This is a genomic window from Parabacteroides sp. Marseille-P3160 (genome assembly GCF_900162725.1).
Taxonomy (GTDB): Bacteria; Bacteroidota; Bacteroidia; order Bacteroidales; family Tannerellaceae; genus Marseille-P3160.
Genome location: NZ_LT799418.1, coordinates 4,375,634 through 4,487,632, shown reverse-complemented (window position 1 = coordinate 4,487,632; position 111,999 = coordinate 4,375,634). Strand labels below are relative to the sequence as shown.

Sequence of the window (111,999 nt, the reverse complement as noted above, 5' to 3'; positions counted from 1 at the left end):
AGAAAAATCTTTCTTCGTGAAGGCGGCATTTGAGCAACAATCGATTGAATCGATTTTACTAATATTTGATAATCGAGGTGTTTTTCCGAAGCATTCCCTGCTTCCGAAGGCCGCTGCTCTTGGCTTTTGTTATATAGGGCTTTTAATTCCTCGCGGCTAAAATAATTGTATAGTTGGTTCTTGGCTATGGTATAAATATAGGCTTCCGCATTCTTTTCCAAATCGATATTCTGTCGATTCTCCCAGACTTTTAAAAAAGTAGATTGTACAATCTCTTCTGCCAGATACTGATTTCCATTGGAAAGGCCGATAATAAAATTATAGACTTTGCCACTCCATTCTTTGTATATTGTCTCAAAATGACTAGGATCGATCATATTGCATCAAATAATAAAGATTCATAGAATTTCAGCACAAATAAGAACTTCACTCTTTCATCATGAAGCCAATGGATGCAGAGCCTTTCCGTACTTGTAGAAATACAAACAAGCCGCAAATCACAACGCTCCAGAATATTTTTCTTTTCATAATAAAAAGGTTAACCAATATATTCGTTACTTACTCTACTTCTCATATAGAAGAGGTCTTTTGTTAACATGGTCTATAATAGTAGAACAAAACTAAGAAAGATTTCAATAAATAAGAAGTATTATGAATATATTTTTCCATAACGCGGGCTAAAAATAGTTACTATAATACACTTCAGTTAAAAAAAGAATATTTAACGAGCTATTGATNCGCCAGGTGCACCGCCGGGTAGCTAAGTCTGGCAGGGATAAGTGCTGAAAGCATCTAAGTACGAAGCCCTCCCCAAGATTAGATATCCCTTGAAGGGTGGTTATAGACGATGACCTTGATAGGCTGCAGGTGTAAGGGCAGTAATGTCCGAGCCGAGCAGTACTAATAGCCCGTGACTTTCTTTGAAAAGAAAAAAAAGGACGGCTTTAGACTCTGTATATTTACTTTATTGCGTCCGGTATGTTTATATAAAAGACAGGCTTACGTGAAGGCCTTTAAGAGGCCCGAGTGTGCAGGAGTGCATCACAAGGAATCGTAAGCGAAGCAATTCAGGTGGTTATAGCATCAGGGATCCACCTCTTCCCATTCCGAACAGAGAAGTTAAGCCTGATCGCGCCGATGGTACTGCGTCATAAGTGGGAGAGTAGGTCGCCGCCGTTTTTTGAAGACCGGGGAAGTTCACCCTCCGCAAGGAGCAAGAACTTCTCCGGTCTTTTTTGTGTTAAGGAGGGATTTGAAATTTATATCGTTTGTCATAGATAGAGGTCTTTTTTAAAGATATAATCTTCCATTAGGAAGCCTTTCCCTATGTCGATATTTTCTTCTCCGATAATCCTAAACCCGAGATGGGTATAGAAGTTCAGCGCTTTATTCATACGATTCATATTCAAAAGAATGGCTGTATCATTATTCTTTTTTGCTTCTTCGGCTACCTTATCTATTAATATTCGGCCTATACTCCGGCCATGGTACTCGGGTAATACATAGAGTTTGTGGATTTTTGTTTCGGGTCTTTCCTTATAATGAAGTTCATAGGACACGTATCCCTGAAAAACCGCAGAATCCTCTTCCTTAGCCAGAAGAAAGCGATGCTCTAATTGAAGCATCTGTTCTTTCAGGGCTGAAGCGCTATACATCCAATCGAGCATATATTCGCTTTGCTCCTCCGTTAATATGTTTAGATAAGCTTCAGGCCATGTTTTATAAGCGATCTCTCTGATAACGGGTATATGTTCTTCCTGAGCGGCTATTATTTTCATAGTATTATTGTTTGGGTTTAAAAATACGAAAAATGATTTGTTATTTGATTTGAAGGAAAACTTTTCTTTATAATATTGTTCTTGTTTAGCCGTTCTAAAAGAATATTGTATTTTTATCGACATGAATAGCATTTATGACTCCCGTCAATTACTGAAATATATCTTTATTGTCGTTGCAATGGTTATTGCGATCGGCTCTTTGGTTGTTTCCGACCGCCTGATCAAACAATTGGCGCAGGAAGAGCGCCAACGTATGGAAATATGGGCGGAAGCAACCCGTACGATTGCGAGCGAGACTTCTTCTACGGATATGACCCTTGTTCTGAAAATTATAGAAAGTAATACGACGATTCCGGTCATGCTTTGTAATGAGGAGAATGAAATCCTGACCCATAAGAATATGGAAATCCCCGAGCAAAGCAATGAAGAGGCTTTTCTTGCTGCGAAATTGAAGGAGTTGAAAATGAAAAATCCTCCGATTATTAATGATTTGCAAGACGGGACGGTGCAATATGTTTATTATGACGATTCGATTCTATTGAAACGTCTATTGATCTACCCTTATATCCAACTGTCCGTCGTGTTTGTTTTTATTCTCATCGCTTTCCTGGCATTGGCCAGTACGAAAAAAGCGGAACAGAATAAAGTATGGATCGGATTATCGAAGGAGACAGCCCATCAATTGGGTACCCCTATCTCATCGCTGATCGCCTGGATTGAATATTTAAAGACAAAAGAATTGGATGCCTCCTACTTGAGTGAGATGGAGAAAGATGTGGCAAGGCTCCAAACGATAGCCGAGCGTTTTTCGAAAATCGGTTCCAATCCGGATCCGGTGCCCTTGGATCTGAACCAATCGATCCGGCAGGCATGGGAGTATATGGAGAAACGTATTTCCCATAAGATAAAAGTAAATCTCAACTTACCATCCCAACCCGTGCTTGTCCTGATGAACGATTCTCTTTTTGCCTGGGTGATAGAGAACCTGACAAAAAATGCGGTAGACGCTATGGAGGGGCGGGGTGAGATAACCTTTCAGGTAGAAATACGGGAAAAGAAAGTCCGGATTGATGTAAGCGATACCGGCAAAGGATTACCCAAGTCCAAATTCAAGACTATTTTCCATCCGGGTTATACGACAAAAGCGCGAGGTTGGGGGTTAGGCCTTTCCCTTGTGAAAAGGATTATAGAATCTTATCCCGGAGGCCGGATTTTTGTAAAAAGTTCCGAAATAGGCAAAGGCACGACTTTCCGCATCGAGTTCCGGAAGTATAAAGAGTGATTATTTAAGACAGACTCTTTCTTAGGTTACCTATTTATAGCATTTTATTTGTCCGTATTTCGGAAGTCCCTTTCTGATTCATCCCTTTTTGTAAAAAAATTACAATCTTATGTTTTAATAGTCTTTGCCTTATCGGAAAAATCTTAGTCTTTAGAAATAGGTTGAGTGTAGAATCTACTTCTCATATAGAAGAGGTCTTTTGTTAACATGGTCTATAATAGTAGAACAAAACTAAGAAAGATTTCAATAAATAAGAAGTATTATGAATATATTTTTCCATAACGCGGGCTAAAAATAGTTACTATAATACACTTCAGTTAAAAAAAGAATATTTAACGAGCTATTGATAAAAGATAAATAACTCTTGGCTGAATATTTGTTTTTATTCCCCTTTACCTCTCTTTTTTTAATTCATGATCTCCAATAGATTTCTATAATTCATAATTACCGTTTCTACTTCTATATGAGAAGTAGAGTAAGTAACGAATATATTGGTTAACCTTTTTATTATGAAAAGAAAAATATTCTGGAGCGTTGTGATTTGCGGCTTGTTTGTATTTCTACAAGTACGGAAAGGCTCTGCATCCATTGGCTTCATGATGAAAGAGTGAAGTTCTTATTTGTGCTGAAATTCTATGAATCTTTATTATTTGATGCAATATGATCGATCCTAGTCATTTTGAGACAATATACAAAGAATGGAGTGGCAAAGTCTATAATTTTATTATCGGCCTTTCCAATGGAAATCAGTATCTGGCAGAAGAGATTGTACAATCTACTTTTTTAAAAGTCTGGGAGAATCGACAGAATATCGATTTGGAAAAGAATGCGGAAGCCTATATTTATACCATAGCCAAGAACCAACTATACAATTATTTTAGCCGCGAGGAATTAAAAGCCCTATATAACAAAAGCCAAGAGCAGCGGCCTTCGGAAGCAGGGAATGCTTCGGAAAAACACCTCGATTATCAAATATTAGTAAAATCGATTCAATCGATTGTTGCTCAAATGCCGCCTTCACGAAGAAAGATTTTTCTTTTAAGCAGAGAAAAACAATTTTCCAACAAACAAATAGCAGGAATATTGAGAATATCAGAAAATACGGTTGAATCGCAGATGAATAAAGCCTTAAAATTTCTTCGTAAAAAACTACAGACTTTAGGATATAGGGAAGGGCTAAAAGATCCATGGAGTTAATTTGTGTTAATTTGCGGGTCGGACATAACGGTTGCCTTTAGCTCACTTGTATACTAATCAAAATAAAAGGATTTCAAAACATAAAGTATCAGGGGATAAAGAGATGGAGGAAAAAACCCTTTCTAATGAAGAGCAGGTTATATTAAATGATTCAAATTCCAACCATTCATTGGATCAATGGTTGGAAGATTGTTGGCATGCTTCATCAATAGAAATGGATTGTGAAGTACAAGAAAAACTGTTCGAAACAATAAAATCAAGACAGTCGTTTAAAGAAAAACGTCCTTCTTCCCCACTGGGCGTTGGAGCCCATCAAATTTATTTGAAGATAAGCCGATATGCCGCTATTCTCGCTTTAATGTGTCTTACCGGGCTATGTGTGTATTACTATATGGAAAGAACAATGACAATAAAAGATTTGGTTGTCACTGTCAATAAAGGACAAAAAACGAATGTAACACTTCCGGACGGTTCTCTCGTCTGGATAAATTCCGATTCCAAGTTAAGTTACGGATCACGGTTTGATACAAAAGAACGGTTTGTGATCTTAGAAGGAGAGGCCTATTTTGATGTTGCGTATGACAAAAACAGGCCGTTTATAGTGGAAGCAAAAGGTATGCGAATCAAAGTTCACGGTACGGAATTTAATGTAAATACCAAACGTGAAAAAATGAGTGTTAGTTTGTTCTCAGGGTCGATTTCTCTTCAGTATGAGAATAAAGAAGGTTTGATAAAGCCGGGAGAAGTAGCTTATTGTTCCATTGCAGATAATACCATGGAAATTATGCGCAAAGATATTCGGTTGACTGCTTTATGGACACGGGATTATCTTCAGTTTGAAGGGCAATCTTTTAAAGAAATAGCGCCGTTCTTATCGGAATGGTATGGAGTAGAAATTATAGCAGACTCCAGCCTTTCACAAAAGGAAGCTTACACTTTTACGCTTAAGAATGAATCCTTGGAAGAGGTGTTAAAAATGATGTCAATGATTAATCCTATCTCTTATAAGTATGAAGGGATCGATAGAATTCGTGTTTTTCCATCAAAAAAAAATAACCATTAATTAGAATTGCCTATGATATAAAGATGCATGTATTATTGATTTTGTATTAACCTTATTATTTCCTTAAATATTTATTATATGAAAAAAACAGTCGTTAGAAAATCAATCTTTAGTCGATGCTTAATCGTTCCAGTTATAGCATTAATACTATCTTTTCAATCCTTTGCATTAAGTTATGCAAATCAAAAAGAGACCATAGTCTCTTTAGACTTGAAAAATATATCTTTACGCCAAGCGATTGAAGAAATTGAACAAATCAGTGGGTATACTTTCTTTTATGATGCGAATACAATTGATTTTTCAAAGAAAGTAAATCTCGATGCAAACAATGAAGAGCTTCATGCCGTTTTATCTGAAATGCTTTCTTCTGTAGATCTCGATTATGAAATAAGAGGCAAACAAATCGTTTTATATGCAAGAGAGAAAGCAAATTCAAGCATAAACCAACAGCAACAATCAATAAGAATTACAGGTGTTGTAAAAGACCAAAGAGGAGAAGCTATTATCGGAGCTTCGGTGACCGAAAAAGGAACGTCGAATGGGATTATTTCGGACATGGATGGAAAGTTCTCCTTGACTGTCCAACCAAACAGTACCGTTGAAATCTCTTATATAGGCTATCTAACCCAAACTTTTGTGGTGAAAGATGATACCCCTCTCAATGTAGTGATGAAAGAAAATGCACAGCAATTGAGTGAGGTGGTTGTTACGGGTTTTGGACTTGCACAGAAAAAGGAATCCTTGACCTCTGCCATATCGGTTATTGGGGCGGAAGATATCAGCCGTTCCAAAGCTTCAACCTCTTCCGGGGCTTTGGTTGGAAAAATTGCCGGTATTAACTCGCGCCAAGCAGATGGACGTCCCGGCAGTTCCACAACGATACAAATTCGTAATATGGGAACGCCTCTTTATGTAATAGATGGTATCCAATCGGATGAAGGACAATTTAATAATATTGATTTTAATGACATTGAAACTATTTCTGTCTTGAAAGATGCTTCCGCTTCTATTTACGGGGTTCGTGCTGCTAATGGAGTAGTAGTTGTAACGACGAAAAAAGGAACAAGAAATTCTAAGAATACCGTTACTTTGAATACTTATTATGGTTGGCAAAGTCTATATGCATTTCCTAAACCAGCAAATGCTGCGACTTATTTGACAAATTATATACAGTCGGAAACCGTTCAGGGTGTCACCAACTATCGGTATACAAAAGATGATTATGATAAATGGTTGCAAGGAACTGAGAAGGGGTATCAACCTTTCGACTGGTACGATTATATCTGGGAAGTTTCTCCTCAGACTTATGTCAATGCGAATGTGTCCGGTGGTTCGGATAAGATAAATTATTATTTGAGTGTCGGACATCTGGAGCAAGACGCAATCATTGTGAATTATGGAGGATTCGAGCGTACCAATGTACAAATGAATGTAAATGCGAATATTACCGATCGTTTGAAAATAGGAGGTGGCATGAACGGACGTATCGAAAAGAGGGAGAATCCAGGAGTTCCGGGAACGGACGATTATTGGCTTCCCCGTTTCGGGACTTATCGGAATCTACCGACAAAAAGACCTTTTGCCAACGATAACCCGAAGTATCCGACAATGACTTCGACGGAGGCCGGAACAAATTTTGCATGGTTGACTTATGATTTATCGGGTAAATACGAAGAAACATGGCGGGTGATGCAATTGAATTTTGATGCGGAGTATGATATTTTTGACGGATTAAAAGCGAAAGCAATGGTTAGTTATTATCTGGCCAATCAGCGCTTAGATAACCAGGAATATACCTATAAACTATATGGATATGATGAGGATACAGATACCTATCCGGTTATTTTCGAAAACACTAATCCTTGGAGAGAACGGACTCAGGGGTATGTTGAAGAGATTGCAACCAATATCCAACTTTCTTATAATAAGAAACTCGGAGATCATACCGTCGCAGCAGTTGTCGGAGCTGAATCTATTAAGCGCGATACACCAAGTACATGGGTACATTCAATACCTACCTCCAACGCCTTGCATTTAATTGACTATGAGACAATGGATACTTATAATGACACGGGCAATAATACACAAGCCAGACTCGGTTATATGGGGCGGTTTAACTATGATTATGCCGGAAAATATTTAGTTGAATTCTCCGGTCGATATGATGGCTCCTGGAAGTTTCCGCCGAATCACCGTTGGGGCTTCTTCCCGTCAGGGTCTGTTGGATGGAGAATCTCGGAAGAATCTTTTTGGCGTGAAAGTAAAATATCAAATATATTCAGTGACCTGAAACTTAGAGGTTCCTACGGACTATTAGGTGATGATAATGTCAGTGGTTATAATGCTTTCGACTACTTAAGTGGATATACGTACAAAAACGGAGGATCAGTTATCGATGGAACTTATACTATAGGGACTGTTCCCCGCGGCCTTCCTGTAACTACTCTATCCTGGATTAAAGCTAAAATATTAGACATTGGGTTCGATGCCAGTTTTTTCAACGGAAAACTAACCGGATCTTTTGATTTCTTCCGTCGTAAACGGACAGGGCTTCCTGCATCTAAATATGATATTTTATTACCATCAGAAGTTGGATTTAGCTTACCGCAAGAAAATTTGAATTCAGATGTACACAAAGGATATGATTTTGTAGTTAAATGGACTGATAACGTAGAGGATTTTAATTATTCAATTGGGGCAAATGTCACTTATTCCCGTTTCTATGATTGGGAACAATATAAACCCCGTTTCAGTAATTCATGGAATGTCTACCGTAACTCGATAGATCATCGCTATGGATACTTAAACTGGGGGTTAGAGTCGGATGGTCAATTCCAAAGTTGGGAGGAGATTGCAACATGGCCTATTGATAATGACAGACAAGGGAATAAGACTTTACGCCCGGGCGATATAAAATATGTGGATCAAAATGGTGACAAAGTAATTAACGGAATGGATGAACGCCCCATTGGATATCGTCAGGATTCCACTCCTGTTTTGAACTTCGGCTTAAACTTCTCATTCCAATGGAAAGGTTTTGATTTAGCGTTTGACTTAACAGGCGGCGCCATGTCCACCTGGTATCAGGAATATGAACAGCGTAATCCATTCCATGATGGTGGTAATAATCCCCAGTATTATATGGAGAATACATGGCATCTTGCTGACATCTGGGATGCCAACAGTGAATTAATTCCTGGGAAGTATCCGATGTTGTTAATCGGTAATAGCAGTCACAGTAATTATTGGAATAGTGATTTCTGGAAGAAGAATGTAAAATATATCAAATCGAGGAATCTTGAATTCGGATATAATGTACCTAAGCCCATTCTTGATAAACTTGCGATTTCTAATGTCCGATTGTACGTTGCAGGGCAAAACCTGTTTGGCTTAACAAACTTAAAAGGTGTAGATCCTGAGATAAACGACACCAATGGATTGACCTATCCGACCATGCGGATTATCAATGTTGGTTTAACTCTTAAATTCTAAATAAAATGAAAATAAAAAATATAGTGATAGCCACTCTGGCCATATTAGCAACCTTAAGTAGCTGTTCAGACTTTTTAGACAGGGATCCTGATACAATTTTGACCGATGATCAGGTTTTCGGGGATGCAGTTATGATCAAATCCGTTCTTTCTAATTTCTATGGGAGAATAACCTGGGGGCAACATATTGATGATACATATCTATATACAATTTTAGACGAAGCTTCTAAGTCAGATGGAGGACCGGACACCAGACAAGATTTCGAGAACGACCGTTGGCGGGTATATGATTATACTTTGCTCCGTAATTTAAACCAATTTTTAAAAGGTGTGCGTGAAACAAACGTTTTGGATGCTGATACCCAAAAGGAAATTGAAGGAGAGGCTCGTTTTATTAGAGCGTGGCTTTACTTTAATATGTGTAGAGGAATGGGAGGTATGCCAATCGTGGGTGATGAGGTGTTTGATTATGCTCCCGGAATGGATATTACTGCTTTACAATATGCCCGTTCAACAGAAGCGGAATTATATGATTACATCATCTCCGAATGTGAAGCTATTAAAAATTTTCTTCCAACAGATCCTACGATAAATGCTGCAAGAGCAACCAAATGGGCGGCATTGATGTTGAAAGCCCGCGCTGCTGTATATGCAGGTTCAATCGCAAATTATAATAATAAAATGCCTACTCCGATAAGAACTGCCGGGGGAGAAGTGGGTATCCCGGCTAATCTTGCAAATCAGTATTATGAGACCGCTTTGTCTGCTGCGGAAGAAGTTATAAATGGAGGAAAGTATCAGCTTCAACTGACAAAGCCGGATGATCGGGGGCGGAATTTTTATGAAGCTCTTTCCGTAAAAGAAAATAACAAAGAGGTTATTTGGGCACGAGATTATAAATATCCGGGACAAACGAATGGGTTTACACAATCCAATATTCCGGCATCTCACGCTGAAGATATTGACCGTTGTTATGCCGGTCCGATATTGAATCTGGTGGAAGATTTTGAATATATAAATGACCGGAATGGAGAGATTAAAACGACAGATGCGAATGGTAATTATATCTTTTATGATAAACCGGAAGATGCCTTTGCCAATAAAGATCCCCGTTTATGGGGTACTGTTATCTATCCGGGAGCAGTATTCAAGGGAACTCCTGTTGTTTTACAAGCAGGGCAGAAATATTTAGATAATGGAGTATGGAGGGTGAGGACAAGTGAACCCGGTGAAAAAGATGGAAACGGTCTTCTCATTACATCGGTTAACGGACCTACGACAACTAATAATCAGTTTGTAAATAAGTCCGGCTTTTTCTTCCGTAAATTTCTAGATGAAACGCCATCTGCTTCTACCCGTGGGCGTAGAAGCGATATGTGGTTTCCCCGTTTTCGTTTTGCTGAAGCAGTGATGATTGCTGCGGAAGCTTCTTTCGAACTTGGGCAAGCAGCTAAATCCCTGACTTATATAAATCAGATTCGTGAGCGGGCAGGTATTCAAAACTTAACATCTGTTACATTTGAAGATGTTGTCCAAGAGTATCGTGTGGAATTTGCTTTTGAAGATCATCGTTATTGGGATTTAAAACGATGGAGATTGGCTGACAAAATATGGAATGGAATCCAGAACGATCCGAATGCACAGCAATTTGCTTTATTCCCTTATTTAGTGAATATGCCGGGAAATGCAAATGACGGCAAGTGGATTTTTGATAAATTCCCAACGCATATGTCACCTTATCCAAGATATTTTCAAATGAGGAATTATTATAATTTTATTGATCAGGGGTGGATTAATAATAATCCTAAATATGTAAAAAATCCATATCAATAAATAATGAAACGAACTTATAAATAAGAACCCTGCGTCAAAAGGTGACGCTGTTTACGGTGAGTTTTATATATACCTTTTAAATCAATTATTCATATGAAACTATATAAATATTTCTTATTAATATCTGTTGCCGCATTTACGATTAGCAGTTGTGGGCTCGATAATTACGATGAACCAAAATCAAAGATATTTGGGAAGATTACTTACAATGGGGAAATGTTGAATCTACGGGGAACCGGAGAAGCGGTGCAAGTGCAACTTTATCAGGATGGATATGAACTGAGGGACAATATTACGGCCTATGTAGGGCAGGACGGAACTTTTGAGGCGCTTCTTTTTGATGGTGAATATAAAGTTGTAACTAAAGATAATAATGGACCTTGGGTTAATTCGAGAGATACGGTAGTTGTGAATTTAAAGGGAACAACCGAGGTCGAACTGAAGGTGACTCCTTATTTTACCATCTCTAATGAATCTTTTTCATTATCCGGATCTAATTTGAACACGGCATTTAGTATTAACCAAGTTGTAAATACAGCGCAGATTGATTATGTAACCTTATTGGTTAGCAGAACTTCTTTTGTCGATGATGTTAACAATATTGCTCGTAAGGATTTTAAAGATCAAAAGGCTGGGACAGTGACTTTGTCAATGGATATGTCAGATAACAAAGATTTCGCTTCAGCTGCCGCTCTATTTGCAAGAGTTGGCGTACGGACTGTAGGTGCAGATCAGGCTATTTATTCAAAAATTGTACGGATAAAATAGCAATAATTTAAAACAGAAGGGCTATCTTTAGCCTCCGTTTGTGAGGAAGAGATAGCCCTAATTAATAATATATCATGAGAAAAATAGCTGTGTTTTTATTGCTTCTGTCTTTTTTTCTGTCCTCTTGCGTACAAGTAAAAGAAACAAAAACGTATACTCCGGCTGCGAATAATGCCCTTCGAGCTCCGGCTTATCCTTTAGTAACGATCGATCCTTACGCAAGTGCCTGGTCATTTGCTGATAAGCTGAATGAGGACGCGGTGCGCCATTGGACGGGCAAAGAACATCCCCTGATTGGGGCGGTACGGGTGGATGGTAAGTCTTACCGTTTTTTGGGTAAGGTACAACCTCCGTTACAGACCATCCTGCCGACAGCTCAAAGTAACAAGTGGGAAGCTGCTTATACAGAGAAACAACCGTCCGGTGACTGGAAAGCTCCTGCTTATTCAGATGCCGACTGGAAAAAAGGTACGGGTGCTTTTGGCACAAAAGACCAACCAAATTTAGCGACTCCCTGGGAGAGCAAAGACATCTGGGTACGCCGTTCTTTTGAATTGGCGGACGATCTAAATGCGAAAAAAATCATTCTGGAGTATTCACATGATGATATATTTGAATTATATATTAATGGAATAAAGGTCGTTGCTACGGACTATACATGGAAAAACAATGTTTTAACCGACTTGTCCGACGAAGTAAAAGCCACACTGAAGAAGGGAAAGAATGTGATCGCTGCCCACTGTCATAATAAGACCGGAGGAGGGTATGTCGATTTTGGTCTGTTTACCCTGCCTGAAGAGGCAGATCCTTTTGAAACAGCGGCGACGCAAACAGCTGTTGTGGCAATGCCGACGCAGACATATTATACGTTTGAATGTGGGGGAATCCAGTTGGATGTCATTTTCACGGCTCCTTTCTTGATGGATGATCTGTATGCAATGACTTCTCCTTATAATTATATTACGTATCAAGCCCGTTCGATCGATGGAAAATCGCATGAGGTACAAGTCTATCTGGAAGCCACTCCCCAGTGGGCAGTTAATTCCGAATCACAAAAGGTTACGTTTGAAAAAATAGACAAAGGAGGAATGACTTTCCTGAAAACCGGAACGGAAGAACAGGCTATCTTGGGTAAGAAAGGAGATGATGTCCGGATTGACTGGGGCTATTTCTATCTGGGCGGCAAAGAGTCTGCACAGACAAAAATGAAGCTCGGTGATTATTATACGATCAAGAAAGAGTTTGCTTCAACCGGTAGTTTCTCCGGAGAATCCGGTGAACTTTCTTCCAATATGAGAGAACGGATGAGCGTGCTTGCTTATACGGATGATCTTGGCAAAGTCTCTTCAAAGAATAGCCAGGGATATTTCTTAATCGGATATGACGATCTTTATTCTATCCAGTACTTTGGAGAAAACCTTTTACCTTATTGGAAACGTGGTGGAAAGGTCGACATTTATACTGCTTTCGCTGATGGTTATCAATCTTACGCCGATATCATGGAACGTTGCGACTCGGTCGATGCAAAGTTGATGAAAGAAGGGGTTGAAGCGGGTGGACAGAAATATGCCGAACTTTGTGCATTAGCCTACCGTCAGTCAATAGCAGCGCATAAGTTGGTCACAGACAAAGAGGGTAATCTCCTTTTCCTGTCGAAAGAAAATTTCAGTAACGGTTCGATCGGAACCGTGGATATCACATATCCTTCGGCTCCTCTGTTCCTGATTTATAACCCCGAATTGTTGAAGGGAATGATGAACCCTATCTTCTACTTCAGTGAAAGCGGGAAATGGACCAAACCTTTCGCGGCACACGATGTCGGCACTTATCCGTTAGCGAACGGACAGACTTATGGAGGAGACATGCCGGTAGAAGAATGCGGTAATATGCTCATCTTGACGGCTGCTATTGCCGCGGTGGAGGGAAATGCGGATTATGCGGCCAAACATTGGACAGTGTTGACAACTTGGGCCGATTACTTGATGAAAGAAGGTTTGGATCCGGCCAACCAACTTTGTACGGATGATTTTGCCGGGCATTTTGCCCATAATGCAAATCTTTCCGTTAAGGCGATCGAAGGAATTGCCGGTTATGGGAAATTGGCGGAAATTCTGGGGAAGAAAGACATCGCGACCAAATACCTGGATGCCGCCAGGGAGATGGCCTCCCAATGGATCAAGATGGCGGATGATGGGGATCATTACCGGCTGACTTTCGACAAAGCCGGGACCTGGAGCCAGAAATACAATCTGATCTGGGATCAACTGTTGGGCCTGAATATTTTCCCGAAAGAGGTCGCCGAAAAGGAATTAGCCTATTATCTGACTAAGCAAAATACGTATGGCCTGCCGTTGGATAACCGTGAAGATTATTCGAAATCCGATTGGATCCTTTGGTCAGCCTGCCTGACGGGTTCTCCCGAGCACTTCGACGCCTTGATGCAACCGGTCTGGAAATATGCAGACGAAACGCCTTCACGCGTACCGATGAGCGACTGGTATTTCACTTCGACGGCCAAGCAGCGCGGCTTCCAGGCCCGTTCCGTTGTCGGAGGCTATTTTATGCGGCTGCTGCAACACAGGTTGGAGAATAAAAAATAAGAATCATCATTATACATAACTTAAATTCGAATAACAATGAACAAGACTTTCCTACTATTATTAACCTTCTGTGTAACAATAAGTGCTGGTGCGCAATGGAAACCGGCGGGTGACAAAATAAAGACGTCATGGGCCGAAAAAGTAGATCCGCAGAGCGTCTTGCCGGAATACCCCCGTCCATTGATTGAGCGTGGAGAATGGCAGAATCTGAATGGCCTGTGGAGCTATGCGGTCGCACCGAAAGGCCAAGCGGAACCGACGGCTTTCGACGGACAGATTTTGGTACCTTTTGCGATCGAATCCTCTTTATCCGGAGTGCAGAAAGAAGTAGGTGAAGCCAATGAACTTTGGTACAAACGTGAATTTACGATTCCTTCTTCCTGGAAAAATCGCTCGGTCATACTTAATTTCGGTGCGGTAGACTGGAAAACAGATGTCTTTGTGAATGATATCTTGATAGGCTCCCATGAAGGCGGTTATACTCCTTTCTCCTTTGATATTACCCCTTATTTATCCTCTCAAGGGAAACAAAAACTGGTCGTCCGTGTTTGGGATCCTACCGATAAAGGATACCAAGCAATCGGGAAACAACGGGTAAAACCGGAAGGAATCTGGTACACTTCCGTCACCGGGATCTGGCAAACCGTCTGGATCGAGCCGGTTGCAGAAAACCATATTACCACCCTCAAAACGATTCCGAACATCGACAACGGGACGTTGGCCGTAACGGTTACGACCTCCGTGCCCTGCCGGACGTCTGACATCATTTCTGTTGAGCTCCTGGATAAAGGTAAGGTCTTGGCGACAGCCAAAGGCGTTGCGGGGAAAGAACTTCGCCTGGCGGTTTCCAATCCGACCCTTTGGGATACGGAAAACCCTTATCTCTATGACCTGAAAATCTCTGTGCTTTCATCGGGTAAGAAGACGGATGAAGTGAAGTCCTACGCCGCTTTCCGTAAGATATCCGCGAAACGGGATGCCAATGGTTTGATGCGCATGCAGCTTAATAACAAAGATTTATTCCAATACGGCCCGTTGGATCAAGGTTGGTGGCCGGATGGACTTTATACGGCTCCGACCGACGAGGCTTTACTTTATGATATCAAAAAGACTAAAGAATGGGGTTTCAATATGATCCGCAAACATGTGAAGGTGGAGCCTGCCCGTTGGTATACGCATTGTGACCGGGAAGGGATCCTCGTTTGGCAGGATATGCCGAGCGGTGATTTCGGAAATAACTGGGAACCGCATGTATATGGCGGCGGAACGGATAAAAAGCGTTCGGAGCAATCGATCGCTCATTACTATCAGGAATGGAAGGAGATTATGGACCTTTGTGCCTCCAATCCTTCGGTTGTCGTTTGGGTACCGTTTAATGAGGCATGGGGGCAGTTCGATACCGAGAAGGTAGTAGCCTGGACAGCGAATTACGATCCTTCCCGCCTGGTTAATCCGGCAAGTGGAGGGAATCACCGTCCTTGCGGCGATATCCTCGACCTGCATAACTATCCCGGACCCCGGATGTTCCTCTTTGACGCGGCGCGTGTCAATGTGCTGGGTGAATACGGAGGTATTGGCTTGCCATTAACGGATCACCTTTGGATGAAAGACCGGAACTGGGGATATATCCAGTTTAAAAATAGCGATGAAGTTACGGCCGAATATGTGAAATATGCAAAGCAGTTGCAGGATTTGGTGAAACGTGGATTTTCCGCTGCCGTTTATACGCAGACAACGGATGTAGAAGGAGAAGTGAACGGCCTGATGACGTATGACCGTAAGCAGATCAAAATCAACGAGGCGGCTGTTCGTCAGGCAAATCAAGAGGTGATTAAAGAGTTGAATCCATAATTCCAGACGTATGAGTTTCTATTCGAACATAGTCTCGGTTGCTGTCGGAGGGCTGTTTTTTCTATCTTGCTCTTCCGGTAAGACCGGCTCGCTAACCGTCGAGATGGTTGACCGGCCGGATGTTACGGTAGAAAATGTAAATTACCAGGGAAACCGCACTCCTCTGAAACCGTTGAACTTTATCAAGTTGCCGGTTGGAGATGTTATACCGGCCGGATGGGTACATGAGTATTTGGTCCTGCAGAAAAACGGATTGACCGGCAAGTTGGGGGAAATCAGTGCCTGGCTGGAGAAAAACGACAACGCTTGGTTGAAGTCGGGAGGGGAACATGGATGGGAAGAGGTGCCTTATTGGCTCAAAGGCTACGGTAATCTCGCCTATATCCTGAAAGATACGGCAATGATTGCCGAAACGATGGTTTGGGTAAATGCCGCTCTGAACAGCCAGCAACCGAATGGCTATTTCGGACCGGAGAATATCCGGAACGGGAAACGTGAACTCTGGGCCAATATGATTATGCTTTGGTGCTTGCAGTCCTATTACGAATATTCGAAAGACCAGCGGGTAATCGACTTGATGACTCGTTATTTTAAATGGCAGTTGACTGTCCCGGATGAAGATTTCCTGAAAGATTACTGGGAAAATAGTCGCGGAGGAGATAATCTGCTAAGTGTCTATTGGCTTTATAATATTACGGGAGACTCTTTCTTATTGGATCTGGCCCGGAAAATCCACCGGAATACAGCTAACTGGGAAGATAAATCACGCCTTCCCAACTGGCATAATGTAAATATCGCGCAGAGTTTCCGGGAACCAGCGTCGTATTATATGCTTTCAGGTGATTCTGTGGATCTGGAAGCCAGTTATAATGTGCACCGCCTCGTACGCCGTGTATTCGGACAAGTACCGGGCGGCATGTTCGGCGCGGACGAAAATGCCCGGCTTGCCTATATCGATCCTCGGCAGGGAACGGAGACTTGCGGCTTTGTCGAACAGATGGCTTCCGACGAATGGATGCTGCGCATCACCGGCGATCCGTTCTGGGCGGATCATTGCGAGAATGTGGCATTCAACTCCTATCCGGCGGCCGTAATGCCCGACTTTAAGGCTTTGCGTTATATCACTTCCCCGAATCAGGTCGTAAGCGATTCCAAGAATCACCATCCGGGGATTGATAATAATGGTCCTTTCCTGGCTATGAATCCGTTCAGCAGCCGTTGTTGTCAGCATAACCATTCGCAGGGCTGGCCTTATTTTGCCGAACATCTTGTGTTGGCCTCTCCGGACAATGGGTTGGCGATTGCTCTCTACAGCGCTTGCGAGGCCAAAGCGAAGGTCGGAAGCAAAGGCGTCGAGGTTCGCCTCGTCGAGGAAACGAATTATCCTTTCGAGGAGGCGATCCGTTTCACACTGCATGCGCCGGAACTGGTGGAATTTCCGCTCTATCTCCGTATTCCTTCCTGGTGCGAAGGCGCCTCCGTTTCGGTGAACGGAAAGGATATCCGGATTTCACCGGAAGCCAATAAATACGTCCGCTTGCAAAACCTGTGGAAAGACGGCGACCGGATTACGTTGAATCTCCCGATGCATCTCTCCGTTGACCGCTGGGCGGTCAACCAAAACAGTGCCAGCGTCAATTACGGCCCGTTGACTTTCTCCCTTCTAATCGGAGAGGAGTATAGGAAAGTGAAAAGTGACGAGACGGCGATTTCTGACTCCAAATGGCAGAAGGGGGCGGATGCGAACGCCTGGCCGACGTATGAGATCTATCCGGAAACCGTATGGAATTACGCTTTGCTGCTGCCGGAAGACAATCTGTTAAAATACATCGAGGTCGTCCGGAAAGAATGGCCGGGCGATAACTTCCCGTTCGCGATTCAAAATGCGCCGATCCGATTGAAAGCGAAAGGCCGCAAAGTGCCTTCGTGGACGCTCGACGACACCGGCCTGTGCGATGTCCTACCGCCCGAAACCGTGCAGAAGTCGGATACCCTGGAAGACCTGACGCTCATCCCGATGGGTGCCGCCCGGCTGCGTATCTCGGCCTTCCCGGTCGTCGGAAAGTAGATCCGGGAAAAAGAGGATTCTTTATAGCCGAGGATTTAATTTTTAGAAGTATCGAAAATGACAATCTTAGAGGTTCGGTTGGCTCAAAAGGAAGAGATTGATACCCTGATGGAGATGTTCGATTATTCCAGGAACCTGATGAGGCAGGCGGGGAATATGGTGCAATGGACGAACGGCTACCCGAAGAAAGACCTGATCTTAGAAAGCATTGGAAGGCACGAACAATATGCATTTGTCCGGGAGGGAGTGTTAGTCGGAACCTTCTGTTTTATACTTGGAGAGGATCCTTTTTATAAATACATAGAGAACGGTGAATGGCTCAATGACCTGCCTTACGGAGTCATTCACCGGATCGCCTCCAACGGCAAAGCGAAAGGGATCGCCGAAGCCTGCTTCCGCTGGTGCTTCGGCTGCCATCCCAATATCAGGGTAGACACCCACGAGACGAACGGAGCTATGAGGCACGTCCTCGCAAAGTTGGGATACACCGAATGCGGCACGGTCTACGTCGCAGACGGCACCCCGCGCTTAGCCTTCCAAAAAACGTCGGGGAGATCGGGATAAGGGAACCCGTATTAAATATTCGCAAAAGTTGATTTCTCATTTGCTTAATTGTATCCAATACGCTACATTTGATCATCATCTCATTCTTTCAAAGAAGATATTACTCTTGAATGGTTTTCTAAAGAAATCCACGAAAGACTACTGCAAACAAATAAAGGTTGCAGAACGGATATTAAAAGAATTTGAGTTATGAGAAAGTTAGATGAAAATAAGTTAGCTAAGTTGCATACAGCAGGTGAACTCCTGAATAATAAATATGGAGAGCTTGGGACAGAAGGACGTACCGCTTTTCATGAGAAGTCAATTGCATGGTATTATGGTGAAATACTACGTGACCGGCGGAAGCAACTAAAGATAACCCAGCAGGAGTTGGCGGAAAAGGTTGGTACAGCAAGAAGCCACATTGCCCGTGTGGAAAAGAGAAAAATAGATATTCAGCTTTCGAGTTTCTTCCGCATTGCGCGTGCTCTCGGAATCGAGTTTACCCCTACATTCTTATGAGAGATTGCCTTTTCTTTTTATAAATTGCCCCAACCTTATGAGTCTTATCTTTAATAGATTCTGTTTTATTATACTGCCGGGAGGCTCATGCCGGTGATTTTACGATAGAGATCGAGCGCATAGACGTCAGTCATTCCGGAGATGTAATCAAGGACACATTGTATCTTGCCGTAGGTCGTAGGGGCGTGGATGTCGTATTGCTCGGGTACCCGTTTCAATAATAGTTTGCTGTAGGCATGATCGGGGGAAAGCACCGCTTCAATCAGCGTATTGATTAAACTGCTGAAGATATGATAACCGGCCAGCTCGATGTCGACGACTTCATTGGCTTTGTAGATTTTCCGGTAGGCCGTTTCGGTGCAAGTCTCATATGCCTTTCTGGCTTGATCGCAGATTTGTTGGATCAGGGAACCTTCGAAAGCGCCGGCCAGGAGTTTCTCTTCGTTCTCCATGAAAACGCGGGAACACTCATCCACCAAATGGCCGATGATGCTGGAGCGCAGGTAGGCGATCTGTTCGTTCGTGTCATCCACCATGCTCATAACCTGTTTGATATGCTTCAAGCGCTCCTCGTCGAAGAAATTGAGCAAGAGTTCAATCGTCTCTTCGCTTGTCAGGATACGTAGTTTGTGCGCATCCTCGATATCCATGATTTGATAGCAGATATCATCGGCAGCTTCTACGAGATAAACCAATGGATAGCGGGCGTATATAGGGCGCACCGGGTCAATCCGGCGAATGCCTAACTCCTCGGCGATGTGGGTATATGTCTCTTCTTCAGTTTGGAAGAATCCGAACTTGCCTTTGGGGGAAAGATCCGAACTGTAAGGATATTTGACGATCGAAGCCAGGGTGCTGTAGGTAAGAGCGAAGCCGCCTTTGCGCCGACCGATGAACTGGTGTGTCAGCAACCGCATGGCGTTGGCGTTTCCTTCGAAATGGATGAAATCCTCCCAGCGGTCTCCGTTATTGCGTACTTCCCATTCCAGGCGCTGCCCGCTTCCTTCGGAAAAGTAAGAGGAGATGGCCCGTTCGCCGGAATGGCCGAAAGGAGGGTTTCCCATGTCGTGCGCCAGGCAGGCTGCCGAAACGATCGATCCGATTTCCGGAAAATTAACGCTTCCGCCGGGGTATTTCTGCATCAGTTCCTTGGATACGTTATTTCCCAGCGAACGGCCTACGCAGGAGACCTCCAAGCTATGCGTCAGCCGGTTGTGTACGAAAATGCTTCCCGGAAGCGGGAATACCTGCGTCTTGTTCTGCAGCCGGCGAAACGGGGAGGAAAAAATCAGGCGGTCGTAATCGCGCTGGAAATCGGTTCGTTCATGCTTGCGTTCATGATATTCCTCCATTCCAAAACGTTTCCCGGAAAGTAATTGTGACCAATTCATCATGTTGTCCGTCTTATTGTTCTGTAAAGAATCCAGACAAAGATAAACATTATAAGATCAATTCTCCCTTTCCCTGACGGATGATTTCGAAATCGGAAGCAGTACAGTCTATCACCGTGGAGGCCTCCGTTCCGCCATAGCCTCCGTCGATCACCATATCGACCTGGTTCTCATATTTCTCATGAATCAATTCGGGATCCGTGGTGTATTCGATAATTTCGTCCTCGTCATGGATAGAGGTGGTAAGGATCGGATTGCCTAACTGGCGGACCAGTTCGCGGATAATATTGTTGTCCGGGACACGGATACCCACTTCTTTTCTGTTCTTGTAGATCTTCGGCAACTCGCTGCTGGTCGGCAGGATAAAAGTAAAAGGCCCGGGCAGGTTCTTTTTCATCAACTTGAAAGCGGGATTGCTCACCTTGGCGTATTCGCTCAGGTTGGACAAATCGTAACAGATGATGGAAAGGTTGCTCTTGTTGGGGTTAATCCCTTTCATTTGGCAAATTTTCTCTACCGCCCGTACATTCAATGCGTCACAACCCATGGCGTAGACAGTATCCGTCGGATAGATAATCAGTCCGCCGTCCTTTAATATGTTCAATACTTTCTCGACCTCCCTTTGATTAGGATTCTCCGGATATATCTTCAGCAACATAGGTTCGTGGTTTTATAATTATAAGTAAATAGTCATTAAATAAAGCAGTCGACAAATATACCTTTTTTGTTTGATATACTCATCAACTGCTTCGGGAATCTATAGGGTTCCGAGTGAAATTAACCGTAAATGATTTTTCCGTTTTCGTCCTTGTAATCTTCCAGCCCCTTGCTGTATTGGGTGATTGCCCGGAGGCTCATTCCCATGCTTGAGAATCCGCCGTCATGGTAAAGATTCTGCATTGTTACCTTGCGGGTCAGGTCGGAAAACAGCGTAATGCAATAGTCCGCGCATTCGTCCGCATCCGCATTTCCCAGCGGGCTCATACGGTTGGCAAAGTCCATCAGGTGCTCCATTCCTTTTACACCGCTACCTGCCGTCGTTAGCGTCGGGGATTGGGAAATCGTATTGACGCGCACGTTCTTTTCACGCCCGTAGATATAACCGAAACTGCGGGCAATGGATTCCAGCAGGCTTTTGGCGTCAGCCATGTCGTTATAACCGAAGAAGGTACGCTGTGCCGCTACATAAGACAATGCGACAACAGAGCCGTATTCGGCAATGGCGTCCTGCTTTTTGGCAACCTGCAGCATTTTATGAAAAGAGATGGCTGAAATATCCAATGTCTTGTCCAGCATGGAATAATCCAGATCATCATAAGGATGTTTCTTCCGGACATTCGGACTCATGCCGATGGAGTGGAGTACGAAATCTATTTTACCTCCGAGAATATTTACGGAATTGGAGAATACGACCTCCAGGTCTTCCACATTTGTTGCATCCGCAGGGATCACCTCCGCTTTTATCTTTTCGGCTAATGCATTGACTTCTCCCATGCGTACGGCCACCGGCGTGTTGCTTAACGTTACCGTTGCGCCTTCTTCTACCGCCCTTTCGGCCACTTTCCAGGCAATGGACATTTCATTCAACGCCCCGAAAATTATTCCTCTTTTGCCTTTCAATAAATTATAACTCATACCTGATTAATTTATGATTATGGCACAAAAATACGTTTTTTGTGCAATATTCAGGCATAAATAAGGAAGAATCGTATCATTCCCTGTAATAAACCCTCTTTACACGGGGGGAAATAGAAGTCAGGATTTCGTAAGGAATCGTCCCCAGTTTGTCGGCCAATTCGCTCACAGGCAGGTCGTCGCCGAAGATGATGACGGGGTCTCCTTCGTTTGCTTTCACGTCGGTGACGTCGGCCATACAGGTATCCATGCATATGTTTCCGATGATAGGACACCTTTTCCCCTGGATGAGTACTTCCCCTATGCCGTTGCTTAGATGGCGGTCCAGCCCGTCGGCGTATCCGACCGGGACAATTGCTATCCGCGAATCGCGATGCACATAGCTGCGGCGGCTATATCCGATGGAGTCGCCGGCCGGAACCTGTTGGATCTGCAGGATGGTCGACTTCAGGGAACTGATGTTCTGCAACTTCCCGTCGCTTACTCCGGAGGAACTGATGCCATAAAGGGAGATGCCGAGGCGAACCATATCCATTTGGTATTCGGGGAAACGCTCGATACCCGCCGAGTTGAGGATATGTTTGATGACCGGGTAGTCAAGCTCCCGCTCCAACTCTTTCGCAGTGGCCGTAAACAGATTTATCTGATGAAGGGTAAACTCGTCGTGCTCCGGAGAGTCGCTTCCCACCAGATGTGAGAAGACCGAACGGACAGCCAATCCGCTTTGTTCTTTCAGGCGTTTGCAGAGCGCCTCGACCTCTTTGAGTTGGAATCCCAGGCGGTGCATGCCGGTATCGATCTTGACATGAATCGGGTAGGAGGTCAGTCCGCGTCGTTCCGTCTCTTTGATCAACGCATTCAGCAGGCGGAAGCTGTAGACTTCCGGCTCCAATTGATGATCGAACAGTTGGTTAAAGCTGTTAAATTCCGGATTCATCACCAGGATCGGAATGGAAATCCCCTCTTTGCGGAGGTCGGCCCCTTCGTCGGCCACTGCTACCGCAAGGCAGTCGCAGCGATGTTCCTGCAGGCTCTTGGCCAGCTCGAACGAACCGGCTCCGTAGCCGAACGCTTTGACCATGCAGGTGATTTTTGTTTCCGGTTTCAGAAGGGATCGGAAATAGTTATAATTATGGATGAGCGCATCCAGGTTGACTTCCAAGATCGTTTCATGCACTTTTTTCTCCAGTAGTTCCGTTATCTTTTCGAAATGAAACCGGCGCGAGCCTTTGAGCAGGATCATCTCATTCCGGAATGACTTGAGTAGGGGGGATTGGAGGAACTCTTCGGTGGTCAGGAAGAAATCCGCTTCCATTCCGGAAAAGGCGCTGCTGCATTCCTTGATATCCCGTCCGATTCCGATGATATGATTTGCTTTTTTCCGTTGTAGCAAGTCAGCTACTTTCCGATAAAGCGATTTGGGCAAGGCGCCGGACTGCAGGATGTCGGATAGGATCACCGTGCTCTTCAATTGTTCTCCCATGCAGCGGCTTTGCAGGAAATCCAGGGCGATGGATAATGAATTGATGTCCGAATTATAGGTGTCATTGATCAGGTGGCAATTATTGATCCCCTGTTTGATTTCCAGGCGCATGGCAACTGGTTCCAGTCGCGTAAACTTTTCTACGTCGTTTACGCTCGTCGGCTTCAGGTAAAGCATGAGGGCGATACAATGGATGGCGTCCTCGATCGAGGCGTCGTCGGTGAACGGAATACGGATCACCCGTTCATATCCAAGCAAAGTACAATGGATAATCGACTCCGTTTCTTTCTTTTCGATCTTTTCGATGAATAGGGGCGCTTCGGAATCGACCCTGCTCCATCCGATGGCCTTATGCGAAAGGCAGGCGGCCTCGATGCAGTCGGACAGAAAGGAGTCGTCGCCGTTATAGATAATGGCTTCGCTGTCTTTGAAAAGCGTCAGCTTTTCGAGACATTTTTGTGTGGGAGAAACGAAGTTTTCCTGATGGGCCTCACCGATGTTTGTAATAATCCCGATGGTCGGTTGGATGATCAACTGCAGCTTCTCCATCTCGTCGGGGAAGGAAATCCCGGCTTCGAAGATGCCCAATGTATGTTTTTCGTTCATCTGCCAGATCGAAAGCGGAACGCCGATCTGGGAATTGAAACTTCTCGGCGAACGGACGATATTGAACTCGCCATGGAGCAATTGATATAGAAACTCCTTGACGACGGTTTTCCCGTTGCTGCCCGTAATACCGATGACCGGGATATGGAAATGGTTCCGGTGGGCAATCGCCAGTTTCTGTAATGCTTGGAGCGTGTCTTTAACCAGGAGGAAGTTGGCTCCCGGCATTTTCTTCGCATCTTCCGGCAGTTGCGTCACCACGAAGTTGCGGACGCGTAAAGTGTATAAATCACGGATATATTTATGCCCGTCGTTCGTTTTGGTCCGGATCGCAAAGAAAAGGCTATAATCCGGAAAAGAAAGCGTACGGCTGTCTGTCAATAAAAAACGAATTTCAGCAGGGTAGAAAGTCTTATTTTCAGCTCCTATAATCTCTGCAATCTCATGAATAGTGTAAACCATATGTTAATCCATTTTCGACCGAACGGAATCAATGTCATTCCCGCTGTAAAGGTACGGTCTTTTTTCCCTGATACGTTCCATCTTTAACAAAGTTTGCATAAGGAAACGTTTGTGGGCGGGGCTTCCCGGATTGAACGGCTTATGGCTTAAAGCTCTCTCGATTTCTTCTACCTCTTTTATCACCGTCCGGGTTTCCTCCGTAAAATAATGGTCTCCGAACCGCTCCCAGATATACTTTACAGCCAGGGAGGAAGGATGGATCATATCATCGGCGTAAAACCGGTAATCCCTCAGCTCGTCCATCATGATCTCATAAGCCGGGAAATAGTCTGTCCGCTCGGGAAACAGGTTTCGCAATTCTTCAATCGCCATCAGGAGCGTCGATTTGCTGAGTTGATTGGCGTGAGCTCCGTCTTTCCAATGGCGGATAGGACTGACGGTAAACAGTATTTTTAAGGAAGGATTCGCCTTCCATAGAGCTGGCAGCAGGTCTTTCCATTCATCCGTAACCTCCTCCGCCGTCAGCCGGGTCCGGAGGAAGGATTGTTCCGGCAGTTTATGGCAGTTAGCCACCACCTGTCCGGTCGATTTCAAGCGGTAGACATAAGCTGTTCCGAACGTAATGATCAGCCGTCCGACATGATACAAGCCTTCCCCGGACGTTCGCAGGCGCCCATTAATCATCTGCAGGCAATCCTCTCCGGAAGGAGAAGAAAAGCGGCTGTGATGGTCAAAGCTATGATAGATGCCGTCCCGTTGGAAAAGGTCGGATGCCTTGTAAGGAACCGGGTGAAGCAACCGCCGCAAAGCCGCTGCGATGGATGCCGGATTATAAAGCACGCCGAACGGATTCAAGTCGGTCCTGAACCGAAGCGCCTCCAACTCCCGTCCGATGTTTTCGACGAAGCAAGAGCCGAGCAACAAATGCTCCTCCTCATACGAAAGGAAGAAGGAGGGCCGTTGAAACGTGACAAGTGTTTGCAAATCCATATCGCAGTCTATTAATCCAATCCTATGCGAAGCTACAAAAAAAACGGACTCCTTGTTCGGAATGAGTTAATAATTAATAATTAACAATTGGGCTTTTGTAAGTGGTTTTACTCGAATCCGTTCAGCATTCATCACTTTTTCACTTACCTTATGTGAGCTCCCTACCCATCAGGTATAGTCTTTTTAGGAACAAGTAATATCCGATTAAATCAACCGGCATAGGCGGTGGCCTATTTATGTGCGGGGAAATTAATTTTCTCCCAAGGCATGGAAATATTTTCCCCATGAGTCGGAGATTTTCATCCTAAGGCATAAAGATCTTTTACCCACGGGTGGGAATTAACTTGCCAGTGCTTGCATCTAAAATCAATATGCTATAATAACAAAATCAATAGCCTTAAAAATGGATTTGAGTTAAGGCAATCCGATAAGCAAATCTTCATATACCTGCTGCTTTATAGTAATCTACCCTAAAGTCTACCCTCGAGTTTACCCTAAAACTAGCCTAATCATTATAGAATAGCAAGGGAAAGGCTATTTTATGTGGGGTGAATTGCGTAAATTTGCAGCCAAATTAGAGGGAATGGCTGAATTTCAGGAAGAACATCTTTTGGAACAGATCCGGTATCCTGCCGACTTGCGTGCATTGCCGGCGGATAAACTGGAAGAGGTCTGTGCGGAACTGCGTCAATATATTATCGACGTGTTATCGAATACTCCCGGGCATCTGGGAGCCAGCCTCGGTACGGTTGAACTGACTGTCGCCCTGCATTATGTCTTCAATACTCCGTATGACCGGATCGTCTGGGATGTAGGCCATCAGGCTTATGGACATAAGATATTGACCGGCCGGCGGGAGGCCTTCCCGACGTTACGCCAGTTTCATGGCATCAGCGGATTCCCGAACCCGAAAGAGAGCGAATATGACGCCTTTATTGCCGGGCATGCCTCCAATTCCATTTCAGCCGCCTTGGGTATGTCGGCCGCTTTCTCCCTGGATAATGAGGAAAACCGGCATGTCGTTGCGGTCATCGGTGACGGAGCAATGACCGGCGGCATGGCATTCGAAGGCTTGAATAATGCCTCTTCCAACCCGAATAATCTGCTGATCATCCTGAATGATAACGATATGGCCATCGACCAAAATGTTGGCGGTATCAGCCAGTATCTGGTGGACATAACGACCAGTCAGACTTATAACCGGATGCGCTATGACGTATACAAGCAACTGAAACGGATGAATCTGATTACGGAGAACCGGAGGCAGAACGTACTTCGTTTCAATAACAGCCTGAAGGCGCTGATTACACAACAGCATAATCTATTCGAGGGATTCAGTATCCGTTATTTCGGCCCTGTGAATGGACACGATGTGAATTATTTGGTTAAGGTATTGAATAGTATCAAGGATATGAAAGGCCCTAAGCTTTTACATATCAAAACGATAAAAGGAAAGGGCTTTAAGCCGGCGGAAAAGTCGGCAACCGTATGGCACGCTCCCGGGCGGTTTAATAAGGAAACCGGGCAACGCATCCTGCCTTCCCAATTGGATACGCCCCAGCTCTACCAGGATGTTTTCGGACATACATTAGTGGAGTTGGCGGAGAAGGATGAGCGGATTGTGGGAGTAACGCCGGCCATGCCTACGGGTTGTTCGATGACTTTTATGATGAAGGCTTTTCCCGAACGCGCTTTTGACGTCGGGATTGCGGAGGCGCATGCCGTTACTTTCTCGGCCGGGATGGCCAAAGAGGGAAAGATTCCTTTCTGTAATGTATATTCGTCGTTTTTGCAACGGGCTTACGACCAGGTGATCCATGACGTCGCCATTCAGAAACTGCATGTCATTTTCTGTCTGGACCGCGCAGGCCTGGTAGGGGAAGACGGCATCACGCACCATGGGCTGTTCGATATGGCCGCTCTACGCCCGATACCGAATCTTACGATTGCCTCCCCGCTGAATGAATGGGATCTTCGCAATCTGATGTACACCGCTTATCAAACGCCGGATGGCCCGTTTGTGATCCGTTATCCGCGAGGAAAAGGCGAATTGAAGGACTGGCACAATCCGATGAAGATTTTACCTGTCGGGAAAGGCCGGCGGTTGCGCGAAGGAACCGATCTTGCAGTTCTCTCTATCGGTCCGATAGGGTACGAGGTCGCTAAAGCTATCGACCTGCTGGCGGGCGAACGCTCGGTCGCTCACTACGATATGATTTATCTGAAGCCGCTGGACGAGGAGTTGCTGCATGAAGTCGGACAGAATTTTAGCAGGATCGTCACTGTCGAAAACGGGGTGGTCGCCGGAGGACTGGGAAGCGCCGTCCTCGAATTTATGGCGGATAATGGATACACTCCCAAGGTAAAACGTATCGGAATAAAAGATACCTTTGTAGAGCATGGAACCATTCCCCAATTATATGAGTTGTGTGGATTGGATGCCGGGAGCATAGCCGAAACGATTCGCAGCTTTTGAACCGCTTCCATGTTCCGGATGCGATAAATAAAAAAGAAGGAAATGAGAATAGTGATTGCAGGAGCCGGAGAGGTGGGAACCCATTTGGCGAAAATGTTATCTCAGGAAAAACATGACATCGTATTGCTGGATGCGAATGCAGAACGATTGGGCTTCGCCAATTCGCGGATGGATATCATGCCGATGGTCGGTAACCCTACTTCCTTGAGGGATCTGGAGGATGCGGGTGTCAGGCGGGCAGACCTCTTCGTCAGCGTAACACCTGAGGAAACAGCTAATATCACAGCTTGCATGCTTGCCTCCAGCATGGGGGCACACAAGACTTTCGCCCGTATCAATAACTACGAGTATCTTCTCCCCAGGAATAAAGCGTTTTTCGAAAAGATGGGGATTAATACGATGATCTATCCTGAAATGTTGGCAGCCAAGGAGATCGTTACGGCGATCCGCCGTCCGTGGGCGAGACAGTATTGGGAATTGTTCGGGGGAGCCCTTATCCTTATCGGTGTGAAAGTCCGGGAGAATGCGAAGATTGTCCATAAGCAGCTCATTGAATTGATGATGAACGACAAGAAAATGTACCACATCGTAGCGATCAAGCGGGATAACGAAACGATCATCCCCCGGGGTGCGGATTATGTCCTTCCGAATGACATCCTGTTTTTTACCGTTACCCGCGAGCATATCGACGACGTACAGGAATTATGCGGAAAAAGCAATCCGGAGGTGAAGAAGGTTTTTATCATGGGAGGCGGCCGGATTGCTATTCGCGCCAGCCAGTACCTGCCTGATCATATCCGCATTAAAATCATTGAAACCAACAAGGAGAAAAGTTACCAGATAGCCGAATCCGTTCCGAGTAACGTATTGATCATCAATGGGGATGCACGGGATACGGAATTGCTCCGCCAGGAGGGAATTCAGGATGCACAGGCTTTTGTCGCGCTTTCGGAGAACTCGAGCAATAATATCCTGGCCTGTGTGGCTGCCAGGCAGTTAGGCGTTTTTAAGACGATTTCCCAGGTCGAAAATATAGATTACATCCCATTAGCTGAGCAAATGGATATTGGTTCCGTGATTAATAAGAAACTGATTGCCGCAAGTCACATTTACCAATTCCTGTTGGATGCCGACGTTTCCAATGTGAAGTGCCTCACGTTTGCTAATGCCGATGTAGCGGAACTGATCGCCCGGCCGGATTCTAAAATTACACGGAAGAAGGTTAAAGACCTCCGCTTACCAAAGGATATGACTTTGGGAGGCTTGATCCGCGAAGATATACCCATGTTGGTGGAAGGGGAAACGCAGATACAAGCCGGTGACCGGGTGGTCGTCTTCTGCCTGGAGTCGGCTATGCGGAAACTGGAGGATTATTTTAATTAGCGCCCGGAAATGTCACGATTGAATATTCGTTTCATAATGAAGATGCTCGGCATGATGCTGATGTTCGAGACGCTGTTCATGTTGACGGCCGTACTGGTCGCTTTTATCTATAAAGGTTCCGATTTTTATCCTTTGTTATATTCCAGCGGGATTATGTTTGCTGCCGGACTGCTTCTTTATTTGAGTGGATTACGGGCGGATGAACGTATTGCCGGCCGAAGGGAAGGGATGTTGACGGTGACTTTGACTTGGGCGCTATTTTCCCTGTTCGGCATGTTGCCGTTCTATCTGGGAGGATATATCGACAATATTGCGGATGCTTATTTCGAAACCATGTCCGGCTTTACTACCACCGGCGCAACAATTCTTGTCGATATAGAGATCCTGCCGCATGGGGTATTGTACTGGCGCAGCCTTACGCAATGGCAGGGCGGAATGGGGATGATTGTCTTCACCGTGGCCCTGATGCCGATATTCGGCGGCGGGGCGGCCCAACTTTTCGATGCCGAAACGTCCAGCATTACGCATGAGCGTTTTCGCCCGCGGATCACGCAGGTGGCAAAACATCTGTCCGGCATCTACCTCTTCCTGACTGTTTTGGTCGGGATTCTGCTTTGGGCCGGTCCGATGGATCTTTACGATGCGGTAAACCATGCCTTGACGACCATCTCGACTGGCGGTTTTTCGACGAAGAATGCCAGCGTGGCTTATTGGAATTCATCTTACGTGGAATATGTGATGATGGTTTTTATGATCGTCGGAGCCACTAATTTCACTTTGATTTATTTTGCATTCAAGGGAAAATTCAAGAAACTTATCGACGATGAGGAAACCCGTTGGTTTTTTGCCTCTATCTTAATCATTATCTTAATCGTAACAGGCTGGCTGCTGTTGAACCAGTTTGAGGCTTCCCTCGAAGGAGCTTTCCGGAAAGCGGCATTCCAGATTATTTCATTGATCTCTACCTGCGGTTATTTTACCGCCGATTTTATACCTTGGGGGCCTTTCTTCTGGATGATTGCCCTGATCATCATGGTGGTTTGCGGTTGTGCGGGATCTACCAGCGGCGGGCTTAAGATGGGGCGCCTGGTGATTTTGGTGAAGAACCTACTCTGCGAGTTCAAGAAGCAAACCCACCCCCACGCCATTATCCCTGTAAGGATGAACGGGCGGGTAATTCCTCCGGATCTGGTGCAACGGGTGTTGGCTTTTGCCTTTGCTTATATCGTACTGGTGATTATCAGTTCCATCGTATTGATGCTCGACGGTTTTGACTTTGATGAATCGATAGGCGCCGCCGTCTCTTCGATAAGTAACGCCGGGCCCGGATTGGGAGTCTTGGGGCCGGTGGGGAATTATTCCAGCTTGTCGGATGAAGCGAAATGGTTCCTGTCTTTCCTGATGATGGTTGGACGTTTGGAGATTTTCACCGTGCTGACGATCCTTCTCCCCAGTTTCTGGAAACAATAAAAAAAACAGTAGGAAATGGATATGCAACCGGGCGCTGCCCGAAGAAGAAAACGTTTGGCCGTCTTGGCATTGGAGCTGATACAGGGGATGTGTTTTGCCGCCTGGTCCAGCCGTATCCCGGATATCCGGGAGGGATTCGGAGTCGAAAACCTGGCTCATCTCGGCTTGTTGATGGCTTTGATTCCGGTAGGAAAATTGTTGGCTATTCCGGCCGTTCACAGTCTTTTTTCCCTTGCTGGTTACCGGAAGGCCGTGCTCATCAGTATCTTGGGGTATGCTTTTTCCTTGTTGTTGGCCGGGATACTTCCGGCGAATCTATATATCCTGGGCTTTATCTTCCTTCTTTTCGGTATTTTCTGGAATATGACGGATATTTCCTTGAATACGCAGGCGATTGAGGTCGACCGGTTATATGAGACTTCCATCATGGCGACCTTTCATGCCGGGTGGAGTTTTGCCGCCTGTCTGGGGGCTTTGCTGGGATTCGCCTTGATAAACCTGAATATCGGCTATCCAACCCATTTTACCGGCATTGCCGTCTTATCTATCCTTGGAATAGGAATTGCCTATCGGTTTTTACCTTTAGATCATGAACATCCTGTTGCTGTTGCCGTGGCGGGTGAGGTTGCGCAAAAGAAAGACGAAAAAAAGGATGGGGGAAAGAAAAGGAAGTTACCTGAAATATTGCTGATCCAACTGGGGCTGATCTGGCTGGTAGCCTTGGGGGTTGAAAATACGATATTCGAGTGGAGCGATCTCTATTTTCAGTCGGTCATCAAGGCTCCTAAGTCGCTTCAGGTCGGCTTCCTGATCATTATGACCACTATCTTCATCGGTCGCCTGATAACCACCCTGCTTTATCGTTACTGGAAGAAAAGGACCATCTTGATCGTGGCCGGCTATCTTATTTTCGCCGGCTTTATGATCTCCTCCCTGTTGGTTAAGTTGACGGGTGATATGACGATCAATGTTATTATCAATGCATTGGGTTTCGGGCTCATCGGATTGGGGATTTCCTGTGTCGTCCCGACCCTTTACAGTATTGTCGGAGAGAAGGCGAAGACGCCTGTGGGGACAGCTTTGACGATCATGTCGAGTATCAGCTTTGTCGGTCCCTTTATTCCACCCTTACTTGTCGGAACCGTGTCGCATTATTTCGGCATGGATGTAGCCTATTTGATTATCGGTCTCTTCGGTCTCTGTATCGTCGGAATTACTTCGTTCAGTAAAACATTGAAAAGGGATGAAGGGATAAGTTATTATAAACGATGAATGATTGACAATCAATATAGGACCTAATGTTTAATCTTTTCCTATTAATGTTAAAATAGTCGGTTTTACCTTATAGCGATTTTATTCTCGGGAAAAGTATCTAATTTTAGCGTTTATTACTTACTATACAAAACAGATGATTAAATATTTTTTAATCCTTCTTTTTTATCTCTGCTCTATTATCGCTTTTTCGCAACAAATAAACCACTTGGGAGTAAAAGATGGTTTGAGTGGAAGGCAAACGTTCAATATTGTTCAAGATAAGAAAGATTTTCTATGGATTTCCACCCGTTTCGGTGTTGATCGGTATGATGGGGTGAGCATCAAAAGTTATCCTATGAGTATCATCTATAATGGTTCGATACCGATTAGAACAATAAGGGTTTTACTTGATAAGAAGGATAACCTTTGGGCTTACACAGATAGGGGAACGGTCTATAGATATGATAATCAAAGAGACGAATTTGTATCTTATGTCGATCTCAATATGTATATTCGATGGCTGTCATTTGATCATAATAACCGGATCTGGATTGTGACGCATACCGAATTAGGATTTATAGAGCAAGATTCAATTCTTTTTATTGAGAGTCAGCACTTGAAGGAGGAAAGCTATAGGAGCATTATTGATCTTGACAAAAATCATTTTTTACTACAAACAAATAGGAATATATATAAATATAGTATTTCAGAAAGGAAGGGGTATTCTGTTATTGACCCCGGTATCCTAAAGAAAGAAAACCTTTCGATTGAAACCTGCTTGTACGATAAAGAATCCGGCCATTTATGGATTGGTACTGTTAATAAAGGATTATACTTATATTCTTTAATAGAGAAAAAGCTTACCCCTATTAAAGATATGCGTCTGTGGTATCATCCGATATTATCGCTTGACCTGCTTGATAAAGATCATCTGATCATAGGGACAGAAGGCCTGGATGCATGCTTGCTTAATACAAAAACTTTGCAAATAGAAAAAATATACAATCAGTACGGGGAAAAGGGAAACTATATAAATGGGAATGCCATATACAATATCTTTAAGGATAAAGAAAGAAGAGTCTGGCTTTCTACTTTTTCGGATGGAGTCTATATTTTTGATTATTCGGAACATGGTTTTAGAACTATTAGAAATGAAAAGGGTAATAATAATTCACTAAGTCGAAATGTTATATGTGATATATTAGAAAATTCTGAAGGGAATATATGGTTTGCGACAAATAACGATTTATGCTTATGGAATAAAAAACAAGATCGGTGGATTAGACTCCTTGATTCAAGAAATATTCTTACGATCTATGAAGATTCCCGTCAAAATATTTGGGTCGGAACCTATTCTTCAGGAGTTTACAGGCTTGATAAAGATGGTCGTATCATCCATAATTATGTAAGAACAAATAATACAAATAATTGTATCGGCACAAACTTCGTCTATGCAATATTTGAAGATTCCCAAGGGAATATATGGTTTGGAGGGAAAAGAGGACATTTAACAAAATTCAATCCTATAACGAACTCTTTTACATCCGGAGGGATTAGTCAAATAAATCATATTATACAAAAGGATGAAAATACGCTATTAATATCTTCCGAATATGGAGTGTATCAAGTAAATATAAATTCGGCAAAACATACAGAGCTTCCTTTTAATAAAAATTTGAAAAGTAAATATATAGGTGATATGTATCTGGAGTCGGATTCTATCATTTGGTTGGCATCTTATGGGGACGGACTCAATAAATGTAACATGAATAATGGTGTAATCCGAAGTTTTACGCAAAAAGACGGACTACCTTCTGACATTATCTATGCGATGGAAACAGACAATAAAGGTAATCTATGGTTTAGTAGCGAGAACGGAATCGGTTGTTTTAACCCCAAAACATATAAAGTCACTAATTATTCCATTACAGATGGTATTTCGGATAATCAGTTCAGACAATTATCAAAAGAGAAGACGCGTAATGGGGAGATTTATTTTGGTTCCTATGATGGCGTTACGTACTTCCATCCGGAAAATATAAAAAAAAGACAGGAAAAGGCCCGACTCTTTTTAGAAAACTTTCGATTGTTTAATAAGATCGTCTTGCCTGGAGATAAAGATGCTCCCTTAACAGAGTCTTTGGATGAAACTGAATTGATAAAACTGAACTATAAACAACATTCTTTTTCGATCAATTTTACAGCGATAGATTACTCGACAAGTAAGATACGGAGGTATATGTGGAAACTTGAAAATATGGATCCGGATTGGACAGGGCCTACTACCGAACCTATCGCAAACTACACAAACATTATAGCCGGCAATTATTTATTTAAAGTCAGATATCTTGATGATAATAATAATATACTTGATGAGCGTTCTCTATCTATACAGGTCTCACCTCCTTTTTGGAACACACTTTGGGCCCGCATTCTGTTTGGGGCATTCATCTGTTTTGTCGCTTATTTAATATATAGGTATGCGGAACAACAACTTAAGAAAAAGCAAACCCAAGAAAAAATCAAGTTTTTCATTAATACGGCACATGATATACGGACTCCACTGACATTAATAAACGGACCGATTGATGAGTTGAAAGAACAAATTCCACCTTCAACGAAGAGCGACTACTTGTTGAACCTGATTACAAAGAATCTAAACAAATTGAATAGCCTGTTTTCCCAGCTTATTGATTTCCAGAAAGCTTATGAATCACAAAATCAACTCGTGGTTGAAAAACGGGATGTTCAAAAATATTTGAAAGAGAAACTGACCTATTGGAAATCATCTGCACAAAAAAAAGAGATATTGTTTGAATTGCGACTTCCGGATGAAGCTGTTGAGGAATGGTTTGATGTAGAGAAGATGGATAAGATTCTGGATAATCTCGTTTCGAATGCAATAAAATATACACAAAACAAGGGATACATTATTGTTACATTGTGTGTTGATGATAATTCATGGCGAATTGTTATAAAAGATAATGGCATCGGTATTTCAAAACAAGATCAAAAGAACCTGTTTAAAAGATTTTACAGAGCCAGTAATGCTATAAATTCTCATGTTTCGGGTTCCGGACTAGGACTTCTTTTAGTTCAACAATATGTAACTCTGCACAAAGGAGATGTCGGGGTTAATAGCTCTGAGTCTGGAGGTTCCGAATTTTATGTCCAATTTAAACGGGGGCATAAAGCTTATCTGCATAATATTCTTTTGGATGATCAAAATATACCGGTCTTTAACCAGAATATTATTCCCAATCCATCCTACGATACAGACAATTTAAGATTAAAAATATTGATAGTGGAAGATCATGAGGATTTACGTTCATATATGAAGCTGTCCTTGTCTTCCTATTATAGCATTTATACAGCAGAGAATGGACTTGTTGCATGGAATGAAATTCTCAAAGTCAATCCTGATATCGTTGTCTCGGATCTGCAAATGCCCGAGATGGACGGATTCGAACTTTGTAAGAAGATAAAAAGCACATTTGAAACTTCTCATATACCTGTGATTATGTTGACTGTCGTTAATGATAAAGAACATGTTGTAGAAGGATTTACCCTAGGGGTCGATGATTATATTGAGAAACCGTTTGATATCAAATATCTCAGGTTGAAAATTAATAATATCATTCAGAACCGGAAAATTTTACGTCAGAAATTCTTAGGGATAGACAAGAAAAAAATAGAAATATCGAGCCGGATCTCTGAAAACGAGTTGAATAATCAGTTTGTTGATAAGGCAACTTCAATTATTGAAGCGAATTTAGCGAATACTAAATTCTCAATATCCGATTTCTCTAAAGAGATGGGACTCAGCCGTACTATTCTTTATACAAAGTTTAATGCGATTACCGGCTATACTCCGAATGACTTTATTAGAATTGTAAGAATGAATAAAGCGATCTCTTATTTCAAGGAAAAAAAGTATACAATAAATGAAGTCTCACTAATGGTCGGATTTGAAGAACCTGCCTATTTCAGTACGAGCTTTAAAAAAATATATGGTAAATCTCCTAAGCAATTTATTGAAGAAAGCCTATCTTGAATTGTTTGTAATAAGCTGTAAATAATCTATCTGTATTATATTATAAATGTAATGAACTAGATTATAACTATGCCCCGTGATTAGATGGTTAGCTTTGTCCAGCTAATATTAATTAAATCTAATCGCCATGCAGAAAAAAAAGAAAAGTCTAATTCTACTCTTTTTGCTATTAATTACGACAACGGTAATTAATGCTCAGACAAACAAAAATCCAATAAACGGAACAGTAACTGATGAGAGTGGTGAACCTTTAGTGGGTGTAACAATAACGGTTGTAGGCCAAAATGCAGGTACTATAACGGATATTGACGGACATTACGCTATAGATGCACCTGCTTCTTCCTCTCTCTCTTTTACCTATATGGGTTTTAAGACTCAAACAATTCCCATTGGGACTAATCATGTTATCAATGTTGTAATGAAAGAGGATAGCCAAGTGTTGGATGAAGTGGTTGTCATCGGTTATGGAGTACAGAAGAGAAGAGATGTAACAGGCTCTGTCATGTCTGTAAAACCAGCAGATTTGGAAAATATGCCTAATGTAAACATTGTACAATCCTTACAAGGCAAACTTCCCGGCTTAAACATTGTTAATACCGGAACCAGTGCGGAAGGAAGTACTAAAATGAGAATAAGGGCGCAAAACTCAATTAATGCGGATGCTGGTCCTTTAATCGTTTTAGATGGAATACAATATGAGGGTTTTCTTTCTGAAATTAATCCAAATGATATTGAGTCGATTGAAGTTTTGAAAGATGCATCATCCGCCGCGATATACGGAGCAAGAGCCGCCGGTGGAGTTTTGCTTATAACGTCTAAAAAGGGAGCTTCGGGCAAGACTCATGTTGCATTCAATTCTACAATTGGGATAACGAATATCATACAGCGTCCGGATATGATGGATGCAACACAATTCTACAATTTTAAAAAAGAACGTACGGGTGTGAGTTCTTTCGAAACGGAACAATTCGAGAAAGGGGTGAATACAGATTGGCTTGATCATGCGATGCGAACGGGTATTAGTCAGGAATATAACCTGGCTGTATCCGGAGGAGCGGATAAAACAAGATATTATATATCCGGAAATGTATCACAAGTTAAAGGGGTTGCCAAAAACGATGAGTTCAATCGTTATATATTACGTTTAAACTTGGATACAGAAGTAACTTCCTGGTTAAAATATGGTACTAATACTATTTTGGGATATCACGATCGGCCCGGGGAAAAAGCGAACATAAGTAATGCTATGAAAATGAATCCTCTTACGTCCCCATATGATGAGAATGGTAATATTAAACTCCAGCCTAATATCGACGACATGGGTGTTACGAATCCGTTGGAAGGTTTAAATATTCAAAAAGAAGATGTTGCCCGAAGTATAAATACAATCAATTATCTACAAATTGATTTTCCTTTCCTGAAAGGTTTGTCTTTTAAAACGATAGGGGGATACAATTTCCGTTCGCGTTTAATAGAAACATACAAATCGTCAACAGCTACACTCGAAGGCAAAAGTAAAAAAGGTGTTGCCACGGTAAATAATCAATACAAACAAGACTGGTCGATCGAAAATATATTAAACTATAACCATCAGTTTGGGGTCCATGGGCTTGATTTAACCGGAGTATATACTTCTCGTGAATATGTTACCAAGTATCATGATAATACAGGAGTCGGATTTATCGGGGATTATATGACCTATTATCAGTTTAAACTGGCGACCACCCTTACGCCGAGTGATACATATAATAAAGAAACAGCGTTATCCCAATTGTTCAGGATAAATTACAATTATGATGGAACGTACTTGTTTACATTTTCTCTTCGTCGCGATGGCTTCTCATCGTTTGGCGCTAATAATAAGTACGGAACATTTCCTTCTGTTGCGTTAGGATGGAATATGGAGCGTGAGTCATTTATGAAATCAATTGATTGGCTTGATCGATCAAAACTTCGTCTGTCATACGGTGAAAACGGAAATCAAGCGATCAATGCCTATGAAACCATGCCTACTATGTCTAATGAATATTATTTGAATAATGAGGGTACTACTCTTGTCGGATTCTATCCGAATAAACTGGCAGACCCGACTTTGAGTTGGGAGACGACTCGCCAATTCAATGTCGGATGGGATTATTCTTTTTTAAAAGGGCGGCTATTCGGTTCGTTCGATGCTTTTTTCGCTAACACATTTGATTTATTATTATATAAAAAGATTCCTCAAATCAATGGGGTTAATTCAATTCGCCAAAACATCGGTAAAACGGAAAGTAGAGGTTTTGAATTTTCTTTATCTACATTAAACATTAAAACTGATGATTTTACCTGGCGTACTGATTTTAATATTTCACAGAGTAAAAACAAAATTGTCGATGTAGGCTTATTTGATGAAGATGGAAAAGCCGTTGATAATGTCGCAAGCAGATGGTTTATTGGTGAACCTATTGGTATCATCTATTCCTATGAGTTTGATGGAATCTGGCAGGAAACGGATGATATATTGAATTCGCATATGCCTGAAGCCCGTCCGGGAGATGTTAAAGTTAAAGACCATAATGGTGATGGGAAAATAACGACTGATGATATGCATATAATAGGACGTAAAGATCCGGATTATAGAATAGGATTAATGAATACTTTTACATACAAAGATATTACATTGAGTTTCTTCTTCAATGCGGTACATGGAATTACCCGTTACACGGAATATATGAATACTTATTTTGATGGGAAAGCCAATATTCGCCAACGGGAATGGTGGACGCCTGAAAATAAGCTGAATACCTATCCGGCTAATAGGGATGATTCAAATCCATATGGTTTGAATTATTTTGGAAAAACTAATGATGCTTCATATATACGTTTAAGTGATATTTCCTTAGGCTATTCTTTACCCAAGTCAATTACAGCAAAATTGGGAATATCCAAACTTGAATTATTCGGAAACGTTAAAAATATATTTACATTGACGGACTATATAGGACTTGATCCGGAGTTTGATTCGGATTATGGAGTTCCTCAAACCAGAACGTTTTTATTTGGCTTCAGATTAGGTTTATAATCTTAAAAAACACAATATCAATATGAAAAAGATAACCAACATAATATTACTGGCATTCCTTTTAATTTCATATACAAACTGTAGTGACAGTTTCCTGGAGGAAAAAGCGAAGGATGAAACCTATGCGGATAATTTATTTAACGATTACAACGGTTTTCTATCAGCAAAATACGCTTTGCTGCATTTTCCGCGGAATGAACGTCGGGAGCCTATACAATCGGCCGAGTTGGGAGTTATATGGAAAATAGGCACCGATATCGGTTGGGCTAACACGGAACTATCCTGGATTAGAGGTTTGAATCAATATACAACGGCGGATCTTAATTCAACAATGCAATTCCTGAATGGAGATGTGACCGATCCAAGTGGGCGTCCGGGTATATTTCTTATTTTGTATAGATGCATCAATTCTGCTAATTTAATTATCTCCAGGGCTGCTGAGCCGGATTTGGACTGGATGGGAGGAACTCCCGAAATGGATGAAGCGAACAAGAATGAGATAATTGCTCATGCCAAACTGATAAGAGCTTGGGCATACCGTCATCTGATAATGACGTTCGGATCTGTTCCAAAAAGCGTAGATGAAATTACAGGAGAAAACTATCGTGACGATTGGGAAAGAAATTCTGTAGAAGAGATACAAGAACTGATCGAGGAAGATTTGTTGTTTGCCGAAGAATGGTTGCCTGATAATTCCAAAGATGTTACACGTTTGTCAAGAGTTATTGCACAGCATTATTTGGCCGAACTCTATTTATGGCAAAATAAACCTGCCCAGGCCGAGATAAAGGCAAGAGCTGTTATAGATAATCCTAATTATAAGTTGATCACAGAGCGTTACGGAGTGAAAAAAAACGAACCGGGTTGTCCGTTTATGGATCAGTTCTATGATGGTAATATTTTGCCAACCGAGGGAAATACGGAAGCTCTCTGGGTATTTCCGAATTCCGAAGTAGATAATTTGCTCGGTCGATATTCGAATACGATGAGGCGCACATGGGTCTCCGCATACAATAATTTGAATGTCGCTTACTCTCCGGAATATGGAGGGCGTGGCATCGGGCGTGCAGCAATTACTGCATGGGTGTTTTCGATTTATGAAGATAAAGATGACCGGTTCAGCGAATATGCTATCCGTAAATCATACGTAACCAGAAATGGAGAAACGATCCTGTGCGATATGGATAAATCGAAAATGACAACCAATAATCACAAATGGGCAAGTACCCGTAAGTGGGATTGGACTTTTAACGATCCTGCCCGCTACGGAGAGTCTTATTCTTTTGCAGATCAAACCTATTTAAGGTTGGCTGATACGTACCTGTTGCTTGCCGAAGCGTTGCATGTGCAAGGCAAGAATAGTGAAGCGGATGGGGCTGCATTCTATATCAACGAAATAAGAAAGCGTTCGAATGCGACTCCAATCAGTGCAAATCAAGTTACGCTTGATTATATTCTTGACGAAAGAGCCCGCGAACTGGTAACTGAAGAGAATCGTCGTGAAACCCTTCTCCGTACGGGTAAACTTATCGAGCGTACCCGTAAATATAATCATATTGCTTCCGGAGAAAGAAATGGCGTAGCCGGTATACAAGACTACCATGTGTTGTTACCTTTCCCGCAGATAGTAATCGAAGCTAATACAGGTAAAAAGATGGAGCAAAATCCCGGATATAATTAATTATTCAACAAGAGATAATTTATGGATAAAATATTCATCTATATACCGTTCTTTTGGGTATTTATTTTCTCTTCTTGTGACAAAGAGGAATTTAATTCGGACAACGGTATTATTGAACCTCCAACGGCTCATATAGAGAATTTGCGTCAGGCGCCTTATCCTATCGGAGCTGCTATTAATGTAAACACATTAAAAAATAATTCGGAATACCGCAACGCCGTTATAAAAGAGATGAGCAGTGTTACGGCTGAAAATGCAATGAAAATGAATACAATAAGCGAAGGACGCAGACAATATAACTTTGAAGACGCTGATTATCTGGTGAACTTTGCCCAGGAAAATAATATGCGTGTGCATGGCCATACCTTGATTTGGTATAAACATACTCCTGGCTGGATCTCGGACTTTTCAGGTAATACTGAAGAATGGAAAACAATCATGAAAGAGTATATTCAGGATGTTGTCGGACGATATAAGGGTAAAGTTACCTCATGGGATGTCGTTAACGAGATAATAGATGACCAAGGTGAACTTCGTGATTGTATTTGGTTGCAAAAAATCGGTCCCGAATATATTGAATTGGCTTTTCGGTATGCCCATGAAGCTGATCCTGATGCACTACTTTTTTATAATGATTACGGGCATGAATATAGTGATACGCGGAGATATGCCGTGAATTATATCGCTGACAGCCTGGCTAAAAAGGGTGTGCCTATACATGGAATAGGATTACAAATGCATACGAATATAAACCGTTCGGTAGACGATCTTCGTTATGCCATAACGGCTGCTGCAATTACTAAACTGAAGGTACATGTATCTGAATTAGATGTCGCCGTCAATCCCGAAAAAAAGAATATAACATTTACAACCGACCTGGCTCTTAAACAAAAAGACAGTTATAGGGCTGTGATGAAAGCGATGATGGATATTCCTCAGGATCAACAATTCGGCGTGACCATGTGGGGAGTTCATGATCCAAGTTCTTGGTTAAGTAATAATCCGGATTGGGCTCTGCCTTTCAACAATAATTTTGAAAGAAAGCCGGCTTATGAGGGTATTTTGCAAGGAGTTTACAAATAGATAGTGAAAATGGGGTGTGTCACAAGGAAATGCTGTAAAAAATTCATAGTTATGACTGCGCGCAGTCATAACTATGAACGAATGGATTCATAACTATGACTGCGTTCATTCATAGTTATCATTTTTCAGTCAATAAGCGAATGGCTTTTGACACGCCCTTATTTTCTTTTTTTGAATCTTTTAATTAAATAACAGCATGAAATATTTAGTCAGGACCGTCTGTTTTCTGATCGTGGGAATCTTTATTTCTTGTCAAACCAAATTAGAACGTCCGGCGTTGTTCGTGGAATCCCGCAGGGATAACAAAGATACTGTTTGGCAAAAATATCCGGTTCGGACTATCGATGGATTAGCTGGATTTAAACAGGAGAAAGAGCCGCATACTTCCGGATATGGAGGATGGAAGGAGTGGCGAAAAGATGCTACGGGATTCTTCCGCACAGAGAAAGTGGATGGACGCTGGTGGATAATAGATCCTGAAGGTTATCCTTTTATACATAAAGCAGTCGTCGCGTTTAATCCGGGTAAATCAGAAAAACAAAAAAAAGCTTTCGACGATAAGTTTGGTACTATGGAGAATTGGGTGAATACGGAAAGCGGTTTGTTGGAAGGTTGTGGGTTTAATGGAACAGGAGCGTGGACCAATGTCGATATGGTACGCCGGGTGGAAAAACCGTTGGTCTATACTATAATCGTCTCACCAATGGGCGCTTATAAAAAAGAGCATTTAAAGAAATTTAAAGGTAAATATGAAGAAGCCGGTTGGCAGGGCTATCGGTTCGACTTGGTAATGGTCTTTGACAAAGAATTTGATGCGTATGTGGAACAGACCATTGAACCCGTCTCTAAATATAAAAATGATAAGTATTTGTTAGGTTACTTTACCGATAATGAATTGCCTTGGGTCTTTGATGCTTTGGATAGACACCTGGCAAAATTAGGAAAGAAAGAACAAGGGTATATAGCAGCCAGGAAATGGTTTGACGAACGTAAAGGAAGAAATGCTTCTGTTGAAGAAATAAATGATGACGACAGAGCAGCCTTTACGGCTTTCTATTTTGAAACTTATATGAAGAAAGTTACGGGTGCTCTTAGAAAGGCGGACCCTAACCATTTGTATCTGGGATGCCGGTTCAATCAAGATAAAAGAAAACAGGAGTTGACTAATCCTGCTATTTTCGAAGTAGCAGGGAAATATATGGATATTGTATCTATCAATCACTATCGTAAATGGGAACCGGACCAGGAATTACTGGACCATTGGGGGGAATGGGCTAATAAACCGTTTATTATCACAGAATGGTATACAAAAGCGGAAGACTCTGATTTACCGAATAATACCGGGGCCGGATGGCTGGTCCATACACAATACGACCGAGGTCTTTTTTATCAAAATTTCACTTTAGGACTTATTGAAAATAAGAATTGTGTTGGTTGGCATTGGTTTAAATATATGGATAACGATCCGGATGATCTGACAACCGATCCGTCAAACAGGGATTCGAATAAAGGGGTGGTCGACAGGTATTATAAGCCCTATTCAGATTTACTGGAACAGATGAAACAGATAAATAGGAATACTTATAACTTGATTAAGTATTTTGATAAATAATAGTATATGATGAAAAGATTGTCTTTAAGGATTTGCAGTCTATTCGTGTTTTGTGGGATGTTTGGTTATCTTTCTGCTCAAGACAATTTGGAGAACCGGATCGAGAAGATGCTGTCGAAGATGACTTTGCGTCAGAAAATCGGACAGATGAATCAGGTAAATGCACGTAAACCGGATGGAAAACTTTATCAGCAAATCAGGAACGGAGAGGTCGGTTCTATTTTAAATGCTGAAGATCCGGTTCTCCTGAATCAGCTGCAAAAAGCAGCTGTGGATAGTTCCCAATTGGGTATTCCCCTTCTTTTTGCAAGAGATGTCATACATGGATTCAAAACAATTTTCCCGATCCCGTTAGGACAAGCAGCTTCTTTTAATCCGGAAATAGTGGAAGAAGGGGCTCGTGTTGCTGCGGTTGAAGCATCGGAGAATGGCATCCGCTGGACTTTTGCTCCTATGATGGATATCTCCCGCGATCCCCGCTGGGGACGTATTGCCGAAAGTTTCGGGGAAGATACTTATTTGTCCGAGGTCATGGCTGTGGCTATGGTTAAAGGTTTTCAGGGTAAAGATTTGTCGGATCCGTCATCTATTGCTGCTTGTGCCAAACATTTTATAGGATACGGCGCGGTGGAAGGCGGACGCGATTATAATATCTCCAATATACCCGAAAGGCAGTTGCGTAATGTTTATTTACCTCCTTTCGAACGGTCGATTCAAGAAGCCGGGTGCGCCACGATTATGACTTCTTTCAATTCTAATAACGGGATACCGCCCAGTGCAAGCAAATTTTTATTAACGGATCTGCTGCGGAAAGAATGGAAGTTCGATGGGGTAGTCGTCTCCGACTGGGCATCAGTCAGTATTATGGTTACCCAAGGTTTCTGTGAAGATAAGAAAGAGGCGGCAAAAAAAGCGGCTAATGCAGGGTTGGAAATAGAGATGGTTTCCGGTTGTTTCATCGACCATCTGGAACAATTAGTGAAAGAAGGAGCCGTGTCTGAAGAAACGATTAACAACGCTGTAAGGAATATTTTAAGATTAAAATATAAGCTCGGACTTTTTGACAATCCCTATACGGATCTCCGGCCGGAACGGAAAATATATGCGGCTGAACATTTAAAGGCCGCGAAGAAAGCCGCTGAAGAATCTTTCGTCCTTTTGAAAAACGAGCAGGATATTCTTCCTCTTGGTAATGATATTAAGACTGTTGCCGTAATCGGCCCTTTGGCTGATGCCCCTCATGATCAGATGGGTACATGGTGCTTCGACGGAGAAAAAGAATATACCCAAACTCCGCTGGAGGCCTTGAAGAAACAATTCGGCAAAAATGTAAATTTCATATATGAACAGACACTCGCTTTTAGCAGGGATAAAGACAAAACCAAATTTCCGAAAGCCATAGAAGCTGCTCTCAAATCGGATGTCATACTTCTGTTTGTTGGAGAAGAATCTATTCTATCAGGAGAAGCCCATTCCCTTGCCGGGTTGGATCTTGTAGGTGCGCAATCGGAATTACTGTCGGAACTTAGTAAAACAGGAAAGCCGATTGTAACGGTTATCATGGCAGGACGGCCCCTGACTATCGCTAAAGAGCTTGATCTGTCGGATGCTGTGCTATACGCCTGGCATCCTGGAACAATGGGAGGGCCGGCTCTTGCCGGTATTTTATTTGGCAAGTCATATCCAAGCGGGAAACTCCCTGTAACTATTCCTCGCTATGTGGGGCAAATACCTCTTTATTATAGCCATGAAAAAATAGGGCGACCTGCAAAGAAAAATGAAGTATTATTGGATGATATTCCTTCGGAGGCTAAACAATCTTCCTTAGGCAATACTTCTTATTATCTGGACGCCGGTTTCGATGCCCTTTTTGATTTCGGTTATGGACTTTCTTATACCACCTTTGAATATTCTGACCTGACTTTATCTAAAGATATTTTATCTAAGGATGAGGTACTTCAGGTGAGTGTTGCTTTAAAGAATACGGGGAAAAGAGAAGGATGTGAAGTGGTTCAGCTATATACTTCGGATATAGCGGCATCGATAGCACCTCTTGTGAAAGAGCTCAAAGACTTTAAAAGAGTCACCTTGAAACCGGGAGAGCAACAGGTTGTAACATTTGACTTACCGATACAAAAATTAGCATTCTGGAATTATGAAATGAAAAAAGTGGTCGAACCCGGGAAATTCGATGTTATGGTTGGTGGTAATAGTGTCGATCTATTAACAAGAAGATTTACCGTTAAATAAAGATGGGAATTTTCGGTTACATTTATAGACTCATAGTACATTGCCGGAACTTCAGGCTCCATTTTTCACAGTAAATAAAAAATAGAACATTAAAACGATATAGATATGATGAAACGAACTCTTTTTGTATTTATCCTGCTTTTTACATTAGGTAATCTTTATGCTAAAGAAATACCTTTGGTGTCTAATATATATGCCCGTCAGCCGATCAGTCTTAACGGGAAATGGAACTACGTCGTAGACCCTCTGGAAAACGGCTATTATGATTATCGTTTGAAACCTTTTGAAAAGAATGGTTTTTTTGAAAATAAAAAGGCGAAATCTCCTTCCGATCTGGTCGAATATAACCTGGATACATCACCTTTGATGAATATTCCCGGAGACTGGAACACAAGAGACAGGCAATTGTATTTCTATGAAGGAACAGTGTGGTTTAAAAAAGACTTTAAATACACGAAAAGAACAGGACAAAGAGACATCCTTTATTTCGGAGCCGCCAACTATGATGCAAAAGTTTATGTAAACGGGAAGAAAGTCGGGGAGCATATCGGTGGATATACTCCATTCAATTTCGATATAACGGATGTGGTCAAAAACGGAGATAATTTTGTCGTGGTAAAAGTTGATAACAAGCGGGCAAAAGATAATGTACCGACGGTGAACATGGACTGGTGGAATTATGGAGGCATTACACGTGATGTAATGATCGTTCAGGTTCCGGATCTATATGTTGAAGATTATTCGATACAATTGAAAAAAGGTTCAAAAGATACCATTTCAGGCTGGATACAATTAAATGCTCAAACAGCGGGCCAGGGGATCATTGTCGAGATTCCCGAATTGAAGATAAAACAACAACTGATAACAGATGCCCAGGGCAGAGCTGCCTTCGAATCAAAAGCCAAATTAGTCTATTGGTCTCCTGAAAATCCTAAACTGTATGATATCGTAATCAACGAGGAAAATAGTGAAATCAAGGATCAGATAGGCTTTCGTAGAATTGAGACAAAAGGGAAACAAATCCTTCTCAATGGTAAGCATGTATTTCTTCGCGGGATAAGTATTCATGAAGAGGCTCCATACGAACGCGGACGGGCTTGGTCAAAAGAAGATGCTAAGACCCTTTTGACTTGGGCAAAGGAAATGGGATGTAATTATGTACGCCTTGCTCACTATCCCCATAATGAAATAATGGTTCGTGAAGCCGAAAAAATGGGATTAATGGTTTGGTCGGAGATCCCCGTTTATTGGACAATATCGTGGGAGAATCCTGCGACTTATCAAAATGCAGAAAAACAATTACATGATATGATCTATCGGGATAAAAACCGTTCTGCTGTTATTATATGGTCGATCGCAAATGAAACACCGCATAGTGATGCACGTGATAAATTCCTGAGCGATTTATCGAAATATGCACGTCAGCAAGATAATACACGTTTGATTAGTATGGCTATGGAAGTTACAAAAGCGCCGGATAACTTGAATAAACTTGTGGACAATATGAATGAATATGTAGATGTCATTAGCTTTAATCAATACATTGGCTGGTATCGCGCATCTAATGAAGCAGCTCATCTGATGAAATGGGAAATACCTTATGATAAGCCTGTGATAATAAGTGAATTCGGGGGTAGTGCTTTGCAAGGTCTCCATGGGGATAAAACAGAAAGATGGACCGAGGAATATCAAGAGGAATTATATATACGTAATTTGGAAATGTTGGAAAAGATCGACGGATTATCGGGTTTATCGCCATGGATCTTGGTTGATTTCAGGTCTCCTCGCCGACAACTTCCCGGTATCCAGGACTTCTTTAATCGTAAAGGTCTTATATCAAGCTGGGGAATCAAGAAAAAGGCATTCTATGTAATGCAGGATTACTATAAGAAAAAAGAAGCGGAATATAAATAACTGTATAAATGACAAAAGAGATAACATATTACTTAATCCGGTATTTGAACACTTAGCACAGAAGTATAGACATCGCTTATTCCTGGTAGAATCTTCACAAAAAAGAAACCGGATTACGGAAGACCTATTATTATAAACTTTATATTTGCATCTCAATAGGAGGTGAATTTATAATGAATGGAACAGGCTGATAATAAAAAGTGGATTGATTTAAGGCACGTACTATTACAGAAAGCACCTTCTCTTGCCGGGATTATGCCTGCCTTTCTTATTAATTATCTGATCCGTATCGTACATCAGGATGAACTGAATGAGATATTGAATCGATATAAGGATAAGGACGGCGTCGCTTTTATGCAGGAACTGATCCATTATTTCGACTTGACGCTGGAGTTGGTGAATGCGGAAAATATCCCGGAGGATAACGGTGGGAGATACCTGTTTGCGTCTAATCATCCATTGGGAGGTTTGGACGGTATCTGTCTATCGGCTGTTCTCGGCGAACGGTTTTATGGGAAAATAAAATATCCGGTCAACGACTTGCTGTTGTTTATCCCGAATCTTCGTTCGATTTTTGTACCGATCAACAAGCACGGTAGACAGGGCAGGGAAGCTGCGATTCAGATGGAAGAGACCTATGCTTCGGATAATCAGGTAATCACCTTTCCAGCCGGTCTTTGCTCGAGAAAGCAAAAAGGGCAAATACGGGACTTGGATTGGAAAAAGTCATTTATTCAGAAAGCGGTGGTGCATCAGCGGGATATTGTTCCTGTCTATTTTGAAGGACGGAATTCAGATTTCTTCTATCGGTTAGCTAACCTTCGGAAACGATTGGGTATCCGGGTGAACCTTGAGATGATCTATCTTTCCGATGAGATGTTTCGTAGCAAGCATAAAACGTTTCGAATTTATTTTGGCCGGCCTATTCCCTGGCAGTCTTTCGACAAAAGCCGCAAACCGGAGGAGTGGGCAGAATGGGTTAAAGACAAGGTCTATAAACTTTCAAAAGGATGATACAGAGTGAAGAAATAATCCAGCCGGTTTCCCGGCAATTGTTGAAGGAGGAACTGACTCCGGAGAAGAAATTACGGAAGACGAACAAGTCGGACAACGAAATTTATATTGTAACGGCGAAAGACTCCCCCCATATAATGCAGGAAGTAGGACGTTTACGCGAAATCGCATTCCGCTACTACGGAGGGGGAACCGGATTGGCCTGTGATATTGACGAATTCGATACAATGGAAGGAGGTTATCGGCAATTAATTGTCTGGAGCCCCTCCGACGAGCAGATCTTGGGCGGCTACCGTTTCTTATGCGGCACGGATGTACGATTCGATCCGTACGGCAAACCGCTTCTGGCTACTTCCCACCTCTTTAACTTTTCGAAAGAATTTATAGAAAACTATTTACCTTATACCGTAGAACTGGGGCGTTCTTTCGTTTCGCTTGATTACCAGGCGACACTGGGGCGATCCAAAGGAATCTTCATCCTGGATAACCTTTGGGACGGACTGGGCGCTTTGACCGTCATCGATCCTACACTGAAATACTTCTATGGTAAAGTTACGATGTACAATACTTATAATCAGGAAGCGCGGAACATGATCCTGTATTTCCTTCAGTTGCATTTCCCGGATCCGGAAGGACTGGTTATTCCAATCTGTCCCCTGGATGTACAAAGCAATCTGGAAAAAATGAAAGCACTGTTTCACTACGATAACTTTAAAGACAATTATAAGGTGTTAAATCAGGAAGTCCGTAAGTTCGGAATCAATGTTCCTCCTTTGGTGAACGCCTATATGAGCCTTTCGCCGAAGATGCGTACCTTCGGGACGTCGATCAATGGAGAGTTCGGCGATGTGGAAGAAACGGGAATCCTGATTGCCATCAATGAAATTCTGGAAGAAAAGAAGAAGCGCCATATCGAAACCTATCTGAAGGAATTAAAGGAAAAAAGAGCGAATGGGCAGGTGATAAGGAAACCGGCCTGCATGATTGTTTATCCCTCCGCGTTGTAAGCGGCGGCGCATTCGCTCAAAGCATGATACCACTCTTCACCGAACCTCCGGACCAGCGGCTCGCGTAAAAAACGGTAGAGAGGAAGTTTTTCGCGGGCTCCCAGCAGTTCTGCCGCCTTGCATATATCCCAACGATGATAATTGACGGCTGTGAAACCGGCATACTTCGTGATACGCACCGGGTAAAGATGGCAGGAGATCGGTTTGTAAAACCGGACGCGCCCTTCACGATACGCTTTCTCGATTGCACATTTGCACGTGCCGTCCGAATCATAACAGGTGAAAACACAATCTTTTCCATTTACGATGGAGGTGACTAAGTCACCGTCCGAATCCACGTAAGCTACCCCTTGTTCCTCAATGATTGCCTGCGCTTCTGGAGACAGGTCGTCCCATACTTCGGGCAATGCTTCTTCCAGCAAAGGCAACTCTTCCTCTTCCAACGGAGCGCCGGATTCCCCTTCGATACAGCAGGCGCCCTTGCATATTCCCAAGTCGCATATGAAATGCCTTTCGAGTAAATCAAGGCTAATTAAGGTATCGTCAATTTGAATCATTTTCTATGCTATTGTAGTCGGTAACCAAACCGGGCGCAAACTTAGGTAAAAAGAGCGGATTTTCCGGGAAAAGATGTCGGTTTTTTCCTTTGGAAACGGATTCTGCTTATCTTTAGCATTGAAATGGATAAAATAGTTCAAGATGCGGAATTAGGCGAGGTTGTCCTTCGCCGCAGTCCCCGGGCCAAACATTATACGATTAAGATTTCGAAGGGGAAAGTCATTGCGATCCTGCCCGAACGGACAGGAGAGGAGGAGCGGATGTTGGCATTTATCCGGGAGCAACGCCCTAAAATCAAAAAAGCCCTTCAGCGCCATCCGGAGCCGGAGCTATTGAACGAACAGACCTCCTTGCAGACGGCAACCTTTGGTGTCCGCATTTATTGCACAAAGCGTGATAATTTCTATTTAAGCTTGAAAAACAAGGAACTGCAGATCGCCTGTCCCGAAGGGACCCCTTTCGAGAAAGAGGAGGTGCAGCGAGTGCTCCGGAGCATGTTGGAACGCGCCCTGAGGCATGAGGCAAAACGACTTTTACCGCAACGTTTGATGGCTTTTGCCGCGCAATACCACTTTACCTGTATAGAGGTGAAAATCAACAACAGCCGGACGCATTGGGGGAGTTGCACGCCGCGCAAAAGCATCAACCTCTCCCTTTCCCTTCTTCTGCTTCCCTGGCATTTGATTGATTATGTATTGCTGCATGAACTTTGCCATACGGTGGAGATGAACCATAGCGAACGTTTCTGGAATTTGATGGCTCAGGTAACCGACGGAAAAGCCCGCCAGCTGCGCGACGAATTGAAAAGTTACCACATGCTTTGACCCGGAAATTACTTCTTCCTTTTTGAAATTTCTTTTTTATTGTGTCAATGAAATCCGGAGACTGACTCCGTAACTGGAGTTGGACGTAGGATAGGCGGCGCTGGATACCAGCGGTTCGTTGATCTGCAGGTCATAGAAACCGCGGAGCGTGAGCGATTTGCTGAAAGCGTAGTCCGCCGAAAATTGCAGCGTCTTTGCGATATTTCCGCTCGTTGCCTGGGTTGTTGCATCTTCTATTTTACGGATCAGTGATTGCATCTTCCGGTAGGAGAAATCCAGCCTTACGGTCAGGTCGTTGCTGAAATCGTTTTTCTTTTTCATCTTCAGCACCTTATTAAAGTCGGCATACTTATACCCCAAGCCGAGAACCACATCGTTTGAGAGTGACTCTACCAGTTGGAATGAAGAAATATTCAGGTTTAAGTTGCGGGTCCGCTGGAGCTTGAAAGAGGTAGTCACGTCATTCAATAAAGTGGCATCCACTCCGAATAAGGGAGTGAAGGACTCGGTCAGGCTGACGGCCGAAATGTCGTAAGGGGAAGAGGGCGTTGGATTTCCGCTTGCTACGCTGCGCACATATCCCAAACCATCCAAGTTGGCATCCACCCAGTTGAGGAAGGAAGAGAAAGTTCCCACCCGGTATAAAGAGGTGTACTGGTGATTGAGCGTGACATTCTTGAAATATTTCCTTACCATTTCCAAGCGTCCCAATCCGTCATAAGTGATCCTCCAGTTCGGGAGCAGGCTGGCGATAGAGGGGAAAGGCGATAAGGATACGCTTCCTGCGTTTTTTCCGGTATAGGCGGCAAGAAAAGCAGGAATCAATACATCCACCGAATTTTCGCTGATGACCGAGCGCTCCGGGTCGAAAGGTTTCCCGGCATCGGACGAACTTTGGAAAAATCCGGTTGTCGGATAGTTCGTTCCGATATATCGGTTGCGGATGCGATCGGCAATGATACTGCGGTTCGCGCGGAACTTCTCAAAAGCGTCGGAATGATAATTGTTTACCAGATCCCCGGAGCTTTGGAAAGCGGTTCCGAGTGTGATTGTCGTCATGGTGAAACTTCCGCCGTATTGTTCCGGCATACCGTCATTCATGAAATAGATTTCCGTATCCCGTGTATCTTGCCGGTTGGCATTCAGGTCGATTTTTAATCCCATGGCCGGTTCCAGGCTGGCGCGGATGGAGAACGTTTTGGATTTGTTGATCATGGCTGGAGTGGTCAGGTTTTCGTCGATGACCAACCATCCCTGGTCATAAGCCCGGTCTATGTACCCGCGGTCTACTTGCCCGAAAGCGAAGCCCACCCCCGGAGCCGTGCCGGCGGCTGTCGAACCCTGTCCGAACCAGTCTCCGATATTCGGGCGGAAGCCGGGCAGCATCATCCCGTCGGTCAGCGTATATTGTACATTCAATCGTCTTAGCATCATGGCAAAGCGGGAAGAATACTCGGCCGCTTCGGTCAGGAAGGTTTCCGAAGGAGGCGGGCCTTCGACTATGCTCAGTTTCAGTTTTACGGTGTCTTTGTTCAAGATGCGGATACGTGCAAAGTCTACCGGTTTGAAGTTTATCCGATACGTCCGCCCGTCTTCTCTTTTCGCTACGATACGGAGTTTTTTCGACATCATATTGTGGACGACAACCGTAGCGCTGTCCATGCTCAGTTGAACTTCTTTTTCCAGTTTCGGCTTAGCTTTCTGTGCCGGTTGCGGGCGCTGCCGGTTCTGGGTAGTCGCCGCGGTGAACTTTTGGTTTACCTTTCTCAGATAGAGATTCTTGTTATATAAAGACAGCAGGTTGAAATTACCCTGGAAATTGAATTGTCGCTGGTTCTTGATCGTGTTACCTAATTCGGCCTGTATTTCGGATTCCAGCAAGGCGCCGCGCTCCCAGTTGTACTGTGCGTTATAGGTTAGGGAGCCGTTTGCCCAGTCGAGGAAGGGGAAATATTGGAAAGGAATATTGAATGTCGCATTAAATGTTTGGTCGTAGGTCCACGGAGTTCCCAAGTTGCGGATGCTTTGTTGTACCGAATCTTTCCATACCTGGTAATCGTCCGGGTTCAATTCCTTGTTTACCTGCACATGAGGAGTTTCGATTCTGGCATTTGTATTGGATTGGTAAGAGAACTGAAGGTTATTGGTTATATTCCAATTGATTCCGATCTGGCGATCCCAAAGGAAGGTTTCGCTGAAAGAGGGTAGAAGTTTGCTTTGCCCGCTTCCGCTCAGATCCCTTAGCTGTATTTCGTAATAGTTCCGTATCATATCCGAACGGAAGCTGATATTCGATGGTAAATAATTCATGGAGAATTGCTTGAGGTATCTGCGGGCTCCGGCGCTGTTCTTCATGTTGGCAAACGGTTGGAGCGGCTTTGCGTAAGGCGAGTAACTATAACCGAAATTGCCCCTTTGGTCTTTGGTCGTTTCGTACTCCGTTTCTGGATTCTTCTTTTGCGTTTGGCTGTAAGAATAACCGAATACAAAATTGGCCGGATCATAAGGCATTGGATTTTTGCTCTTGATATTGACGCGTACATTGTTGAGTGCGAAACTGGTGGTTGTCGTCTGGTCATTGGCTAAATTCCGGATGGAATCTTTTTCGGCCTTTGTTTCCAGAATATCCAATGCATCCTTCAGTTTGATATCCTGATCCAACGGATTGTATTTCGGGGAATAGGTATCCTTGGAATAGGCATAATATAACGGGAGGCTCACCTGAGTCTTTTCGGGAAAGAATTTACCGAGTTCGATTGTCGTGGCCACATTGTATTGTCTGAAGTCTTCCATGCGGCGTTCGGCGACGGATTGGTCGAGGGCGCCGAATCCGGCCGTTTCGATATGGCCTCCCACGTTTACCGTTCCTAAATCGGATAAGGCGATATTCAAATTGGAACGGGCTGCCCAGCCTCCCGCCTCGTCAAAGTCGGTCAGACGAAGTTCATTTACCCAAACTTCCCCGCTCTTGACGTCTTTCGAATTGTTGCGTACTCCGATCATAATGGTTTTAACTTCAGACAGGCTGGGGTTACCGATGATGCTCACTTTGTTTTTCGTGTTCGACGGATCGTATTCCGAATAAATAGTCTGGAAGTTAACGCCGGGAACGCCTTCCCGTTTCGCCTTGTTCCGGTTCAGCTTCAGATCGGTCAACACTTCCATCGCAAAATTGATCATGTTGTCTTCCGGCCAAACCGCCTGCTGGTCGGCTGTCAGATAAGTGTTGTAACTCCGGTGGGGAGTCAGCGACAAAGGTACTTCGTATTCGTAATAATTGTTTTTCGTATCCGAACCCAGACGGATAAAGACGGACAGGTCGCCATTGGACAAATCGGTTACGTCATTGATGAATTTCTCTGCATGTACGAACATTTGCAAGCGTTTGTACATCCTGAGGTCATAGTAGGTCGTTTTATAGACTGCCCGCGCATCCAATGGATCCAGATTGTTTATTTTCATCGAAAGCGCTTGTTCGTTCTGCTGGCGCAGTTGCGGTTGCCCCGGATCCAACATACGGCTGACGCCTGGAGGAAGGACATAGTTAACCGGCGTGCGTTCGTTGTTCTCTTCGATGTTGACAGACGAAACATCTAACGTCCCGTGTCCGGAGGACGGCATGTTCGGGTTGGAGAGATCCCGCGTATAGGAACGCCATTCGCCCCGTACCAATTGGAAGGTTCCGAAACGCAAGACCGTCGGATCCTTGAATCGGGTCATGAACAGGCGCATGAAACGGATCGTTTTGAAGTCGCTGATCCCTCCGATCGCCCGCTCATACTCCTTTACCGGTACTTTGAACTGGTACCAGGTGACGGTGTCGGTCGTTCCGTTGGCCAACTTGACGGCGCGGCGTTGCATATCGACGATATGGTTTCCGCCTACGGACAAGTCTTTCGGGCGGAGCGATATTTTATATTCGAAATATTTCTCGTTTTCATTCAACGTATTATCCTGATTCAAATCTTCGACATCCGGAATAGTACGGGATGAGGTCGAATAGCTCTCATTGGACGACTCTACGTCTTTTGAATTGCCTTCGGTGCCATTATATCGCTTGTAGCGAGTAAGGATATCCGCCTTCTGTTGGTCGAGATCCGATCCCCGGTAATAGTGGAATAAATCACTGCCCGGATTCCTTAAGGGGGAATAGGCATCCTCTTCCATTTGTGTGATAACACTCGAGGATAACTTGCTTCTCAATTGGGTGACGAAATTCTGATAGGTCGGAAACTCCAACTCTTCCTGAGCGGAAAGGCCATTGAAGCCTACATCCTGTTTCTCGCGCGCTCCGGAGGTGTTGTCAAAGGCATATACCGTACTTTGCTGCTTCGGGACAAATCCCCAGGCCGTGGAATCGACTTTGCTCCGGTCTCCGTCGATCGGAAGCCCGTTTTCAAAGAACTTCTTCCCATCTTTCAAAATATCTTCCGATACTTCTCCCAGGTTGAAGTATAAATCCCCGCCCTCGGCATTCGTATCGTAAATGAACGGATCCATTAACCAGAATTCGATATATTCGATATTGGCCGTTTCAAAGTCGCTTTGGTCGATCTTTCGCATGATTCCTCCGAAACGCTGTTCCGGGTTGAGTAACGTGCCGTCCGTATTGATATTTTCGGCATCCAGGTTATAAGGTCCGCGTTCGTTGGGATAATAAGCCAGGTTCAAGACCGAGATCAAGTTATTTTCATTATAACCGATATCCTTGTTGGGAAACAATTCGCTATAGGGAACCGCGCGTACGTAATGGTTCGACAGGTCGTCAGATGTCATATACGAAGGACGGAGAGAGGACTTCGGACGGGTAAATATCCCGTCGATATAATACCAGGCCAGCAAAGCCCGGTTTTTCCCGTAATTAATGTCATTGATCAGGCTGGATTCCGGGAACATGCCTCCTTTGCCTCCTTCCGAAGGAACACTGGCCAGGGTCCATGGATAGGGGTTTAATAAGTCAAATCCGCTTTGCGTCGATTCGAAGTCGTCCAGATAGGAATATTTCCCTGTCGTCTCATTCTCGTAATGCCCGGCAATCAAATTGGCGAATTCGGCACTGAAGGAGATCTGGCTCGGCTTACTCAACTCCAGTAAAGGCAGTTTGTCCAACATATTGGTCAGCCATTGGCTTTCTCCCTTATAGGCCATGTTGAATCCCCATAAGGTATTTTTTACCGACTCGTCGCCGAAAGCGGTTTTGGTAGTCAGCGGCATTTCGGAGAGATGCATCAGCGTAGCTCCGACATTGAAGTTCGGTGAAAACTGATAGTTAAGATCCAATCCCATCATTGTTTTCCGCTGCATATTGAAATTCGACTGGTTTTCCAATGATACGCTGATGGGTGTTCCTGCCGAGACAATAGCTTCATTCAGAATAGTTACGACTCCCGATGTATAATCTACCGTATAGTCTGTGTTCTCCGCCAGTAAAACGCCTCCGGCGGTTACTTTTACGGATCCCCGGGCGACATTGGTCGAGCCTAACTGTATTTCCGATCCGGAAGAGGCCTTATATTCCCCCCGGAGCAAGAATTTATTCTTTTCGGCAATCTGCCTTGCGTAAGTCAACGTCGAGTCGTATAATTCCTCGAAGACATACTTATTCGCGACGGCGTCATTCCCTATTTGTTGCCTCAAGTATGAACCGAAGGGTTCCGTGACCGGAAAGATGATGCGACCGTTATCCGCCAGAATGGTATAGCCGCTGATAAAGTCGAAGATTCCGTCGGGATAGGGTTCGTTCTGCGCATCCAGGCGGTCTAATCTCATAACGCGCAGCAGTGTTTTTTCCTTGATATTTCCTTCGGAGATATAATTGACATAAGTTCCGGTCGTATCGCTTTGGTAGAGCACTTCCAACTTAAACTTTTCCTTTTGTACGGAAAATGCATTAGGCAAGGCGTATATATTCTTCATCATCAAATTCCAGAAAGGCATTGCGGGAGACAAAGTCGTCCCTTTCAGGAGCTTCACATACAAGCTGGATGTCGTGTTTTGGGTATTGTCGGAGGAAAACTCGCCCACCTGGTAAACCGTTCCCCGGTAGGTGTAATCGAAAGCGACCCCGAGCACTTCATCCGGTTGCAATTGTGTTTTAAGCGAGATGTAACCCAATTCGGAGTTCAGAGAGTATTCCGATTGATCCAGCAAACGGGCGCTCTCCACTTTTTCGTAATCTACCCCGCCATTGTAAATGCCGTCGCTGAATGCGGCCGTTACTTTACTTATGTCCCTCGCACCGGCATAAACGCTTCCTGCCCCGGTTAATTGGGAGTAGAGTGTGTTGGCATCGTTAACGGGGATCTTCAGGGAAGCGCTGGGCTGTACGGCCGGATTGCTGATATGCTCGGCTTCTCCCAAATCGGAAAAAGCCACGATATTGCGTGACTGGTCGTAGTTGCTCCGCTTATTGGTAATCCATACCTCGATCCGGTTGATTTTTACCGCCGATTGGATGAGCGGCAATGCCGAAAGCGCCTGATTGTATATATCCCGGAAATAGTGGGAAAGGAAAAAATGCCGGTTCTCATCGTACTGATCGATTGTCAATTCGAAATCTTTTGTCTGTACGCCGCCTTTCGACTGGACAGTTCGGGATTCCGATTGCTGTTGGGCGAAAAGCGTATTCACCCGGAGCTTCCCGAATTGCAAGTCGGCTTTCATACCGAAAAGGGCTGCTCCGCCGTTGATCAGGGAATTGCCGGTTGTCATGCTTACATTCCCGGCTTCCAGCGTCTTGATGATTTCATCCTCTTCGCCGGTATAGGCCAGATTCAACTTCTTTGAGTCGAAGTCGAAAGACGTTTCCGTATTATAATTCATCCCGAAATTAACCTTGGAACCCACTTTGGCTTGCATATTCAATTGGACATTCTCATCGAAATTGAAGAAGGTACGGTTCCGCGAGCGTTCCGGGAGAGTAGGGTTATCTGTTTTGTTTGTTTTCAGCCCCATCGTAATATCCGCCGAACCTTGCGTGGTTACCCGGACGCCTCCGGGGCCGAAGATCCGTTCAGCCGCCCCCAGTTCGAACTGAATATTGGACAGGTTGGTTTCCTTATTTAATTCCGCCTGATAGTTCTCGTCGTTTTTGCTTTTGAAGTAAGAGCGCATCGATTCTTTCAGGCTGTAACTCTGAAACTCTTCCGGTGTCAGCGTTATTGGCGTTTCCAACTCGGAATCTCCCATTTTGGTGCGGATAATGTAAAGTCCGGTTTTCAGGTCATATTCGATACTGGTTTTGACATTTTCCGGGTTACGTAAATCCAGCGGGTAAGGCTTATTCAAGTCTTTGACATTTTCCGGAATGGTCTTTTGAACCGGATACCGGCTCTTAGGGATCGTATCTTCCGGTTCCTGCACTTGGGATACGGAGAGCGGGCGATCCGGCTGCGTTTGTCCGGCGCCGGATGAATAAAGTACGACCGCATAAAGAAGTACGATCAATGAGGAGATATGTTTTAAATAGTTCTTCATTAAAGCATTCTGAGTGCGCTCTTGATCACTTGTTCGACCGGCAGTGTCGGCGAATTTTTACAAATGGTTGCTACCACTTTTTGTGAGGCTGCTTTCTGGAAGCCCAGCATTAATAAAGCGGCTATTGCTTCTTCCTGTATATCCTCCGATGGGATTCCTCTTGGTTCCGTAGCTACTCCGGTTAGTTTTACCTTATTTTTCAGGTCGACCAGAATCCGTTGTGCCGTCTTCAACCCGATCCCTTTTACGCTTTTGAGTACATTTTCGTTATTGGACGCAATGACTTGGACTAACTCAACGGGAGGAATGGACGAGAGGATCATCCGGGCGGTATTCGGGCCCACGCCGGATACGGAAGTCAGTAATAAAAAGAGTTCGCGCTCTTCTTTTGTCGCAAATCCGAAGAGCAAGTGAGCGTCTTCACGAATCACCTCATAGACATAAATCCGCCCCTCCGGCTTTCCATTGAAGGCGCTGTATGTACTTAAGGAAATGTTCAATTCATACCCTATTCCAGCACATTCCATGACCATTCGCGTAGGCGAAAGTTCTACAATTTCACCCTTTATATATTCAATCATCGCAAGTTTCTAATTAGAAATACGTAACTATAACGAAGAAATAGGGAAAAGCGTATACCGGAAGCAAAGAATTAACATTCTAAAGAATAGCATTGCTGTTGGAAATGCTGCCTTCCTGCAAGAGAGACGGAAGGCTTTAGATGCCTTCCGTTTTATTTTCCTCGGGTAATACCGGCAGATAGAGTATATGCTTTCCCTTTCCTTTGCGGACAAGGAGACCTTTTTCTACGTATTCCTGCAAGTGAACCTCCGCCTGATGACGGGAACAGCGAGTCAAGGCGCTGAACAGGCGGGGAGACAGGTAGCCGGCTTGTCGGGCCAGCAAGAGCATGTCTTCCGTCCAATCTTTCTCATTTATTTTCCTGCTTTCTTTTTCTTTTGCATAGTTACGCTCCAGACCGGCTTTCCGGAGTCGTTTCAATAAATTGGTGTCGCAATGGAAATTTACGTTATCTACCTCGACGGCCATATGGCCATTGTCGGTCCGGGTGGTGTGCAGAGACGGAGAGAAGCAGCCGATTCCTTCCAGTCGGACATGGTAGCCTTGGCTGAGGGACTCTCCCAATATCCAAGCGAATGAGTCCAATGCCGCTTTGACATCGGCCGGCGAGAGTGTGGAACGAGAACAAATCAAAGGGCAAATATCATCGATTCCCCGTGTGCCCGGCGAATAAACACGGGCATGCTGTAATGATTTCCCTTTTTCCCCCTTGGGGTCCGGAATGGAATGAACGGTAAATACAATAGACATGGTACTGAATATTTAAGGTTAGCAGTATGAAAATAGCTTCATGCTGTATTGAAATCCGTTTTCCTGTATACTCAATTTTTTATAGACCTTGGTTAGCCACCAGGCTAACCTTTGTTGACCTGGTGGCTAACCAAGGTTGGTCACCAGGTCAACCTGGGTATAAAAATCCGATTTCTAAGTACAAATATAAAAACAGATACTCCGAATTATTCCGGAGAATAGGGAAATTTGTAAAAAGGGATATAGTCAGGGAATCGGCGTGAGTTTTTATAATTTACTGCTTTACTATATCTTAGCGCTTCCCTTCGTGGTAAATGTACTATTTATTTCCTGAAAAAGTTTTCATTACTATATTTGGATGGAATGCTTCTGTAACCTTTTTCCTGGAAAGACGTCAAATAGACAAACGAGTTAATTAATCATTTAAAGTAAATAGTTATGATGGATTTTATTATGGTTCCTTTAATATTGGGAATTACCTGCGCTGCAATTTACGGGATATTTGAATTGTTTGTCCGGAGGAAAGAACGGATGGCAATTATTGAAAAATTGGGAGACAAAATTAAATCGGCTGATTTAAACGGGAAGATTGAATTACCAAGTTTCGGGCGAAAATTCTCTTTCGGCGCTTTGAAGGCCGGATGTTTACTGGCCGGAATCGGACTTGGACTTTTAGTCGGTTTTATCATCAGCACTTCCATTATTAGCTCCTATCAAAATGACGGTTGGTACAGAGGGGAGTTAATGAGCACCGCTTATGGAGCGTCTGTCTTGCTCTTTGGAGGGATCGGTTTGTTGATTGCTTTTGTCATTGAAATCAAAATGGGCAAGAAAGGCGAAAAGTGATTTTTTTTTGTGTCGTATTTTTCCAGAGATCAGCATAAATCCTGTTCACCTTGAGGTTGGACAGGATTTTTTAGTAAATGTACTTACGTCATAAATAGGAAAATACCTATCTTTGGATAGAAAGTAACTTTTTAAATCGTACACTATGAAAAAACACATTTGCTTCCTTTTTCTTCTTGCGTTCGCCAGCTTATCGGGAACTGCACAAGAGATTGTGATTGAACGACCTCCGTTTAGTATATGGAATTATACGAGTGTTGAAATTGACAAGATCATTCTAAGCGATACTGCTACGATCCTCTATATGACCGGGTATGAGAAACCGGGTCAGTGGATACGTATCGCGCAGGAGACTTATATCCGCGCCAATGGTGAAAAAAAAATGCTTCGCTACGCGACCGGAATGGAATTGAGTAAGGAAGTTTATATGGATGAAACGGGAGAACGTTCGTTTGTTCTTTATTTTCCTCCAATTGATCCCTCTACCGAACGAATCGATTTTATCGAAAGCGATTGCCCCACCTGCTTCAAAATTTGGGGAATTGAATTGAAATCGCCTGTTCTGACGAACCGGATCGGCGTCCCTGAGGGAGCCCGACGGGAACCGGAGGGAATCAATGACACGAAATCCCTTCCTACACCTGTATTTAAAGCAGGCATTGCTACCTTAAAAGGTCAAGTTCTCGGCTATATACCCGAACTCAACTTTGACGGACTCGTATATGCAAACGATCCCCTCACCGGTGAGCAATATGAGTATGAGTTTAAACTCGGAGACGATGGCCATTTTGAAGTCAAAGTCCCCCTCCCTTGTACGATGCAGGTAACGCTTCGCTTGCAAAATCTAAAGCAGATAAAAGTATTGCTTACACCGGAGCAAGAGTCATCCGTCTATGTTGATTTGCAAGGAATAGCTTGCCAGGAATCACGCGCACGCATAGATAAATGTCCGAAAGGACAATGGATCTATGTGAATGGTGCCAATGCGGAGCTGAATCATCAATTCTTGTCGCTGTCCGATTCATTAAACAATACGTTCAATTATGACCGGTTTATGGACGAAATACTGGGTATGTCTGCGAGCCAGTACAAAGAACATGTTTTAAACCTTGCCGATAGCGCGATCAATCGTCTTAAAAACGAAAAGGGATCGCAACAAGTAAAAGAACTGGCTACCGCTGATGTGAAAATGCAGGCGATGGATCGGCTGTTTTTTGGAAGCTATTATTTAGAATCAGCCTATCGGAAAGCGAATAATATAGGTTATAGAGAAAAACTTACCGGTTATACACCTCCCGTCTTTTCTCCCGATTATTATAGCTTTCTGAAAGAATATGAGATCAATGACCCCCGCTATCTTTATACTGCGGACTATTGTTGGGCGATCAATAACTGCAAATTCATTCAGTTGAATGAAGTGAATAAAGAGGGGACTACAAAAGAGATGAAGGAGAAATTGGCCGGGATGGCCGATTTGACTGTAGAGGAATTGAACTATTTGAGCGATCGTGTAAACTCCAATTTTATCAATTGGCCGGAAGATAAAGTGAATTTGTTCAAAAAAAACTGCAATGAATATGTGCAGTCACTCAGACAGACGAATTTATTGGTAGAAAAATATCAAACGCTTATACAGCAAATAGATTCGTTAAATCAGTTACCTGGAAATAATATCCAATCCATTTTGGAAAAAGCCAACTTATTTGATTATCGAGATCTGTCAGTCGATAAACCGGCACATGATACGTTGGAAGCCATACAGATGAAGTTCTTTAAACAGATTGTGCAACCGGATACGTTTTCCAGCGACTTTAGACAGGCATTTTACAATAAGTACGAACGGCAGATCCGATACCTTTGTGCCGAAGAAGTTTTACAATCGCTGATAGGTACGGATAAAGGACTCGCGTTCGACTTGATGGCCACACAAATACTGGCTTCTCCTTTAGATGAAAAAACACCGTTGGCCCCCCGGGTGTTAACGTATGTATCGAAAATGGACAATCCTTTTTATTATACCTATCTGTCGCAGAAAAATGACGAACTTTTGCGTGAGATCGAAGCCAATAAAAAGAAAGGAAATTATACCGTACATACAGTTCCGGAGGCGCTTACCGGAGACAGCTTATTTTATGAGATCATCAAACCCTTTGCAGGGAAAGTCCTTCTTGTCGACTTTTGGGCAACCTGGTGTTCTCCTTGCCGATGGGCTATGAAACAGCTTGAACCGGCAAAACAACAGTTAAAAGAGAAAGGGGTTGCTTTTATCTATTTAACAGACTATACATCTCCGCTAAACACATTTAATTTTATGATTACGGGAATCCCCGGTGAACATTTCCGGCTCACAAAAGAGCAGCTTAATTCCCTGAAACAGAAATTCGGTGTAAATGGAGTTCCTTCTTATTTGATCTTAAATAAGAAAGGGGAACAAACTTACTTTCATGTCGGTTTTGAAGGAACTCAGGTCTTGACTCGTGAGATAGAATCGGCATTCTCCGACTAAAGGCCTTCCTCAGGGCAAACTCTTACCCCTTTGTCGGGCGGAGTGTCCTCACTGCGTCGTGTTGGAAGCTCCTGTTTTGCCTATCCTTAAAAAAGGATAATCATTGCGAGGGCGGAGCCTCGCTTTTATCACCGACGGGAGCTGGAGCTTCCGCCGAACGTAACAGGAGTTTTAAAAGTTTGCCCTGAGGCCTTCCTGCATCTTGCTTACAGAAAGAGTTCTCCGAAGAAAGGAGGGCAATGGAAGTCCGGTTTAGGCAAATCGATCGGGTTCCAGCTTAAGAAATGCGGATACTTTGTTTCGTCCGCACATTTATAGAAGTTTGCCCGGATTTTCTCCGGTAGATTTCCGGGGTCAAGATCCATGGTTGAAAAAGGAATAGCGACCAACAAACTCCAGGTATAAAGTCCTTCTTTTTCTTCGAACGGTTGGTCGCCTATCGAAGAATAGCGCCGGATGCCGGCATATTCTTCCGGCGTAAGCGATTCTTTTTCTGTGCGCGAACGCCTGCGCGAAGCATCACACGTTCCGATGCAATTGAATTCGAAATTACGGTAAATCTTTTCACCTTCCTGTTGCATGAAAAATTCCACGCAACTATCCTGGTATACCGGTGAGCCGTCTTTCCCATAGCTGGCCTTCAGGGAATTCCCTTTTACCACGTAATTGATATATAGACGCAGATTCGTTCGTCCGATGAAAAAGGATACTTCCGGGCGATAGGGGTATTCCGCCCAGTTCAGGCTGTCGATTTCCCCTTTCCGGCCTTTATCCTGCAGCAGGGAGGCAGCCGCCGAAAGCGATAGGACATCCAGTGTTTCGAGGTAAGGTACGTTCAATTTTTTCATTTGTTTCCGGTTTATATATGTAATAGTTGTAACAACGGTAAGTTCAGATATGATGAAAAAAGCGCCGACAATACTCCTACGACGGAAAGGCAGACGATCAGGGAGCCTATAATCCGGTTCAGCAAGTAGGTTCCCCGGATGTTGAACCATTTTCGTAGAGTCGACACGACAAAGGTAATGAAAAACCACCAGCAAATTGCCCCTACGCCAATTCCTCCCAACCCGACCAGGATCATCCACAACGAATTCTCGTGCGCCACAAAGCTGAAGCGGGCAAAGAGAGCGATATAGAGCAATACAATCAGCACATTGCTGAACGTCAGTAAAAAAGCAGAAATGAAATCCTGCGTAAAGGACAGTTTCCTGTCTTTCTGCTTGGCCAGCGCACGCGTTGGATTACTGCGGAAGATATAAAATCCGAATCCGGCCAGTACGACACTACCGAATAGTTGCAGGGGCGTCTGGTTTGCCTCCACAAAATTAACCACAAGCCCCATGCATAGACAGGTGAGAGCGGCGTATGTCAAATCGGACATGGTGGCGCCGATTCCGGTGATGAAACCGTGCCAGCGTCCCTTGTTCAGAGTGCGTTGGATGCAAAGCATGCCAACCGGCCCCATCGGTGCGGAGACCAGGATTCCGATGACAAAACCTTTCCAAAAAAATTCTAACATGCGCTTTCTTTTGCCGCAAAGATAGCATCAACTATTTGAAAAATAATGGAAGAATATGAAAAGGGCGTCATTTGAAAGGTATTTATAGATGTTTTAGCGTTTATTTTTCAAAAAGCCGAAAAATCCATTGCCCTGCTTTCTCCCACTGTTCAGGATAAGTGTAATGAGCGATTTCAGGTATGATAAGCAACTCTTTGGGGGCTTTGATTTCATTATAGGCGGAGAATGTGGAGGTTGGCGGGCAGACCATGTCGTTATATCCGAAAGAGTAAAATCCGGGAACTTTCAGGTTGCGTGCAAAATTAACGACATCATAGTAACCAGTAGTCTTGGCTTTCTGTTCCAGAATGGCAGGGGAATCGGCCGTTTCGCGGAAAAGATGGGGCCATCCTCCGGCACGGCCATGGAGGTATCCGGTCAGATCGGAGAGGGCGGGATAGAAGGAAACCAGTCCCTTCACACGCGAATCCAGCGAGGCCGTGATGATAGCCAAAGCGCCGCCTTGGCTCCCTCCCTGCACAGCCAGGCGGGTTCCGTCGAACTCCGGCATGCTGTAAAGATAGTCGATTGCCCGGACGCAACCCAAGTAAACCCGTTTGTAATATACCTGATCCCGGTTATCCCAATTCTGCGCCGGATAATTGAGAAGGGCGGATTTCGACAGGTTGTCGTAAATAACGGGATCCAGCGTCACCGGGACGCCGTGAATCCCGATCTCCAGCGTAATGACTCCCTTTTCCGCCGTGGCGATATTTCCTTGGTAGGGACGTACTCCGGCTCCGGGAACAGAAAGAAGCGCCGGATATTTGCCCGGCGCCTTGGGCACGCATAATATCCCGTAGATGCGTGAACCGTAACTAAAGTTCTGCACATTTAATTCATATACGTTTACCGATCCCGTACAACGGCCCAGCAGGAGTGTCAACCGTGCGTCGATAGGTATTTTTGCATTTTCCGCTTTTGCTTTATCCCAAAAGGCAGTGAAGTCTTCCGGCAGGATGGCGGTCGGCCGGATCGACTGGACGTCAAAACCTGCGGTAGCCCGGCTTTCATATTCTTTCCCGTCATAGGTTACATAAACCCGGCAGCGCAGGAATCCGGGCTTCTCCATCGTTCCGGCGTCTACTTTGGTTTTCCCCTCTTTCAAGACAAGGGATTTTACCTGAAAGGGGGTCATCATATCGTAGGAAAGCTCGTAGCGGACAGCAACGTCTTTCATTGGGACACTGTTTTGCGTCACCAATATTTCGAAAGATGCTTTCTGACCGGTTTTATAATTCCAGTCCTCACTATTCGGCGTAATGGCTATCTTGATCATCCGCTCGGCAGGCTGGGCCGCAACAGAGCCGATGAACAAGCTGAAAAGGAAGGTAAATAAAAATGTTCTCATGGATCTAAAGATTTAAAATAACATTATGAACCGGATAAGACCTTAGGTCCATCTGTTTCTTATCTATTTCTTGTCAAAAATAAATATTTTCATTTAAAATAAGCCATAAAAGAGTCAAAAAAAGCAAACTCTTTGCCGATACTCTGTTGAAGATCTGAAAGGCCGGCTCAGGAAAGGACGGATTGCTACTAAAAGTGGTAGATATAAAACCCAAGCGGAAATGAGAAATAAGCATACCGGTCGCTTTCGTGTTCTTACGGCGTATTCCTAAGAATCATATCAGGAAAAAATGTTCCTGGACGGATTTGAAATAGAACCTGGAAATAATCAGGCGGTCGGCCCTTTCAAAAGGATGGGACAGGATACACCTCTTGTTTTCAATTGCCAGGAGATAGGAGATGTTGATAATTTGTTGTGGATTAATCTGCGTGAAAACAGAAGAAAACTTTAAAATATTCTCAACCGTAGTTCCTTGCCTTAATTGGATCGTTTGGTCGGCAAAAATGGCGAACCAGTACTTTTTTTCCTGGTCATACTCAAAGTAACCGATGTCTTCAAGCTGGACGGATTGAAAACCATTGATGGTGGAAATCAAATAATAAGAACTCTGTTTCGGTTGGAGCCTTTTAATAGCTTCTTCAAAGGCGTTTGGTTTGGCTTCCTTTTTCATATAATCAAGAAACCGGTTGATTACAAGAGAGAATTCATTTTCCGTATACGGCTTCAATAAATAATCGAAAGCGGATTCGCGCAGTGCATCCAATAAATATTTTTCGTAGGCCGTATAAAAGATTACTTGCATCGGCCATTTTATCGTTCCCCTCATCTCCCTCAAAAATTCGATTCCCGTTTTATCCGGCATTTCTACGTCCAGGAAGAGCAGGTCGGGTCTGTCGGCGAGGATTGCCCCTTTCCCTTTTTGGACATTCGAAGCTATATCGACAATTTCTATCCGGTTGGTTTTTTCTAACGACGCATGGAGGTTAGATATGCTGGTTGGTTCATCATCCATAATAATGGCTGTATATATTTTTTTCATTGGCATTTGTATTGGTAGTTGAAGGGAATAAATAGTTCGACGCTTGTCCCGTTTTGTTTTTCTTTATTTTTCTTTGATAGAGAAAAGGTTATTTTCTCCGCGTTTTGTAAGTTTAATATTTCTATTGTTTGGTTCAGTACTTTTAAACCGGTTCCTGTTCCAGATGTACGACTTTCTTTTTCCGGGTAATACCCTGTTCCGTTATCTGTAATCCGAACTTTTATGCCTGTCCCTTCTTTTCTTATTTTTATGACAACTGTCTTTTTACCCTCTACTTGAGATAAACCGTGTTTCAGGGCGTTTTCCACCGGTATTTGAAGCATCATCGGAATGATCTGGAGATGATCGGTATCTATATTTTCATCGATATCTCATTTTATCGTAAAATCTTCTCCGAACTTTTGTTTTTCCAATTCAATATAATCTTTTACAAAATCTATTTCATCCCCCAGTTTTATATTGATTTGCTCCTCCATTCCAAGGCACCTCCGAAGCAGGTGTGCGAATGTTAACAGATGGTTTTTCGTCTCTTTGTCGGCCCTGCTTATCTCTTGGTTTAAAATGTTAAGCATGAAATGAGGTGATATACGGTTGCGTATGTTGCTGATCCTGAATCGGGTGATTTGTTCCAGGTACTTCAGTTTCTGTCGGTAATGCCGTCTCTCCATAAAGAAATAGCCAAGTAAGCTCCCGGGCAGGATCAAAAAAATCAGGAGATTCCGGACATATACATCGTGTTTTAAGGACTCGATCTCCCTCTTTTGTCTTTGGATCAGCATTATTTTTTCCGATAGATCTGTTTCAGAGCGGATGGAGTGAAAAGAGTCTTCTGTTTTGTGCGCCGGGATGTATAGGCATAGCTTGGTTAAAGCCCCGCTTGAAAATAAAAAATTCTGTTCCAGCAGTAGGACGAGAGAATTTTTATTTTCTTTTTCAGTCATTGAAAGCTCGTTGCATTCAAGTGACTGTGGACATAATAGAAAAGACAGGCAAATGAGTAGAGTGCAAACAGCCATATTCTTTGATAGAATGTATTAAAATTTGATGTGACGAAAAGCTATAATGCAAAAATATATATAATTTAGCAAGCAAGGGTGAATGATCCTCTTTTTTATATTCATTGTTGCATTCGTGGAAAATGTGTTTACCGGCAAATAAAGAAAAATAGCTATCTTCTATATAATATTACTTCGTTAAAAATTTGATGAAGTTCCTCAAGGGACTTCTTCGTGACTTTATTTTTTGTGTTTTCTTGACACTAAAAGTCGTTATCTATCAAAAATAGTTTTTACTATAAATGAAAATTGTATATTTAGAGCAATATTAATGCATTAATACTTACCTTAAATGAGTTTTAAGCTATATAATCAGTATTTAGCTAAAGCCAGCAAATACATTCTTTTCTTTTTATTTGTGTTATATGGGTGCAAATATGATAAAGGCCAGATAACAAGGAATGTGGAGACCCCTATTTTTGTTGATTTTACAAAAATAAAAGAGACTGACCAATCAATCAAATTATCACAATTTGCCGATTCTATTCTTTATATCCGATTGTCGGACGAACCCTTGATTGGAGATCTTAAACATATTGCAGTCAGGATATTTGATGATACGATTTATCTGGATTATGATAACATTTTTAAATACTCACCTGAAGGAGCTTTCCTGAAAAAAATATTTAAAGAAGGAGCGGGGCCTCAAGAAGCAAAGAAAATACCAGGAGACTATGCTGTCTTTAATGGAGCCAGTAGATATCTCATATTCAGCAATTATTATAAATATCGATTTTATTCTGCTTATTCTTTTAATGGAGATTTTTTGTTTGAAATTGATAAAAAGAAAAATGAATTGGAAATAAAACATGTTTTAGCATATATTGATAATTTCGAAGTTTTCTCTTACGATCGTTCTTTTGTGGATCTTGATTCGGTGAATAATATCATAGGACCTTATATTTTCTATGTAATGAATCTTCGGGATAGTTCAATCGTTTATAAATACCCGAGTCCGGTTGCCAATGAAAAAATTCCGGGAAGAATGCGTGGAATAACTATGTACGATAAACAATTTATTCAAATTGACTCTACGCTATGGTTCTCCCAAAATGCGATTGATACGCTGTTCAAAACTACTGATTTTAAGTCTTTCCTCCCAAAGTATATATTTATTACAGATAAGTCTTTTTTTAATTTTCGTGAATGCATTCAATTAATGGTCGGTGAATTTGACAAATCAAGAGTTATGAATATGAAAATATTAACGGGTACACTACCTTTACCTGATGGAAGTTTATTATATTCTATAAATGATAAATTAGGATATGCGGATCATACCGGTAAAGCATCCGATTATTCCGGCAAACCGATTGTGAATGATATTGATCATTATCTAAAAACAATTGATTTATGCAATCGTATTAACCATAGGACTTTTTATGTATATAAAAATTATTTATACATTTTGGTAGATGCATTTTGCTTTCTTGATGAAGGTTGTCATCCTCCGTTTGATGATCTGAAAGAGGAAAGCAACCCCATACTTTTAAAAATTAAACTTAAAACATAACATTGTGGATATTTATAAAAAAATCAAATATCAATTTGATATGCATGATTCCGTACCTTTAAATGCATTGATCAATTTGAGGCAATTGGTGTTTGAAGGATAAACAGATATTTATTATCCTGAATTAAGGCTATGCCATAAGTTCTCAAAAGCCAATTTCTCTTTTGCTAAGCATCTAACTATTTCTTATCTACAGAAGACAAATCAATATTTATTGTGGCTATCCGGGATTGTCGGCAAGATCCGAAAACCAATGAAAAGAAAATCAAATAAAGAAAAATAGCTATCTTTGCCTGTCAATTGACGTGTACCCCTAATAAAACACCGTTATGATTCAATTCTTTCAGTCTTCTGTAGAAACCGTACTGGCGGTTGAAACGTTGAAAGGTTTATCTCCTGAAGACATTCAGAAATTAATTTGGCTATTTAGTGAGGCGACCCCGGTGGAGGGCGCTACCCTTGCGGGTTGGTTTGTCGGCCCACGTAGGGAAATGATTACTCCCTGGAGTACGAATGCTGTGGAAATTACGCAGAACATGGGAATCCGGGGGATTACTCGTATTGAGGAATATATCCCGGCGGCTTCCGGTGAAGCGGCGCATGATCCGATGCTACAACGGATTTATAAAGGCTTGGACCAGGGGCTGTTTACAATCAGCAAACAACCTGATCCGATTGTCTATATCGACGATCTGGCAGCCTATAATGAACAGGAAGGACTGGCGCTCAGCCAGGAGGAAATCGATTACCTGAAGGAGGTCAGCGCCAAGCTCGGACGGAAGTTGACGGATAGCGAAGTGTTCGGCTTTTCACAGGTGAATTCAGAACATTGCCGCCATAAGATTTTCAACGGCATTTTTGTCATTGACGGAGAAGAGAAGGAAAGCTCCTTGTTTAAACTGATAAAGAAAACCTCGGAGCTGAATCCGAATAAATTGGTTTCCGCTTATAAAGATAATGTAGCCTTCAATGCGGGGCCGGCGATCGAGCAGTTTGCTCCCCTTTCCGGTGACCGGCCGGATTTTTTCGCAGTCAAGGAGATCGAGACCGTACTTTCATTGAAGGCGGAAACACATAACTTCCCGACTACGGTGGAGCCCTTTAACGGAGCGGCAACCGGAACAGGCGGGGAGATCCGCGACCGGTTGGGCGGGGGGAAAGCTTCGTTGCCGATTGCCGGCACGGCGGTATATATGACTTCCTACCCGCGTACGGAAGGAACCCGTGAATGGGAAAAGATATTGGATCCACGTCCCTGGCTTTACCAGACGCCGGAGCAAATTCTAATCAAGGCGTCAAATGGCGCTTCGGATTTCGGGAATAAGTTCGGGCAACCGCTGATTTGCGGTTCGCTGCTCACTTTCGAGCATGCGGAGAACGAACGGAAATATGGGTATGACAAAGTGATTATGCTGGCCGGCGGGGTTGGTTTCGCTAATCGGCGAGACGCCTTGAAGGGCGATCCGAAGCCGGGAGAAAAGATTGTCGTTCTCGGGGGGGATAATTATCGTATCGGAATGGGTGGCGGTGCCGTCTCTTCAGTCAATACGGGACAATATACGAGCGGAATCGAGTTGAATGCCGTTCAGCGGGCGAATCCGGAAATGCAGAAACGGGTAGCGAATGTGATCCGTACAATTGCGGAATCGGATGAGAATCCGATCGTCTCGATTCATGACCATGGCGCCGGCGGTCATCTCAACTGCCTTTCCGAATTGGTGGAAGCAACCGGTGGCCATATCGATATCGACAAGCTGCCTGTCGGCGATCCGACGCTTTCGGCCAAGGAAATTATCGGGAATGAAAGCCAGGAACGCATGGGCTTGCTGATTCCCGGAAAAGCGGAGGAGAAAATCCGCCGGATTTCCGAACGGGAACGTGCGCCGATGTATGTGGTCGGCGAAACGACCGACGACATGAAGTTTGTTTTCGAACAGGCCGATGGTAAAAAGCCTATCGATATTGAATTGGAATATATGTTTGGTAAACCGCCGCGTACGGTCATGAAGGATCATACGGTGGAAAATACCTACCAGCCTGTCATATACAAGGAATCCGAGTTACATCATTATCTGGAGAATGTGCTGCAACTGGAGGCCGTAGCCTGCAAAGACTGGTTGACGAATAAGGTCGACCGGTCGGTTACGGGGCGTATTGCCCGCCAGCAATGCCAGGGGGAATTGCAACTCCCGTTGAGCGATCTTGGCGCCGTCGCGTTGGACTATCGCGGCAAAGCCGGGATGGCAACCTCCATCGGCCATGCGCCACAGGTAGCGCTGATCGATCCGGCTGCCGGGTCGGTGATGGCCATTGCCGAGGCATTGACGAATATTGTTTTTGCCCCGCTTACTGAACGGCTGGATAGCGTCAGCCTGAGCGCCAACTGGATGTGGCCTTGCCGGAATGAAGGCGAGGATGCCCGGCTGTATGCAGCAGTGGAAGCGGCTTCCGACTTTGCCTGCGCACTGGGAATCAATATCCCGACCGGAAAAGATTCCCTTTCCATGACGCAAAAATACGGGGATGACAAAGTTTTGTCACCCGGGACCGTTATTATCTCGGCCGGTGGCGAAGTGAGCGATATCCGGAAGATTGTTTCTCCGGTGCTGGCGTATGAAAAGAATTCATCTGTTTATTATATCGATTTTTCCTTCGACTCCTTCAAACTGGGAGGTTCCGCCTTCGCACAAGCTTTGAATAAGTTGGGTGACGAGGTGCCTACCGTTACGGATGCGGAATATTTCCGCGATGCATTCGATGCCGTCCAGGAAGCGATTGAGAAGGGGCTGATACTGGCCGGGCATGATATCTCTGCCGGAGGAATGCTGACAGCCTTGCTTGAAATGTGTTTTGCGAATATAGAGGGAGGATTGGAAGTCAATCTGGACGCTTTGGCGGAAAAAGACCTTATCAAGATACTTTTTGCCGAAAACCCGGGTATCCTGGTCCAAGTGAAGGACAAAAAGACATTTGAGAAACAGATGCGTGATGCCGGCATCGGATTTGCGCGCATTGCCAAACCGACTGACGAACGTCATATCCTTGTTTCGAAGGATGGTATCCAATATCATTTCGGTATAGACTATATGCGGGATGTATGGTATGAATCATCCTATAAACTGGATATCCAGCAAAGCGGTTCGCTTTGCGCCGGCAACCGGTTTGAAAATTACAAGATGCAACCCCTTCAATATCGTTTTAATAAGGACTTTACCGGTAAACTCTCTTCCTACGGCCTGTCGGCCGACCGCCGTAAGGCGAGCGGAATCAGGGCCGCCATTATCCGCGACAAGGGGACGAACGGGGATCGCGAAATGGCCTATTCGCTTTATCTGGCCGGCTTCGATGTGAAAGATGTCCATATGACCGATCTGGCTTCCGGACGGGAAACGCTGGATGACGTGCAGATGATCGTCTTTTGCGGAGGTTTCTCCAATTCCGATGTCCTGGGTTCGGCCAAGGGCTGGGCGGGAGGCATCCTCTACAATGAAAAGGCGAAAGCGGCAATCGACCGTTTCTATGCGCGGGAAGATACGCTGAGTTTAGGTATTTGCAATGGTTGCCAACTGATGGCGGAGCTCGGATTGTTGTACCCGGAGCACGAAAAAAAGCACAAAATGCTGCATAACGACTCCCATAAGTTCGAATCCGGCTTTATAGGTTTGGAGATACCGAAGAACCATTCCGTCATGTTAAGCTCACTTGCGGGCACGAAACTGGGTGTTTGGGTCGCCCACGGAGAAGGTAAGTTTTCCTTCCCGTATGAAGAAAAGGAATATCATATTATTGCAAGATATAATTACGACGGCTATCCGGCCAATCCTAACGGATCCCCCGGAGCGATTGCCGGCGTTTGTTCGAAAGACGGCCGTCATTTGGCCATGATGCCCCACCCGGAACGGGCCCTCTTTCCATGGCAATGCGGCTATTATCCCGAAGATCGGAAGAATAGGGACGAGGTAACGCCTTGGATAGAGGCTTTTGTTAATGCGCGGAAATGGATTGAAAGTAAAAACATACAATTAACAATTAACAACTAACATAATGAAGAAGCTGATTTTGCTACTGGTGTGCTTGGTCTCATTGGGTATTCAGGCGCAGGAGTTTCATTTCATACCGAAAGTAGGTATGAATATTGCCAATATGACAAATTCGGATGGAGCAGATCCGAGGATTGGTCTGAATATCGGTGTGAATGGGGAGTTTGCCCTTACCGAACGGTTTTCACTTGAACCCGGGGTCTATTATTCTATGCAAGGAGCGAAAAAATCTGAATCGGGTGTTACCGCCACTTTAAAGAATGATTATGTGAATATACCGGTATTGGGAAAGGTTTATGCCTATAAAGGATTGAATTTCTTCGCAGGCCCTCAAATCGGCTTTCTGGTAAACTCTAAGGCGAGCGGAAGTTATTCCGGTATTTCGGTCGATGTAGATACGAAAGATGCGTTTAAGACTATTGATTTCGCCCTGGTTTTCGGCGCCGGATATCAGACCGATCTCGGTTTGAACTTCTCGGTCAACTATAATTTAGGCTTGGCCAATACCTTTGATACCGGGAGCTTTGATTTTGGAGGACAACCAATTAATATGGAAGGGGAAAATTCCAAGAACAGCGTCTTCCAGGTCAATGTAGGCTGGCGATTCTGATTGCCCGATTGAGATAGAGAATTAGAGATCTGTTTTTTGAACTGAACTTATGAAAAAGGGATGCATCAAAAGTCTGACTTGTACTGAAAAAATCGAGTGTACTCAATAAAAAAACTGAGTGCACTCGATTTTCAGGGTGGCGCAATGCTTTTTGGGCATTCAGCCTCATGAATTTTGGCAGGATTTCTTTTTTTGACGCATCCTCTGATTTTGCTATGACTAATTAACCTTGGATGAGAGCGAAGAGATACATTGCAACTTTTTTATTCTTTTTTTTCGTTTATGTTGTAAATGCGCAGACTGACGCATTGCATTCCCGCATGGATTCATTGGCGAACGAAACCGCTGCATTAGATAAAGTGGTGAGGAAGTTGAGTCAATTTAAAGTGTCCGGCTATATTCAGGGCCAATATCAGTACGGACAGGAAAAAGCAACCTTGAAGGTTGGCGATAAGAACGAAAATACGGATGAAGGCTTCAACCGGATGGGAATCCGCAGGGGACGCATTAAATTTGAATATAACGACGGGCTGGGTATGGGGGCCGTACAATTGGAAGTGAATGACAAGGGTGTTGATTTCAGGGACCTGTACCTGGGGTTGAAAGACCCGTGGACGAAACGATCCGGTTTTCAGTTCGGATTCTTCAGTGTCCCTTTCGGCTATGAGGTCTGTTATTCCACCGGCCGGTTGGAATCGCCTGAACGGGCAACGATTATTCAGACTTTCTTTCCTGACGAGCGGGATCTGGGAGGAATGATCTCACTCCGTACCCCGAAAGCAACCGATCCGCTTCATTTTCTCAGCCTGGATTTCGGGCTGTTTGCCGGAAATGCGATTCATGCGGAGACTGATAACCGAAAAAACTTTATCGGCCGTTTGGGCGCGGAGGATTCTTTTGGTAACGGCGGAGAGTGGGGGGCCGGTTTCTCTTATTATAACGGTAGTGTTTATAACCCGACGACCGAAGTCTATACATTGGACGGTAAGCAGTTTGTCAAATCGGAAAAAGAGAAGCCGGGCACTTATCTGAAACGGGAATACTTTGGCCTTGACGCCCATATCAGTTTTATCTCATCATTCGGCAAGACAACGCTTCGCGCAGAAGGCCTGATCGGGACGCAGCCGGGCATTGCCGGCAGTAGTAAAAGCCCCAATGCGGGCACCCGGCCGGAGAACCTGCCGGAGAATGCTTTATATAAGCGGCCTGTCCTGGGTTACTTTTTCTATTTGATACAGGATATCGGCGAAACGCCCTTCTCCGCCGTCTTGAAATATGACGCTTATGATCCGAATACGAAAATAGAGAAGGAGGAGATTGGCGCTTCCGGCAGCTATGCCACCCGGACGGATCTGGCGCAGAATACGTGGGGCCTCGGAGCTTTATATCGTTTCAGTAAAAATATCCGGCTCCAGGCCTATTATGAAATCAATACGAATGAGAAAAGCAGCTTTGTCGAAGGCTACGAAAAAGACAGGAAAGACAATGTTTTCACCTTACGCCTTCAATATCTATTTTAGCCGGTTAAATTTCCGCATGGGGATGGTTGATCTCGTCGAGTTCCACCAATTTGTTAACAATCGCGTAGATTGTCAGGCCGCTGGCGCTTCGTATTTGCAATTTACGGGCAATATTCCGTCGGTGGGTGATCACGGTATGCGTTGAGAGGAACAGCTTGTCCGCGATTTCCCTGTTAGTCATCCCTTTGACGACGCAGACGACGATTTCCTTCTCGCGCGTGCTTAATGTCTGCTGTTCTTCCGCATTGTCCTTTTCCTCATTTTGCTCATTCAGTCGTTCCAGTTTCTGTTCGATATCTTCCACGCTGTCATAAATATTGATGTTTTCATCATATTGGCTTAAAGTCGCCGGATCGAGGAGGCTTGAGACAAGGGCAATATAACGTATCGGCGTATTGATGTGCTCCTTTAGCCGGAGAAGTTCGAAATTACCGAGGAACAGAGGATTGATAAATAACAGATCCGGTTGCATTTTCTTGACCGTGTCGATCAACAGTTCGGCAGAGGGGATTTCAATCAGTTGTATTTTAATATTGTGGGTCCGCTTTAGAATAACTTCGAAGCCGCTTCTGATAACAAAGGACGGTTCTGCTATCGCGATTTTCAGATTTGTTATGTTCATTGAAGTCAGGCGTTAATCTCTTTTTCTAACTCTAAAATGGCCGGAACGAACAAGCTGTCTTCCACAATATTGTGTGAAGCCAAGTCTTGTTCCGTGTCAAAGATGTCATATAATACACTATTTAATAGATGGCCGCCGTCTATCGGATAATATTTTATGAGGATATTTTTCAGTTCTACAATTTTCAATTCAATCTGGTCGTGCCGTTTCTTGAACACCGTAATATTATAATGCGGATCTTTTTCGCCGGCCAACAATTTCCTGACGTAAGGGAATACCGTATGTTCTTCGTACATCATGTGTTTATTGACTTCCTCCGCATATTCGTCGAAGAAGCGTGTTATTACGAAAGCGACGTCCTTAGGACAATCCTTGATAGCTTCAACTAGTTTCCGGCGGATATTAGGCAGCCGGAAATTCAGGAAATAGTCGTGCGCATGTTGTAGGTAAACGATCAGGTGCTCTTTGGAAAGCGTCTTATAGTCTATTTTTGGCGGTACTTCCTCTAGTAAGAAGTTGACGACCGCAAGGAATGTAGGTGCATGAACGCCGTTTTCTTTACAAACCTCCTTAATACTCTTTTCTCCAACCCCGATAGGAATGCCAAAACGGCTCATTACGAGCAGCATGGAGTAGTTGTCACTAATCAGGTCGCTCATTTTATCCGTTTCTTTATATCTTGTTTTATGTAACATCTTTTTTCCGTTTGAAAATTATATAGGTATTCAAAGGTACTTTTTTTCTTTCATTCTATAGGTAATTGCGGATAAAAAGATTTTATTATTGCCATTGAGCCTTAACAAAAGTACAAAAAGGAGCGGAAAAAGTGAAACAATTGATTTTTTATTAATCCTGGCAGGTAGGAGAGGCTTGCAATAAAACAAGTGTCTTGAATTTACTTATGAAACTTCGGAAAGTTTCTTTGTCGGCTGAGTTTTATAACCGGAGGCAATGCTTCCGTTCTTTACTTTTTTAACATTTAAAGTTTTTCTTTTTTTACTGTAATAACTGTTTGTTAATTATTGGATTGTGAGTGTATTTTGGGTGTATTGAGATTTCATTTTCAAAGAAGGGTAAACTAATATTAATAAAACGGAAGATATAATTTACCTTTTTTGTGTGAATATTAAACTAAAACCTGCGTTATTTGTTTCGATATAAACAGGATATAATTTCTATGAAAAAGTCTATGATTTGGTTACTTGCCGGTGTGATGGCTTTTGCTTTTTCAGGATTACTTTTCCTGCAAGCTAAATATATCAGCACTATATTCAGCACAAGCAGTGAAAAGTTCAATGAAACGGTAAAGGCGAGTTTGCGCCAGGTAGCGAAAACGCTGGAGTTGGACGAGACTCGCAAGTATCTGGAAGAGGATATTAAGCGGAATCAACTAGGCTATATGTACCAGAATGCGCCGGACCCGAAAAAGGTAGGACAAAGCATTCGCCAGGAGAATCATCAGCTTCGCGTAATCCGTCAGGCAGACGGCAGCTACCTGCATATTGAACTGCAAGAGCAGTTTTCTACTACAGAGGAGCCGCTTTCCACTCTGAAGGCTCCTCCGAAGGACACGAAAAAAGATTTGGTGAATGCCTCCGAAGAAATACAGAAGACGCTTATGCAGCGCTATAGTTATCAGGGAGGTTTGGTGGACGAGGTCATTTATTCGATTGTGCAGACAGCTAACTTAAAACCGATTAATGAACGTGTCGATTTTAAAAAATTGAATAATTACCTAAAAGCGGAATTAATTAACAATGGTTTAAACTTACCATTTGTCTTTTCGGTTATAAATAAAGACGGGGTGTCAGTTTATCAGAGTGATACGTTGTTGAAGAAACCGAATGCCTCGGAAATGTTCACGCAGGTACTCTTTCCGGGTGATCTTCCGTCGAAGCAGAATTATATAAGGGTTTATTTTCCGACGAAAAGTGACTATATACGGGGTACGATTACATTTATTGTCCCGTCAGTAGCTTTTTCTTTGATTCTATTGATAACGTTTATTTTTACCCTTTTTATAATCTTTCGTCAAAAGAAACTTTCGGAGATGAAGAATGATTTTATAAATAACATGACGCACGAACTTAAAACGCCGGTATCTACCATTTCGCTGGCAGCGCAGATGATGAAAGATACCGATATAACGAAAAGTCCGGAAGTCTTTAAACACATATCGACCGTTATTAATGACGAGACAAAACGCTTGGGATTCCTTGTTGAAAAGGTACTGCAAATGTCTCTGTTTGAAAAGCAAAAAGCTGCTTTCAAATTGAAAGAGTTGGATGCTAACGATCTGGTCGCCAGTGTAGCGAATACCTTTACGCTGAAGGTTGAAAAATACGGAGGAACGATCGATGTAGATCTGGAGGCAGAGGATTCGAGAATTTATGTTGATGAGATGCATATCACGAACGTGTTGTTTAATTTGCTGGATAATGCCGTGAAATACAGGCAACCGGATGTCCCGTTGAATTTGATGGTACGTACGCGGAATGAAACTGGGAAATTGGTTATTTCGGTCGAGGATAACGGAATCGGAATAAAGAAAGAATATCTGAAAAAGGTCTTCGACCGTTTTTTCAGAGTACCGACGGGAAATGTGCATGATGTGAAGGGATTCGGGCTGGGGCTTGCCTATGTCCGTAAGATTGTGGAAGATCATTTCGGGAGTATTCGTGCGGAAGTCGGCGACAATAATGTAGGAACAAAATTTATTATTACTTTACCCCTTATTAAAAATTAGTTTATGGAAGAAAAGCTAAAGATCTTCTTTTGTGAAGACGATGAAAATTTAGGAATGCTTTTAAGAGAATACTTACAAGCAAAAGGTTATGTGACGGATCTGTTCTCCGACGGAGAAGCTGGCTACAAGGGCTTTACCAAAGGCAAATATGACCTTTGCGTATTGGATGTGATGATGCCTAAAAAAGATGGATTTACGTTGGCGCAGGAAATACGTTCGTTGAACCCGGATATACCCATTATCTTCCTGACGGCTAAGACGATGAAGGAAGACATTCTGGAAGGGTTCAAAATAGGTGCGGATGACTATCTGACGAAGCCTTTCAGCATGGAAGAGTTGTTGCTTCGTATCGAAGCGATCCTTCGCCGTGTAAAAGGGAAAAAATTGAAAGATGTTCCTTTCTATAAGTTAGGAAATTTCCTGTTCGATACGCAAAAGCAAACGCTTGCCATCGGTGATAAGGTGACCAAGTTGACGACCAAGGAATGTGAACTGCTGAGCCTGCTCTGCGCCCACGCCAACGAAATACTGGAACGTAACTATGCACTGAAGACTATCTGGGTGGATGATAACTATTTCAATGCACGTAGCATGGATGTCTACATTACGAAACTTCGTAAACTGTTGAAAGACGATCCGGGCATTGAAATCATCAATATCCACGGAAAAGGTTATAAGCTGATCACCCCGAACGGCGACGAACAAGCCCGTGAAGAAGGCATCCAGGTGCTGTAAAAGGGGACTCTCTATAGAAAGGAAAGGCCGTGTCATCATGACACGGCCTTTCCTTTTATCATAGGAATGAGGTTAGGCAAGCAAGCGCTTTACCGTATCCGAAATCAGGCGGCCTTCGGCCTTTCCTGCAAGGGTTTTGTTGGCTGCTCCCATGACTTTGCCCATGTCTTTCAGGCTGGAAGCTCCTGTCTCTGCAATAATTTTCTTCAGTTCGGCTTCCAGCTCTTCCGGGGATAATTGCTTGGGAAGATAGGCTTCCAGCACTTTTACCTGCTGTAATTCCTCTTCGGCAAGGTCTTCGCGATTTTGTCCGCTATAGATTCCGGCGGAATCTTTCCCTTGTTTAACTAATTTCTGGATGATTTTTACGGCGTCCTCATCTGTTAGGGTATCGTTGGCTCCCGGAGCCGTCTTGGCTTCCAGGAAAAATTTCTTTGCATTGCGAAGCGCTTCCAGTCTTACTTTGTCTTTTGCTAACATGGCGGCTTTGATGTCGTCGCTGATTTGATCAAATAAACTCATCTCTTTTATTTTTTTAGTCTGTCTATAATTTTTTTTACCTGAAACTGATCCGGTTATTGTCCGAGGGGGAGGCGTTTTTCCGTTTGGCAGAAGGCTCTTCCGTCTTGATTGCGCTCGGCGCGATCTCTCCGGAAAGCCTGCTCCTGGTACGTGAAATAATCTTTGGATCCCGGTTATAAGTCGGATTGTCCTCCATTACGGAAATCAGATTGTCGTCATCCAACTCCTCGGGGGATAAGACCACTACATTTACGCGTGTAGACATGCGTCGGATTTGTGCTCCGAAGTTTCGGTAATATTTTTCAATTAATTTCTTTTTCTCTTTTTCCTTCTTCAGGCGTTCATCTTCTTCCTGCAACTCCTGTTCTGTCATCCGGACGGCCTCGGCATGATGCTTATTGGCTATTTCAGGAATATCGTCTACCCCGAAACCGGTAGCAAGCAGAGTTATTTTCACATGGTTATCGAGCGTATCGTCAATCGCCGTTCCCCAGATCACTTCGATATCGCGGCCGAAACGCGCCATGAAGTCTTTAATGTCATTGACTTCATCAACCAATAGTTCCGCCGATTTGCTGAATGAAATATTGAACAGGATCTTCTTGGCATTGAAGATGTCGTTATTGTTCAGCAAGGGAGAATTCAAGGCGTCTTTGATGGCTTTCTGCACGCGGCCTTCCCCTTCTCCGAAGCCGTTACTCATGAGGGCGACTCCTCCGTTGCTCATCGTCGTGTGTACGTCGGCGAAATCGAGATTGATGATTCCCGGCAAGGTAATGATCTCGGCAATGCTTTTGGCCGCAATGGTTAGGGTATCGTCCGCTTTGCCGAAAGCGTTTGTAATCGTAAGATCCGAGTAGATTTCCAGCAAACGCTCATTGTTGATGACCAGCAGCGCATCTACATTCTTGGCTATTTCCTCGACTCCGTTCAGCGCCTGGATAATCTTCGGCTCTCCTTCGAACATGAAGGGAATGGTCACGATGCCGACCGTAAGGATACCCATGTCCTTGGCTATCTTAGCGATAACAGGAGCCGCTCCCGTACCGGTACCACCTCCCATTCCGGCAGTAATGAAGACCATCTTTGTACCGTCACTCAGCATCTTCTTGATCTCTTCCTTGCTCTCTTCGGCTGCCATCCTTGCCCGTTCCGGTTTGTTCCCGGCTCCCAGGCCTTGCGTGATTTCGCGTCCCAGTGTCAGCTTAAAAGGGACATCCGAACGGCTGAGCGCTTGGTTATCCGTGTTGCACAAAACAAAGGAAACATCATGAATGCCCTCCTGGTACATGTGGGTGACTGCATTCCCTCCTCCTCCGCCTACGCCTATTACTTTGATAATCCTGGGCGTTTCGGTTGGATAGTCAAATTTGAATATCGTATCTTCCATTGCTTTCCGTTTTTATTTCGTGTTATTTTTATCCCTCATCCTCGTCGAACAAACCTTTACCCAAGTCATCAAAACGCTTCTTAAGGTTACCGAACAAGCCTACCGACTTTTTCTTTTCCTTTGGCTTATTTAGGTCTTTCTTTATCCGGGTTTCTTCTTCTGTTTCTACAGCTGCGTTTTCGACCGTAATGGTCTCTTGTTTAGGCGGAGCGTAGGAGGCGCAGTTTTCGGTTCCCTCCAGTAACAGTCCGACTCCGACCAGAAATTCGGGGTTATTCGCAAAGATGGAGCCATTTTCTACCAACCCTTTGCGAAGGGAGGAGAAGCGTACGTCCATTTTAAATCGTTCGCGTATGGCTTCCGGTAAATTTTTCAAGGCTGCGCCACCACCGCTTAGGATGATACCTGCGCCTAAGGAGTCAATCGAGCCGGTAGCCTCCAGACGAGCATAGACATTTTCGATGATTTCCTTGACTCTCGCTTCGATGATGGTGTTGAGATCGCCTATGCTGATCTCACGGATCCCCATCCCTTCCGATGAATTCAGTTGGATCTGGAAATCGCTATCTTTATTGACGATGGCGCTTCCGTAAGTCACTTTCAGGCGTTCCGCCTCGGACTCGACGATATGAAGGCTGGTAATGTCCTTGGTGATCACATGGCCTCCGAAAGGAATGACCGACAGGTCGACCAGTTTTCCGTTCTTAAAGACGGACAAAGTAGTTACTCCCGCTCCAAAACCGATGAGGGCGCAACCTAAGTTTTTTTCGTCCTCACTCAGCACCGCGTTTGCCAAGGCGAGGGGAGAGACGATAAATCCGGCAATATCGATCCCAGCACGTTCTTTTATACTGTTGATCGTCAGCCTGCGGAGCGAAGGGCGGCCGACAATCAGCTTGTAGTGTGCCTCTATCCGGCTGCAGGGAATTCCGACCGGATTCGGCTCTTGTTTATCATCCAGAAGGTAATCCGGAGAGACGATCGACAGGACGTCCAGCATATCCGGGCGATAGGCCTGGCATTCTTTGGATAACGCATTGATCTCTTCAGAAGTGACAACGCCGTCTTTCCCCAAGGTTTTTACGACGGAATAATCTATCGAATGAATAGATTGTCCGCCGAGACCGATATAGACCTTTGCGATCTGGGAGCCGTTGAGTTTGTTTTCCAACTTGCGAATCAGTCGTTTCACCTTATTCGCCGTCTCCTCGACGTTGTATACACATCCCCGACGAATGCAAGAAGCCGAGTTCTCTATTTCGTAAGCCAAAATGGAAAAAGCTCCGGCACTGTTTTTAGCTCCCACCATACCGACGATGTGGGACGTCCCCAAGTCTATCGCTGCTATAAAGTCCGTGTATGACATATTCTCTTATTTTTTAGTGCAAACAATCTGATTCTTGTACTTTAAATCGATCAGGCTGTATTTCTCCCATCCTACTTTCGGGATGGCTTGCTCGTAAAATAACTTCAGATTCGCCAGTTTCTCTTCGAAATCGGTGAATGCGCCCAGACGGATCCGGAAATCTCCCACACGAGGAATTAACTCCACTTCCCCGTCCGGATGAACAAATATCTGATCGATTTGATCGTTCCAAAAATCATTCTCTCGCAAAAATAATGCAAATTTATATAAGTCAGTCATTGCTAACTCTTTTTCTACATTACCCGTGGCAATAGGGACATGGACAACATATCGCTGGCTAACAGGCATCAGGCTGCCATTGTTATCCACGTAGAAATTGCCGTAATTGCCTATTACCCGCAAGATAGGCATTTTTTGTCTTATTTCAAGTTTAATATAGCCGGAAGGTGTTTTATAAGCCTCAATATTGGCAATCATTTCGTTTTTCAGCAATTCCGTTTCGATCCGGTCCGTATTCACTTTTGCCAGCGGCTTTTTAATCGGATTCAAGCCGGCTCCCCTGAGCAGGGAGAGAATATCCGACTCGCTGACAAAGTGTTTATCCAGGCTGTCTTTTACTTCCACTATCACGTCTTTGCAATTTCCCGGCTCTCTTCTTTGATAGAAAAAGAGGGAAGCTGCCAGAAGATAGCAGAAGAAAAGCGTTGAAACGATGATGCTGATTACCCGCGTCATTTTCTTTCTATGATTTCTTTAACTGGTTCGACCAACTGTTCGATATCGCCGGCTCCAAGCATTAGAAGCACTTCGTAGTTTTCGTTCGAGATAATGGAAAGAAGTTGTTCTTTCGAGCATAATTGTTTTTTCGGAATGGTTACTTTATCGAATATGATCCGGGAGGTAACCCCGGGAATCGGTTCTTCCCGCGCCGGATAGATATCCAGCAGGATCAGTTCGTCCAGATGGGAGAGGCTTCTCGCAAAGTCGGCGGCAAAATCCCGGGTACGTGAATAAAGATGGGGCTGGAAGATACCCGTCACCTTTTTTCCCGGATACAGTTCCTTGACCGACCGGATGCTTGCCTCCAATTCAGCCGGATGATGAGCATAGTCGTCTATTAGTACAATATTGTCTTTCTTCAGATGAATGTCGAACCGGCGTTTAGCTCCGGGAAAGCTTGCCATTCCTTTTTTGATCTCTTCCGGCGTTACGCCGTTCAGCCAGGCAATGGCGATCGCGGCGATTCCGTTCTCGATATTGATCTTTACCGGGACGCCGAGCTGAATTCGCTCGATACGTACGTTCGGTCCTACAAAATCAAAATAAATTTCGCCCTTTTCGACACTGATACGCTCTGCATGAAAGTCGGCATTCTCCGTGGCCGAATAGCTGTAGAGTTTCACGTTCGGCTGCAACTGTGGAGTGATGCGCACCCCTTTCTTGAGCAAAAGCACTCCACCCGGCCGGATGAGGGGAGTGAACTTCTCAAAGCTAGCTCGATAAGCTTCCGGCGTACCATAAATATCCAGATGATCCGGATCGGCTGAAGTTACAACAGCCATATACGGCGTCAGCCAATGAAAAGAGCGGTCGTATTCGTCAGCCTCTATAACCACCAGGTCACTGCGGTCGGACAGCATCAGATTGCTGTCATATTCTTTGAGTATCCCTCCCAGGAAGGCATTGCAGTCCACGTGTGACTGTTTTAATAAATGGGCAATCATCGACGAGGTCGTGGTCTTCCCGTGGGTTCCGGCGACGCATAGCCCCCGTTCGTGGCGTGTGATCAGGCCCAGGGCTTGCGCCCGTTTCATGATTTCAAAGCCTTGCTTCCGGAAATACAGCAGTTCCGTATGCGATTCCGGTACTGCCGGCGTATAAATAACCAGTGTCTCTTCCTTGACTTTGAAGTCAGCCGGTATCAGATCCAAATCGTCAGTGTAATGAAGCGCCGCCCCTTCCTGTTCCAGTTGGGAGGTTAATTCGCTCGGCGTACGGTCATAGCCTCCGACTTTTTTCCCTTTGGAGAGGAAATACCGGATCAGGGCGCTCATGCCGATTCCTCCTGCGCCGATAAAATAAATCGCTTTAATTTTTTGAAGATCCATTCTTATCCTTTCTTTCTTTATCTATGATCCGGACGATTTCGTCCACTATATTTTCCGCACTATGGGGCTTGCCCAGCAGGGCGATCTGTTTACTTAACGATTGTAATAGGGTGTCATCCGAAAGTGTTTCCACCGCTTTGGGAACCAGTTGTTCCCTGGCGTCTGCATCGGCAATCAGAATCGCCCCTCCCTTATCCGCCACACTCCGGGCATTTTTTGTCTGGTGGTCCTCCGCCACATTGGGAGAAGGAACCAAGATGGCAGGCTTTTTCAGCAGGCAAAGTTCCGAAATCGAGCTGGCTCCCGCGCGGGAAACTACCAGATCAGCCGCTGCATAGGCGTAATCCATCCGCGAAATGAAATCGGAGCACCAGATGGAATCCTTCGGAAAATCTTTCAGAAATGTCTGTACTTGTTCTTTATAATACCGTCCGGTTTGCCAGATGATTTGGATGCCTGCTTCCAGCAAAAGATTGAGATGAGTCTCTATGCTCTGGTTGATCGTGCGGGCTCCCAGGCTTCCGCCTACGACAAGCAATGTCTTTTTTCCCGGGGATAAGCTGAAGTAGGCCAATGCCGCCTCTTTCCTGTCCAGCGCCTCTTCCAGATCCGGGCGCACCGGATTGCCGGTCAGTACGATTTTATCGGCAGGAAAGAACCGTTCCATCCCCTCATAAGCGACACATATTTTGGAAACGCGTTTGGCCAACAGTTTATTCGTAACGCCCGCATAGGAATTCTGCTCCTGAATTAAGGTTGGAATGCCGAACGAAGTGGCTGCCCATAAGGTCGGCCCGCTGGCATAGCCACCTACGCCGATTACGATGTCCGGTTGGAAGGAGCGAACCGTCTGTCTGGCCAAATTCAGGCTCTTGAACAGTTTCAGGAGGACGCTGACATTCGCAAAAAGATGCGAGCGGTCGAATCCTTTCACCGGAAGGCCGATAATTTTATATCCGGCGGCCGGCACCTTTTCCATCTCCATCCTGTCTTCCGCCCCTACAAAAAGGATCTCCGCATCCGGAAATCTCCTTTTAAACGTATTCGCGATAGCAACGGCGGGAAAAATATGTCCCCCGGTACCTCCGCCGCTTATGATGATTCGATAAGAACTCATGTTTGTTTTTTCTTTATTTATAACATCCGTCCTGTCAGCTTTGATTCGCTTTTGAGGGTGGATTTACCGCTTTAAGCGGATTTTTCTCGATTATTTCATAGATTTCCGAATCTTCTTCTTCTGTAGCAACAGGTAAATCTTGCTGTCCGGGATCCGGCCCTGTCTGATTTTCTTCCTTTTCCTCTTCACTTTCCTCATCCATTCCGATACCTTCTGCATAGCGACTGATACTGAGAATGATTCCAAAATAAACGCAGGAAATCATGGTCGAGGTTCCTCCCCTGCTGATTAACGGGAGGGGCTGACCGGTGACGGGAATCAGGTTGACCGCTACAGCCATATTGGCGATTGCTTGCACGACTATCAATAATCCGCAACCTAATACCAGGTATTTGGGAAATAGTTTATCACATTTCTTTGCGATCATGCCGACCCGGATCAGGAGCATGACATAGAGTAATAAAACGAAGAATCCTCCGATCAGCCCTAATTCCTCGATAATGATAGCGTATATAAAGTCGGAATAGGCCTGCGGCAGGAAATCCCGTTGTAGGCTATGTCCCGGCAACCTTCCGAAAACACCTCCCCGGACAATGGCGATCTTCGCATGAGAGACCTGGTAGTTGTCGTCGTTGATCACGTAAGTGTCTCCGTCTTCAGCCTTGTTCTCATGTTTCGTAAAATCGACCACGCGCTCTTTCCATGTCGCCGCCCGGGAGAAATATTTGGAAAAGACTCCTTCCGGAACGAAATACAGTACAGCGATAAAAGCGACTAGTGCAACAGCCAGAACGATAGCTACTTTCCCTAATTTTACCAGCGGCAATTGTCCGATAAACATCATCAGGAAACAGACCCCGAAGAGCATAAAGGCCGTGGAGAAATTCTCGGGAAGGATCAGGAAGCAGGTCACGCCTATGCCGATCAGTATGTATTTAAGCGATTTCTCGTCTGTGAATTTAACCCGTTTGCTGAGAATGAAAGAAACAAAGACAATACAAGCCAATTTAGCAAACTCGGAGGGTTGAAATTGGAATCCGAAGATCTCTAACCAGCGGTGGGCATCATTGGCGCGTACTCCTACAAAGGGAGTGATCAGCAACATAAAGATGGAAATCGGCAGCAGGAGAATGATAAGGGAAAAGTACCGGTAAGGAATATTATGCAGGAGCAGCACCAAAAAGAAACCGCCTAAAAGGAAAGAAGCGTGCCGGACGATCGGAGTCCAGAAATAAGCGTTCTTATAGGCAATCGTGCTGGTTGCGCTGAAGACCTCCGTGACTGAAATCAGGCATAGGAACATGAATATGACCCATATTACCCGGTCCCCCTTGAATAGTTTACTTGCCAAATCCATTCTTTGTCTCTCTCTATAAATTACGTACGCAGTTTTTGAATTGCTCGCCCCGGTCTTCGTAGTTCTTGAACAAGTCGAAACTGGCGCAGCAGGGAGATAGAAGAACCGTATCACCTTTCTGGGCTGATTGATAGGCTAGGCGTACCGCTTCTTCCATAGAGCGGGCGTCGGCAATCCGTGCCACTTTTCCGTCGAAGAATGTATGGAGCTTGGCGTTGTCGACGCCGAGAAAGATCAACGTGTGCACTTTTTTCTTGACAAGGGCCTCGATCTCCGAATAGTCATTTCCTTTGTCTGTTCCCCCGAGGATCAATACGATTTTGGTATTTACGCTTAGCAGGGCATACCAGCAGGAATTGACGTTTGTCGCTTTCGAATCGTTGATATATTCTACGCCGCGGATACGGGCGACCCGTTCCAACCGGTGTTCCACCCCGGTAAAATCGCTTAATGATTCCCTGATCTTGTCGTTTTGTATATCCACTACTTTGGCGGCAATACCTGCAGCCAGGGAATTATACAAATTATGCGTGCCGTTGAGCGCTAACAAATCTTGTTCCATCATAAAGGTTCCATTCGTTGTTTTTATAATTAACTCTTTGTTTTCCGTATAGCCTTTGACACCCGGCTCGAAAGTCTCTGCAAACGGGTAAAGGGTGGCTTCCGGATGTCTTTTCTCTATTTCCTTTTTGATCACCGGGTCGTCATTCCAGAAGATAAAGGCGTCTTTTGCCGTTTGGTTCTGAAGGATGCGGAATTTGGCATCCACATAATTCTGAAATTCGTAATTATAGCGGTCCAGGTGATCCGGAGTAATGTTCAGCAAGATGGCAATGTCCGCTTTGAACCGATACATATTGTCCAATTGGAAACTGCTTAGTTCAATGACATAATAGGGGTGAGGATCGACAGCCACCTGCAGGGCGAGGCTATTGCCTACATTGCCGGCCAGGCCTACGTCCAGTCCGCCCTGTTTCAGAATATGCCAGGTCAGCATGGTTGTCGTCGTCTTTCCATTGCTTCCTGTGATGCAAATCATTTTGGAATCCGTGTATCTTCCGGCCAGCTCGATTTCGGAGATAACCGGAGTCTGCTGTTCCCTCAACGCCTTAATGATCGGTGCCTTGTCGGGGATTCCCGGGCTCTTGACAACTTCGGAGGCATTTAAAATCAGCTCGGAAGTGTGTTTTCCTTCCTCCCAAGGTATCTTGTACTTGTTTAGTAAATCCTTGTATTTAGGTTGAATAGAAGCATTGTCCGATAAAAAGACATCAAATCCTTTTATCTTAGCAAGAACTGCTGCGCCCGTTCCGCTTTCGCCTCCTCCTAAAATCACAATTCTCTTTTCCATCTTATCGCATTTTTAACGTTACAATGGTGATGACGGCCAGGATAATCCCGATGAGCCAGAAACGCACGACAATCTTTGATTCCGGAACTACGTTGAATGGCTTTTGTATCAGAGCCTGAATGCCTGCATTCCCAGGTTTCTGGAAATGATGATGCAGAGGAGTCATCTTGAATATCCGGCGTCCTTCGCCATATTTTCGTTTGGTATATCTAAAATAAAAGACCTGTATCATGACGCTGAGGCTTTCCACGAGAAAGATACCACAAAGTATGGGAATCAGCAATTCCTTACGAATAATTATTGCATAGACTGCAATAATCCCTCCCAGAGTCAGGCTCCCCGTATCTCCCATGAATACCTGGGCAGGATAGGAGTTGTACCACAGGAAACCGACCGTCGCCCCGATGAATGCCGCGGCAAAGATCACCAGTTCTTCTGCTCCGGGAATAAACATGATGTTCAGGAAGGAGGAAAATTCCAAGTGGGAAGACATATAAGCCAGAATACCCAGCGCTACGCCGATGATGGCCGAACTACCTGCCGCCAGGCCGTCCAGCCCATCGGTCAGGTTGGCTCCGTTCGATACAGCCGTTACGATAAAGATGACGGCCAGTACGAACAGTATCCAGACCGCTATTTCCTGGTATTTCCCTGTCCACCGGACTAAGGACGAATAATCGAAATTATTGTTTTTCATGAAAGGGATAGTCGTCTTCATCGACTTTGTTTCCGCCGGATGAATCCGTACGTCCTCGATGACGTTGCCTTTGACCACTTCCACATTTTCGCGAATCACTACGTCCGGGGAGAAATAGAGCGTTATGCCGACGATCAATCCCAGGCCGACTTGTCCGATGATCTTAAACCGTCCGTGTAATCCTTCCTTATCTTTCTTGAATACCTTGATATAATCGTCTGCAAAGCCCAAGGCGCCGAGCCAGAGGGTCGTGGTGATCATCAGAATGATGTAAATATTGTCCAGACGCGTACAAAGCAATACCGGGATCAGGATGGCAATAATGATGATGATTCCTCCCATGGTGGGGGTTCCTTTTTTGCTCATTTGTCCTTCGAGACCCAAGTTGCGGACGCTTTCTCCGATCTGCATCACCTGCAGTTTGTTGATGATACGGCGCCCGATAGCCGTCGAAATGAACAGGGAGAGGATTAGAGCCAGTCCCGAACGAAAAGATACATACTTAAACATGCCGCTTCCCGGAATGTCAAACTGGTCTAAATAATGGAATAGATAATATAACATACCTTTCTTTTTTCTTAGTGTTGGGTTGAGAAAATAGTTCGTAATTTCTCCCGGTCGTCAAAAGGATGCTTTACTCCTTTGATCTCCTGGTAATCCTCATGCCCCTTACCGGCGACGAGGATCACATCGCCCTCTTTAGCTAATGCCGCAGCCGTACGGATGGCTTGGGTACGGTCGGTGATACATAAGACTTTCTCCTTATCTTTCTCGCCGACACCTTCCATCATATCCCGGATAATGGCGTCCGGCTCTTCAAAACGGGGATTGTCGGAAGTCAGGATAACCTGGTCGCTGAGTTTTACGGCTTCTTTCGCCATCAGCGGACGTTTTCCCTTATCCCGGTTTCCACCGGCTCCTACGACGGTGATGATTTTTCCCCGTCCGTTTAATAAGCCATGGATGCCGTTCAATACATTGGTCAGGGCGTCCGGCGTGTGGGCGTAATCCACAATAGCCCGATAACCGAGAGGGGACGGTATTGTTTCGAAACGTCCGGCTACCGGAACCAGATTGCTCATCTTCAGCAATACTTTATCCGGTTCTTCTCCGAGGGAAATGGCTGCGCCGTATACCGCCAGCAGGTTGTAAGCGTTGAACCGTCCTACAAACCGGACGAATACTTCTTTCCCGTTTATGACCAGATCCATACCTTCGAAATGAGATTCCAGGATTTTACCCTTGAAATCCGCTAGTGTCTGCAAGGAATAAGAGAGTTTCCGGGCGGCCGTATTTTGCAACATCACCCATCCGGACTTATCGTCCGCATTGGTCAGGGCGAAGGCGGAAGCCGGTAATCCGTCGAAGAATTTCTTTTTTGCCTTCAGGTAATTCTCTACTGTTTTATGGTAATCCAGATGGTCCCGCGTCAAGTTGGTAAAGATCCCTCCGTTAAAGTCCAGCCCGCTGATCCTTTCCTGGTCGATTGCGTGGGAACTGACCTCCATAAAGGCATGTGTACATCCGGCCTCTACCATTTGTGCCAATAAGGAATGCATAGTGATGGCATCCGGAGTCGTATGTTCGGTCGGGATAGCCCGGGAATCAATATAATTGCAAACGGTGGAAAGCAGTCCCACCTTATATCCCAACGCCCGGAATAATTCGTAAAGCAAGGTGGCGACCGTTGTCTTTCCGTTGGTTCCTGTTACGCCTACCAGCGTCAGTTTTTCCGAAGGGCGTCCGAACCATTCCGAAACGAGATGGCCTAACGCTTTGGCTGAATCCTTGACGACAATATATGGGACGTGTTGCAGGCTGCCATCCGGTATTTCTTCGCAGACAATGGCTGCGGCTCCTTTTTCCCAAGCGCTGCCTATATAGTTGTGCCCGTCAACGGCTGTACCTCTTACCGCTACAAATAGATTTCCGGGCTTGACGGCTCTCGAATCCGACTGTACGCCCGTTATTTCCACCGCATCGGACGCTCCTGCGGACGATACGGTTTCTATCGCTTGAATCAATTCTTTTAGTTTCATTTCCTGATTCTTTTATTTTTATTTGAGTGTCAATCCTACAGTTTGTCCTCTGACCACGCGATGTCCGGGAGGCAGCGTTTGGGAAGTTACCTTGCCCATTCCGGATAGGGAAACCCGCAATCCGGCGCTTTCCATAACATAGACCGCATCCTTGGCTCCCATGCCTACGACATTAGGTACCAGTCCTTTGTTCAGAGGGACATCCCTCAGTTGTAGCTCCAAACTATCTCTTTTTACCATTACCCAATCGCTTTCTACGCTATCCGCATTGAAATCGATCCGTAACTTCCCGAGAACTTTCTTTAATGCACTGGTTTCCCCCCCTTTGGCATGGGGAAGAAGTACCGCCATAGAATCCCGTTCCATCTTTTTTATATCCGAAGGCATCCGGCTGGCGAAGATCCGCTCGGCTATCGTCTTGACGACAGCGCCGGACATTGTTCCTCCCGACGGATAGCCGATGCGGGGGCGCCGGATGACGACGATGCAGGAATAAAGCGGATTGTCCGCAGGAAAATAGCCGCAGAAAGATACCTGGTGCGATTTCCCCGAAGCGGTATAACTACCCCCCGTTGCAATCTGCGCTGTTCCGGTCTTTCCCGCAATACGGATCACATCCGAATATACTGCTTTTCCCGTTCCGTTTTCGACAACACCCAGCAGCATGTTCTTAATGATGGCAAGGGTATGACTGGTACAAATCGTCGATTTGATGACCGTAGGGGAAAACTTTTCGATTGTTTTGCCGTTCTTTTGTATTTCTTTGGTAAACATCGGGCGCATCATTTTCCCGTCATTGGCAATTGCGTTAAAGAATGCAAGTGTGTTGATCGGAGGGATCTGTGTTTCGTAACCAAAAGACATCCATGGTAACGTCGTCTTTGCCCAGTAACGCGTACTGTCGTTCGGCATACGGATCTTGGCGCGGCCCGCTCCGGGTATCTCTATATGCAGGTCGGCGTTCATTCCGATGCGATAAAGGCCTTCCACAAACTTGGTCGGATTGTTTTCATAGCCTTTCAGTATGGTTTTGGCCACCCCGATGTTAGAGGAAAACCAGATGGCTTCTTCCACGGATATCCGTCCGTATCCTCCCTTATTCATGTTGTGGTCCGTCATCCGTGCACCTTTATACATGAAGATGCCATTTCCTACGTCTACGGTATCGCTGGGCTGACAAACGCCATCTTCCAGGGCAACCATAATGGAGGCGACTTTGAACGTCGATCCGGGTTCGATTTCATCGGCTACCGCATGGTTTTTAGTCTCTGCATAGACGCCCTCCCGGATGCGGGCCATGTTTGTGATACTCTTGACCTCTCCGGTCTTGACTTCCATTACGACCGCCGTGCCGGATTCTGCATCGATAGATTTCAGCATATCGACCAGGGCTTTCTCCGTAATATCCTGAATGTCTATGTCGATTGTCGTGACGACATCCATCCCGTCGATCGGTTCGATTTCAATGACATTCGTCCAGCCTCCGCCCAGGCGGCGAACCGAACTGAGTCCCGCCTCCCCCCGGAGCAGGGAATCGTATTGTAACTCGAGGCCGTTCTTTCCTTTCGTCGTTCCGCTCTCCTCTATCTCGCCGTAGATATCACCGATGGTACGGGATGCCAAAGAACCGAAAGGTTTCTGGCGTTGCACCATTTCCTTGGTGTAGAATCCGCTCCGGTAACGGTTGTAGCGGAGGAACGGATAGGTTTTCAGCTCTTTCAGGTCGGTGTAGGATATGCGTCCTTCAAATAAGGGATACTGGCGGCTTTTCGATTTCAGGCCCCGGAGTAGATGGGACTTATAGCCGGCTACGGTCTTATTCTTCAGCTTCTGTGACAGATAGACGGATAAAGAATCCACTCCGTCGGTTTTGGAATAGAGGAAAGAGTCCACAAGAAAACCGTCGGCGCCGAAATCGATATAGGTATAATAGCGCGGCACACTGGTAGCCATCAACTGCCTGTCGCAGGAATAAATATTCCCTCGTCCGGGAAGAACCAGGCGGTTCGGTCTCTTTTGGCTTTCCGCCACTTTTTCCCATTTTTCCCGTTCTATAAAAGCGGTTGTGATTGCTTTTACCACAATGCCGGCGATCGGTATCGCCAATAAAAGTACGACGATAGCGTATCGGACCAAGATGCGATTCTTGCTCTTTTCTTCTGCTTGTGTTTCTTTTTCTTCTTCCTCCGCCATGCTTTTACTTATGCAGTTGGTAGGGAGGCGTCTTGGCCCCCTCCAATTCAATGCCTTGTTCTTCTATTAATTGTTCAATCTGGGACGGCCTGCTGTTGCCAGTCAGTTCCGAAGAAATGGATAAATGTTCGAATTTGATATCTCTCAGTTGCTGTTGCAGACGGTCGATTTCCCTTAGCTTTTGCATGCAGGTATATCGGTTCCCGATAAAAAAGAAGATAAGGATAACGACCAGTACGATCATGCGGGTATGCCTGACGATAAAATCCTCTTTCAAGATGCCTCCGCCTAAGATATAAAGGGGGGAGAAGCGCTTTTCCTTCTTCCTTTTCGTCTTTTTCTGTTGTCGTGTTTCGTCCGCCATCTCTTTCTTTTTTACTTCTTTTCCGCAATCCGCAGCTTGGCGCTTCGGGAACGTGGATTTCTCTCTATTTCCTCATCTGCCGGGATTATTACCTTATTATTTATGGAGCGAAAGGGAGTCAGGAAGTTTCCGTAGAAATCTTGCTCGCTTTTACCTTCGAAGTTCCCGGTTTTAATGAAGTTTTTCACCAATCGGTCTTCCAGGGAGTGATAGGTAATGACGACCAACCGCCCCCCCGGTTTCAGCACCTGCAGCGCCTGTTGAAGCATTTCACGCAGGGCGCGCATTTCGTCATTCACTTCGATGCGGAGCGCTTGGAAAACTTGTGCCAGGAATTTTTTTTCTTTTTCTTTGCCGGTAAAAGGTTTGGCGGCCTCTATCAGATCGTTGCTTGTGGTGAAAGAAGAGGCATTTCGTGCAGAGACAACTGCCGAAGCCAGCTTTCTTGCTGATTTCAGTTCCCCGTATAGGTAGAAGACATCGGCCAAAGCCGTTTCTGTGTAAGTGTTTAGTATGTCCGCCGCCGTTTTCCCCGCCCGGTTATTCATCCGCATATTCAGGGAACCGTCAAAGCGGAAAGAGAAACCACGTTCCCGGTCATCAAAATGATGGGAGGATACTCCTAAATCTGCCAGGACTCCTTCTATGCCGTCGTCCTTTATTCCATAATAATGCAGGTAATTCTGTAAAAAACGGAAATTGCCTCTAACGAAAGTAAATCGGCTGTCTTCAGGTATATTCTTCTCGGCATCGGCATCTTGGTCGAACCCGAAAAGTTTCCCTTCCGGCCCCAGACGTTCCAGAATGCCACGGGAATGTCCTCCTCCTCCGAAGGTTACGTCTACGTAAACGCCGGAAGGCTGTATGGCAAGTCCCGCCAGACTTTCCTGTAATAAAACCGGTATATGATAGTCAATTTCTTTCTCACTCATATTTAAACCTGTGTGTCTGAACAAGACTGTTTTTCCCGATGGAAAACAATCTTGCTTTTAAGGGGGTAAAATTACACATTTCCACACTTTTATCTTTTGTTTTCTAAAGATATTCTACAAAAAGTTTTCAACAAGCCTTCTTCGCAATTTTACCTTTTTCTGTATGAACAGCTTCTCGAATGGAATTGTTTTGTCGTTCCGGAAATGTATGCCTCCGCCATCTGCGGGTCTATGCAGACGGAATATCTCCTGCGTATAGGAAATCAGTATGTTTTGCAGATAATCATTTTTTATTAATTAAAGGCCTTTTAGATAAAGCGAGCATTAACTAATCAAACTTTTATAAATAAATCACGCCAACGAAACATACAGATGTTTCACCGGCGTGATTTTTCTTTTCCGGCAACGCCGGTTTTTCATTTATTTTTTATTCCATTTCCGAAATAGGCGATCGATCTCTCCTACCCAGAGGATCAACGAGGTACCGGCTAATAAGACACCCCAGTCGTTCCATGTCAAAGGAACAACATTGAACATTTCTCCTCCGAAGGTGACGATCAGATATTGGCCTACCAAGATTAACAGGGCGACAACCAGGAATGTCCGGCTTGTGGAGAACTCGGCCAAAGCCGATTGGGTATCTCCGAACGCCTTGGCGTTAAATATATTCCAGAATTGAATGAAGACGAATCCTGTAAAGAAGTAGGAGAGGGAATAGGCATGCCGTTCTCCTTCCGGGATGTAGCTGAAATATTGGTTCAGATGTTCCGGATTGTTGATGTAATACAGGAATCCAATCAGGATGACAACAAAAAAGATGCCGGCTCCGAAGATATTGTATGCCATTCGTTTGCTAATGATGAAATCGCCTTTCGGGCCGCTTTTACGGGGTTTGTACCGCATTACCTTCTCGTGGGGAGGAAGCGATGCGAGCGCCGCCGCTGCGAAAGTATCCATAATGAGGTTTACCCATAACATCTGCGTGATGGTCAGCGGCGATTCCGTTCCGATCAGGGAGCCGATCAACACGATCAGGCAGGCAGAGACATTGATGGTCAACTGGAATAAGAGAAACTTTTGTATGTTTTGATAGAGCGAACGTCCCCACATGACAGCGCGGGTGATGCTGCTGAAAGAGTTGTCGAGGATCGTGATATCGCTGGCTTCCTTAGCAACCGAAGTGCCGTCTCCCATGCTAAGCCCCACCTGTGCGGCTTTCAGGGCAGGGGCGTCGTTGGTGCCGTCACCGGTGACCGCTACCACCTGATCCCGCTTCTGTAAGAGTTTTACCAACCGTTGTTTGTCCGTCGGGCGGGCGCGGCACATGATCTTCAGGTCGAGCACCCGGTCGAGCGCTTCTTTGTCGCTCAAGGCCTCAAATCCGGGGCCGGTAATGATATTCCGTTCCGTATATTCCGGTTTCCAGATGCCGATCTGGCGCGCAATTTCCCTTGCCGTACCGGGTGTGTCTCCCGTGACTATTTTTACATCGATACCGGCATTCAAACAGCTCTGGACGGCGGCCGGCACATCGGTGCGCACAGGGTCGGAGATCGCCACGATGCCAAGATAAGTGAGGTCGGTCGTATTTCTTAGCCGTCCTTCGGTAAAGAAAGCTGTGTCCTCGCCCTCTTCCACGATCTGGTAGGCGAATCCCAGCGTACGCATTGCCTGGTTCTGGTAGTCGAGCAGTTGTTTTTCAATCTCCGCCCGACTGGTTTCTACCGTTTGGTAACCGCCTCCGGTAGCCACCCGTTTGCTGTTTTTGAGGACAATTTCAGGTGCTCCTTTAACATATAGTACCTTTTTGGCCAGCAAGGGTGACTGAACCAGCGTCGCCATATATTTGCGTTCGGTGGAGAATGTCAGTTGATCCAGGACTTCGGCCTCCTGCCGGAGCTCCAGATAATCCTGACCCTGGCTATTCAGCCAGAGCAGTAAAGCCGCTTCGGTCGGATTTCCCATCGTTTTCACCTTTCCGTCCTCCGATTTTTGTAAGAAGGCGGTCGAATTGACGGAGATACCCTCTTTGATCAAGTTGCTTAAATCATCATTACCTAGCTTTTGGTCAGGAAGATTATAAAAATTCGTGCGGTAGACCTGCATCTGGTTTTGGGTTAGCGTACCGGTCTTGTCCGTACAGATAACAGTCGTAGCGCCCATCGTCTCGCAGGCGTGCATCTTGCGCACCAGGTTGTTTGTTTTCAGCATCCGGTTCATGCTCAATGCCAGACTCAGCGTAACACTCATCGGCAGCCCTTCGGGTACGGAGACCACAATCAGGGTGACTGCAATCATAAAGATATTAAGTATCTCTCCTGCCAGATCCATCCAGGATAATCCTGTCGAAGCCATCACCGCCCGAGTGAGCAAGGCGATAAAAGTAATAGCTGCGATGGTGTAGCCTGCCTTACTAATTACTCCGGCCAATCCCTTTAGTTGGATTTGCAAGGGTGTATCGATGTTATTGTCTATCTGCGAACCTTCATACACTTTTCCGTAGCCAGTGGCGTCTCCTATTTTTTCCACGATCATAACCCCGTGGCCGTCGACTACGGTCGTACCTCTCATCACTTCGTTGGAGGGATAGGTCGCATCCGGATCAAAGTCGGCTTCATGAATGGTTTTGTCAACAACCGGTTCGCCAGTCAGGGTGGATTCGTTGATTTGCATGGATACGGCTTCAATCAGTTTCCCGTCGGCGGGCACCTCTTCGCCGGTCTCCAGCACGACCCAGTCGCCGACGACGACTTCCCGTTTGGTTATTTCGGTAATCGAACCGTCGCGGATCACTTTTACCGGCGTATCGTCACTAACCGTATTTAATACGTTAAAAGCGCGGTTCGCTTTCACCTCAAAAGCGAACCCTACACCACTTGCCAGAATAATGGCAAAAAAGATACCGATCGGTTCCAGGAAGGCGCTGAATCCTTTCGCTTCCGGCCCCCAACAATGTACGCCGGCGATAATCATCGATAGGAACCAAGCTACTAATAGAATGCGGATAATAGGATCTTGAAACTTTTCCAGGAATAAAGTCCAAAGGCTGGTTTTTTCAGGTGGAGTCAAGATATTTTCTCCATATATCCTTCGACTTTCTTCTACCTGTTCGCGGTTTAGTCCGCGATGCGTTTGTTTATGCTCCATTACGTTTTGTCATCTTTAATCTGTTATGCAAATGTAATCAAACTTCTCCAAAAGCCGCGAGGCTTGGAATGCGTTTTTGTCTTCTCCCATAAAAAACGTTCTCGTTATCCGCATATCGTAAAAAATGATGGAGGTGCTGAAAAGAAAAGATATTTAAACAGGAGTAAGCGTTGGGAATATAAATGACGGACGGATTATAGACGGTAGTTATAAAAATAGCGAAGTCCGGAAAAAGACTTCGCTATTTGTTTATAACTTTTCGATTTCACCGGCGGAAAGGCCGGTGGTCCGGGCAATGAGATCGACCGGCAGGCCTTCTGCTTTCAGATTGCGGGCAACCTCTTCCAAGCCCTCCGTCCGGCCTTTTGCAAGGCCTCTGGCTTCGCCTTCTTTACGGCCTTTCTGTTCGGCATAGCTGAGGATGGCAAGGTTGTCACGGTAGACCTTGATGCTTTCGTCATATTTCTCCCGTTCCTCCTTTGTGAGAGAGGCGATGTCCACGATTTTCTCCAATCGTTCGAAGACCGACTTGCGGGCCTTAAAAGGCAATCTCTTTAATGTTTCCATATTCTTTAATACATATATCCATCGTTCGAAATCCGTTTCGCATTCTTCCTTTTCCTTTGTAAAGGAGGGAAGCTCTATAAAGATAAAACGCAGCTTGTCGCTGAATTGTTCATTCGTTTCGCGATCGGCCAGGATCACATCCGTCCGCAGCTTGTGGGGTATGTCTTCCAGACGGAAATTCATGAAGAAGACACCGTATACCGCTTTCAATCCGAACTGCCAGTCCATGCCTTTCTCGCCCTGACGAGCGACGGTGTGGGAAAGGTAGAACAAGGCGCGCTCCCGGAAGTTGATCTGCTGGCGGTTCTGCATTTCCACGATGAAATGCTCTCCTTTCTCCGTCGTGCAGTAGATGTCGTAAATCACGCCCCGGTCTCCCATGAACTCGGGCAAGAGCTCCTTGTCCAGGAAGGTGATGTCTTTGATCGCTTTTTCGCCTACTAGCAAGTCGTTCAAGAATTCAATCAGCAAATCTTTATTGATCTCCTGTCCGAAAATCTTTTTAAATCCTACATCCGTAAACGGATTGATGAATCTTGACATCGTTTTTGGGCTTTGGTTGTTCCAAAAGTAGGCATTTTAGTTGGCAAACGGAATATAAAATGGTTTTTATTTCAAGCGTTGAGAATATAAATGACGGACGGATTACAGACGGTAGTTATAAAAATAGCGAAGTCCGGAAAGAGACTTCGCTATTTGTTTATAACTTTTCGATTTCACCGGCGGAAAGGCCGGTGGCCCGGGCAATGAGATCGACCGGCAGGCCTTCCGCTTTCAGATTGCGGGCAGCCTCTTCCAAGCCCTCCGTCCGGCCTTCTTTACGGCCTTTCTGTTCGGCATAGCCGAGGACGGCAAGGTTGTCGCGGTAGACCTTGATGCTTTCGTCGTATTTCTCCCGTTCCTCCTTCGTGAGGGAGGCTATGTCCACGATTTTCTCCAATCGTTCGAAGACCGACTTGCGGGCCTTAAAAGGCAATCTCTTTAATGTTTCCATATTCTTTAATACATATATCCATCGTTCGAAATCCGTTTCGCATTCTTCCTTTTCCTTTGTAAAGGAGGGAAGCTCTATAAAGATAAAACGCAGCTTGTCGCTGAATTGTTCATTCGTTTCGCGATCGGCCAGGATCACATCCGTCCGCAGCTTGTGGGGTATGTCTTCCAGACGGAAATTCATGAAGAAGACACCGTATACCGCTTTCAATCCGAACTGCCAGTCCATGCCTTTCTCGCCCTGACGAGCGACGGTGTGGGAAAGGTAGAACAAGGCGCGCTCCCGGAAGTTGATCTGCTGGCGGTTCTGCATTTCCACGATGAAATGCTCTCCTTCCTCCGTCGTGCAGTAGATGTCGTAAATCACGCCCCGGTCTCCCATGAACTCGGGTAAGAGCTCCTTGTCCAGGAAGGTGATGTCTTTGATCGCTTTTTCGCCTACTAGCAAGTCGTTCAAGAATTCAATCAGCAAATCTTTATTGATCTCCTGTCCGAAAATCTTTTTAAATCCTACATCCGTAAACGGATTGATGAATCTTGACATCGTTTTTGGGCTTTGGTTGTTCCAAAAGTAGGCATTTTAGTTGGCAAACGGAATATAAAATGGTTTTTATTTCAAGCGTTGAGAATATAAATGACGGACGGATTACAGACGGTAGTTATAAAAATAGCGAAGTCCGGAAAGAGACTTCGCTATTTGTTTATAACTTTTCGATTTCACCGGCGGAAAGGCCGGTGGCCCGGGCAATGAGATCGACCGGCAGGCCTTCCGCTTTCAGATTGCGGGCAGCCTCTTCCAAGCCCTCCGTCCGGCCTTCTTTACGGCCTTTCTGTTCGGCATAGCCGAGGACGGCAAGGTTGTCGCGGTAGACCTTGATGCTTTCGTCGTATTTCTCCCGTTCCTCCTTCGTGAGGGAGGCTATGTCCACGATTTTCTCCAATCGTTCGAAGACCGACTTGCGGGCCTTAAAAGGCAATCTCTTTAATGTTTCCATATTCTTTAATACATATATCCATCGTTCGAAATCCGTTTCGCATTCTTCCTTTTCCTTTGTAAAGGAGGGAAGCTCTATAAAGATAAAACGCAGCTTGTCGCTGAATTGTTCATTCGTTTCGCGATCGGCCAGGATCACATCCGTCCGCAGCTTGTGGGGTATGTCTTCCAGACGGAAATTCATGAAGAAGACACCGTATACCGCTTTCAATCCGAACTGCCAGTCCATGCCTTTCTCGCCCTGACGAGCGACGGTGTGGGAAAGGTAGAACAAGGCGCGCTCCCGGAAGTTGATCTGCTGGCGGTTCTGCATTTCCACGATGAAATGCTCTCCTTTCTCCGTCGTGCAGTAGATGTCGTAAATCACGCCCCGGTCTCCCATGAACTCGGGCAAGAGCTCCTTGTCCAGGAAGGTGATGTCTTTGATCGCTTTTTCGCCTACTAGCAAGTCGTTCAAGAATTCAATCAGCAAATCTTTATTGATCTCCTGTCCGAAAATCTTTTTAAATCCTACATCCGTAAACGGATTGATGAATCTTGACATCGTTTTTGGGCTTTGGTTGTTCCAAAAGTAGGCATTTTAGTTGGCAAACGGAATATAAAATGGTTTTTATTTCAAGCGTTGAGAATATAAATGACGGACGGATTACAGACGGTAGTTATAAAAATAGCGAAGTCCGGAAAGAGACTTCGCTATTTGTTTATAACTTTTCGATTTCACCGGCGGAAAGGCCGGTGGCCCGGGCAATGAGATCGACCGGCAGGCCTTCCGCTTTCAGATTGCGGGCAGCCTCTTCCAAGCCCTCCGTCCGGCCTTCTTTACGGCCTTTCTGTTCGGCATAGCCGAGGACGGCAAGGTTGTCGCGGTAGACCTTGATGCTTTCGTCGTATTTCTCCCGTTCCTCCTTCGTGAGGGAGGCTATGTCCACGATTTTCTCCAATCGTTCGAAGACCGACTTGCGGGCCTTAAAAGGCAATCTCTTTAATGTTTCCATATTCTTTAATACATATATCCATCGTTCGAAATCCGTTTCGCATTCTTCCTTTTCCTTTGTAAAGGAGGGAAGCTCTATAAAGATAAAACGCAGCTTGTCGCTGAATTGTTCATTCGTTTCGCGATCGGCCAGGATCACATCCGTCCGCAGCTTGTGGGGTATGTCTTCCAGACGGAAATTCATGAAGAAGACACCGTATACCGCTTTCAATCCGAACTGCCAGTCCATGCCTTTCTCGCCCTGACGAGCGACGGTGTGGGAAAGGTAGAACAAGGCGCGCTCCCGGAAGTTGATCTGCTGGCGGTTCTGCATTTCCACGATGAAATGCTCTCCTTTCTCCGTCGTGCAGTAGATGTCGTAAATCACGCCCCGGTCTCCCATGAACTCGGGCAAGAGCTCCTTGTCCAGGAAGGTGATGTCTTTGATCGCTTTTTCGCCTACTAGCAAGTCGTTCAAGAATTCAATCAGCAAATCTTTATTGATCTCCTGTCCGAAAATCTTTTTAAATCCTACATCCGTAAACGGATTGATGAATCTTGACATCGTTTTTGGGCTTTGGTTGTTCCAAAAGTAGGCATTTTAATTGGCAAACAGAATATAACGTGGTTTTTATTTCAAGCGTTGGGAATATAAATGACGGACGGGTTACAGACGGTAGTTATAAAAATAGCGAAGTCCGGAAAGAGACTTCGTTATTTGTTTATAACTTTTCGATTTCGCCGGCGGAAAGGCCAGTGACCTCGGATATAAGGTCGGACGCTAGGCCTTTTGCTTTCAGATTGCGGGCAATCTTCAATTGGGTCTCTTTCAAACCTTCCGCCCGGCCTTTTGTAAGGCCTCTGGCTTCACCTTCTTTACGGCCTTTCTGTTCGGCATAGCCGAGGACGGCAAGGTTGTCGCGGTAGACCTTGATGCTTTCGTCATATTTCTCCCGTTCCTCCTTTGTGAGAGAGGCTATGTCCACGATTTTCTCCAATCGTTCGAAGACCGACTTGCGGGCCTTAAAAGGCAATCTCTTTAATGTTTCCATATTCTTTAATACATATATCCATCGTTCGAAATCCGTTTCGCATTCTTCCTTTTCCTTTGTAAAGGAGGGAAGCTCTATAAAGATAAAACGCAGCTTGTCGCTGAATTGTTCATTCGTTTCGCGATCGGCCAGGATCACATCCGTCCGCAGCTTGTGGGGTATGTCTTCCAGACGGAAATTCATGAAGAAAACACCGTATACCGCTTTCAATCCGAACTGCCAGTCCATGCCTTTCTCGCCCTGACGAGCGACGGTGTGGGAAAGGTAGAACAAGGCGCGCTCCCGGAAGTTGATCTGCTGGCGGTTCTGCATTTCCACGATGAAATGCTCTCCTTTCTCCGTCGTGCAGTAGATGTCGTAAATCACGCCCCGGTCTCCCATGAACTCGGGCAAGAGCTCCTTGTCCAGGAAGGTGATGTCTTTGATCGCTTTTTCGCCTACTAGCAAGTCGTTCAAGAATTCAATCAGCAAATCTTTATTGATCTCCTGTCCGAAAATCTTTTTAAATCCTACATCCGTAAACGGATTGATGAATCTTGACATCGTTTTTGGGCTTTGGTTGTTCCAAAAGTAGGCATTTTAGTTGGCAAACGGAATATAAAATGGTTTTTATTTCAAGCGTTGAGAATATAAATGACGGACGGATTACAGACGGTAGTTATAAAAATAGCGAAGTCCGGAAAGAGACTTCGCTATTTGTTTATAACTTTTCGATTTCACCGGCGGAAAGGCCGGTGGCCCGGGCAATGAGATCGACCGGCAGGCCTTCCGCTTTCAGATTGCGGGCAGCCTCTTCCAAGCCCTCCGTCCGGCCTTCTTTACGGCCTTTCTGTTCGGCATAGCCGAGGACGGCAAGGTTGTCGCGGTAGACCTTGATGCTTTCGTCGTATTTCTCCCGTTCCTCCTTCGTGAGGGAGGCTATGTCCACGATTTTCTCCAATCGTTCGAAGACCGACTTGCGGGCCTTAAAAGGCAATCTCTTTAATGTTTCCATATTCTTTAATACATATATCCATCGTTCGAAATCCGTTTCGCATTCTTCCTTTTCCTTTGTAAAGGAGGGAAGCTCTATAAAGATAAAACGCAGCTTGTCGCTGAATTGTTCATTCGTTTCGCGATCGGCCAGGATCACATCCGTCCGCAGCTTGTGGGGTATGTCTTCCAGACGGAAATTCATGAAGAAAACACCGTATACCGCTTTCAATCCGAACTGCCAGTCCATGCCTTTCTCGCCCTGACGAGCGACGGTGTGGGAAAGGTAGAACAAGGCGCGCTCCCGGAAGTTGATCTGCTGGCGGTTCTGCATTTCCACGATGAAATGCTCTCCTTTCTCCGTCGTGCAGTAGATGTCGTAAATCACGCCCCGGTCTCCCATGAACTCGGGCAAGAGCTCCTTGTCCAGGAAGGTGATGTCTTTGATCGCTTTTTCGCCTACTAGCAAGTCGTTCAAGAATTCAATCAGCAAATCTTTATTGATCTCCTGTCCGAAAATCTTTTTAAATCCTACATCCGTAAACGGATTGATGAATCTTGACATCGTTTTTGGGCTTTGGTTGTTCCAAAAGTAGGCATTTTAGTTGGCAAACGGAATATAAAATGGTTTTTATTTCAAGCGTTGAGAATATAAATGACGGACGGATTACAGACGGTAGTTATAAAAATAGCGAAGTCCGGAAAGAGACTTCGCTATTTGTTTATAACTTTTCGATTTCACCGGCGGAAAGGCCGGTGGCCCGGGCAATGAGATCGACCGGCAGGCCTTCCGCTTTCAGATTGCGGGCAGCCTCTTCCAAGCCCTCCGTCCGGCCTTCTTTACGGCCTTTCTGTTCGGCATAGCCGAGGACGGCAAGGTTGTCGCGGTAGACCTTGATGCTTTCGTCGTATTTCTCCCGTTCCTCCTTCGTGAGGGAGGCTATGTCCACGATTTTCTCCAATCGTTCGAAGACCGACTTGCGGGCCTTAAAAGGCAATCTCTTTAATGTTTCCATATTCTTTAATACATATATCCATCGTTCGAAATCCGTTTCGCATTCTTCCTTTTCCTTTGTAAAGGAGGGAAGCTCTATAAAGATAAAACGCAGCTTGTCGCTGAATTGTTCATTCGTTTCGCGATCGGCCAGGATCACATCCGTCCGCAGCTTGTGGGGTATGTCTTCCAGACGGAAATTCATGAAGAAAACACCGTATACCGCTTTCAATCCGAACTGCCAGTCCATGCCTTTCTCGCCCTGACGAGCGACGGTGTGGGAAAGGTAGAACAAGGCGCGCTCCCGGAAGTTGATCTGCTGGCGGTTCTGCATTTCCACGATGAAATGCTCTCCTTTCTCCGTCGTGCAGTAGATGTCGTAAATCACGCCCCGGTCTCCCATGAACTCGGGCAAGAGCTCCTTGTCCAGGAAGGTGATGTCTTTGATCGCTTTTTCGCCTACTAGCAAGTCGTTCAAGAATTCAATCAGCAAATCTTTATTGATCTCCTGTCCGAAAATCTTTTTAAATCCTACATCCGTAAACGGATTGATGAATCTTGACATCGTTTTTGGGCTTTGGTTGTTCCAAAAGTAGGCATTTTAGTTGGCAAACGGAATATAAAATGGTTTTTATTTCAAGCGTTGAGAATATAAATGACGGACGGATTACAGACGGTAGTTATAAAAATAGCGAAGTCCGGAAAGAGACTTCGCTATTTGTTTATAACTTTTCGATTTCACCGGCGGAAAGGCCGGTGGCCCGGGCAATGAGATCGACCGGCAGGCCTTCCGCTTTCAGATTGCGGGCAGCCTCTTCCAAGCCCTCCGTCCGGCCTTCTTTACGGCCTTTCTGTTCGGCATAGCCGAGGACGGCAAGGTTGTCGCGGTAGACCTTGATGCTTTCGTCGTATTTCTCCCGTTCCTCCTTCGTGAGGGAGGCTATGTCCACGATTTTCTCCAATCGTTCGAAGACCGACTTGCGGGCCTTAAAAGGCAATCTCTTTAATGTTTCCATATTCTTTAATACATATATCCATCGTTCGAAATCCGTTTCGCATTCTTCCTTTTCCTTTGTAAAGGAGGGAAGCTCTATAAAGATAAAACGCAGCTTGTCGCTGAATTGTTCATTCGTTTCGCGATCGGCCAGGATCACATCCGTCCGCAGCTTGTGGGGTATGTCTTCCAGACGGAAATTCATGAAGAAAACACCGTATACCGCTTTCAATCCGAACTGCCAGTCCATGCCTTTCTCGCCCTGACGAGCGACGGTGTGGGAAAGGTAGAACAAGGCGCGCTCCCGGAAGTTGATCTGCTGGCGGTTCTGCATTTCCACGATGAAATGCTCTCCTTTCTCCGTCGTGCAGTAGATGTCGTAAATCACGCCCCGGTCTCCCATGAACTCGGGCAAGAGCTCCTTGTCCAGGAAGGTGATGTCTTTGATCGCTTTTTCGCCTACTAGCAAGTCGTTCAAGAATTCGATCAGCAAATCTTTATCGATCTCCTGTCCGAAAATCTTTTTAAATCCTACATCCGTAAACGGATTGATGAATCTTGACATCGTTTTTGGGCTTTGGTTGTTCCAAAAGTAGGCATTTTAATTGGCAAACGGAATATAACGTGGTTTTTATTTTAATCTAAAAAAGGAAGCGCCTTACCCCCGAAAGGGCAAGGCGCCTACCATAAGATATATTTGATTAATTACTTAACCACTGCTTTTACAGCTTTTTCACCTTCTACGGCTACTACAACCACACCCTTAGGTACGGAGATGGTAGCCTGGTCGGAAGAAAGAACCGTATTGGCAACANAAGAATTCAATCAGCAAATCTTTATTGATCTCCTGTCCGAAAATCTTTTTAAATCCTACATCCGTAAACGGATTGATGAATCTTGACATCGTTTTTGGGCTTTGGTTGTTCCAAAAGTAGGCATTTTAGTTGGCAAACGGAATATAAAATGGTTTTTATTTCAAGCGTTGAGAATATAAATGACGGACGGATTACAGACGGTAGTTATAAAAATAGCGAAGTCCGGAAAGAGACTTCGCTATTTGTTTATAACTTTTCGATTTCACCGGCGGAAAGGCCGGTGGCCCGGGCAATGAGATCGACCGGCAGGCCTTCCGCTTTCAGATTGCGGGCAGCCTCTTCCAAGCCCTCCGTCCGGCCTTCTTTACGGCCTTTCTGTTCGGCATAGCCGAGGACGGCAAGGTTGTCGCGGTAGACCTTGATGCTTTCGTCGTATTTCTCCCGTTCCTCCTTCGTGAGGGAGGCTATGTCCACGATTTTCTCCAATCGTTCGAAGACCGACTTGCGGGCCTTAAAAGGCAATCTCTTTAATGTTTCCATATTCTTTAATACATATATCCATCGTTCGAAATCCGTTTCGCATTCTTCCTTTTCCTTTGTAAAGGAGGGAAGCTCTATAAAGATAAAACGCAGCTTGTCGCTGAATTGTTCATTCGTTTCGCGATCAGCCAGGATCACATCCGTCCGCAGCTTGTGGGGTATGTCTTCCAGACGGAAATTCATGAAGAAGACACCGTATACCGCTTTCAATCCGAACTGCCAGTCCATGCCTTTCTCGCCCTGACGAGCGACGGTGTGGGAAAGGTAGAACAAGGCGCGCTCCCGGAAGTTGATCTGCTGGCGGTTCTGCATTTCCACGATGAAATGCTCTCCTTTCTCCGTCGTGCAGTAGATGTCGTAAATCACGCCCCGGTCTCCCATGAACTCGGGCAAGAGCTCCTTGTCCAGGAAGGTGATGTCTTTGATCGCTTTTTCGCCTACTAGCAAGTCGTTCAAGAATTCAATCAGCAAATCTTTATTGATCTCCTGTCCGAAAATCTTTTTAAATCCTACATCCGTAAACGGATTGATGAATCTTGACATCGTTTTTGGGCTTTGGTTGTTCCAAAAGTAGGCATTTTAATTGGCAAACAGAATATAACGTGGTTTTTATTTCAAGCGTTGGGAATATAAATGACGGACGGGTTACAGACGGTAGTTATAAAAATAGCGAAGTCCGGAAAGAGACTTCGTTATTTGTTTATAACTTTTCGATTTCGCCGGCGGAAAGGCCAGTGACCTCGGATATAAGGTCGGACGCTAGGCCTTTTGCTTTCAGATTGCGGGCAATCTTCAATTGGGTCTCTTTCAAACCTTCCGCCCGGCCTTTTGTAAGGCCTCTGGCTTCACCTTCTTTACGGCCTTTCTGTTCGGCATAGCCGAGGACGGCAAGGTTGTCGCGGTAGACCTTGATGCTTTCGTCGTATTTCTCCCGTTCCTCCTTTGTGAGAGAGGCTATGTCCACGATTTTCTCCAATCGTTCGAAGACCGACTTGCGGGCCTTAAAAGGCAATCTCTTTAATGTTTCCATATTCTTTAATACATATATCCATCGTTCGAAATCCGTTTCGCATTCTTCCTCTTCCTTTGTAAAGGAGGGAAGCTCTATAAAGATAAAACGCAGCTTGTCGCTGAATTGTTCATTCGTTTCGCGATCAGCCAGGATCACATCCGTCCGCAGCTTGTGGGGTATGTCTTCCAGACGGAAATTCATGAAGAAGACACCGTATACCGCTTTCAATCCGAACTGCCAGTCCATGCCTTTCTCGCCCTGACGAGCGACGGTGTGGGAAAGGTAGAACAAGGCGCGCTCCCGGAAGTTGATCTGCTGGCGGTTCTGCATTTCCACGATGAAATGCTCTCCTTTCTCCGTCGTGCAGTAGATGTCGTAAATCACGCCCCGGTCTCCCATGAACTCGGGCAAGAGCTCCTTGTCCAGGAAGGTGATGTCTTTGATCGCTTTTTCGCCTACTAGCAAGTCGTTCAAGAATTCGATCAGCAAATCTTTATCGATCTCCTGTCCGAAAATCTTTTTAAATCCTACATCCGTAAACGGATTGATGAATCTTGACATCGTTTTTGGGCTTTGGTTGTTCCAAAAGTAGGCATTTTAATTGGCAAACGGAATATAACGTGGTTTTTATTTTAATCTAAAAAAGGAAGCGCCTTACCCCCGAAAGGGCAAGGCGCCTACCATAAGATATATTTGATTAATTACTTAACCACTGCTTTTACAGCTTTTTCACCTTCTACGGCTACTACAACCACACCCTTAGGTACGGAGATGGTAGCCTGGTCGGAAGAAAGAACCGTATTGGCAACAGCCTGGCCTAAGATATTGCTGATCGTTACCTTCTTGCCTGCAGCGTTGAAGATCGTTACGTTTCCGGCACCACCTACAACCGTTACATCGGTAGCAGAGATTCCTTCGTTAGCAACAGGAGCTTCGCTGCTCTCGTCTACATTGAAAAGTTCAGCTTCTGCATAACTAGCTACTATAACCGGTACTCCATTCTGGATTTTCACCCAGTTAGCGCCCGTAGTCGGAGCAACAATATTGGCTGATTCAATAAGGAAGTCATTCAATCCATCTTTAAGTAAGCGGAATTGCCATACTACATTTTTATTATCAGCAGCTTTTGTCAAGTCAAGCTTTTTAACACCTGTTGCTTTTTTCAAAGCAGCCAGATCAATGAGTCCATTATTAATGACAGGTTTGTAACCGTTCAGGATGAATAAAGAATCTTTTTGACGTACAGCATCAACAAAGGCTAAACGGGTGTGGTTATTCCATTTATAATCGTCACTTTTAGCTGCAGAATCAACTGCATTAATCAGATACTGACCATAGATATAGTTCTTTGTAGCAGAAGGAAGACTATCTGTCGTTACAGCAATCAAATATTGAGGATTAATTTGTTTATTACTATTTGTATAGGCTGTATCAACCAGGAATGAATAACCGCCATGTTTGATTGTCTCCTTTTCCAAATCCTCTTGTTTACCAACTCCCAAGAAGGCAATTTGGGCTTTCACTCCATAGTTATGTGCGCTTTCATACAATACTTCAGCCCTATTGTTTGCACGGACGAATCTTAATGTATCGGCATTATTGTCGGTAGCAAATTTTTTATACAAATCATGAGTTGTTTCTCCTAAAGCGAAGGTTGATACAGGTTCTGCACCTAAACCTTCCTTATACAAATAGAGTTTTAGTATATCATCGCTCTTAACGGAAACTTTGTTAGTAGCATCAATTAATGTATAATATTCTTTTCCGTCCTTTGCATAATATGATTTCAGATCAAAGACTACAGCGTCAGCAGGTTTCTTCGTAGTCACATATTTCCCCGCTGTGGCATCAAAGCCGATATAAACCTCTGTAGCGTCAAATTTCGCAGGATCATACACTTTAACATTATATTTATAGCGTTCCAATCGGACGGATTTATCTTTAATTGCATCAGCGCCATATGCTGTAGCACTACCAACTCTTACCAATTGGAATGGCGTTCCGTCCTCAGAGGAAGAAACGTATACTGCCGTATCCTTTCCCGTAGAAGCGACTAAATAAGCATTCTCGTTCGCCGGAACAAAATGTTTAAAAGTAAACGATTTCGTTTTTAGTGTATTGGCATCTCCTGTTACATTGAAATAGCCTAAACTCTTATCTTTCAGGGATGTTACGGGGATAAAGACAAGAGTGTCTATTGCCGCTGACCCTGTTAGACTCGTCGTAGCTTCGAAAGTATCACCGACTTTGTACAATTGGATAAACGATTCGCTCTTGTTGTCATATTCACGATTTTGAATTTTTATAGTAGAATTTTCCAACTCTGTTTCTTTAGTGATAACCCATTGAGCGGAAGGAAGATATTGAAAATCCTGATATCCTCCCTGGTGTCTGTATTCAACACTTCCTGCCAGATTGACAACCAGATAAGCATCATTCAACTCTCCACCGTTTATGGCCGTCTTCTTTTGGATCAGGTATATACCAGTTTCTTTTGTGGTTGCCGTTTTTGCTGCAGTAGCATCAGTTGTTTGGAAGCGAGCTGCATCAGTACCTAAAGTAATCACGTATCCATTAACAAGATAAGCTATACGCACAAAATTTGCATTGGTCACCGGCGTTCCGTACCAGAAGATATCATTAGATGCTGTAGATTGTTTTGTATAATACTCCTCGATAGCGATCGCTATAGAATCAGAAGAAGGATTATATGTAAATTTGAAATTATATGATTTTGTATTACGGTTGGCAGCATTTATGCTATCATAATTAAATGCAAGCAAGTTGGCTTCAGTTCCCGGAATATATGCTGTATCAACTACAACATAAGCTTCTTTTTTAGCTTTGCCAACTGTTGTATCTGCTTTCAAGGTTACATACTCTGAACTACCAACTTGCTCTGCATGCAAGCTTTTTTTGGTAAAGTAATTCGTGAGTAGATTATTCTTACCCTTCGGATCTTCAAACTTCAAATTAAAAGAAGATTTAGCATCCGGAGTTCCTGCTATTTGTCTGAATTGAGTATTCAGATCGTCTGCTGTTAACACAAGAGATTTATTGACAGCATAAGTATAAGGCTTGAGCACTAAGGCTTTATTCGCGGAAGTAAGATCTGCTGTTAACCCTTTAGCCACTCCTAAATTAGCACCATCCAGCGTTAAGAAATAAATAGAGTCGGTATTAAAATAAGAGTAAATTCCGTTAGCGTCGATTATCCATTCTTTAATCGTTCCTTTCAATGGTAACTCAGCGCCGGCTGTAGCATTTGGAGCGACAACCAAGTCACGACCGGTAGCCACGTTGATGAATTTGAGTTTTGACGGAGCTCCCTGTTGTCCGGCAGTAACACTTACC

At 44.5% G+C, this 111,999-nt stretch carries 77 protein-coding genes, 1 rRNA gene and 1 pseudogene (1 of these 79 running past the window's edge); 34 read left to right on the top strand and 45 right to left on the bottom strand.

What is annotated here, in order from left to right; genetic code table 11:
- The coding region (locus tag BQ8014_RS17910; RefSeq protein ID WP_139785168.1) for a sigma-70 family RNA polymerase sigma factor at positions 1-377 on the bottom strand (377 nt) is incomplete at its 3' end.
- Between the two features lie 690 nt (positions 378-1,067).
- Here BQ8014_RS17910 and rrf point away from each other — a divergent pair.
- Positions 1,068-1,179: ribosomal RNA gene (gene rrf / locus BQ8014_RS17905) — 5S ribosomal RNA — on the top strand.
- A gap of 92 nt (positions 1,180-1,271) precedes the next feature.
- On the opposite strand, the gene BQ8014_RS17900 is transcribed toward rrf, so the two are convergent.
- Positions 1,272-1,778 (bottom strand): GNAT family N-acetyltransferase, encoded by a 507-nt coding sequence (locus tag BQ8014_RS17900; protein WP_080906049.1) that lies wholly within the window; start codon positions 1,776-1,778, stop codon positions 1,272-1,274.
- 121 nt (positions 1,779-1,899) lie between these two features.
- Between BQ8014_RS17900 and BQ8014_RS17895 the strand changes: the two genes are divergently transcribed.
- The 11 genes from BQ8014_RS17895 to BQ8014_RS17845 all read left to right on the top strand — a co-directional run bounded on the left by BQ8014_RS17895 (position 1,900) and on the right by BQ8014_RS17845 (position 18,996).
- Positions 1,900-3,060 (top strand): sensor histidine kinase, encoded by a 1,161-nt coding sequence (locus BQ8014_RS17895; RefSeq protein WP_080905552.1) that lies wholly within the window; start codon positions 1,900-1,902, stop codon positions 3,058-3,060.
- 660 nt (positions 3,061-3,720) lie between these two features.
- Positions 3,721-4,257: an RNA polymerase sigma-70 factor gene (locus BQ8014_RS17890; RefSeq protein WP_080905551.1), complete on the top strand. Its 537-nt coding sequence runs from the start codon at positions 3,721-3,723 to the stop codon at positions 4,255-4,257.
- A 103-nt stretch (positions 4,258-4,360) separates the two neighbouring features.
- Positions 4,361-5,320 carry a FecR family protein gene (locus BQ8014_RS17885; protein WP_139785149.1) on the top strand — a complete coding sequence of 320 codons (960 nt, stop codon included), beginning with the start codon at positions 4,361-4,363 and terminating at the stop codon, positions 5,318-5,320.
- Between the two features lie 78 nt (positions 5,321-5,398).
- The gene (locus tag BQ8014_RS17880; RefSeq protein WP_080905549.1) at positions 5,399-8,812 is read left to right on the top strand and encodes a TonB-dependent receptor; all 3,414 of its coding nucleotides are present in this window, start codon (positions 5,399-5,401) and stop codon (positions 8,810-8,812) included.
- Positions 8,813-8,817: 5 nt separating this feature from the next.
- Positions 8,818-10,644, top strand: a complete 1,827-nt coding sequence (locus BQ8014_RS17875) for a RagB/SusD family nutrient uptake outer membrane protein (protein ID WP_080905548.1) — start codon at positions 8,818-8,820, stop codon at positions 10,642-10,644.
- 93 nt (positions 10,645-10,737) lie between these two features.
- A complete protein-coding gene (locus BQ8014_RS17870; protein ID WP_080905547.1) occupies positions 10,738-11,412 on the top strand; it encodes a DUF3823 domain-containing protein in 675 nt (224 codons plus the stop codon).
- A 74-nt stretch (positions 11,413-11,486) separates the two neighbouring features.
- The gene (locus BQ8014_RS17865) at positions 11,487-14,012 is read left to right on the top strand and encodes a glutaminase domain-containing protein (protein ID WP_080905546.1); all 2,526 of its coding nucleotides are present in this window, start codon (positions 11,487-11,489) and stop codon (positions 14,010-14,012) included.
- Between the two features lie 36 nt (positions 14,013-14,048).
- Positions 14,049-15,863: a glycoside hydrolase family 2 protein gene (locus tag BQ8014_RS17860; RefSeq protein ID WP_080905545.1), complete on the top strand. Its 1,815-nt coding sequence runs from the start codon at positions 14,049-14,051 to the stop codon at positions 15,861-15,863.
- 10 nt (positions 15,864-15,873) lie between these two features.
- Positions 15,874-17,931 (top strand): beta-L-arabinofuranosidase domain-containing protein, encoded by a 2,058-nt coding sequence (locus BQ8014_RS17855; RefSeq protein ID WP_080905544.1) that lies wholly within the window; start codon positions 15,874-15,876, stop codon positions 17,929-17,931.
- A 57-nt stretch (positions 17,932-17,988) separates the two neighbouring features.
- Positions 17,989-18,495, top strand: coding sequence for a GNAT family N-acetyltransferase (locus tag BQ8014_RS17850; protein WP_080905543.1), 507 nt, complete (start codon positions 17,989-17,991; stop codon positions 18,493-18,495).
- Positions 18,496-18,684: 189 nt separating this feature from the next.
- On the top strand, positions 18,685-18,996 hold the full coding sequence (locus BQ8014_RS17845; protein ID WP_080905542.1) for a helix-turn-helix domain-containing protein: 312 nt from the start codon (positions 18,685-18,687) through the stop codon (positions 18,994-18,996).
- Between the two features lie 68 nt (positions 18,997-19,064).
- Here the strand turns inward: BQ8014_RS17845 and dgt are convergent, their stop codons facing one another.
- The 5 genes from dgt to BQ8014_RS17820 form a co-directional block, all read right to left on the bottom strand.
- Entirely contained in the window at positions 19,065-20,387 is a 1,323-nt protein-coding gene (gene dgt, locus BQ8014_RS17840; RefSeq protein ID WP_080906048.1) for a dGTP triphosphohydrolase, read from the bottom strand.
- A gap of 49 nt (positions 20,388-20,436) precedes the next feature.
- Entirely contained in the window at positions 20,437-21,045 is a 609-nt protein-coding gene (locus BQ8014_RS17835; RefSeq protein WP_080905541.1) for an L-threonylcarbamoyladenylate synthase, read from the bottom strand.
- A gap of 119 nt (positions 21,046-21,164) precedes the next feature.
- Complete coding sequence (locus tag BQ8014_RS17830) at positions 21,165-22,022, bottom strand: enoyl-ACP reductase FabI (protein WP_080905540.1); 858 nt, start codon at positions 22,020-22,022, stop codon at positions 21,165-21,167.
- A gap of 76 nt (positions 22,023-22,098) precedes the next feature.
- Positions 22,099-24,573 carry a bifunctional UDP-N-acetylmuramoyl-tripeptide:D-alanyl-D-alanine ligase/alanine racemase gene (locus BQ8014_RS17825; protein ID WP_080905539.1) on the bottom strand — a complete coding sequence of 825 codons (2,475 nt, stop codon included), beginning with the start codon at positions 24,571-24,573 and terminating at the stop codon, positions 22,099-22,101.
- A 3-nt stretch (positions 24,574-24,576) separates the two neighbouring features.
- Positions 24,577-25,563: a GSCFA domain-containing protein gene (locus tag BQ8014_RS17820; RefSeq protein WP_080905538.1), complete on the bottom strand. Its 987-nt coding sequence runs from the start codon at positions 25,561-25,563 to the stop codon at positions 24,577-24,579.
- Between the two features lie 583 nt (positions 25,564-26,146).
- On the opposite strand from BQ8014_RS17820, the gene dxs reads away from it, so the two are divergent.
- From dxs to BQ8014_RS17755, 13 genes are all read left to right on the top strand, one after another.
- Positions 26,147-28,039: a 1-deoxy-D-xylulose-5-phosphate synthase gene (dxs, locus tag BQ8014_RS17815; protein ID WP_080906047.1), complete on the top strand. Its 1,893-nt coding sequence runs from the start codon at positions 26,147-26,149 to the stop codon at positions 28,037-28,039.
- Positions 28,040-28,081: 42 nt separating this feature from the next.
- Positions 28,082-29,422 carry a Trk system potassium transporter TrkA gene (gene trkA / locus BQ8014_RS17810; protein WP_080905537.1) on the top strand — a complete coding sequence of 447 codons (1,341 nt, stop codon included), beginning with the start codon at positions 28,082-28,084 and terminating at the stop codon, positions 29,420-29,422.
- Between the two features lie 9 nt (positions 29,423-29,431).
- Positions 29,432-30,892: a TrkH family potassium uptake protein gene (locus BQ8014_RS17805; RefSeq protein ID WP_234998086.1), complete on the top strand. Its 1,461-nt coding sequence runs from the start codon at positions 29,432-29,434 to the stop codon at positions 30,890-30,892.
- A gap of 15 nt (positions 30,893-30,907) precedes the next feature.
- The gene (locus tag BQ8014_RS17800) at positions 30,908-32,164 is read left to right on the top strand and encodes an MFS transporter (RefSeq protein ID WP_080905536.1); all 1,257 of its coding nucleotides are present in this window, start codon (positions 30,908-30,910) and stop codon (positions 32,162-32,164) included.
- A gap of 136 nt (positions 32,165-32,300) precedes the next feature.
- A complete protein-coding gene (locus BQ8014_RS17795) occupies positions 32,301-36,200 on the top strand; it encodes a hybrid sensor histidine kinase/response regulator transcription factor (protein WP_080905535.1) in 3,900 nt (1,299 codons plus the stop codon).
- A gap of 127 nt (positions 36,201-36,327) precedes the next feature.
- Complete coding sequence (locus tag BQ8014_RS17790; protein ID WP_080905534.1) at positions 36,328-39,261, top strand: SusC/RagA family TonB-linked outer membrane protein; 2,934 nt, start codon at positions 36,328-36,330, stop codon at positions 39,259-39,261.
- Positions 39,262-39,283: 22 nt separating this feature from the next.
- The gene (locus BQ8014_RS17785; RefSeq protein WP_080905533.1) at positions 39,284-40,942 is read left to right on the top strand and encodes a RagB/SusD family nutrient uptake outer membrane protein; all 1,659 of its coding nucleotides are present in this window, start codon (positions 39,284-39,286) and stop codon (positions 40,940-40,942) included.
- Positions 40,943-40,963: 21 nt separating this feature from the next.
- A complete protein-coding gene (locus BQ8014_RS17780) occupies positions 40,964-42,025 on the top strand; it encodes an endo-1,4-beta-xylanase (protein WP_080905532.1) in 1,062 nt (353 codons plus the stop codon).
- 196 nt (positions 42,026-42,221) lie between these two features.
- Complete coding sequence (locus tag BQ8014_RS17775) at positions 42,222-43,637, top strand: hypothetical protein (protein WP_080905531.1); 1,416 nt, start codon at positions 42,222-42,224, stop codon at positions 43,635-43,637.
- A 6-nt stretch (positions 43,638-43,643) separates the two neighbouring features.
- Positions 43,644-45,887 (top strand): beta-glucosidase BglX, encoded by a 2,244-nt coding sequence (bglX, locus tag BQ8014_RS17770; RefSeq protein ID WP_080905530.1) that lies wholly within the window; start codon positions 43,644-43,646, stop codon positions 45,885-45,887.
- 105 nt (positions 45,888-45,992) lie between these two features.
- The gene (locus BQ8014_RS17765; protein WP_234998085.1) at positions 45,993-47,801 is read left to right on the top strand and encodes a glycoside hydrolase family 2 protein; all 1,809 of its coding nucleotides are present in this window, start codon (positions 45,993-45,995) and stop codon (positions 47,799-47,801) included.
- 177 nt (positions 47,802-47,978) lie between these two features.
- On the top strand, positions 47,979-48,815 hold the full coding sequence (locus tag BQ8014_RS17760; RefSeq protein WP_080905529.1) for a 1-acyl-sn-glycerol-3-phosphate acyltransferase: 837 nt from the start codon (positions 47,979-47,981) through the stop codon (positions 48,813-48,815).
- Complete coding sequence (locus BQ8014_RS17755; protein WP_080905528.1) at positions 48,812-49,822, top strand: GNAT family N-acetyltransferase; 1,011 nt, start codon at positions 48,812-48,814, stop codon at positions 49,820-49,822. The genes BQ8014_RS17760 and BQ8014_RS17755 overlap by 4 nt, the downstream gene beginning before the upstream one ends.
- On the opposite strand, the gene BQ8014_RS17750 is transcribed toward BQ8014_RS17755, so the two are convergent.
- Positions 49,804-50,379, bottom strand: a complete 576-nt coding sequence (locus BQ8014_RS17750; protein ID WP_080905527.1) for a DUF3109 family protein — start codon at positions 50,377-50,379, stop codon at positions 49,804-49,806. The genes BQ8014_RS17755 and BQ8014_RS17750 overlap by 19 nt on opposite strands.
- 123 nt (positions 50,380-50,502) lie before the next feature.
- On the opposite strand from BQ8014_RS17750, the gene BQ8014_RS17745 reads away from it, so the two are divergent.
- Positions 50,503-51,204 (top strand): M48 family metallopeptidase, encoded by a 702-nt coding sequence (locus BQ8014_RS17745; protein ID WP_080905526.1) that lies wholly within the window; start codon positions 50,503-50,505, stop codon positions 51,202-51,204.
- A 36-nt stretch (positions 51,205-51,240) separates the two neighbouring features.
- Here the strand turns inward: BQ8014_RS17745 and sprA are convergent, their stop codons facing one another.
- From sprA to BQ8014_RS17730, 3 genes are all read right to left on the bottom strand, one after another.
- On the bottom strand, positions 51,241-58,680 hold the full coding sequence (gene sprA / locus BQ8014_RS17740; RefSeq protein ID WP_080905525.1) for a T9SS outer membrane translocon Sov/SprA: 7,440 nt from the start codon (positions 58,678-58,680) through the stop codon (positions 51,241-51,243).
- Entirely contained in the window at positions 58,680-59,261 is a 582-nt protein-coding gene (ruvA, locus tag BQ8014_RS17735) for a Holliday junction branch migration protein RuvA (RefSeq protein ID WP_080905524.1), read from the bottom strand. Before ruvA ends, sprA begins: the two co-directional genes overlap by 1 nt.
- A gap of 136 nt (positions 59,262-59,397) precedes the next feature.
- Complete coding sequence (locus BQ8014_RS17730) at positions 59,398-60,012, bottom strand: HU family DNA-binding protein (RefSeq protein ID WP_080905523.1); 615 nt, start codon at positions 60,010-60,012, stop codon at positions 59,398-59,400.
- A 438-nt stretch (positions 60,013-60,450) separates the two neighbouring features.
- Here BQ8014_RS17730 and BQ8014_RS17725 point away from each other — a divergent pair, with 438 nt between their 5' ends.
- Together BQ8014_RS17725 and BQ8014_RS17720 are read left to right on the top strand one after the other, a co-directional pair.
- A complete protein-coding gene (locus BQ8014_RS17725) occupies positions 60,451-60,858 on the top strand; it encodes a DUF6249 domain-containing protein (protein WP_080905522.1) in 408 nt (135 codons plus the stop codon).
- A 145-nt stretch (positions 60,859-61,003) separates the two neighbouring features.
- Positions 61,004-63,364, top strand: coding sequence for a TlpA family protein disulfide reductase (locus BQ8014_RS17720; protein WP_080905521.1), 2,361 nt, complete (start codon positions 61,004-61,006; stop codon positions 63,362-63,364).
- A gap of 206 nt (positions 63,365-63,570) precedes the next feature.
- Here BQ8014_RS17720 and BQ8014_RS17715 read toward each other — a convergent pair whose 3' ends face one another.
- From BQ8014_RS17715 to BQ8014_RS17690, 6 genes are all read right to left on the bottom strand, one after another.
- Positions 63,571-64,212: a carbohydrate-binding family 9-like protein gene (locus BQ8014_RS17715; protein WP_080905520.1), complete on the bottom strand. Its 642-nt coding sequence runs from the start codon at positions 64,210-64,212 to the stop codon at positions 63,571-63,573.
- An 11-nt stretch (positions 64,213-64,223) separates the two neighbouring features.
- A complete protein-coding gene (locus BQ8014_RS17710; protein ID WP_080905519.1) occupies positions 64,224-64,886 on the bottom strand; it encodes a LysE family translocator in 663 nt (220 codons plus the stop codon).
- 100 nt (positions 64,887-64,986) lie between these two features.
- Positions 64,987-66,276, bottom strand: coding sequence for an acetylxylan esterase (locus BQ8014_RS17705; protein WP_080905518.1), 1,290 nt, complete (start codon positions 66,274-66,276; stop codon positions 64,987-64,989).
- Positions 66,277-66,550: 274 nt separating this feature from the next.
- Positions 66,551-67,315 carry a LytR/AlgR family response regulator transcription factor gene (locus BQ8014_RS17700; RefSeq protein WP_160150122.1) on the bottom strand — a complete coding sequence of 255 codons (765 nt, stop codon included), beginning with the start codon at positions 67,313-67,315 and terminating at the stop codon, positions 66,551-66,553.
- On the bottom strand, positions 67,312-67,623 hold the full coding sequence (locus BQ8014_RS17695) for an ATP-binding protein (RefSeq protein WP_160150121.1): 312 nt from the start codon (positions 67,621-67,623) through the stop codon (positions 67,312-67,314). Before BQ8014_RS17695 ends, BQ8014_RS17700 begins: the two co-directional genes overlap by 4 nt.
- Before the next feature lie 63 nt (positions 67,624-67,686).
- Positions 67,687-68,256, bottom strand: a complete 570-nt coding sequence (locus BQ8014_RS17690) for a histidine kinase (RefSeq protein WP_160150120.1) — start codon at positions 68,254-68,256, stop codon at positions 67,687-67,689.
- A 406-nt stretch (positions 68,257-68,662) separates the two neighbouring features.
- Between BQ8014_RS17690 and BQ8014_RS17685 the strand changes: the two genes are divergently transcribed.
- The 4 genes from BQ8014_RS17685 to BQ8014_RS17670 all read left to right on the top strand — a co-directional run bounded on the left by BQ8014_RS17685 (position 68,663) and on the right by BQ8014_RS17670 (position 76,053).
- Positions 68,663-69,883 carry a hypothetical protein gene (locus BQ8014_RS17685; RefSeq protein ID WP_080905514.1) on the top strand — a complete coding sequence of 407 codons (1,221 nt, stop codon included), beginning with the start codon at positions 68,663-68,665 and terminating at the stop codon, positions 69,881-69,883.
- A gap of 329 nt (positions 69,884-70,212) precedes the next feature.
- Positions 70,213-73,923, top strand: coding sequence for a phosphoribosylformylglycinamidine synthase (purL, locus tag BQ8014_RS17680; RefSeq protein ID WP_080905513.1), 3,711 nt, complete (start codon positions 70,213-70,215; stop codon positions 73,921-73,923).
- 4 nt (positions 73,924-73,927) lie between these two features.
- Positions 73,928-74,533, top strand: coding sequence for a porin family protein (locus BQ8014_RS17675; RefSeq protein WP_080905512.1), 606 nt, complete (start codon positions 73,928-73,930; stop codon positions 74,531-74,533).
- 233 nt (positions 74,534-74,766) lie between these two features.
- Positions 74,767-76,053, top strand: a complete 1,287-nt coding sequence (locus BQ8014_RS17670; protein WP_080905511.1) for a hypothetical protein — start codon at positions 74,767-74,769, stop codon at positions 76,051-76,053.
- A 4-nt stretch (positions 76,054-76,057) separates the two neighbouring features.
- Here the strand turns inward: BQ8014_RS17670 and BQ8014_RS17665 are convergent, their stop codons facing one another.
- Both BQ8014_RS17665 and BQ8014_RS17660 read right to left on the bottom strand, forming a co-directional pair.
- Positions 76,058-76,675, bottom strand: a complete 618-nt coding sequence (locus tag BQ8014_RS17665) for a helix-turn-helix transcriptional regulator (RefSeq protein WP_080905510.1) — start codon at positions 76,673-76,675, stop codon at positions 76,058-76,060.
- Between the two features lie 5 nt (positions 76,676-76,680).
- Positions 76,681-77,370 carry a hemerythrin domain-containing protein gene (locus tag BQ8014_RS17660; protein WP_080905509.1) on the bottom strand — a complete coding sequence of 230 codons (690 nt, stop codon included), beginning with the start codon at positions 77,368-77,370 and terminating at the stop codon, positions 76,681-76,683.
- Positions 77,371-77,852: 482 nt separating this feature from the next.
- Between BQ8014_RS17660 and BQ8014_RS17655 the strand changes: the two genes are divergently transcribed.
- Positions 77,853-79,421: a sensor histidine kinase gene (locus BQ8014_RS17655; protein WP_080905508.1), complete on the top strand. Its 1,569-nt coding sequence runs from the start codon at positions 77,853-77,855 to the stop codon at positions 79,419-79,421.
- A 3-nt stretch (positions 79,422-79,424) separates the two neighbouring features.
- Positions 79,425-80,156: a response regulator transcription factor RprY gene (locus BQ8014_RS17650; RefSeq protein WP_080905507.1), complete on the top strand. Its 732-nt coding sequence runs from the start codon at positions 79,425-79,427 to the stop codon at positions 80,154-80,156.
- A 72-nt stretch (positions 80,157-80,228) separates the two neighbouring features.
- Here the strand turns inward: BQ8014_RS17650 and BQ8014_RS17645 are convergent, their stop codons facing one another.
- The 26 genes and pseudogenes from BQ8014_RS17645 to BQ8014_RS19820 all read right to left on the bottom strand — a co-directional run.
- Positions 80,229-80,678 carry a GatB/YqeY domain-containing protein gene (locus BQ8014_RS17645; RefSeq protein WP_080905506.1) on the bottom strand — a complete coding sequence of 150 codons (450 nt, stop codon included), beginning with the start codon at positions 80,676-80,678 and terminating at the stop codon, positions 80,229-80,231.
- Positions 80,679-80,712: 34 nt separating this feature from the next.
- Positions 80,713-82,068, bottom strand: a complete 1,356-nt coding sequence (ftsZ, locus tag BQ8014_RS17640) for a cell division protein FtsZ (protein ID WP_080905505.1) — start codon at positions 82,066-82,068, stop codon at positions 80,713-80,715.
- A gap of 28 nt (positions 82,069-82,096) precedes the next feature.
- Positions 82,097-83,434 (bottom strand): cell division protein FtsA, encoded by a 1,338-nt coding sequence (gene ftsA, locus BQ8014_RS17635; RefSeq protein WP_080905504.1) that lies wholly within the window; start codon positions 83,432-83,434, stop codon positions 82,097-82,099.
- 6 nt (positions 83,435-83,440) lie between these two features.
- Positions 83,441-84,169, bottom strand: a complete 729-nt coding sequence (locus tag BQ8014_RS17630; protein WP_080905503.1) for a cell division protein FtsQ/DivIB — start codon at positions 84,167-84,169, stop codon at positions 83,441-83,443.
- Positions 84,166-85,542: a UDP-N-acetylmuramate--L-alanine ligase gene (gene murC, locus BQ8014_RS17625; protein ID WP_080905502.1), complete on the bottom strand. Its 1,377-nt coding sequence runs from the start codon at positions 85,540-85,542 to the stop codon at positions 84,166-84,168. Before murC ends, BQ8014_RS17630 begins: the two co-directional genes overlap by 4 nt.
- Entirely contained in the window at positions 85,523-86,659 is a 1,137-nt protein-coding gene (gene murG, locus BQ8014_RS17620) for an undecaprenyldiphospho-muramoylpentapeptide beta-N-acetylglucosaminyltransferase (RefSeq protein ID WP_080905501.1), read from the bottom strand. Before murG ends, murC begins: the two co-directional genes overlap by 20 nt.
- Positions 86,660-86,693: 34 nt before the next feature.
- Complete coding sequence (locus tag BQ8014_RS17615; RefSeq protein ID WP_080905500.1) at positions 86,694-88,016, bottom strand: FtsW/RodA/SpoVE family cell cycle protein; 1,323 nt, start codon at positions 88,014-88,016, stop codon at positions 86,694-86,696.
- 13 nt (positions 88,017-88,029) lie between these two features.
- Positions 88,030-89,367 (bottom strand): UDP-N-acetylmuramoyl-L-alanine--D-glutamate ligase, encoded by a 1,338-nt coding sequence (murD, locus tag BQ8014_RS17610; protein ID WP_080905499.1) that lies wholly within the window; start codon positions 89,365-89,367, stop codon positions 88,030-88,032.
- 1 nt (position 89,368) lies between these two features.
- Complete coding sequence (gene mraY, locus BQ8014_RS17605; protein ID WP_080905498.1) at positions 89,369-90,628, bottom strand: phospho-N-acetylmuramoyl-pentapeptide-transferase; 1,260 nt, start codon at positions 90,626-90,628, stop codon at positions 89,369-89,371.
- 14 nt (positions 90,629-90,642) lie between these two features.
- Entirely contained in the window at positions 90,643-92,103 is a 1,461-nt protein-coding gene (locus BQ8014_RS17600; protein ID WP_080905497.1) for a UDP-N-acetylmuramoyl-L-alanyl-D-glutamate--2,6-diaminopimelate ligase, read from the bottom strand.
- An 18-nt stretch (positions 92,104-92,121) separates the two neighbouring features.
- A complete protein-coding gene (locus BQ8014_RS17595; protein WP_080905496.1) occupies positions 92,122-94,296 on the bottom strand; it encodes a penicillin-binding protein in 2,175 nt (724 codons plus the stop codon).
- Positions 94,297-94,300: 4 nt separating this feature from the next.
- Positions 94,301-94,660, bottom strand: a complete 360-nt coding sequence (locus BQ8014_RS17590; RefSeq protein WP_080905495.1) for an FtsL-like putative cell division protein — start codon at positions 94,658-94,660, stop codon at positions 94,301-94,303.
- Positions 94,661-94,671: 11 nt separating this feature from the next.
- Entirely contained in the window at positions 94,672-95,592 is a 921-nt protein-coding gene (gene rsmH / locus BQ8014_RS17585; RefSeq protein WP_080905494.1) for a 16S rRNA (cytosine(1402)-N(4))-methyltransferase RsmH, read from the bottom strand.
- Between the two features lie 420 nt (positions 95,593-96,012).
- A complete protein-coding gene (locus tag BQ8014_RS17575) occupies positions 96,013-98,739 on the bottom strand; it encodes a calcium-translocating P-type ATPase, PMCA-type (protein WP_080905492.1) in 2,727 nt (908 codons plus the stop codon).
- 249 nt (positions 98,740-98,988) lie between these two features.
- Positions 98,989-99,849, bottom strand: a complete 861-nt coding sequence (locus BQ8014_RS17565; RefSeq protein WP_080905490.1) for an Rpn family recombination-promoting nuclease/putative transposase — start codon at positions 99,847-99,849, stop codon at positions 98,989-98,991.
- A gap of 157 nt (positions 99,850-100,006) precedes the next feature.
- Positions 100,007-100,843, bottom strand: coding sequence for an Rpn family recombination-promoting nuclease/putative transposase (locus tag BQ8014_RS17560; RefSeq protein ID WP_080905489.1), 837 nt, complete (start codon positions 100,841-100,843; stop codon positions 100,007-100,009).
- A 157-nt stretch (positions 100,844-101,000) separates the two neighbouring features.
- Positions 101,001-101,837, bottom strand: a complete 837-nt coding sequence (locus BQ8014_RS17555; protein ID WP_080905486.1) for an Rpn family recombination-promoting nuclease/putative transposase — start codon at positions 101,835-101,837, stop codon at positions 101,001-101,003.
- A gap of 157 nt (positions 101,838-101,994) precedes the next feature.
- Complete coding sequence (locus tag BQ8014_RS17550; RefSeq protein ID WP_080905486.1) at positions 101,995-102,831, bottom strand: Rpn family recombination-promoting nuclease/putative transposase; 837 nt, start codon at positions 102,829-102,831, stop codon at positions 101,995-101,997.
- Positions 102,832-102,988: 157 nt separating this feature from the next.
- Entirely contained in the window at positions 102,989-103,861 is an 873-nt protein-coding gene (locus BQ8014_RS17545; RefSeq protein ID WP_080905488.1) for an Rpn family recombination-promoting nuclease/putative transposase, read from the bottom strand.
- A gap of 157 nt (positions 103,862-104,018) precedes the next feature.
- Complete coding sequence (locus tag BQ8014_RS17540) at positions 104,019-104,855, bottom strand: Rpn family recombination-promoting nuclease/putative transposase (RefSeq protein ID WP_080905486.1); 837 nt, start codon at positions 104,853-104,855, stop codon at positions 104,019-104,021.
- 157 nt (positions 104,856-105,012) lie between these two features.
- Entirely contained in the window at positions 105,013-105,849 is an 837-nt protein-coding gene (locus tag BQ8014_RS17535) for an Rpn family recombination-promoting nuclease/putative transposase (RefSeq protein WP_080905486.1), read from the bottom strand.
- 157 nt (positions 105,850-106,006) lie between these two features.
- Positions 106,007-106,843 (bottom strand): Rpn family recombination-promoting nuclease/putative transposase, encoded by an 837-nt coding sequence (locus BQ8014_RS17530; RefSeq protein ID WP_080905487.1) that lies wholly within the window; start codon positions 106,841-106,843, stop codon positions 106,007-106,009.
- A gap of 140 nt (positions 106,844-106,983) precedes the next feature.
- Positions 106,984-107,103 (bottom strand): annotated as a pseudogene (locus tag BQ8014_RS19825) (DUF6383 domain-containing protein); the annotation flags it as partial.
- 236 nt (positions 107,104-107,339) lie between these two features.
- The gene (locus BQ8014_RS17525; protein WP_080905486.1) at positions 107,340-108,176 is read right to left on the bottom strand and encodes an Rpn family recombination-promoting nuclease/putative transposase; all 837 of its coding nucleotides are present in this window, start codon (positions 108,174-108,176) and stop codon (positions 107,340-107,342) included.
- A 157-nt stretch (positions 108,177-108,333) separates the two neighbouring features.
- Positions 108,334-109,206 carry an Rpn family recombination-promoting nuclease/putative transposase gene (locus tag BQ8014_RS17520; protein WP_080905485.1) on the bottom strand — a complete coding sequence of 291 codons (873 nt, stop codon included), beginning with the start codon at positions 109,204-109,206 and terminating at the stop codon, positions 108,334-108,336.
- Positions 109,207-109,346: 140 nt separating this feature from the next.
- Positions 109,347-111,999 carry the 3' portion of a DUF6383 domain-containing protein gene (locus tag BQ8014_RS19820; protein WP_234998083.1) on the bottom strand. The gene runs 248 nt beyond the window's last position, so 2,653 of the gene's 2,901 nt are visible here — the last part of the coding sequence; the start codon falls outside the window, past its right edge; it ends in the stop codon at positions 109,347-109,349.

What these genes read in the sequence shown, in the direction of transcription:
- purL (WP_080905513.1), top strand. Translation starts at nt 70,213, where the DNA reads ATGATTCAATTCTTTCAGTCTTCTGTAGAAACCGTACTGGCGGTTGAA.
- BQ8014_RS17520 (WP_080905485.1), bottom strand. Translation starts at nt 109,206, where the DNA reads ATGTCAAGATTCATCAATCCGTTTACGGATGTAGGATTTAAAAAGATT.
- BQ8014_RS17575 (WP_080905492.1), bottom strand. Translation starts at nt 98,739, where the DNA reads ATGGAGCATAAACAAACGCATCGCGGACTAAACCGCGAACAGGTAGAA.
- BQ8014_RS17595 (WP_080905496.1), bottom strand. Translation starts at nt 94,296, where the DNA reads ATGGCGGAGGAAGAAGAAAAAGAAACACAAGCAGAAGAAAAGAGCAAG.
- BQ8014_RS17845 (WP_080905542.1), top strand. Translation starts at nt 18,685, where the DNA reads ATGAGAAAGTTAGATGAAAATAAGTTAGCTAAGTTGCATACAGCAGGT.
- BQ8014_RS17565 (WP_080905490.1), bottom strand. Translation starts at nt 99,849, where the DNA reads ATGTCAAGATTCATCAATCCGTTTACGGATGTAGGATTTAAAAAGATT.
- BQ8014_RS17755 (WP_080905528.1), top strand. Translation starts at nt 48,812, where the DNA reads ATGATACAGAGTGAAGAAATAATCCAGCCGGTTTCCCGGCAATTGTTG.
- BQ8014_RS17860 (WP_080905545.1), top strand. Translation starts at nt 14,049, where the DNA reads ATGAACAAGACTTTCCTACTATTATTAACCTTCTGTGTAACAATAAGT.
- ruvA (WP_080905524.1), bottom strand. Translation starts at nt 59,261, where the DNA reads ATGATTGAATATATAAAGGGTGAAATTGTAGAACTTTCGCCTACGCGA.
- BQ8014_RS17885 (WP_139785149.1), top strand. Translation starts at nt 4,361, where the DNA reads ATGGAGGAAAAAACCCTTTCTAATGAAGAGCAGGTTATATTAAATGAT.
- BQ8014_RS17760 (WP_080905529.1), top strand. Translation starts at nt 47,979, where the DNA reads ATGGAACAGGCTGATAATAAAAAGTGGATTGATTTAAGGCACGTACTA.
- BQ8014_RS17800 (WP_080905536.1), top strand. Translation starts at nt 30,908, where the DNA reads ATGGATATGCAACCGGGCGCTGCCCGAAGAAGAAAACGTTTGGCCGTC.
- BQ8014_RS17835 (WP_080905541.1), bottom strand. Translation starts at nt 21,045, where the DNA reads ATGTTGCTGAAGATATATCCGGAGAATCCTAATCAAAGGGAGGTCGAG.
- BQ8014_RS17765 (WP_234998085.1), top strand. Translation starts at nt 45,993, where the DNA reads ATGATGAAACGAACTCTTTTTGTATTTATCCTGCTTTTTACATTAGGT.
- BQ8014_RS17865 (WP_080905546.1), top strand. Translation starts at nt 11,487, where the DNA reads ATGAGAAAAATAGCTGTGTTTTTATTGCTTCTGTCTTTTTTTCTGTCC.
- BQ8014_RS17650 (WP_080905507.1), top strand. Translation starts at nt 79,425, where the DNA reads ATGGAAGAAAAGCTAAAGATCTTCTTTTGTGAAGACGATGAAAATTTA.
- BQ8014_RS17875 (WP_080905548.1), top strand. Translation starts at nt 8,818, where the DNA reads ATGAAAATAAAAAATATAGTGATAGCCACTCTGGCCATATTAGCAACC.
- BQ8014_RS17775 (WP_080905531.1), top strand. Translation starts at nt 42,222, where the DNA reads ATGAAATATTTAGTCAGGACCGTCTGTTTTCTGATCGTGGGAATCTTT.
- BQ8014_RS17820 (WP_080905538.1), bottom strand. Translation starts at nt 25,563, where the DNA reads ATGGATTTGCAAACACTTGTCACGTTTCAACGGCCCTCCTTCTTCCTT.
- BQ8014_RS17590 (WP_080905495.1), bottom strand. Translation starts at nt 94,660, where the DNA reads ATGGCGGACGAAACACGACAACAGAAAAAGACGAAAAGGAAGAAGGAA.
- BQ8014_RS17830 (WP_080905540.1), bottom strand. Translation starts at nt 22,022, where the DNA reads ATGAGTTATAATTTATTGAAAGGCAAAAGAGGAATAATTTTCGGGGCG.
- BQ8014_RS17780 (WP_080905532.1), top strand. Translation starts at nt 40,964, where the DNA reads ATGGATAAAATATTCATCTATATACCGTTCTTTTGGGTATTTATTTTC.
- BQ8014_RS17725 (WP_080905522.1), top strand. Translation starts at nt 60,451, where the DNA reads ATGATGGATTTTATTATGGTTCCTTTAATATTGGGAATTACCTGCGCT.
- BQ8014_RS17890 (WP_080905551.1), top strand. Translation starts at nt 3,721, where the DNA reads ATGATCGATCCTAGTCATTTTGAGACAATATACAAAGAATGGAGTGGC.
- murD (WP_080905499.1), bottom strand. Translation starts at nt 89,367, where the DNA reads ATGGAAAAGAGAATTGTGATTTTAGGAGGAGGCGAAAGCGGAACGGGC.
- BQ8014_RS17895 (WP_080905552.1), top strand. Translation starts at nt 1,900, where the DNA reads ATGAATAGCATTTATGACTCCCGTCAATTACTGAAATATATCTTTATT.
- BQ8014_RS17785 (WP_080905533.1), top strand. Translation starts at nt 39,284, where the DNA reads ATGAAAAAGATAACCAACATAATATTACTGGCATTCCTTTTAATTTCA.
- BQ8014_RS17665 (WP_080905510.1), bottom strand. Translation starts at nt 76,675, where the DNA reads ATGAACATAACAAATCTGAAAATCGCGATAGCAGAACCGTCCTTTGTT.
- BQ8014_RS17560 (WP_080905489.1), bottom strand. Translation starts at nt 100,843, where the DNA reads ATGTCAAGATTCATCAATCCGTTTACGGATGTAGGATTTAAAAAGATT.
- trkA (WP_080905537.1), top strand. Translation starts at nt 28,082, where the DNA reads ATGAGAATAGTGATTGCAGGAGCCGGAGAGGTGGGAACCCATTTGGCG.
- BQ8014_RS17850 (WP_080905543.1), top strand. Translation starts at nt 17,989, where the DNA reads ATGACAATCTTAGAGGTTCGGTTGGCTCAAAAGGAAGAGATTGATACC.
- dgt (WP_080906048.1), bottom strand. Translation starts at nt 20,387, where the DNA reads ATGAATTGGTCACAATTACTTTCCGGGAAACGTTTTGGAATGGAGGAA.
- rsmH (WP_080905494.1), bottom strand. Translation starts at nt 95,592, where the DNA reads ATGAGTGAGAAAGAAATTGACTATCATATACCGGTTTTATTACAGGAA.
- mraY (WP_080905498.1), bottom strand. Translation starts at nt 90,628, where the DNA reads ATGTTATATTATCTATTCCATTATTTAGACCAGTTTGACATTCCGGGA.
- BQ8014_RS17710 (WP_080905519.1), bottom strand. Translation starts at nt 64,886, where the DNA reads ATGTTAGAATTTTTTTGGAAAGGTTTTGTCATCGGAATCCTGGTCTCC.
- BQ8014_RS17535 (WP_080905486.1), bottom strand. Translation starts at nt 105,849, where the DNA reads ATGTCAAGATTCATCAATCCGTTTACGGATGTAGGATTTAAAAAGATT.
- BQ8014_RS17700 (WP_160150122.1), bottom strand. Translation starts at nt 67,315, where the DNA reads ATGAAAAAAATATATACAGCCATTATTATGGATGATGAACCAACCAGC.
- ftsA (WP_080905504.1), bottom strand. Translation starts at nt 83,434, where the DNA reads ATGTCATACACGGACTTTATAGCAGCGATAGACTTGGGGACGTCCCAC.
- murC (WP_080905502.1), bottom strand. Translation starts at nt 85,542, where the DNA reads ATGGATCTTCAAAAAATTAAAGCGATTTATTTTATCGGCGCAGGAGGA.
- BQ8014_RS17555 (WP_080905486.1), bottom strand. Translation starts at nt 101,837, where the DNA reads ATGTCAAGATTCATCAATCCGTTTACGGATGTAGGATTTAAAAAGATT.
- BQ8014_RS17525 (WP_080905486.1), bottom strand. Translation starts at nt 108,176, where the DNA reads ATGTCAAGATTCATCAATCCGTTTACGGATGTAGGATTTAAAAAGATT.
- BQ8014_RS17720 (WP_080905521.1), top strand. Translation starts at nt 61,004, where the DNA reads ATGAAAAAACACATTTGCTTCCTTTTTCTTCTTGCGTTCGCCAGCTTA.
- BQ8014_RS17550 (WP_080905486.1), bottom strand. Translation starts at nt 102,831, where the DNA reads ATGTCAAGATTCATCAATCCGTTTACGGATGTAGGATTTAAAAAGATT.
- BQ8014_RS17750 (WP_080905527.1), bottom strand. Translation starts at nt 50,379, where the DNA reads ATGATTCAAATTGACGATACCTTAATTAGCCTTGATTTACTCGAAAGG.
- BQ8014_RS17900 (WP_080906049.1), bottom strand. Translation starts at nt 1,778, where the DNA reads ATGAAAATAATAGCCGCTCAGGAAGAACATATACCCGTTATCAGAGAG.
- BQ8014_RS17670 (WP_080905511.1), top strand. Translation starts at nt 74,767, where the DNA reads ATGAGAGCGAAGAGATACATTGCAACTTTTTTATTCTTTTTTTTCGTT.
- BQ8014_RS17675 (WP_080905512.1), top strand. Translation starts at nt 73,928, where the DNA reads ATGAAGAAGCTGATTTTGCTACTGGTGTGCTTGGTCTCATTGGGTATT.
- BQ8014_RS17630 (WP_080905503.1), bottom strand. Translation starts at nt 84,169, where the DNA reads ATGACGCGGGTAATCAGCATCATCGTTTCAACGCTTTTCTTCTGCTAT.
- BQ8014_RS17795 (WP_080905535.1), top strand. Translation starts at nt 32,301, where the DNA reads ATGATTAAATATTTTTTAATCCTTCTTTTTTATCTCTGCTCTATTATC.
- bglX (WP_080905530.1), top strand. Translation starts at nt 43,644, where the DNA reads ATGATGAAAAGATTGTCTTTAAGGATTTGCAGTCTATTCGTGTTTTGT.
- murG (WP_080905501.1), bottom strand. Translation starts at nt 86,659, where the DNA reads ATGAGTTCTTATCGAATCATCATAAGCGGCGGAGGTACCGGGGGACAT.
- BQ8014_RS17685 (WP_080905514.1), top strand. Translation starts at nt 68,663, where the DNA reads ATGAGTTTTAAGCTATATAATCAGTATTTAGCTAAAGCCAGCAAATAC.
- BQ8014_RS17855 (WP_080905544.1), top strand. Translation starts at nt 15,874, where the DNA reads ATGAGTTTCTATTCGAACATAGTCTCGGTTGCTGTCGGAGGGCTGTTT.
- BQ8014_RS17600 (WP_080905497.1), bottom strand. Translation starts at nt 92,103, where the DNA reads ATGAAACTAAAAGAATTGATTCAAGCGATAGAAACCGTATCGTCCGCA.
- BQ8014_RS17790 (WP_080905534.1), top strand. Translation starts at nt 36,328, where the DNA reads ATGCAGAAAAAAAAGAAAAGTCTAATTCTACTCTTTTTGCTATTAATT.
- BQ8014_RS17745 (WP_080905526.1), top strand. Translation starts at nt 50,503, where the DNA reads ATGGATAAAATAGTTCAAGATGCGGAATTAGGCGAGGTTGTCCTTCGC.
- BQ8014_RS17805 (WP_234998086.1), top strand. Translation starts at nt 29,432, where the DNA reads ATGTCACGATTGAATATTCGTTTCATAATGAAGATGCTCGGCATGATG.
- BQ8014_RS17705 (WP_080905518.1), bottom strand. Translation starts at nt 66,276, where the DNA reads ATGAGAACATTTTTATTTACCTTCCTTTTCAGCTTGTTCATCGGCTCT.
- BQ8014_RS17655 (WP_080905508.1), top strand. Translation starts at nt 77,853, where the DNA reads ATGAAAAAGTCTATGATTTGGTTACTTGCCGGTGTGATGGCTTTTGCT.
- BQ8014_RS17540 (WP_080905486.1), bottom strand. Translation starts at nt 104,855, where the DNA reads ATGTCAAGATTCATCAATCCGTTTACGGATGTAGGATTTAAAAAGATT.
- BQ8014_RS17880 (WP_080905549.1), top strand. Translation starts at nt 5,399, where the DNA reads ATGAAAAAAACAGTCGTTAGAAAATCAATCTTTAGTCGATGCTTAATC.
- BQ8014_RS17545 (WP_080905488.1), bottom strand. Translation starts at nt 103,861, where the DNA reads ATGTCAAGATTCATCAATCCGTTTACGGATGTAGGATTTAAAAAGATT.
- BQ8014_RS17690 (WP_160150120.1), bottom strand. Translation starts at nt 68,256, where the DNA reads ATGACTGAAAAAGAAAATAAAAATTCTCTCGTCCTACTGCTGGAACAG.
- BQ8014_RS17530 (WP_080905487.1), bottom strand. Translation starts at nt 106,843, where the DNA reads ATGTCAAGATTCATCAATCCGTTTACGGATGTAGGATTTAAAAAGATT.
- ftsZ (WP_080905505.1), bottom strand. Translation starts at nt 82,068, where the DNA reads ATGGAAGATACGATATTCAAATTTGACTATCCAACCGAAACGCCCAGG.
- BQ8014_RS17715 (WP_080905520.1), bottom strand. Translation starts at nt 64,212, where the DNA reads ATGAAAAAATTGAACGTACCTTACCTCGAAACACTGGATGTCCTATCG.
- sprA (WP_080905525.1), bottom strand. Translation starts at nt 58,680, where the DNA reads ATGAAGAACTATTTAAAACATATCTCCTCATTGATCGTACTTCTTTAT.
- BQ8014_RS17730 (WP_080905523.1), bottom strand. Translation starts at nt 60,012, where the DNA reads ATGTCTATTGTATTTACCGTTCATTCCATTCCGGACCCCAAGGGGGAA.
- BQ8014_RS17615 (WP_080905500.1), bottom strand. Translation starts at nt 88,016, where the DNA reads ATGGATTTGGCAAGTAAACTATTCAAGGGGGACCGGGTAATATGGGTC.
- BQ8014_RS17825 (WP_080905539.1), bottom strand. Translation starts at nt 24,573, where the DNA reads ATGGTTTACACTATTCATGAGATTGCAGAGATTATAGGAGCTGAAAAT.
- BQ8014_RS17645 (WP_080905506.1), bottom strand. Translation starts at nt 80,678, where the DNA reads ATGAGTTTATTTGATCAAATCAGCGACGACATCAAAGCCGCCATGTTA.
- dxs (WP_080906047.1), top strand. Translation starts at nt 26,147, where the DNA reads ATGGCTGAATTTCAGGAAGAACATCTTTTGGAACAGATCCGGTATCCT.
- BQ8014_RS17870 (WP_080905547.1), top strand. Translation starts at nt 10,738, where the DNA reads ATGAAACTATATAAATATTTCTTATTAATATCTGTTGCCGCATTTACG.
- BQ8014_RS17660 (WP_080905509.1), bottom strand. Translation starts at nt 77,370, where the DNA reads ATGTTACATAAAACAAGATATAAAGAAACGGATAAAATGAGCGACCTG.